At 73.4% G+C, this 112,005-nt stretch carries 103 protein-coding genes, 1 tRNA gene, 5 pseudogenes and 2 riboswitches (1 of these 111 cut by a window edge); of the genes and pseudogenes, 67 read left to right on the top strand and 42 right to left on the bottom strand.

What is annotated here, in order from left to right; genetic code table 11:
• Positions 1–114, bottom strand: the start of a protein-coding gene (locus ACFYM6_RS13985) for a homogentisate 1,2-dioxygenase (protein ID WP_387275317.1). Its footprint begins 1,056 nt before the window's first position; the window shows 114 of its 1,170 coding nt (coding positions 1–114); its start codon is at positions 112–114; the stop codon falls past the left edge of the window.
• Between the two features lie 94 nt (positions 115–208).
• Between ACFYM6_RS13985 and ACFYM6_RS13990 the strand changes: the two genes are divergently transcribed.
• The 5 genes from ACFYM6_RS13990 (at position 209) to ACFYM6_RS14010 (ending at position 4,541) form a co-directional block, all read left to right on the top strand.
• Positions 209–1,072, top strand: coding sequence for a hypothetical protein (locus ACFYM6_RS13990; protein ID WP_387275319.1), 864 nt, complete (start codon positions 209–211; stop codon positions 1,070–1,072).
• Complete coding sequence (gene fahA / locus ACFYM6_RS13995) at positions 1,069–2,268, top strand: fumarylacetoacetase (RefSeq protein ID WP_387275321.1); 1,200 nt, start codon at positions 1,069–1,071, stop codon at positions 2,266–2,268. The genes ACFYM6_RS13990 and fahA overlap by 4 nt, the downstream gene beginning before the upstream one ends.
• 137 nt (positions 2,269–2,405) lie before the next feature.
• On the top strand, positions 2,406–2,615 hold the full coding sequence (locus ACFYM6_RS14000; RefSeq protein WP_387275323.1) for a DUF397 domain-containing protein: 210 nt from the start codon (positions 2,406–2,408) through the stop codon (positions 2,613–2,615).
• 115 nt (positions 2,616–2,730) lie between these two features.
• Positions 2,731–3,213: an SRPBCC domain-containing protein gene (locus ACFYM6_RS14005; RefSeq protein ID WP_387275325.1), complete on the top strand. Its 483-nt coding sequence runs from the start codon at positions 2,731–2,733 to the stop codon at positions 3,211–3,213.
• A gap of 62 nt (positions 3,214–3,275) precedes the next feature.
• On the top strand, positions 3,276–4,541 hold the full coding sequence (locus ACFYM6_RS14010; RefSeq protein ID WP_387275327.1) for a PQQ-binding-like beta-propeller repeat protein: 1,266 nt from the start codon (positions 3,276–3,278) through the stop codon (positions 4,539–4,541).
• Between the two features lie 85 nt (positions 4,542–4,626).
• Here the strand turns inward: ACFYM6_RS14010 and hisC are convergent, their stop codons facing one another.
• From hisC to hppD, 4 genes are all read right to left on the bottom strand, one after another.
• Positions 4,627–5,730, bottom strand: a complete 1,104-nt coding sequence (hisC, locus tag ACFYM6_RS14015; RefSeq protein ID WP_387275329.1) for a histidinol-phosphate transaminase — start codon at positions 5,728–5,730, stop codon at positions 4,627–4,629.
• A complete protein-coding gene (locus ACFYM6_RS14020; protein WP_387275331.1) occupies positions 5,727–6,734 on the bottom strand; it encodes an RDD family protein in 1,008 nt (335 codons plus the stop codon). The genes hisC and ACFYM6_RS14020 overlap by 4 nt, the downstream gene beginning before the upstream one ends.
• Positions 6,735–6,815: 81 nt before the next feature.
• Positions 6,816–7,529 (bottom strand): RDD family protein, encoded by a 714-nt coding sequence (locus tag ACFYM6_RS14025; protein ID WP_387275333.1) that lies wholly within the window; start codon positions 7,527–7,529, stop codon positions 6,816–6,818.
• A 10-nt stretch (positions 7,530–7,539) separates the two neighbouring features.
• Complete coding sequence (gene hppD, locus ACFYM6_RS14030; protein ID WP_387275335.1) at positions 7,540–8,745, bottom strand: 4-hydroxyphenylpyruvate dioxygenase; 1,206 nt, start codon at positions 8,743–8,745, stop codon at positions 7,540–7,542.
• A gap of 139 nt (positions 8,746–8,884) precedes the next feature.
• Between hppD and ACFYM6_RS14035 the strand changes: the two genes are divergently transcribed.
• The 3 genes from ACFYM6_RS14035 (at position 8,885) to ACFYM6_RS14045 (ending at position 12,668) form a co-directional block, all read left to right on the top strand.
• A complete protein-coding gene (locus ACFYM6_RS14035; RefSeq protein WP_387275337.1) occupies positions 8,885–9,382 on the top strand; it encodes an Lrp/AsnC family transcriptional regulator in 498 nt (165 codons plus the stop codon).
• A gap of 152 nt (positions 9,383–9,534) precedes the next feature.
• Positions 9,535–10,932 carry a PQQ-binding-like beta-propeller repeat protein gene (locus ACFYM6_RS14040; protein WP_387275573.1) on the top strand — a complete coding sequence of 466 codons (1,398 nt, stop codon included), beginning with the start codon at positions 9,535–9,537 and terminating at the stop codon, positions 10,930–10,932.
• A 68-nt stretch (positions 10,933–11,000) separates the two neighbouring features.
• Complete coding sequence (locus tag ACFYM6_RS14045; RefSeq protein ID WP_387275339.1) at positions 11,001–12,668, top strand: fumarate hydratase; 1,668 nt, start codon at positions 11,001–11,003, stop codon at positions 12,666–12,668.
• Between the two features lie 59 nt (positions 12,669–12,727).
• Here the strand turns inward: ACFYM6_RS14045 and ACFYM6_RS14050 are convergent, their stop codons facing one another.
• Complete coding sequence (locus ACFYM6_RS14050) at positions 12,728–13,225, bottom strand: hypothetical protein (RefSeq protein WP_387275341.1); 498 nt, start codon at positions 13,223–13,225, stop codon at positions 12,728–12,730.
• Positions 13,226–13,423: 198 nt separating this feature from the next.
• Between ACFYM6_RS14050 and ACFYM6_RS14055 the strand changes: the two are divergent.
• Positions 13,424–16,395, top strand: a pseudogene (locus ACFYM6_RS14055) (BTAD domain-containing putative transcriptional regulator).
• A gap of 52 nt (positions 16,396–16,447) precedes the next feature.
• A complete protein-coding gene (locus ACFYM6_RS14060) occupies positions 16,448–17,857 on the top strand; it encodes a class II fumarate hydratase (protein WP_387275343.1) in 1,410 nt (469 codons plus the stop codon).
• Positions 17,858–17,885: 28 nt separating this feature from the next.
• Here ACFYM6_RS14060 and ACFYM6_RS14065 read toward each other — a convergent pair whose 3' ends face one another.
• Positions 17,886–18,431, bottom strand: coding sequence for a CGNR zinc finger domain-containing protein (locus tag ACFYM6_RS14065; RefSeq protein ID WP_387275345.1), 546 nt, complete (start codon positions 18,429–18,431; stop codon positions 17,886–17,888).
• A gap of 85 nt (positions 18,432–18,516) precedes the next feature.
• Here ACFYM6_RS14065 and ACFYM6_RS14070 point away from each other — a divergent pair, with 85 nt between their 5' ends.
• Complete coding sequence (locus tag ACFYM6_RS14070) at positions 18,517–19,476, top strand: DMT family transporter (RefSeq protein ID WP_387275347.1); 960 nt, start codon at positions 18,517–18,519, stop codon at positions 19,474–19,476.
• Positions 19,473–20,168 (top strand): HAD family hydrolase, encoded by a 696-nt coding sequence (locus tag ACFYM6_RS14075; protein ID WP_387275349.1) that lies wholly within the window; start codon positions 19,473–19,475, stop codon positions 20,166–20,168. Before ACFYM6_RS14070 ends, ACFYM6_RS14075 begins: the two co-directional genes overlap by 4 nt.
• A 130-nt stretch (positions 20,169–20,298) precedes the next feature.
• Here the strand turns inward: ACFYM6_RS14075 and ACFYM6_RS14080 are convergent, their stop codons facing one another.
• A complete protein-coding gene (locus ACFYM6_RS14080; protein ID WP_387275351.1) occupies positions 20,299–21,519 on the bottom strand; it encodes a hypothetical protein in 1,221 nt (406 codons plus the stop codon).
• A gap of 446 nt (positions 21,520–21,965) precedes the next feature.
• The gene (locus ACFYM6_RS14085) at positions 21,966–22,613 is read right to left on the bottom strand and encodes an IclR family transcriptional regulator (protein ID WP_073837780.1); all 648 of its coding nucleotides are present in this window, start codon (positions 22,611–22,613) and stop codon (positions 21,966–21,968) included.
• 63 nt (positions 22,614–22,676) lie between these two features.
• On the opposite strand from ACFYM6_RS14085, the gene cysS reads away from it, so the two are divergent.
• Together cysS and rlmB are read left to right on the top strand one after the other, a co-directional pair.
• Positions 22,677–24,092 (top strand): cysteine--tRNA ligase, encoded by a 1,416-nt coding sequence (cysS, locus tag ACFYM6_RS14090; RefSeq protein ID WP_387275353.1) that lies wholly within the window; start codon positions 22,677–22,679, stop codon positions 24,090–24,092.
• Positions 24,092–25,207, top strand: a complete 1,116-nt coding sequence (gene rlmB / locus ACFYM6_RS14095) for a 23S rRNA (guanosine(2251)-2'-O)-methyltransferase RlmB (protein ID WP_387275355.1) — start codon at positions 24,092–24,094, stop codon at positions 25,205–25,207. The genes cysS and rlmB overlap by 1 nt, the downstream gene beginning before the upstream one ends.
• Before the next feature lie 62 nt (positions 25,208–25,269).
• On the opposite strand, the gene ACFYM6_RS14100 is transcribed toward rlmB, so the two are convergent.
• On the bottom strand, positions 25,270–26,361 hold the full coding sequence (locus tag ACFYM6_RS14100) for an ABC transporter ATP-binding protein (RefSeq protein WP_387275357.1): 1,092 nt from the start codon (positions 26,359–26,361) through the stop codon (positions 25,270–25,272).
• A gap of 366 nt (positions 26,362–26,727) precedes the next feature.
• On the opposite strand from ACFYM6_RS14100, the gene ACFYM6_RS14105 reads away from it, so the two are divergent.
• Positions 26,728–26,804: transfer RNA gene (locus ACFYM6_RS14105), tRNA-Thr, on the top strand.
• A 158-nt stretch (positions 26,805–26,962) separates the two neighbouring features.
• Here ACFYM6_RS14105 and ACFYM6_RS14110 read toward each other — a convergent pair.
• The 3 genes from ACFYM6_RS14110 to ACFYM6_RS14120 all read right to left on the bottom strand — a co-directional run bounded on the left by ACFYM6_RS14110 (position 26,963) and on the right by ACFYM6_RS14120 (position 30,079).
• Positions 26,963–28,756 (bottom strand): carboxypeptidase regulatory-like domain-containing protein, encoded by a 1,794-nt coding sequence (locus ACFYM6_RS14110; RefSeq protein WP_387275359.1) that lies wholly within the window; start codon positions 28,754–28,756, stop codon positions 26,963–26,965.
• A gap of 326 nt (positions 28,757–29,082) precedes the next feature.
• The gene (locus ACFYM6_RS14115; RefSeq protein WP_387275361.1) at positions 29,083–29,538 is read right to left on the bottom strand and encodes a lamin tail domain-containing protein; all 456 of its coding nucleotides are present in this window, start codon (positions 29,536–29,538) and stop codon (positions 29,083–29,085) included.
• A gap of 322 nt (positions 29,539–29,860) precedes the next feature.
• Positions 29,861–30,079: a hypothetical protein gene (locus tag ACFYM6_RS14120; protein WP_387275363.1), complete on the bottom strand. Its 219-nt coding sequence runs from the start codon at positions 30,077–30,079 to the stop codon at positions 29,861–29,863.
• A 112-nt stretch (positions 30,080–30,191) separates the two neighbouring features.
• Between ACFYM6_RS14120 and ACFYM6_RS14125 the strand changes: the two genes are divergently transcribed.
• A complete protein-coding gene (locus ACFYM6_RS14125; RefSeq protein ID WP_387275575.1) occupies positions 30,192–30,659 on the top strand; it encodes a MarR family winged helix-turn-helix transcriptional regulator in 468 nt (155 codons plus the stop codon).
• A 60-nt stretch (positions 30,660–30,719) separates the two neighbouring features.
• On the opposite strand, the gene ACFYM6_RS14130 is transcribed toward ACFYM6_RS14125, so the two are convergent.
• Positions 30,720–31,184 carry a carboxymuconolactone decarboxylase family protein gene (locus ACFYM6_RS14130; RefSeq protein ID WP_073837832.1) on the bottom strand — a complete coding sequence of 155 codons (465 nt, stop codon included), beginning with the start codon at positions 31,182–31,184 and terminating at the stop codon, positions 30,720–30,722.
• Positions 31,185–31,329: 145 nt separating this feature from the next.
• Between ACFYM6_RS14130 and ACFYM6_RS14135 the strand changes: the two are divergent.
• The 4 genes and pseudogenes from ACFYM6_RS14135 to ACFYM6_RS14150 form a co-directional block, all read left to right on the top strand.
• Positions 31,330–31,809, top strand: a pseudogene (locus ACFYM6_RS14135) (sigma-70 family RNA polymerase sigma factor); the annotation flags it as partial.
• A gap of 439 nt (positions 31,810–32,248) precedes the next feature.
• On the top strand, positions 32,249–32,617 hold the full coding sequence (locus tag ACFYM6_RS14140; RefSeq protein ID WP_387275577.1) for a helix-turn-helix domain-containing protein: 369 nt from the start codon (positions 32,249–32,251) through the stop codon (positions 32,615–32,617).
• Positions 32,618–32,678: 61 nt separating this feature from the next.
• Complete coding sequence (locus tag ACFYM6_RS14145) at positions 32,679–33,098, top strand: VOC family protein (RefSeq protein WP_073837834.1); 420 nt, start codon at positions 32,679–32,681, stop codon at positions 33,096–33,098.
• A 13-nt stretch (positions 33,099–33,111) separates the two neighbouring features.
• Positions 33,112–33,774 carry a DUF998 domain-containing protein gene (locus ACFYM6_RS14150; protein WP_387275365.1) on the top strand — a complete coding sequence of 221 codons (663 nt, stop codon included), beginning with the start codon at positions 33,112–33,114 and terminating at the stop codon, positions 33,772–33,774.
• 103 nt (positions 33,775–33,877) lie between these two features.
• On the opposite strand, the gene ACFYM6_RS14155 is transcribed toward ACFYM6_RS14150, so the two are convergent.
• Positions 33,878–34,420 carry a hypothetical protein gene (locus ACFYM6_RS14155; protein WP_387275367.1) on the bottom strand — a complete coding sequence of 181 codons (543 nt, stop codon included), beginning with the start codon at positions 34,418–34,420 and terminating at the stop codon, positions 33,878–33,880.
• A 171-nt stretch (positions 34,421–34,591) separates the two neighbouring features.
• Between ACFYM6_RS14155 and ACFYM6_RS14160 the strand changes: the two genes are divergently transcribed.
• The 4 genes from ACFYM6_RS14160 to ACFYM6_RS14175 all read left to right on the top strand — a co-directional run bounded on the left by ACFYM6_RS14160 (position 34,592) and on the right by ACFYM6_RS14175 (position 39,811).
• Positions 34,592–36,979, top strand: a complete 2,388-nt coding sequence (locus tag ACFYM6_RS14160; protein WP_387275369.1) for a M4 family metallopeptidase — start codon at positions 34,592–34,594, stop codon at positions 36,977–36,979.
• A 98-nt stretch (positions 36,980–37,077) separates the two neighbouring features.
• Positions 37,078–37,845, top strand: a complete 768-nt coding sequence (locus ACFYM6_RS14165) for an enoyl-CoA hydratase/isomerase family protein (protein WP_387275371.1) — start codon at positions 37,078–37,080, stop codon at positions 37,843–37,845.
• A 264-nt stretch (positions 37,846–38,109) separates the two neighbouring features.
• A complete protein-coding gene (locus tag ACFYM6_RS14170) occupies positions 38,110–38,622 on the top strand; it encodes a SigE family RNA polymerase sigma factor (protein ID WP_387275373.1) in 513 nt (170 codons plus the stop codon).
• Positions 38,615–39,811, top strand: coding sequence for a hypothetical protein (locus tag ACFYM6_RS14175; RefSeq protein ID WP_387275375.1), 1,197 nt, complete (start codon positions 38,615–38,617; stop codon positions 39,809–39,811). Before ACFYM6_RS14170 ends, ACFYM6_RS14175 begins: the two co-directional genes overlap by 8 nt.
• A gap of 82 nt (positions 39,812–39,893) precedes the next feature.
• Here ACFYM6_RS14175 and ACFYM6_RS14180 read toward each other — a convergent pair whose 3' ends face one another.
• Positions 39,894–40,337: an HNH endonuclease gene (locus tag ACFYM6_RS14180; protein ID WP_387275377.1), complete on the bottom strand. Its 444-nt coding sequence runs from the start codon at positions 40,335–40,337 to the stop codon at positions 39,894–39,896.
• A gap of 450 nt (positions 40,338–40,787) precedes the next feature.
• Between ACFYM6_RS14180 and ACFYM6_RS14185 the strand changes: the two genes are divergently transcribed.
• Entirely contained in the window at positions 40,788–42,566 is a 1,779-nt protein-coding gene (locus ACFYM6_RS14185) for an NAD-binding protein (protein WP_387275379.1), read from the top strand.
• Between the two features lie 4 nt (positions 42,567–42,570).
• Here ACFYM6_RS14185 and ACFYM6_RS14190 read toward each other — a convergent pair whose 3' ends face one another.
• On the bottom strand, positions 42,571–43,308 hold the full coding sequence (locus tag ACFYM6_RS14190; protein ID WP_387275579.1) for a phosphatase PAP2 family protein: 738 nt from the start codon (positions 43,306–43,308) through the stop codon (positions 42,571–42,573).
• 143 nt (positions 43,309–43,451) lie between these two features.
• Here ACFYM6_RS14190 and ACFYM6_RS14195 point away from each other — a divergent pair, with 143 nt between their 5' ends.
• On the top strand, positions 43,452–44,663 hold the full coding sequence (locus ACFYM6_RS14195) for a DUF4032 domain-containing protein (protein ID WP_387275381.1): 1,212 nt from the start codon (positions 43,452–43,454) through the stop codon (positions 44,661–44,663).
• 32 nt (positions 44,664–44,695) lie between these two features.
• On the opposite strand, the gene nagA is transcribed toward ACFYM6_RS14195, so the two are convergent.
• The 3 genes from nagA to ACFYM6_RS14210 are packed head-to-tail and all read right to left on the bottom strand — an operon-like array spanning position 44,696 to position 47,671.
• Positions 44,696–45,805 carry an N-acetylglucosamine-6-phosphate deacetylase gene (gene nagA, locus ACFYM6_RS14200; RefSeq protein WP_387275383.1) on the bottom strand — a complete coding sequence of 370 codons (1,110 nt, stop codon included), beginning with the start codon at positions 45,803–45,805 and terminating at the stop codon, positions 44,696–44,698.
• Positions 45,806–45,824: 19 nt separating this feature from the next.
• The gene (locus ACFYM6_RS14205; protein ID WP_387275385.1) at positions 45,825–46,745 is read right to left on the bottom strand and encodes an ROK family protein; all 921 of its coding nucleotides are present in this window, start codon (positions 46,743–46,745) and stop codon (positions 45,825–45,827) included.
• Positions 46,742–47,671 carry an SIS domain-containing protein gene (locus ACFYM6_RS14210; RefSeq protein WP_387275387.1) on the bottom strand — a complete coding sequence of 310 codons (930 nt, stop codon included), beginning with the start codon at positions 47,669–47,671 and terminating at the stop codon, positions 46,742–46,744. The genes ACFYM6_RS14205 and ACFYM6_RS14210 overlap by 4 nt, the downstream gene beginning before the upstream one ends.
• Before the next feature lie 199 nt (positions 47,672–47,870).
• Between ACFYM6_RS14210 and ACFYM6_RS14215 the strand changes: the two genes are divergently transcribed.
• The 16 genes and pseudogenes from ACFYM6_RS14215 (at position 47,871) to ACFYM6_RS14290 (ending at position 58,780) form a co-directional block, all read left to right on the top strand.
• Positions 47,871–48,656, top strand: a complete 786-nt coding sequence (locus ACFYM6_RS14215; protein ID WP_073837845.1) for a DeoR/GlpR family DNA-binding transcription regulator — start codon at positions 47,871–47,873, stop codon at positions 48,654–48,656.
• Positions 48,657–48,775: 119 nt separating this feature from the next.
• Positions 48,776–49,786: an ABC transporter ATP-binding protein gene (locus ACFYM6_RS14220; RefSeq protein ID WP_387275389.1), complete on the top strand. Its 1,011-nt coding sequence runs from the start codon at positions 48,776–48,778 to the stop codon at positions 49,784–49,786.
• On the top strand, positions 49,783–50,796 hold the full coding sequence (locus tag ACFYM6_RS14225; RefSeq protein ID WP_387275391.1) for an ABC transporter permease subunit: 1,014 nt from the start codon (positions 49,783–49,785) through the stop codon (positions 50,794–50,796). The genes ACFYM6_RS14220 and ACFYM6_RS14225 overlap by 4 nt, the downstream gene beginning before the upstream one ends.
• A 131-nt stretch (positions 50,797–50,927) precedes the next feature.
• Positions 50,928–51,365, top strand: coding sequence for a DUF3263 domain-containing protein (locus ACFYM6_RS14230; protein ID WP_387275393.1), 438 nt, complete (start codon positions 50,928–50,930; stop codon positions 51,363–51,365).
• A gap of 193 nt (positions 51,366–51,558) precedes the next feature.
• Positions 51,559–52,461: a hypothetical protein gene (locus tag ACFYM6_RS14235; protein ID WP_387275395.1), complete on the top strand. Its 903-nt coding sequence runs from the start codon at positions 51,559–51,561 to the stop codon at positions 52,459–52,461.
• A gap of 150 nt (positions 52,462–52,611) precedes the next feature.
• The gene (locus ACFYM6_RS14240; protein ID WP_387275397.1) at positions 52,612–53,121 is read left to right on the top strand and encodes a GNAT family N-acetyltransferase; all 510 of its coding nucleotides are present in this window, start codon (positions 52,612–52,614) and stop codon (positions 53,119–53,121) included.
• A 292-nt stretch (positions 53,122–53,413) separates the two neighbouring features.
• Positions 53,414–53,857, top strand: a complete 444-nt coding sequence (locus ACFYM6_RS14245; protein ID WP_387275399.1) for a hypothetical protein — start codon at positions 53,414–53,416, stop codon at positions 53,855–53,857.
• 2 nt (positions 53,858–53,859) lie between these two features.
• On the top strand, positions 53,860–55,005 hold the full coding sequence (locus tag ACFYM6_RS14250; RefSeq protein ID WP_387275400.1) for an SRPBCC family protein: 1,146 nt from the start codon (positions 53,860–53,862) through the stop codon (positions 55,003–55,005).
• 38 nt (positions 55,006–55,043) lie between these two features.
• Positions 55,044–55,226, top strand: a pseudogene (gvpJ, locus tag ACFYM6_RS14255) (gas vesicle protein GvpJ); the annotation flags it as partial.
• Between the two features lie 202 nt (positions 55,227–55,428).
• Positions 55,429–56,199, top strand: coding sequence for a GvpL/GvpF family gas vesicle protein (locus ACFYM6_RS14260; RefSeq protein ID WP_387275402.1), 771 nt, complete (start codon positions 55,429–55,431; stop codon positions 56,197–56,199).
• Positions 56,200–56,202: 3 nt separating this feature from the next.
• Positions 56,203–56,541, top strand: a complete 339-nt coding sequence (locus tag ACFYM6_RS14265; RefSeq protein ID WP_387275404.1) for a gas vesicle protein GvpG — start codon at positions 56,203–56,205, stop codon at positions 56,539–56,541.
• A 1-nt stretch (position 56,542) separates the two neighbouring features.
• Positions 56,543–56,893 carry a gas vesicle protein gene (locus ACFYM6_RS14270; RefSeq protein WP_387275406.1) on the top strand — a complete coding sequence of 117 codons (351 nt, stop codon included), beginning with the start codon at positions 56,543–56,545 and terminating at the stop codon, positions 56,891–56,893.
• Between the two features lies 1 nt (position 56,894).
• A pseudogene (gene gvpJ, locus ACFYM6_RS14275) lies at positions 56,895–57,095 on the top strand (gas vesicle protein GvpJ); the annotation flags it as partial.
• Positions 57,096–57,255: 160 nt separating this feature from the next.
• A complete protein-coding gene (locus ACFYM6_RS14280; RefSeq protein ID WP_387275408.1) occupies positions 57,256–58,095 on the top strand; it encodes a GvpL/GvpF family gas vesicle protein in 840 nt (279 codons plus the stop codon).
• The gene (locus tag ACFYM6_RS14285) at positions 58,092–58,391 is read left to right on the top strand and encodes a gas vesicle protein (RefSeq protein WP_387275410.1); all 300 of its coding nucleotides are present in this window, start codon (positions 58,092–58,094) and stop codon (positions 58,389–58,391) included. Before ACFYM6_RS14280 ends, ACFYM6_RS14285 begins: the two co-directional genes overlap by 4 nt.
• Entirely contained in the window at positions 58,388–58,780 is a 393-nt protein-coding gene (locus ACFYM6_RS14290; RefSeq protein WP_387275412.1) for a gas vesicle protein K, read from the top strand. Before ACFYM6_RS14285 ends, ACFYM6_RS14290 begins: the two co-directional genes overlap by 4 nt.
• A gap of 82 nt (positions 58,781–58,862) precedes the next feature.
• Here the strand turns inward: ACFYM6_RS14290 and ACFYM6_RS14295 are convergent, their stop codons facing one another.
• Both ACFYM6_RS14295 and ACFYM6_RS14300 read right to left on the bottom strand, forming a co-directional pair.
• Positions 58,863–61,136: an AAA family ATPase gene (locus ACFYM6_RS14295; protein WP_387275414.1), complete on the bottom strand. Its 2,274-nt coding sequence runs from the start codon at positions 61,134–61,136 to the stop codon at positions 58,863–58,865.
• A gap of 54 nt (positions 61,137–61,190) precedes the next feature.
• Positions 61,191–61,661, bottom strand: a complete 471-nt coding sequence (locus ACFYM6_RS14300; protein ID WP_387275416.1) for a hypothetical protein — start codon at positions 61,659–61,661, stop codon at positions 61,191–61,193.
• A gap of 301 nt (positions 61,662–61,962) precedes the next feature.
• Between ACFYM6_RS14300 and ACFYM6_RS14305 the strand changes: the two genes are divergently transcribed.
• Both ACFYM6_RS14305 and ACFYM6_RS14310 read left to right on the top strand, forming a co-directional pair.
• On the top strand, positions 61,963–64,833 hold the full coding sequence (locus ACFYM6_RS14305; RefSeq protein ID WP_387275418.1) for an alpha/beta fold hydrolase: 2,871 nt from the start codon (positions 61,963–61,965) through the stop codon (positions 64,831–64,833).
• Positions 64,834–64,843: 10 nt separating this feature from the next.
• Positions 64,844–65,717 (top strand): annotated as a pseudogene (locus tag ACFYM6_RS14310) (ABC transporter permease).
• 67 nt (positions 65,718–65,784) lie between these two features.
• Here the strand turns inward: ACFYM6_RS14310 and ACFYM6_RS14315 are convergent.
• Positions 65,785–66,111 carry an ArsR/SmtB family transcription factor gene (locus tag ACFYM6_RS14315; protein WP_387275420.1) on the bottom strand — a complete coding sequence of 109 codons (327 nt, stop codon included), beginning with the start codon at positions 66,109–66,111 and terminating at the stop codon, positions 65,785–65,787.
• A gap of 90 nt (positions 66,112–66,201) precedes the next feature.
• On the opposite strand from ACFYM6_RS14315, the gene ACFYM6_RS14320 reads away from it, so the two are divergent.
• The 4 genes from ACFYM6_RS14320 to paaN all read left to right on the top strand — a co-directional run bounded on the left by ACFYM6_RS14320 (position 66,202) and on the right by paaN (position 71,791).
• Complete coding sequence (locus ACFYM6_RS14320) at positions 66,202–67,173, top strand: DMT family transporter (protein WP_387275422.1); 972 nt, start codon at positions 66,202–66,204, stop codon at positions 67,171–67,173.
• Between the two features lie 83 nt (positions 67,174–67,256).
• Positions 67,257–67,388, top strand: a riboswitch (SAM riboswitch).
• 11 nt (positions 67,389–67,399) lie between these two features.
• Positions 67,400–68,689, top strand: coding sequence for a threonine synthase (thrC, locus tag ACFYM6_RS14325; protein ID WP_387275424.1), 1,290 nt, complete (start codon positions 67,400–67,402; stop codon positions 68,687–68,689).
• 356 nt (positions 68,690–69,045) lie between these two features.
• Positions 69,046–70,065 (top strand): GNAT family N-acetyltransferase, encoded by a 1,020-nt coding sequence (locus tag ACFYM6_RS14330; RefSeq protein WP_387275426.1) that lies wholly within the window; start codon positions 69,046–69,048, stop codon positions 70,063–70,065.
• 52 nt (positions 70,066–70,117) lie between these two features.
• Positions 70,118–71,791: a phenylacetic acid degradation protein PaaN gene (gene paaN / locus ACFYM6_RS14335; protein ID WP_387275428.1), complete on the top strand. Its 1,674-nt coding sequence runs from the start codon at positions 70,118–70,120 to the stop codon at positions 71,789–71,791.
• 238 nt (positions 71,792–72,029) lie between these two features.
• On the opposite strand, the gene ACFYM6_RS14340 is transcribed toward paaN, so the two are convergent.
• Positions 72,030–72,560 carry a GNAT family N-acetyltransferase gene (locus tag ACFYM6_RS14340; RefSeq protein ID WP_387275430.1) on the bottom strand — a complete coding sequence of 177 codons (531 nt, stop codon included), beginning with the start codon at positions 72,558–72,560 and terminating at the stop codon, positions 72,030–72,032.
• Positions 72,561–72,845: 285 nt separating this feature from the next.
• Between ACFYM6_RS14340 and ACFYM6_RS14345 the strand changes: the two genes are divergently transcribed.
• From ACFYM6_RS14345 to groL, 3 genes are all read left to right on the top strand, one after another.
• Positions 72,846–73,049: a cold-shock protein gene (locus tag ACFYM6_RS14345; RefSeq protein ID WP_018787966.1), complete on the top strand. Its 204-nt coding sequence runs from the start codon at positions 72,846–72,848 to the stop codon at positions 73,047–73,049.
• Between the two features lie 352 nt (positions 73,050–73,401).
• On the top strand, positions 73,402–74,562 hold the full coding sequence (locus ACFYM6_RS14350; RefSeq protein ID WP_387275432.1) for a hypothetical protein: 1,161 nt from the start codon (positions 73,402–73,404) through the stop codon (positions 74,560–74,562).
• A gap of 276 nt (positions 74,563–74,838) precedes the next feature.
• On the top strand, positions 74,839–76,461 hold the full coding sequence (gene groL / locus ACFYM6_RS14355; RefSeq protein ID WP_387275434.1) for a chaperonin GroEL: 1,623 nt from the start codon (positions 74,839–74,841) through the stop codon (positions 76,459–76,461).
• Between the two features lie 65 nt (positions 76,462–76,526).
• Here groL and ACFYM6_RS14360 read toward each other — a convergent pair whose 3' ends face one another.
• The 3 genes from ACFYM6_RS14360 to ACFYM6_RS14370 all read right to left on the bottom strand — a co-directional run bounded on the left by ACFYM6_RS14360 (position 76,527) and on the right by ACFYM6_RS14370 (position 80,390).
• Entirely contained in the window at positions 76,527–76,769 is a 243-nt protein-coding gene (locus ACFYM6_RS14360; RefSeq protein WP_387275435.1) for a hypothetical protein, read from the bottom strand.
• Between the two features lie 92 nt (positions 76,770–76,861).
• Positions 76,862–77,791 (bottom strand): GNAT family N-acetyltransferase, encoded by a 930-nt coding sequence (locus tag ACFYM6_RS14365; protein WP_387275437.1) that lies wholly within the window; start codon positions 77,789–77,791, stop codon positions 76,862–76,864.
• Positions 77,792–77,867: 76 nt separating this feature from the next.
• Positions 77,868–80,390 (bottom strand): S8 family serine peptidase, encoded by a 2,523-nt coding sequence (locus ACFYM6_RS14370; RefSeq protein WP_387275439.1) that lies wholly within the window; start codon positions 80,388–80,390, stop codon positions 77,868–77,870.
• 73 nt (positions 80,391–80,463) lie between these two features.
• On the opposite strand from ACFYM6_RS14370, the gene ACFYM6_RS14375 reads away from it, so the two are divergent.
• Entirely contained in the window at positions 80,464–82,281 is a 1,818-nt protein-coding gene (locus ACFYM6_RS14375; protein WP_387275581.1) for a glycerol-3-phosphate dehydrogenase/oxidase, read from the top strand.
• A 94-nt stretch (positions 82,282–82,375) separates the two neighbouring features.
• Positions 82,376–82,852, top strand: a complete 477-nt coding sequence (locus ACFYM6_RS14380; RefSeq protein ID WP_387275441.1) for a hypothetical protein — start codon at positions 82,376–82,378, stop codon at positions 82,850–82,852.
• A 3-nt stretch (positions 82,853–82,855) separates the two neighbouring features.
• Here ACFYM6_RS14380 and ACFYM6_RS14385 read toward each other — a convergent pair whose 3' ends face one another.
• Positions 82,856–84,256: an FAD-binding oxidoreductase gene (locus ACFYM6_RS14385; protein ID WP_387275443.1), complete on the bottom strand. Its 1,401-nt coding sequence runs from the start codon at positions 84,254–84,256 to the stop codon at positions 82,856–82,858.
• A gap of 58 nt (positions 84,257–84,314) precedes the next feature.
• Between ACFYM6_RS14385 and ACFYM6_RS14390 the strand changes: the two genes are divergently transcribed.
• Positions 84,315–84,602, top strand: coding sequence for a DUF4031 domain-containing protein (locus ACFYM6_RS14390; RefSeq protein WP_387275445.1), 288 nt, complete (start codon positions 84,315–84,317; stop codon positions 84,600–84,602).
• Here ACFYM6_RS14390 and ACFYM6_RS14395 read toward each other — a convergent pair.
• Positions 84,568–85,209 (bottom strand): metal-dependent phosphohydrolase, encoded by a 642-nt coding sequence (locus ACFYM6_RS14395; protein WP_387275447.1) that lies wholly within the window; start codon positions 85,207–85,209, stop codon positions 84,568–84,570. The genes ACFYM6_RS14390 and ACFYM6_RS14395 overlap by 35 nt on opposite strands.
• A gap of 71 nt (positions 85,210–85,280) precedes the next feature.
• Between ACFYM6_RS14395 and ACFYM6_RS14400 the strand changes: the two genes are divergently transcribed.
• On the top strand, positions 85,281–86,540 hold the full coding sequence (locus tag ACFYM6_RS14400; protein WP_387275583.1) for an aromatic acid exporter family protein: 1,260 nt from the start codon (positions 85,281–85,283) through the stop codon (positions 86,538–86,540).
• A 111-nt stretch (positions 86,541–86,651) separates the two neighbouring features.
• Here the strand turns inward: ACFYM6_RS14400 and ACFYM6_RS14405 are convergent, their stop codons facing one another.
• A complete protein-coding gene (locus ACFYM6_RS14405; protein ID WP_387275449.1) occupies positions 86,652–87,962 on the bottom strand; it encodes an aminotransferase class V-fold PLP-dependent enzyme in 1,311 nt (436 codons plus the stop codon).
• Between the two features lie 50 nt (positions 87,963–88,012).
• A riboswitch (SAM riboswitch) is annotated at positions 88,013–88,133 on the bottom strand.
• Positions 88,134–88,156: 23 nt separating this feature from the next.
• Here ACFYM6_RS14405 and ACFYM6_RS14410 point away from each other — a divergent pair.
• A complete protein-coding gene (locus ACFYM6_RS14410) occupies positions 88,157–89,638 on the top strand; it encodes a PrsW family intramembrane metalloprotease (RefSeq protein ID WP_387275451.1) in 1,482 nt (493 codons plus the stop codon).
• 147 nt (positions 89,639–89,785) lie between these two features.
• Here ACFYM6_RS14410 and ACFYM6_RS14415 read toward each other — a convergent pair whose 3' ends face one another.
• Positions 89,786–89,953 carry a hypothetical protein gene (locus ACFYM6_RS14415; RefSeq protein ID WP_387275453.1) on the bottom strand — a complete coding sequence of 56 codons (168 nt, stop codon included), beginning with the start codon at positions 89,951–89,953 and terminating at the stop codon, positions 89,786–89,788.
• Between the two features lie 76 nt (positions 89,954–90,029).
• Complete coding sequence (locus ACFYM6_RS14420; protein WP_387275455.1) at positions 90,030–90,377, bottom strand: GroES family chaperonin; 348 nt, start codon at positions 90,375–90,377, stop codon at positions 90,030–90,032.
• 155 nt (positions 90,378–90,532) lie between these two features.
• On the opposite strand from ACFYM6_RS14420, the gene ACFYM6_RS14425 reads away from it, so the two are divergent.
• Positions 90,533–91,831 carry an AI-2E family transporter gene (locus tag ACFYM6_RS14425; protein ID WP_387275456.1) on the top strand — a complete coding sequence of 433 codons (1,299 nt, stop codon included), beginning with the start codon at positions 90,533–90,535 and terminating at the stop codon, positions 91,829–91,831.
• A gap of 99 nt (positions 91,832–91,930) precedes the next feature.
• On the opposite strand, the gene ACFYM6_RS14430 is transcribed toward ACFYM6_RS14425, so the two are convergent.
• Positions 91,931–94,075, bottom strand: a complete 2,145-nt coding sequence (locus tag ACFYM6_RS14430) for an ATP-dependent DNA helicase (RefSeq protein ID WP_387275458.1) — start codon at positions 94,073–94,075, stop codon at positions 91,931–91,933.
• Between the two features lie 126 nt (positions 94,076–94,201).
• Between ACFYM6_RS14430 and ACFYM6_RS14435 the strand changes: the two genes are divergently transcribed.
• Entirely contained in the window at positions 94,202–94,708 is a 507-nt protein-coding gene (locus ACFYM6_RS14435; RefSeq protein ID WP_387275460.1) for a DUF402 domain-containing protein, read from the top strand.
• A gap of 6 nt (positions 94,709–94,714) precedes the next feature.
• Here ACFYM6_RS14435 and sigJ read toward each other — a convergent pair whose 3' ends face one another.
• Complete coding sequence (sigJ, locus tag ACFYM6_RS14440; RefSeq protein ID WP_387275462.1) at positions 94,715–95,671, bottom strand: RNA polymerase sigma factor SigJ; 957 nt, start codon at positions 95,669–95,671, stop codon at positions 94,715–94,717.
• A gap of 370 nt (positions 95,672–96,041) precedes the next feature.
• Between sigJ and ACFYM6_RS14445 the strand changes: the two genes are divergently transcribed.
• The 3 genes from ACFYM6_RS14445 (at position 96,042) to ACFYM6_RS14455 (ending at position 98,795) form a co-directional block, all read left to right on the top strand.
• Positions 96,042–97,016, top strand: a complete 975-nt coding sequence (locus tag ACFYM6_RS14445) for a PPK2 family polyphosphate kinase (protein WP_387275464.1) — start codon at positions 96,042–96,044, stop codon at positions 97,014–97,016.
• A gap of 143 nt (positions 97,017–97,159) precedes the next feature.
• Positions 97,160–97,786: a DUF47 domain-containing protein gene (locus ACFYM6_RS14450; protein ID WP_387275466.1), complete on the top strand. Its 627-nt coding sequence runs from the start codon at positions 97,160–97,162 to the stop codon at positions 97,784–97,786.
• Between the two features lie 4 nt (positions 97,787–97,790).
• Positions 97,791–98,795 carry an anion permease gene (locus ACFYM6_RS14455; protein WP_387275468.1) on the top strand — a complete coding sequence of 335 codons (1,005 nt, stop codon included), beginning with the start codon at positions 97,791–97,793 and terminating at the stop codon, positions 98,793–98,795.
• Positions 98,796–98,836: 41 nt separating this feature from the next.
• Here ACFYM6_RS14455 and ACFYM6_RS14460 read toward each other — a convergent pair whose 3' ends face one another.
• Positions 98,837–99,805 (bottom strand): Gfo/Idh/MocA family protein, encoded by a 969-nt coding sequence (locus tag ACFYM6_RS14460; RefSeq protein WP_387275470.1) that lies wholly within the window; start codon positions 99,803–99,805, stop codon positions 98,837–98,839.
• 70 nt (positions 99,806–99,875) lie between these two features.
• On the opposite strand from ACFYM6_RS14460, the gene ACFYM6_RS14465 reads away from it, so the two are divergent.
• Positions 99,876–100,703: an NUDIX hydrolase gene (locus ACFYM6_RS14465; protein ID WP_387275472.1), complete on the top strand. Its 828-nt coding sequence runs from the start codon at positions 99,876–99,878 to the stop codon at positions 100,701–100,703.
• A 65-nt stretch (positions 100,704–100,768) separates the two neighbouring features.
• Here ACFYM6_RS14465 and pstB read toward each other — a convergent pair whose 3' ends face one another.
• The 7 genes from pstB to ACFYM6_RS14500 all read right to left on the bottom strand — a co-directional run bounded on the left by pstB (position 100,769) and on the right by ACFYM6_RS14500 (position 108,110).
• On the bottom strand, positions 100,769–101,545 hold the full coding sequence (gene pstB / locus ACFYM6_RS14470; RefSeq protein WP_387275474.1) for a phosphate ABC transporter ATP-binding protein PstB: 777 nt from the start codon (positions 101,543–101,545) through the stop codon (positions 100,769–100,771).
• A 20-nt stretch (positions 101,546–101,565) separates the two neighbouring features.
• Complete coding sequence (gene pstA / locus ACFYM6_RS14475; protein WP_387275476.1) at positions 101,566–102,654, bottom strand: phosphate ABC transporter permease PstA; 1,089 nt, start codon at positions 102,652–102,654, stop codon at positions 101,566–101,568.
• Positions 102,651–103,736, bottom strand: coding sequence for a phosphate ABC transporter permease subunit PstC (gene pstC / locus ACFYM6_RS14480; protein WP_387275478.1), 1,086 nt, complete (start codon positions 103,734–103,736; stop codon positions 102,651–102,653). The genes pstA and pstC overlap by 4 nt, the downstream gene beginning before the upstream one ends.
• A 44-nt stretch (positions 103,737–103,780) precedes the next feature.
• Positions 103,781–104,884 carry a phosphate ABC transporter substrate-binding protein PstS gene (gene pstS, locus ACFYM6_RS14485; RefSeq protein WP_073837890.1) on the bottom strand — a complete coding sequence of 368 codons (1,104 nt, stop codon included), beginning with the start codon at positions 104,882–104,884 and terminating at the stop codon, positions 103,781–103,783.
• Positions 104,885–105,226: 342 nt separating this feature from the next.
• Positions 105,227–106,153, bottom strand: coding sequence for a mycothiol synthase (gene mshD, locus ACFYM6_RS14490; RefSeq protein WP_387275480.1), 927 nt, complete (start codon positions 106,151–106,153; stop codon positions 105,227–105,229).
• Between the two features lie 226 nt (positions 106,154–106,379).
• Positions 106,380–107,225 (bottom strand): polysaccharide deacetylase family protein, encoded by an 846-nt coding sequence (locus ACFYM6_RS14495; protein WP_387275482.1) that lies wholly within the window; start codon positions 107,223–107,225, stop codon positions 106,380–106,382.
• Positions 107,226–107,396: 171 nt separating this feature from the next.
• Positions 107,397–108,110, bottom strand: coding sequence for a response regulator transcription factor (locus ACFYM6_RS14500; protein ID WP_357443449.1), 714 nt, complete (start codon positions 108,108–108,110; stop codon positions 107,397–107,399).
• Between the two features lie 251 nt (positions 108,111–108,361).
• Here ACFYM6_RS14500 and ACFYM6_RS14505 point away from each other — a divergent pair, with 251 nt between their 5' ends.
• The 5 genes from ACFYM6_RS14505 to ACFYM6_RS14525 all read left to right on the top strand — a co-directional run bounded on the left by ACFYM6_RS14505 (position 108,362) and on the right by ACFYM6_RS14525 (position 111,934).
• The gene (locus ACFYM6_RS14505; protein WP_387275484.1) at positions 108,362–109,408 is read left to right on the top strand and encodes a hypothetical protein; all 1,047 of its coding nucleotides are present in this window, start codon (positions 108,362–108,364) and stop codon (positions 109,406–109,408) included.
• A 113-nt stretch (positions 109,409–109,521) separates the two neighbouring features.
• A complete protein-coding gene (locus ACFYM6_RS14510; protein ID WP_387275486.1) occupies positions 109,522–110,307 on the top strand; it encodes a DUF2993 domain-containing protein in 786 nt (261 codons plus the stop codon).
• A gap of 149 nt (positions 110,308–110,456) precedes the next feature.
• Positions 110,457–110,534 carry an Ms5788A family Cys-rich leader peptide gene (locus tag ACFYM6_RS14515; protein ID WP_311202345.1) on the top strand — a complete coding sequence of 26 codons (78 nt, stop codon included), beginning with the start codon at positions 110,457–110,459 and terminating at the stop codon, positions 110,532–110,534.
• Between the two features lie 204 nt (positions 110,535–110,738).
• A complete protein-coding gene (locus ACFYM6_RS14520; RefSeq protein WP_387275488.1) occupies positions 110,739–111,587 on the top strand; it encodes a sulfurtransferase in 849 nt (282 codons plus the stop codon).
• 5 nt (positions 111,588–111,592) lie between these two features.
• The gene (locus tag ACFYM6_RS14525; RefSeq protein ID WP_357443455.1) at positions 111,593–111,934 is read left to right on the top strand and encodes a DUF1416 domain-containing protein; all 342 of its coding nucleotides are present in this window, start codon (positions 111,593–111,595) and stop codon (positions 111,932–111,934) included.
• Positions 111,935–112,005 lie beyond the last annotated feature (71 nt).

A 112,005-nucleotide genomic window follows, 5' to 3' on the forward strand; every position in this document is an offset into this window, starting at 1 on the left:
GGAGGAGAAGCCCTCCTGGCCGACCAGTTCCTCGGCGTAGAGGGTGCCGTCGGGCTGGCGGAACTGGGTGTGGCGCTTGCGGGGCACCTCGCCGACGCTGCGGTAGTACGGCATGTCGCCTCCCGATATGTCCCGTTCTCCGGCCAGAAGCGTCCGATAATCGGACGCGGTTGTCCGTTCCTCGTAGCGTCCCGTACATTCTTGTCTCGTGTCAACGCAGGTGCCCCGACTCTTCGCCGGCCTGGTAGACGACGCCGCGGTCTTCCCGCCCGGCAGCGCCGCGCTGCCGGAGGCGGTGGTCGCCCACCGAAGGCATCGCACCGCCTGGTACGCCGACCTCGTCGGTCCGCTCCTGCTGCCCGCCTCCGCCGCCGCCGGTGAACTCAGCGGGCTGGTCGATCCGGCGGAGGGTTTCGTCACCGGCCTGATCGGCGACACCGGCGTCGCGGGCGTGCCCTTCGCGCTGTCGTTCCTCGCGCCGGACGGGGTCACGGCCCGGCAGATCGAGGTGCCGGTCGCCAAGCGCGGTGAGGACCCGCAGCCCGGCCTGGCCGAGCTGCTGAAACTCACCGAGCGGCTCGACGGCACCCGGGTCTACGCGGAGATCCCGCTGACCTTCGGCCTGCTGGGTGCCCTGGACACGCTCGCCGAGGCGCGGGCCGGCGGGCTGCCGATCGCGGCCAAGTTCCGCACCGGCGGGCTGGCCGCCGAGCTCTTCCCCACCCCGGTCGAGCTGGCCGCGGTGATCTGCGCCTGCCGGGACCGGCAGCTGCCGTTCAAGCTGACCGCCGGGCTGCACCACGCGATCCGCCACCGGGACCCGGAGACCGGCTTCACCCACCACGGCTTCGTCAACGTGCTCGCCGCGGCCCTCGCCGCCACCGCCGGCGGTGAGGTGGACGCGATCGCCGAGCTGCTCGCCGCCACCGACCCGGTACGCGTGGTAGAGCTGGTCCGGGCGCACCGGGACACCGAGCGCCCGCTCTGGGTCGGGTACGGCTCGTGCAGCATCGAGGAACCACTGACCGATCTGATCCGGCTGGGGCTGGTGAACGGGGGCTTCGAGGAATGACCTGGGTGAGCGGTGCCGAGGGTTCCCCGTACGGGGTGACAAATCTGCCGTACGGGGTGTTCCGGCACGGCGACCGCGAGCCGCGGATCGGCGTACGCATCGGCGACTTCGTGCTGGACCTGGCCGGCGCGGAGGCCGCCGGCCTGGTGCTGGCGGCCGGGGCGCTGGGCCGGCCCACGCTGAACGAGTTCATGGCGCTCGGCCGTCCGCAGTGGACCGCCGTCCGGCAGCGGGTCACCGAGCTGCTCGCCGACGCCGCGCACCGCCCGGCGGTGGAGCCGCTGCTCGTGCCACTGCGCGAGGTGGAGCTGCTGCTTCCGTTCGAGGTGGCCGACTACGTCGACTTCTACTCGTCCGAGCACCACGCGGCCAACGTCGGGCAGATCTTCCGGCCGGGCCAGCCTCCGCTGCTGCCGAACTGGAAGCACGTGCCGATCGGCTACCACGGCCGGGCCGGCACGGTGGTGGTCTCCGGCACCCCGGTGGTCCGGCCCACCGGGCAGCGGGCCACCCCGCAGGGCCCGACCACCGGCGCCTCCGTACGCCTGGACATCGAGGCCGAGGTCGGCTTCGTGGTCGGCCTGCCGAGCCGGCTCGGCGACCGGGTGTCCGTCGCGGACTTCGCCGACCACGTCTTCGGCGTGGTGCTGGTCAACGACTGGTCCGCCCGCGACATCCAGGCCTGGGAGTACCAGCCGCTCGGCCCGTTCCTGGGCAAGTCCTTCGCCACCTCGGTCTCGGCGTGGGTGACACCGCTGGACGCGCTGGCCGACGCCTTCGTACCCGCCCCCGACCAGGACCCGCCGGTGCAGGGCTATCTGCAGGACATCCCGCACCTCGGGCTGGACCTGGCCCTGTCGGTGGAGTGGAACGGCGAGCGGGTCAGCGAGCCACCCTTCGCCACCATGTACTGGACGCCGGCCCAGCAGCTCGCCCACCTCACGGTCAACGGGGCGTCGCTGCGTACCGGGGATCTCTACGCCTCCGGCACGGTGTCCGGCCCGGAGCGCGGCCAGGTCGGTTCGTTCCTGGAGCTGACCTGGGGCGGGACCGAGCCGGTCAAGTTCGCCGACGGCACCACCCGCACCTTCCTGGAGGACGGCGACACCGTCACCGTCACCGCCTCCGCCCCCGGCCCGGACGGCACCACCATCGCCCTCGGCGAGGTCACCGGCACCATCCTTCCGCCCCGCTGAGCAGCGTCTTCACCCTCCGGCCCCGGTCGCACCGGCTGTGCGACCGGGGCCGTTGCGTCCCGCGTTGATCGTCCGGGATCCGGTACGCCCGGCGGTGCGGGCCGGGGCGCACCCGAGCGGAACAGGAGGGAACGAGGATGACCGAGCTGACCGGCGCCGTCTGGCGCACCAGCAGCCGCTCCAACGACCAGGGTCTCTGTGTCGAGGTGGCGACCAACGTGGTCGCCGCGTACGGCGTGGTGGGGGTGCGCGACTCGAAGGATCGGAGCGGGCCGACGCTGGCGGTCCGCCCGCCGGGCTGGACGGCGTTCGTCACCGCGATCCGGGCCGACGCGTTCCGTCGCTGACCCCCGGCCGCCGCACGCCCGGTGTCCCGCCCCGGGGGCACCGGTGGTGGAAATGTCACCCCAGGCTCCCCGTTTCCCGTTCACGCGCCGTACCGTGGACGACACGGGAGGTGCCATGTCGACGGTCACGGTTTCCGCATTCATCGAAGCGCAGGATGTCGAGGTCTGGCGGCTCCTCACCGATCTGCCCGCGCGCGCCCGGTGGCTCTCCGCCGTCGGCGCGGTCGACGTCCTCACCCCCGGCGACTTCCGGCCCGACACCGCCTGGCGGGAGACCCGGGTCCGGCCGGACGGCGCCGAGGCGCCGGAGGAGTTCGTGGTGGTCGAGGCGGTCGCCCCGGGACGGCTGGTGCTCAGCTCGCGGGGTGCCGGCGCGGACTACCGGATCACCTGGACGCTGCGGAGGGTCGAGCGCCGGCGGCGCGGCTGCACCGAGGTCACCGTCGAGCAGGAGGCCGTGCCGACCGCCCGATACGGCCGGATGCTGGCCCTGATCCTCGGCGGCCTGGCCGCCCGCGCCGTGGAGGGGGCGCTCCGGCGGGACCTCGCCGACCTGGCGCAGGCCGTCGGGCCCACCCGCTCGGCAGAGGCCGCCTGACCCGCCCCACCTCGCTGGGACCTGGCGCCGCCGGTGGGTAGGGTGCCGGGCGGAGGTGCGGCATGAGGTGGCCCGAGGGGCGGCGGTGGATCACGGTGGCGCTCGCGGCGGTGCTGGCCGTCGGCGCGGCGGCCGCCGTGGCCTACCGGGTGCTCGCACCCGCCGAGGTCGACACGGTCGCCCGGGGCGCGTACCCGCCGGCGCCGAGCCCGCAGACCGGGGTGATCGGCCGCCTGCCGGTGGCGCCGCTGGTCGTGGACGGCCGGCTCCGCGTCTACGCCGGCAACCGCCAGGTGTACGCCGACCAGCCGGTCGACGGGCAGCACCGGGTGACCCCCTTCTGGTCGTACCGCCGCTGGCCGGCGCAGCTCGTCGGGGTGCTCGCCGACGACACCACCGTGGTCAGCCGCTGGTCGGACGGACTCCTCGTGGCGCTCGACGCGCGTACCGGACGGGTTGCCTGGCGGGCCGACGGGCCGGTGCCGGGACCGGTGCCGAAGCCCCGCCGGACCTACGCCTCGACCGTCTGGGACCCGGCCGGCCTGTACGCCACCCGTACCGCCGACGGCCGGCGGGTGCTGGTCGCGGCCGGCCCGGGCCGGGTCGGCGGGTACGACCTGGCCGACGGCCGGCGGCTCTGGCGGGCCGACGTCGGCGGCGACTGCCGTACCGAGGTGGGGACCACGGTGGCCGGCGAGCTGCTCGCGGTGGACGCCTGCGACGGCCTGGCGCGGGTCGAGTTCCGGGACGCCGCCACCGGCGCGGTACGTACCCGCTGGCAGCCGCCCGGCGGCCCGGAGGACCTGATGGTGATCCCCGTGGGCTGCCGGGACGGGCACTCGAACTGCCGGGGGCTGCGGGTCTCCGGCCCCGGCGACGACACCGGCCGGGGCTGGCTGGTCGGCCCGGGCGACCCGGTCGCCGCGCCCGCCCTCGACGGCACGGACACCGAACTCGACGGCGAGTGGGCTGTCGACACGTCGGCGGGGCTGATCACGGGCCGCTCCGCGCGCACCGGCAAGGAGCTGTGGCGGCGGGCGGAGCTGGGGCCGGTACGGATCATCGCGGTCGAGTCGGGCCGGGTGCACCTGCTGACCGAGCGGAACGAGCTGGTCACCCTCGATCCGGCGACCGGTGCGGAACGGTCCCGCTTCGTCCTGGACCTCGGCCACGACGGGGTCGGCTGGATGCCCGGCCGGGCGTACGCGGCGGACGGCTACGTCGCCGTGGAGCGGGTCCGGCAGCGGGCGACCCCGGACGACGACGACCAGGCGTACTACCTGATGCCGGAGGCGGTGCTGCTGGCGGCGACGGGAACGTCCGCCTGACCGCCGGCTCCGCCGACCGCAGCGGGGCGGCCGAGCCGGCGGTGTGGTCGGCGGGGGCCCCGCAACGCCGGAGGCCCTCCTTCCGTCAGGCCAGCGCCGCCTCGGCGGCGGCCAGGAAGGCGTCGTTCTCGGCCGGGGTGCCGATGGTGACCCGGACCCCGTCGCCCGGGAACGGCCGGACGATCACGCCCCGCGCCTCGCACGCCCGGCCGAACTCGACGGCCCGCTCGCCGAGCGGCAGCCAGACGAAGTTGGCCTGGCTGGTCGGCACGTCCGGGACGAGCTTGCGCACCGCCTCGGTGACCCGGTCCCGCTCCGCGACGACCAGCGCGCAGCGGCGCTCGACCTCGTCGGCCTGGGCCAGCGCGGCGAGCGCGCCGGCCTGGGCGGCCAGGCTGGTGGAGAACGGCGTGACGACCTTGCGGACGGCGGCGGCCACGCTCGGCTCGGCGACCAGCCAGCCGATCCGCAAGCCGGCCAGCCCCCACGCCTTGGAGAGGGTGCGCAGCACGGCCACGTTCGGGCGGTCCAGGTAGCTCAGGCCGTCCGGCACCTCCGGGTCCGTCACGAACTCCCGGTACGCCTCGTCGATCACCACGAGCACGTCGTCCGGCACCGTGTCGAGGAACCGGTCCAGCTCCGCCTTGCGGACCGCCGTGCCGGTCGGATTGTTCGGGTTGCAGACCAGGATCATCCGGGTCCGGTCGGTCACCGCCGCCGCCATCGAGGCCAGGTCGTGGCCGTGGCCGGCGTCGTTCGGCACCCGCACGCTGGTCGCGCCGCTGGTCGCCGCGATGATCGGGTACGCCTCGAACGACCGCCACGAGTAGAGCAGCTCGTCACCGGGGAGGCAGGTGGCCCGGACCAGGTGCTCGGCCAGCGCCACCGAGCCGCAGCCGGTGGCGATCCGGTCGGGGTCCACGCCGTACCGCTCGGCGAGAGCCTGACGCAGCGCCACCACGCCCATGTCCGGGTAGCGGTGCGAGCCGGCCATCGCCTCGGCGACCGCCTCCACCACGCCCGGCAGCGGGCCGTAGGGAACCTCGTTGCTGGCCAGCTTGATCGCCTCGGGCAGGCCCAGCTCGCGGGCCAGGTCGGCCGGGCTGCGGCCGGGCACGTAGCTGGGCAGCGCGTCCAGGTCGGCGCGGGTCAGCCGCAGCGGAGGCTGGTGACGTCCGGTGTCGGTCATGGGGTGTCTCCCGGGGGATTGGCGCTGTCGCGCGAGGTGGTACGGGTTTCGGGCCTGATGCGGGGGAGTTGGACCACCACGGTCTGCGCCCGCTTGTCGTGCAGTGCCTGGCGCAGCGGCTGGTCGAAGAGCGGGGAGACCGCGTCGACGAACTGCAGCAGCAGGCCGAAGCCGCAGCAGTACCAGAGCAGCGTCGGTAGGCCGAGGGTGCTCCACCGCCGGGTGGCCCGGCCGAAGCCGAGCGGCTGGTCGGCCTCGATCGGCAGCGCCCGGATGCCCATCACCCGCTTGCCGAAGGTCTGTCCCCGGGCGGCCATCGAGGGCACCTCGTACGCGTACCAGAGCGCGGTGGCGATCAGCAGGATGACGATCTGCAGCGCGGCGGCCTGTTCGCCCGGCTGGGGCAGCCCGTCGGTGGAGGTCTCCCCGGCCAGCGACCGACGCACCGACTCGCGCAAATACGGCGAGATCTCCTCGAAGTAGCGCCAGACGAACCAGCCGTTCACCACGACGTTGAGCAGGAACACCACGCCGAGGTCGATCAGCCGGGCGACCAGCCGCGCGCCGTACGACGCGAGCGGCAGCCCGTGCGGCTGCGGCGCGGGCGGGCGTACCGGCCAGGTCGGGTACGGCCAGCCCGGTGGCGGTCCCGCCGGCTGGCCCGGTCCGGTCGGCTGCCCCGGCCACTGGGCCGGCCCGCCGGCCGGCTGCCCGGGGTACGGCCCGGCGGCCGGCTGCGCGGGGTACGGCCCGGCGGCCGGCTGCCCGGGGTACGGCCCGCTGACCGGCTGCCCTGGATGCGGCGCGGCCGGGGGCTGGCCCGGGTACGGGGCAGCCGGGGCGGCGGGAGCCGGCGCGGCGGCGGGGGACGGTTCGGGCGGCGGCGGGCCCTCGGGCGGGGTGGCGTCGACGGGGATCGGCGCGCCGATCCAGCCCTCGCCGTCCCAGTACCGTCGGGTCTCGGGGTCGGCGGGGTCTACGTGCCAGCCGGGTTCCACGCTCACGGTCGTGCCTCGTTGCGCTCGCTCACGGTGCCATCTCAGTTCGCGACTGCGGGGCTCGCAAACCCGGCTCACTCCTCACGCTCACGGTGCAACCTTAACGACGACGGTTCCGGCGAACTTGTCGTGCAGGCACTGCTGCCAGGGCTTGTCCCAGAGCTGCCAGAAACCGTCGAGGTAGCTGGCGAAGGGCACCAGCGAGCCGGCGACGAACTCCACCAGATACCGCTTGCCCAGCGCGCCCCGGGTGAGGGTGGCGCCCGGCTCGACCGGGACGATGCGGATCTTCACCACCTTCTTGCCGAGCGTCTGGCCGGTCCGGTGGGCGTACTCCACGTGGTAGAGCCAGTAGAAGACGAGCAGGAGCGCGAAGATCCCCAGCTCGGCGAGGAGCACCGGCAGGAAGACGTCGGTGATGAGCACCGACGGGTCGGGCTCGGCCACCGTCCCGTCCGGGCCGGGCGGCGGCATCTGGTCCACCATCCGGACCACCAACCAGACGAAGACCGGCAGGAAGAGCACCATGGCGAGGGCGCTCGCCACCGCGGTGTCGATCAGCCAGGCGAGCAGCCGGTCGGTGAAGCTGGCGAGCGGTTGACCGTTCGGCGCCAGCGCCGGCGGCACGAATCCCGGGTAGGGCGGATGCGCCGGCGGGGGGTAGCCCGGCAGCCCGGCGTACGTCGGCGGGGCGTACTGCGTGGGGGGCGCATACGGCGGTCCGGAAGGGGGCGCGAAGCCGCCGCCCGCGGGCGGGGGCCCGGCGGGCGGCGGAGACGCGTTCGAGGGAGGCTGGGTCACGCGGACAGTGTTACAGGTTGCCGCGCTTCTCCTGCTCCCGCTCGATGGCCTCGAACAGGGCCTTGAAGTTGCCCTTGCCGAAGCCGAGCGAGCCGTGCCGCTCGATCAGCTCGAAGAAGACGGTCGGACGGTCCTGCACCGGCTTGGTGAAGATCTGGAGCAGGTAGCCGTCCTCGTCCCGGTCGACCAGGATCTTGCGGGACTGCAGCTCCTCGATCGGCACCCGCACCTGGCCGATCCGGGCGCGCAGCTCCGGGTCCTCGTAGTAGGAGTCCGGGGTGTCGAGGAACTCGACGCCGGCGGCCCGCATGGCGTCGACGCTGGCCAGGATGTCGTTGGTGGCCACGGCGATGTGCTGGGCGCCCGGCCCCTGGTAGAACTCCAGGTATTCGTCGATCTGCGACTTCTTGCGGGCGACGGCCGGCTCGTTGAGCGGGAACTTCACCTTGCGGGTGCCGCTCGCGACCACCTTGCTCATCAGCGCCGAGTAGTCGGTGGCGATGTCGTCGCCGATGAACTCGGCCATGTTGCTGAAGCCCATGACGCGCTTGTAGAACTCGACCCACTCGTCCATCCGGCCCAGCTCCACGTTGCCGACCACGTGGTCGACGGCCTGGAAGAAGCGCTTCGGCTGGATGCCCGCGTCAATCATCGGCTGCCGGTCCACGATCGGGCCGCGGGCCACGAAGCCGGGCAGGAACGGGCCGGTGTAGCGGGACCGGTCGACCAGGGTGTGCCGGGTGTCGCCGTACGCGGCGATGGCCGCCAGCCGGACGGTGCCGTGCTCGTCGCTGAGGTCGTGCGGCTCGACCAGCCCGGTCGCGCCCTGCGCGGTGGCGTGGGCGTACGCGGCGTCCACGTCCGGCACCTCCAGCGCGATGTCGGAGACGCCGTCGCTGTGCTTCGCCACGTGCTCGGCGCCCTCGGCGTCCGGGCGGACCGCGCCGGTCAGCACGAACCGGGCCGAGCCGCTGGTCAGCACGTACTGGGCGTGGTCCCGGTAGCCCTGCTCCGGGCCCCGGTACGCCACACAGGTCATGCCGAACGCGGTGGAGTAGTAGTGGGCGGCCTGCTTGGCGTTGCCCACCAGGAAGTGCACGTGGTCGAGACCCTTGACCGGGAACGGGTCCCGGCTGATGTCGTGGTCGACGGCGCCGACGAGGGCGTCGACGTCGACCTCCTCGGTCGACTGGGGTCGGTCGATCGCCTGGGTCATGTTGGCCTCCCTTGCGTACCGGCCGGCTTCGTGGGCCGCCGTTGACTGCTGTTGTGGCGAGGATTGCTTTCCCGCCGCCGGTTGGGCAACAGTTGCCAGAATTGCTGATCAGCTTGTGCATTCCGTAAAGTGAAACCCTATGAACGCTGGTCAGGATGTACAGCTCGACGAACTGGATGCGCGGTTGATCGAACTGCTCGCCGAGGAGCCGCGGATCGGGGTGCTGGAGTGCTCCCGGCGACTCGGCGTGGCCCGGGGCACCGTCCAGGCCCGGCTCGACAAGCTGGTCGACCGGGGGGTGATCGCCGGCTTCGGCCCGGACATCGCCCCGGCCGCGATCGGCTTCGGGGTGACCAGCTTCGTGACCCTGGAGATCAGCCAGCGGCACGGCCACGATCCGGTCACCGCGCACCTGGCCGCCATCCCCGAGGTGCTGGAGGCGCACACCATCACCGGCTCCAGCGACCTGCTCTGCCGGATCGTGGCCCGGTCGAACACCGACCTGCAGCGGGTGATCGACCAGATCGTCTCGTCGGAGGGGATCCGGCGCGCCTCCACGATCATCGCGCTCGCCGAGCAGATCCCCTACCGCACGCTTCCCCTGGTCCGCTCCGCCGGCCGCCGGGCCCCGGCCTGACGCCTCACGCGGCCCGGCGCCCCTCTTAACACGCTGGCCGGCGCAGAAACCGGCGCGACACGCAGCCGCGCGGGCTCGGCCGCGCGGTGATCGTCGCTACCGTGTGCGGTGTGAAGGGCCTTGGCGTACGCGGCTGGTTGCTGCTGGGGCTCATCACCGTGATCGTGCTCGCGGCCACCGGCGTGTGGAACCCGTTCCCGACCATGTGGGACTGGGTCGACCGGAGCGAGCCGATCGCCGAGCCGGACGTGGTCTGGCAGCAGCGGGTCGGCGGCACCCCGAAGAGCGTCACCATCGCCGGCGACACGGTCGTCGTCGAGCAACGCACCCGGGTCGAGGCGCGCAGCCTGGCCACCGGCACCCAGCTCTGGGAGCGCAAGGCGGACTGGGCGGCGGTCGCCGGCGGCGACCGGGACCCGGTCGTCGCCGTGGGCAAGCTCCTCGTGAAGGGGTACGAGCTGCTCGACCCGACCAGCGGTGCGGTGCGCCGGAGCGACGACCGGGCGGTGGCGGTCTGGACCTACCGGAACCTGTTGCTCGACGCGCGCTGCGCGGACGCCACCGACTGCACGCTGAGCGCCTGGGAACCGCGCGGCACCAAGCCGCTGTGGACGGCGTTCCTGCCCGGCGTGCACAGCGGGCTGCTCGCCGACAACCCGGACCTGCTCGGCACCCGGCGGCTGAGCGCCCCCCGGATCGACGGCGGCGTGGCCGGGCCGGAGGACGTCCCGCCGTTGCTCGGCCTCCCCGTCGACGGGCGGGTGCACGTGGTGGACACGGCCACCGGCCGGGTGCTGCAGAACGTCCAGCCCGGCCGGGAGGAGCGGCTGGCCGTGATCGGCGGCCGGCTGCTCCGGATCAACGCCACCTCCCGGGACGGCAGCTGCTACTTCGCCCTCTCCGCCGTCGACCCGGCGACCGGCCGGCAGGTGTGGCAGCGGAGCGGGGTGAACCTGCGGACCGCGGACTACGCCGGCTGCGTGCAGCGGGAGGACCCGCAGGGCGCCCGGAACGTGCTGATCGGGGTCGCCCCGGACGGCCGCGAGGCGGTGCTCGACGGATACGACGGCCGGCTGCTCCACGTCGGCGCGGACGGTGAGAAGCTGCTCGCCGTCGACGACCGGTACGCGCTGGTGCGCAGCGCGGACAAGCGCTCGATCCTCGGCCGGGAGCTGTCGGTCGACCGGAACCGGTGGACCCGGGCCGCCGGATCGAAGAGCGGGGCGGCCCTCACTCCGTATGCGGCGGTGATCGCCGAGGAGAAGCCGTCCCGGCTGATCGCGGTCGACCCGCGTACCGGACGGGAGCTCGCGGTGCTGCGTACCTCGGCGAACGCCCTGGCGGTCGGCCCGAACGGCATGATCATCGGGGAGGGTCGGGAGATCGGGTACGTCCGCTGGGGCGCCGGGACGTCGGCGGGGCCCCCGCCCGTCGACGGGGGCAGCGCCCCCGGCCCGAACCCGGGCGGCAGCACCTCCGTCCCCCCGTCGGATCAGGGGAACTGCGGACCGAAGCGGGAGCTGTGCGACTCGCCGGGCAACGGCGGGTGAGAGCTGCATCCCAGGACGCCCCCCGGCGGGTGCCACCGATCGACGCCGCTGCCCTAGGCTTTTCCGTCATGAGCAGTGCCGCCGCGTTCTCGTACGCCCCCTTGCTGCCGACCGGTCCCGACCACACCGAATACCGCCTGGTCACCGACGAGGGCGTCGACGTCGTCAACGGTCCGGGTGGCCGTCGCTTCCTCACCGTGGAGCCCTCCGCGCTGACCGCGCTGACCGCCGAGGCGATGCACGACATCGCCCACTTCCTGCGCCCGGCGCACCTGGCCCAGCTCCGGTCGATCATCGACGACCCGATGGCCTCGCCGAACGACCGGTTCGTCGCGCTGGACCTGCTGCGCAACGCCAACATCGCCGCCGGCGGCGTGCTGCCGATGTGCCAGGACACCGGCACCGCGATCGTGATGGGCAAGCGCGGCCGGCACGTGCTCACCGACGGCACCGACGCCGAGGCCATCTCGCGCGGCGTCTACCAGGCGTACACCCGGCTGAACCTGCGCTACTCGCAGCTCGCCCCGCTGACCATGTGGGAGGAGCGGAACACCGGCAGCAACCTGCCCGCCCAGGTGGAGCTCTACGCCGAGGACCCGGACGGGCACCCGGACGCGTACAAGTTCCTGTTCATGGCCAAGGGCGGCGGGTCGGCCAACAAGTCGTACCTCTACCAGGAGACCAAGGCGCTGTTGAACCCGACGCGGATGATGCAGTTCCTGGAGGAGAAGCTGCGGCTGATCGGCACCGCGGCCTGCCCGCCCTACCACCTGGCCATCGTCATCGGCGGCACCTCCGCCGAGTACGCGCTGAAGACCGCCAAGTACGCCTCCGCCAAGTACCTGGACACCCTGCCCACCTCCGGCTCGATGAGCGCGCACGGCTTCCGTGATCTGGAGTTGGAGGCCGAGGTGCTGGAGCTGACCCGCAACTTCGGCATCGGCGCGCAGTTCGGCGGCCGCTACTTCTGCCACGACGTGCGGGTGGTCCGGCTGCCCCGGCACGGGGCCTCCTGCCCGGTGGCGATCGCTGTCTCCTGCTCCGCCGACCGGCAGGCCGTCGCCAAGATCACTCCGTCCGGGGTATGGCTGGAGCGGCTGGAAACCGACCCGGCGCGCTACCTGCCCGACGTGACCGATGCGCACCTCGACGCGTCCGAGGTGGTCCGGGTCGACCTCAACCGGCCGATGGACGAGATCCGCGCCGAGCTGTCGAAGTACCCGGTGAAGACCCGGCTGTCGCTGACCGGCCCGCTGGTGGTGGCCCGGGACATCGCGCACGCCAAGATCGCCGAGCGGCTGGACGCCGGTGAGCCGATGCCGCAGTACCTCCGCGACCACGCCGTCTACTACGCCGGTCCGGCCAAGACCCCCGAGGGCTACGCCTCCGGCTCGTTCGGCCCGACCACCGCCGGCCGGATGGACGCGTACGTGGAGAAGTTCCAGGCGGCCGGCGGGTCGATGGTGATGCTGGCCAAGGGGAACCGCTCGGCCCAGGTCACCCGCTCCTGCCAGCAGCACGGCGGCTTCTACCTCGGCTCGATCGGCGGCCCGGCCGCCCGGCTCGCCCAGGACTGCATCAAGCACGTCGAGGTGCTCGAATACCCCGAGCTCGGCATGGAGGCGGTCTGGAAGATCGAGGTGGAGGACTTCCCGGCCTTCGTCGTCGTCGACGACAAGGGCAACGACTTCTTCGCCGAGGTCACCAAGCCGGTGCTCACCGTCGGCCGGCGCTGACGCGGAGCCGAAAGGGGCGCCGGGTGGCATCCACCCGGCGCCCCTTCGGTTGTCCGTGATCAGCCCTGGTCGATCCAGATCTGATAGTACGCCGGTCCGGACGTCACCCCGGCCGCGGTGCGGCTGCGCACGACCAGCTCGTGGTTGTACGGCGACCCAGCGGTCCAGCCCACCCGGGCCCTGCCGGCCACATCGGCAGCCACGATCTGCTCCGGGCCCCCGTCGAACGAGTAGACGAACTCGGTGGTGCCGGGCAGCTGGGCGGTGAAGGTGAAATCACCGGTTGTGCCGACCGTCGCGGTGCCGCCCCAGATGAAGACATCGGAGGAGACCATCGGGCTCAGCGGGTCCACGCGGAACGAGTAGAAGTCCGGATCAGTGGTCACCCCGTCGGCCGTCCGGGCCCGCACCTGCAGCTCGGTCCAGCCGCCCCACATCTCGTCGTAGGTACCGCTCGGCGTCCACTCGATGGTGGCCGTGCCGTCCGATCCCGCTGCGACGGTCCGCTCCGGCTCGTACTGGACGTGTGTGACGTCCTGTTTCCGCCTGCCGCACATCGACGTCGGTGCGCCCGCCGGGAGGGGGGATTCCCAGCGGGCGCACCGCCCCCGTCGGATGTCGTCACCGACAACCCGGGACGAGTCTCGGCGCTGGCGCTGTCGATCCGCTATCAGATCGCTATCGTCCCCGGCGCGGCGATCCGTGACGGTCGGGCTACTCTGCTGGAATTGCACAGGAAGGCGTACGGGAAGCAGATGCGGTTCGGGATCCTGGGACCCCTGCGGGTGGGCGATGGCGAGGCCACCGTCACCGCGGGCCGGGACCGGACCGTGCTCGCCATGCTGCTGCTGCGTAACGGCCGGGTGGTGCCCATCGAGGAACTGGTCGACGCGGTCTGGGAGGAGCGACCGCCGGCCACCGCCCGCGCCCAGCTCCAGATCTGCGTGTCGCGGCTGCGGCAGCGGCTCGCCCTGCTCGGGCTGCCGCCCGAGACCATCGTCACCGACCCGGTCGGCTACGGCATCCGGGTCGACCCGGCCGACCTGGACGCGGCGGTCTTCGCCCGCACGGTCGAGGCCGGCCGGGCCGCCGGCCAGCCCACCGAGGCGCGCCAGCACTACCGGGCCGCGCTGGCACTCTGGCGCGGCCCGGCGCTGAGCGGGATCGCCAGCCGGCGCGTACGGCGCCGGGCGCAGGCCCTCGACGAGCAGCGCATCGCCACGCTGGAGGACTGCGTCGACGTCGAACTGCGGCTGCACCAGGCAGCTGACCTGATCGACGAACTGGCCGAGAGCGTGGACCGGCATCCGCTGCGGGAGCGGCTGCGCGGCCAGCTCATGCTCGCGCTGTCCGCGGTCGGCCGGCAGGCGGACGCGCTCGCCGTCTATCGCGAGGGCCGCCGCATCTACGCCGAGGAGCTGGGCATCGAGCCCGGTGCCGCGCTGCAGGAGCTGCACCAGCGGGTGCTCGCCGGGGAAACGGCGTTCGGCGCTCCGGCGAGCCCAGCCGCGATGCCCGTCCGCTCGCTGCCCCGGGCGATCAGCGACTTCACCGGGCGGCAGCAGACCGTCGCCCGGCTGGTGAAGGAGATCGAGGAGGACGGGGCCCGGGTCCAGCTCATCGACGGGATGGCCGGCAGCGGCAAGACCACTCTGGCCGTACACGTGGCGACCGCCCTGGGTGACCGCTACCCCGACGCGCACGTCTTCATCGACCTGCACGGGCACAGCGAGCGCAACCCACTGGCCCCGGCCGCGGCGGTGGCGGTGCTGCTCCGCCAGCTCGGTGTGCCGCCCGAGCGGGTACCGCTCGACCTCGACGACCGGCTGGCGATGTGGCGCAGCGAGCTGGCCGACCGGCGGGCCCTGGTGGTGCTCGACAACGCGGCCGACAGCGCGCAGGTGGCGCCGCTGCTGCCCAACGGGCCGGACAATCTCGTCCTGATCACCAGCCGACGTCGGCTGATCGGGCTCGACGACGGGCGGCCGTCGTCCCTCCCGGTGCTGAAGCCCGACGAGGCGGTCGAGTTGCTCGCCCGGATCGCCGGCCCGGACCGGGTGGCCGCCGAGCCGGAGGCCGCCGCCGAGGTGGTCCGCCGTTGTGGTCACCTGCCACTGGCGATCCGGTTGGCCGGCGCCCGCCTGGCGCACCGTCCGACGTGGCGGATCGCGGACCTGGCCGAGCGCCTGACGGCCGGACGGGACCCCCTGGCCGAGCTCGCGGCGGGCGAGCGCTCCGTCGGGCAGGCCTTCGCCCTCTCGTACGCCCAGGTGTCGCCTCCGGCGCAGCGGCTCTTCCGGCTGCTCGGGCTGCATCCCGGCGTCCGGTTCGACAACCGGGTGGCGCGGCGCTCGCCGAGTTGCCCCTTTCCGATGTGCCGGATCTGCTCGACGAACTGGTCGACGCCCATCTGGCGGAGGAGGTGGAGCCGGGCCGGTACCGGCTGCACGATCTGCTGCGGGAGTATGCCCGAGGGCTGCTGACGGATCCGGATCTAGCCGACGAGTGCCGAGCCGGGATGGAACGGCTGCTCGATCACCACCTGCACGTGGCGGCTGCGATCGCCCGGACGATGGAACTGGTCGTCACCGACGCCCTGGACCGCCTGCCTCCGCCGCCGCGCCCTGACCTGGTCGCGGCCACTCTGGACCAGGGCCGAAGCTGGTTCGACGAGAACCGGGCGGCGTTGACCGCCCTGGTCCGGCTCGCCGAGAGCGAGGGCTTCCTCCGGCACTGTTGGCAGCTGGCCCGAGTGTGCTGGCGGTCGTACTTCGACGGGGGGCATCTCGACGAGTTGGTCGAGACGCACACCATCGCCCTGCGTGCCGCGGAGGCGCTGCGCGACGACGGGGCGGCGGCGATGACCATGAATTACCTCGCGTCGGCCCACTACCGGCTGGCCCGGTTCGCCGAGGCGATCCGGCTGATGGAGGCCGTCCTCGACCGGTACCGCCGGGCCGGCCTGCACCGGGACCTGCGGATCATGCTGGGCAACCTGGGCGGTGCATACCTCAGCGGCGACGAGTATCGCCGCGCCGAGGAGTGCATCCGGGCCGCGGTACGACTGGCCCGCTACCCGGACGAGACCGGAGTGCTGGGGAGCCTGCTCAACAACCTGTCGATGGCACTGCTGCACCTCGGCCGGTACGAGGAGGCGCTACGGACCGCCAGGCACCAGCTCCTGCTCCCCCGGCACGGCCCTGACCTGCGCATGTCGGCCAATGCCCTCGGGCACCTCGGGATGATCCGGCACCGGATGGGGGACCTGGTGCCCGCCCGGCGGCTGCTGGAGCTGGCGTTGCTGCTCAAGCGCAGGGAGCACAACCGCTTCGGCGAGGGCGAGGTGCTCAACGAGATCGGGGTGATGGAACGCCGCGCGGGGCGCCCCGGGCAGGCGGCGCTCCGGCACCGCGAGGCGTTGCTGGCGATGACCGGGGCCGGTGACCGGAGCGGCCAGTGCGCGTCCCGCAACCTGCTGGCCCGCGCGCTGTTCGACCAGGGGGCCGGGCCCGGGGCGCTCGACCTGCATCGCCGGGTCCTCCAGGACGCCACCAAGCTCGGGCTCCGCTACGAGCAGGCCCGGGCACTGGACGGGATGGCCCGCTGCCTGCGCGCCACCGATCCGCAGGCCGCCCGGATGTACGCGAGCCGGGCGCTGGCCCTGTTCCGGCAGGTCGAGTCCCCAGACCAGAAGAGCACGGCAAGACTGCTCGCGGAGTTGAGCTGACGAGCGCAGCCCCGACCAGCTTTCCCTGCGGTCCGGCGATCAGCGCGGCAGGATGGTACGCGTGACGACTCCAGAGGCGACCGGCTACCGGATCGAACGCGACTCGATGGGCGAGGTGGAGGTCCCAGCCGAGGCGTTGTGGCGGGCGCAGACCCAGCGTGCGGTGCAGAACTTTCCGATCTCGGGGCGGGGCCTGGAACCGGCCCAGATCAAGGCGTTGGCGCAGATCAAGGGGGCCGCCGCCCAGGTCAACGGCGAGCTGGGGGTGATCAGGGCCGACGTGGCGGAGGCGATCACCACCGCCGCCGCGCACGTGGCCGACGGCGGCTACGACGACCAGTTCCCGGTCGACGTCTTCCAGACCGGCTCCGGCACGTCGTCCAACATGAACGCCAACGAGGTGATCGCCACGCTGGCCAGCCGGGAGCTGGGCCGGAACGTGCACCCGAACGACGACGTCAACGCCTCGCAGTCCAGCAATGACGTGTTCCCGACGTCGATCCACCTGGCCGCCACCCAGTTCGTGGTGGAGGATCTGATCCCTTCGTTGAAGCACCTGGCCGGGGCGCTGGAGGAGAAGGCGGCCGAGTTCGAGACCGTGGTCAAGGCCGGGCGTACCCATCTGATGGACGCCACCCCGGTCACCCTCGGCCAGGAGTTCGGCGGGTACGCCGCCCAGGTCCGCTACGGCATCGAGCGGCTGGAGTCCGCGCTGCCGCGGCTGGCCGAACTGCCGCTCGGCGGCACCGCCGTCGGCACCGGCATCAACACCCCGCTCGGCTTCGCGGGCCGGGTGATCGAGAAGCTGCGCGAGTCGACCGGGCTGCCGCTGACCGAGGCGCGCAACCACTTCGAGGCGCAGGGTGCCCGGGACGCGCTGGTGGAGACCTCCGGCCAACTCCGCACCATCGCGGTCGGCCTGTACAAGATCGCCAACGACATCCGCTGGATGGGCTCCGGCCCGCGGGCCGGCCTGCGGGAGCTGCGCATCCCCGATCTCCAGCCCGGCTCGTCGATCATGCCGGGCAAGGTGAACCCGGTGGTCGCCGAGGCGATGCGGCAGGTCTGTGCGCAGGTCATCGGCAACGACGCCACGGTCGCGTTCGCCGGCTCGCAGGGCGACTTCGAGCTGAACGTGATGCTTCCGGTGATGGGCCGCAACCTGCTGGAGTCGATCAAGCTGCTGGCCGCGTCGAGCCGCCTCTTCGCCGACCGCCTGGTGGTCGGCCTGGTCGCGGACGCCGAGGTCAGTCTGGCGTACGCCGAGGGCTCGCCGTCGATCGTCACCCCGCTCAACCGCCACCTCGGGTACGACGAGGCCGCCTCGATCGCCAAGGAGGCGCTGGCCAGGCAGGTCTCGATCCGGGAGGTGGTGCTCTCCCGGGGACACGTCGCCTCGGGCAAGCTCAGCGAGGCCCAGCTCGACGAGGCCCTGGACCTGCTCCGGATGACCCACCCCTGACCGGGGCTCCGGATCGTGCCGGCACACGTCAGGAGTGGGCCGCCGCCTTGCGGGCTCGGTAGGCGCTCACGGCGGCACGGTTGCCGCAGCCGGTGTCGCAGAACCGGCGGGACCGGTTCTTCGAGAGGTCGACCAGTACCTTGTCGCAGTCCGGGTGGTCGCACAGGCGTAGCCGGCTGAGCTCACCCGTGCGGACCAGGTCGGCCATCGCCATGGCGGCCTCGACGGCCATCCGGGTCGCCAGCGGCGCGTCGCGCGGCACGGCGTGCAGGTGGTACGGCTCGCCGTCGTGCCGGATGAGCTGGGGCAGCGCGTGCGACTCGCGGAGCAGCCCGTTGACGATGCCCACCACCTCGTCGGTGCCGGCGTACCAGATCCGGCGGAGCCGGGGCCGCAGCGCGCGGACCTCGCGCAGCTCCGCGTCGGTGTGCTCGTGGCGGCCGGTCCAGCCGTGCGCGGCGATGAACTCGTCGAGGGCGGGCACGTCGGGCAGGCCCTCCCGGTCCGGCCCGGCGGTGTTCACCAGTCCCGCGGCGGCGACCAGGCCACACTCGGTGTCATGGGCGAATAGCAACTTGACTCCTGTCAGGATGCCGGCCTAGCGTCATCAGCATAACCATGTTTCACCAATGACCGGTCGTTCGATCAAGGAGCTGTCGATGCGTGAACGGTCCGGCGTCGGCCTCGGCCTGGCCCTGCTCTCCGCGCTCACGTTCGCCACATCGGGCACCTTCGCCCGTTCGCTGATCGCCGGCGACTGGTCCGCCGAGGCGGTGGTGCTGGCCCGGGTCGGCATCGCGGCGCTGGTGCTTGCCGTGCCGGCGCTGCTGGCGCTGCGCGGGCGGTGGCCGGTGCTGCGGCGCAACGCCGGCACGATCGTCGTGTTCGGACTGCTCGGGGTGGCGGTGGCACAGGCGTGCTTCTTCAACGCGGTCCGCTACCTGCCGGTCGGTGTCGCGCTCCTGCTGGAGTATCTGGGCATCGTGCTGGTGGTCGGCTGGATGTGGCTGGTCCACGGCCAGCGACCCCGACTGCTCACCGTGATCGGGTCGCTGACCGCGCTCGGCGGGCTGGTGTTCGTGCTGGACCTGACCGGCGCCGGACGGCTCGACCCGATCGGGGTGCTCTGGGGGCTCGGCGCCGGCGTCGGGCTGGCCGGCTACTACGTCATCGCCGGTCGGGTCGACGCCGCGCTGCCGTCCGTGGTGATGGCGAGCGGCGGGATGGCCATCGGCGCGCTGGCACTCGCCCTGCTCGGCATGGCCCGGCTGCTGCCGCTGCGGGCCGACACCGCCGACGTCACCTTCGCCGGGCAGCAGGTGAGCTGGCTGGTGCCGATCGCCGGGCTGTCGTTGATCGCCGCGGTGGTCGCGTACCTGGCCGGGGTCGCGGGAGCCCGGCTGCTCGGCGCGCGCCTGTCCTCCTTCGTCGGGCTGACCGAGGTGATGTTCGCGGTGCTGATCGCCTGGCTGGTGCTGGCCGAACTGCCGACGGCTGTCCAGCTGCTCGGCGGGGCCTTGATCGTGGTCGGGGTCGCCCTGGTCCGGCTGGACGAGCTGCGCACGCCGGAGACGGTCCCGCCGGCCCCGGCCGAGCCGGCGCTGGCCGGCGAGCGGTGAACGAACCCCGTACCGCGGTCGTCTTCGACGCCGACGAGACCCTGATCGACCTGCGCCCGGCGGTCACCGGCGCGCTGGTGGCCGTACTCGAGGAGATGCGGCGGTGGACCCCGGCGGCCGCGGGGGTCTCCCTGGCGGATCTGGAGTCGGACTGGGGTGCGGTGTTCGGCGCGCTGAGCGCCGCGCCGGTGCAGGAGATTCGGCGGGCGGCGCTGGCCCGGTCGCTGGCCCGGGCCGGCCTCGACGAGCACCGGGACGAGTTCGCCGCGCTCTTCTTCGCCCGCCGCTTCGCGCTGAGCCGGCCGTTCCCGGACGCGGTGCCCGCGCTGGCCGCGCTGCGCCCGCGGCACCTGCTGGGCCTGGCCACCAACGGCAACAGCCGCGCCGAGCGCTGCGGGCTCGCCGGCCAGTTCACCTTCGAGCTGTACGCGCACGAGAACGGCCTGCCGAAGAAGCCCGCCCCGGAGTTCTACGCCGCCGTGGTGACGGCGGCCGGACTGCCGCCCGAGCGGATCGTGTACGTGGGGGACTCGCCCGAGCACGACGTGGTGGCGGCACAGCGGGCCGGGCTGCGCGCCGTCTGGCTGAACCGGGCCGGGCTGCCCCGCCCCTCCGGGGTGACCCCGGACGCCGAGGTGGCCACGCTCGCCGACCTCCCCGACCTCCTCCTCGATCTCCTCGCCCGCCACTGACTCGTCCCCCGGCCCTCAGCCGGACCCTCCCGCCGCGGGCCCGCGCCGGGTGCACGACCGAGGACCGTGTCGGTGATGTGGCGGTATCCAGGTGCCCGGGATACCGCCACATCGACGTTTTCGGCGCATCTCACGCTCGCCATCCCCGGGCGACGAGCGCGGCTCGGACCTCGCGGACCACGGCGGTGAAATCCCGGTGCAGGCGGCGGCTGGTCACGTGCAGCACCAGCCAGCCGCCACCGACGAACTGGTTGAGCCGTTGCCGGTCGCGGTGCAGCTGGTCGGCGTCGGCGTGCCACGTGCCGTCGTATTCGACGGCGACCCGGAACTGCGGCCAGGCCAGATCAGGACGCAGGACCAGCCCGGAGTCGAACCGGACCGGGTGCTGCGCGACCGGTCGCGGCAACCCGGCCAGCACCAGGCGGACCCGTAGGTGCGACTCCGGCGGTGACTGCGCCGCCGGGTCCGCCAACCCGAACACCCAACTCGCGCGTCGGCCACCGGGTCGTCCAGCGTTGCGGTCCGCTATGTCGGCGAGTGTGCTCCGGCTGACCATACCTTGAGCCAGCAGCGCGTCGAGGATGCCGACCGCCCGCACCGGGTCGGCCCACACCGCCGTCTCCCAGGCGCACGCCGCCGGGTCGCTGCGCGGCACCCAGGACGAACGGCCAGGGCGGATCGGGTCTGCTCCGCCCTGGCCGGCCCGACGGGCGACGGGCGGGGCAGCCCGCCTGACCGGTCGAACGGAGGTGGCGAGCGCCGACGCCGGAATGGACCGGCTGGCGTTGTCGATCCGACCGGCGGCGATGCTCGCGGTGCTCGTCTGGTGGGCGGTGCGGCTAGCGGTGCTCCTGTGGTCCGCGGTGCGGCTTGAGGTGCTCGTCTGGTCAGTGGTCGTAGCGGCGATGTGTGTCCGGTCGGCGCTGCTGCTGGCGGTGCCGGGCACCCCGGCGGTGGCGCTGCCGGCGATGACCAGGCCTGCGCAGGTGGGGGACACGTCCGGACGGATGCGGTGGACCCGGATGCCAGGCTGGGAGTCGGCACGGGCCATCGGCGGCAGCAGAACGTGCACGTCGTCCGCGAAACCAGCGGCGTGCGCCACGCCGTGCAGGTACGCGGCCGAGGGCCCGGCGATCAGCGCGCCCGGCGGCAGCCGGAGCAGGAGCAGGGCGGCCCGGCAGGCCAGCGCGTGGTCACGGTCGAGCCGGGCGTCGGCGTAGACATCATGCCGGATGCGGAGCCAGGATGCGCCCCGGAGCTGATGCCGGGTCAGCAGCCCACGCTGGACCACGTCCGAGCCACGGAAGACCTGCCAGGCCAACTCGGCCGGCCGGTGCGGATGAGGAGGCATGGGAACAAGCCTGGCGGCGCATCGCGGGCGAGGGACATCCCTGTGGACAACCGTGGCCGGTCTCGCTGCCCCGCCCTGTGGACAACCGCCACACCGCCCGCACTTTGTGCTAGGGGCCCCTGCATGGCCACCGCCTTCATTCCGGGGGCTCCCCGCTCTGTCGCCGTCGGCGGTGTCCGGAGTCGGCGGATACCGCCAGTGCGCCGACCTTGGCGGAAGGCGAGCGCTGTCCGGAAGCCGGCTGCCTGCCGGCCTCGGGACGGCCGACCCGGACATCCGGCCTGGGGACGGGCCCGCCCGCGCCGACCGACAAGCGCGGCCGGACTGGGAGCGCCTGCCACGTCGCGGACCCGGCGGTATCCCGCATGTTCGGCTACCGCCGGGTCGCTGACCTTGCGGTATCCGGCCCGGGAGATACCGCCGCTTCGCCGATCGGGGCCGGTGCGTCAGGCGAGGGCGGTGGCGATCGCCTGGGCGGCGACGGTGACCTGGTCGCCGACCACCGCCACGTCGAGCGGCGCCAGCGACACCACGCCGACGCTCGCCTCCAGCCCGGGCACGCCGAGCACCGGCGCGGCTACTCCGTACGCCCCGGACTGCAGTTCGCCGCTGGTGCTCACCGGGCCGGCGGCGCCCGACCGGCCGGCGAGGATGGCCCGCCCCGCGGCGCCCCGCTCCAGCGGATGCCGGGACCCGGTCCGGTACGCCACGTGGAACGACGTCCAGCTCGGCTCCACCACGGCGAGGGCGACCCCCTCACCCCCCTCGACCACGGTCAGGTGGGCCGTCGCCCCGGTCTGCTCGGCCAGCCGCCGCAGCGCCGGCAGGGCTCCCTCGGCGAGCAGTGGTTGGGCGCGGCGGGCCAGGTGCAGCACGCCCGCACCGAGCCGGAGCTTGCCCGCACCGTCGCGCCGCAGCATGCCGTGCCCGGTCAGCGCGCCGACCAGCCGGTAGACCGCCGCCCGGCCGATGCCCAGCCGGTTCGCCGCCTCGGTGACCGTCAGCCCGCCGGGTGCATCCGCGACCAGGTGCAGCAGGCGCAGCCCCCGGTCCAGGGTCTGGGCCGTCTCTCCCGCCCGTGCCGCCGTGTCCACAGCACGCAGCGTACGACCGGCTCCGCACAACCTCGAAATACCACGGACGGCTACCCTTGTACGGTGACGCTACGCCTGTATGACACCGCCGCCCGATCGGTGCGGGACTTCGTCCCGCGGGAAACCGGCAAGGTGGGGGTCTACCTGTGTGGTCTCACCCTCCAGGCCCCGCCGCACATCGGCCACCTTCGCTCCGGCGTCAACTACGACGTGCTGCGGCGGTGGCTGCTCGTCTCCGGCTTCGAGGTGACCTTCATCCGCAATCTGACCGACATCGACGACAAGATTCTGGTCAAGGCGATGGAGCAGGAGCGGCCGTTCTGGTCGATCGCGTACGCCAACGAGCAGATCCTGGGCGAGTCCTACCGGGCGCTGAACGTGCTGCCGCCGACTTACGAGCCGCGGGCCACCGGGCACATCCCGGAGATGCACGAGCTGATCGCCCGGCTGATCGAGACCGGGCACGCCTACCCGGCCGCCGACGGCTCCGGCGACGTCTACTTCGACGTGGCCTCCTGGCCGGCGTACGGGTCGCTGTCCGGGCAGTCGCCGGAAGACATGCAGCCCGCCGGGGACACACCCGAGCGGGGCAAGCGCGACCCGCGCGACTTCGCCCTGTGGAAGGGCGTCAAGCCGGACGAGCCGGCGGACGCATACTGGCCGTCGCCCTGGGGCCGGGGCCGGCCCGGCTGGCACATCGAGTGCTCGGCGATGTGCTGGCGCTACCTGGGCGCGGAGTTCGACATCCACGGCGGCGGGCTCGACCTGACCTTCCCGCACCACGAGAACGAGATCGCCCAGTCGCAGGCGGCCGACCTGGGGTTCGCCCGCTACTGGGTGCACCACGGCCTGCTCAGCATCGGCGGCGCCAAGATGGGCAAGTCGCTGGGCAACACCCTCGACCTGGACTACGTGGCGTCCCTCGGGGTGCGCCCGGTGGAGCTGCGCTACTACTACGCGGCCGCGCACTACCGGTCCCGCATCGACTACTCGGAGGACTCGCTGCGCGACGCCGCCGTCGCCTACCGCCGGATCGAGGGTTTCGTGCAGAGGGCCGTCGAGCGGGTCGGCGGCGGGCAGCGCGGCGACATGCCGGCCGGCTTCGCCGCCGCGATGGACGACGATCTCAACACCTCGGCCGCCCTGGCCGTGCTGCACGAGGTGGTCAAGGACGGCAACAGCGCGCTGGCCGCCGGCGACGATGTGACCGTCCGCACGACCCTGGCCGCCGCCCGGGCGATGCTGGATATCCTCGGCGTCGACCCCCTGGACCCGGTCTGGACGGGCGGTGGCCGCGCGAGCGACCTGCGCGGCGTGGTGGACTCCCTGATCGCGCTGGCCCTGGAGCAGCGCGCCCAGGCCCGCAGCCGCAAGGACTGGGCCGCCGCCGACGCCGTACGCGACCAGCTCAAGCAGGCCGGCGTGGTGGTCGAGGACACCCCCCAGGGCCCCCGTTGGACTATTGGAGAGCAGGACTGATGGCCGGCAACTCGCAGCGCCGTGGCCGACGGCTGACGCCGAAGGCTGGTGCGCCGAAGGGCACCGGCGGCAAGGGGCGGGACGCCCTCGCGGGCCGTGGCCGCACCCTGCCCGCCGACGAGCGACCCTGGCACAAGGCATACTCGGGCACCGAGCAGCTGCCCCAGCGCACCGCCTGGAAGCAGGAGAAGGAGCGCCGCTCGGCGGCCGAGGAGGGGCGCGCCCCCAAGATCGGCCAGCCGGGCAGCAAGGACACCACCTGGGGCAAGGGCAGCCGCGCCGGCGTCCCGGTGAAGGGTGGCAAGGGCAAGCCGGCCACCCGGGGCGGTCCCCGGGTCGCCCCGGGCCGCCGGTCGAACCCTCCGAAGGACAGCCCGGAGCTGCTGGTCGGACGGAACCCGGTGCTGGAGGCGCTGCGCGCCCAGGTGCCGGCCACCGCCCTCTACCTGGCGCAGGGCATCGACGTCGACGACCGGGTCAACGAGATCGTCCGGACAGCTGCCGACCGGGGCATCGCGCTCCTGGAGGTCAGCCGGGCCGAGCTGGACCGGATGACCGGCGGGGTGCTGCACCAGGGCGTCGGCCTCCAGGTCCCGCCGTTCGCGTACGAGCCGTTCGAGGACCTGATGGCGGCGGCGCTGGAGCAGGCGTGCCCGCTGCTGGTCGCGCTGGACGGGGTCACCGACCCGCGCAACCTCGGCGCGGTGATCCGGTCCGCCGCCGCCTTCGGCGCGCAGGGCGTCTTCGTACCCGAGCGGCGGGCGGCCGGGATCACCGCGACCGCCTGGCGGACCAGCGCCGGCGCGGCCGCGCGGGTGCCGGTCGCCCAGGTCACCAACCTGACCCGGTCGCTGAAGGCGTGCAAGGACGCCGGCTTCGTGGTGGTCGGCCTGGACGCCGACGGCGAGACCGACCTGTACGACCTGGAGGCCGCGGTCGGCCCGCTGGTCGTGGTGGTCGGCTCGGAGGGACGCGGGCTGTCCCGGCTGGTCGGCGAGACCTGCGACCTGACCGTGCGCATCCCGATGGTCTCCGACGTCGAGTCGCTCAACGCCAGCGTCGCCGCCGCGGTCACCCTCGCCGAGGTCGCCCGGCGCCGCGCCGTCGAGATCTGACGCCCTTCTCGGAAGACACGAAAGGGGCGGTCCGCCGTGGCGGACCGCCCCTTTTACGTACGTCAGATCCGGTTGCCGGTGGTGGCGTGGAAGACGTGGCTGCGGCCCTGGCGCGGCTTGACGAACACGGTGTCACCCATGTTCGGCATCGTGCGGCGGTCGGTCCGCACGACGAACCGCTCGGAGCTGCCGCCGAGCGCGGCGTGGCCGTAGACGTTGGCGTCGGAGCCCAGGTCCTCGACCAGCTCGACCACGACCGGCATGCCGCCCTCGGTCGGGCTGACCAGGTCGCAGTCCTCCGGCCGGAAACCGACGGTGACCTTGCCGTCGCCGCCCTCGGCCTTGGCCGCCTCGACCTGCTCGCGGGTCAGCGGCACGTGCATCTCGGCGAACTCGGCACCCTGCTCGGTCAGCGGCACCGTTTTGATGTTCATGGCGGGAGAGCCCATGAAGCCGGCGACGAAGACGTTGGCCGGGGTGTCGTAGAGCGCCCGCGGGGTGTCCACCTGCTGGAGGACGCCGTCGAGCATGACCGCGACCCGGTGACCCATGGTCATGGCCTCGACCTGGTCGTGGGTCACGTACACGGTGGTGACGCCCAGCTTGGCCTGGAGCGACGCGATCTGCGTACGGGTCTGCACCCGGAGCTTGGCGTCGAGGTTCGACAGCGGCTCGTCCATGAGGAAGACCTGCGGCTCCCGGACGATCGCGCGGCCCATGGCGACCCGCTGGCGCTGACCGCCGGAGAGCGCCTTCGGCTTGCGGCTGAGGAAGTCCTCGAGCTGGAGCAGCGCCGCCGCCTCCTTGACCCGCCGGTCGATCTCCGACTTCGAGGTCTTGCGCAGCTTGAGCGCGAACGCCATGTTCTCGTACACCGTCATGTGCGGGTAGAGCGCGTAGTTCTGGAAGACCATCGCGATGTCGCGGGCCTTCGGCGGCAGGTGGGTGACGTCCCGGTCGTCGATGTAGATGGCGCCGTCGTCGACGTCTTCGAGGCCGGCGAGCATCCGCAGGCTGGTGGACTTGCCGCAACCCGACGGGCCGACCAGGACGAGGAACTCCCCGTCGCCGATCTCCAGGTCGAGCTTGTTGACGGCGGGGCGCTCGGTGCCCGGGTAGATCCGGGACGCCTTCGCGTAGGTGACCGTAGCCATGGTGGAGCGCTTCCTTTCACCGGCAGGAACGTGCCGGACGATCCGAGTGGAAGGAGCGACCGGCACCCACGGTGCCGGCCAACGGGCGGTCACCCCAGGCAGCCGAGGCGGACCGGAGGTGTCGTCCGTGTCACTGCACGGTAAACGGGTTTTCCGATCGTGCCAAGACGGGGTGCGTGGGATGGGACGGACCGCATACGCATTCCGGTCAGTCAGGCACTCCGAGGCATCAATCCCCACCACCGTGCGGCGACCGGGTGTCGATACGTCGGCGTCGAGGTCACGAAATTGACGTTTTCCGTGCTGGGGAGCCCTGCGGAACGGGATTTCCGGGCCTCAGTCGCTATGCTGACCACGGCACCACGCGCCCCTGTAGCTCAGCTGGCCAGAGCACTCGCCTTGTAAGCGAGATGTCGCCGGTTCGATCCCGGCCGGGGGCTCCACGCCTTCACCGGTCAAGACCCGTCCGGCGAGCCCATCAAGGGTCGGCCGAGCGGGCGTCTGACATCGACGCCGCGCTGACCCCCTGTCGCCTCGACGGGGTGCCCGATGGCAGCGGGCCCGCCCACCGCGACGGTGGACGGGCCGGGGGTCGCCGGCGTTACGCGGCCGGCACGGTGATCGCGACGCCGCTGACGGCGCCGCCCGCCGTGATGTGGATCAGGTCGGGGTACGCCACCCGGCCGTCGCCCACGCTGTAGAGGAGTCGCACGTCCTGCGTGTTGAAACCCTTCATCGTGAAGGTGCCGTCGGCGCGGGGGGACGTCTCCACGCCCGCCCAGTCACCGGTGGTCGGGTCGACCGCGGTGATGGACACGCACCGCAGGCAGGTGCCTTCGGGCACGGTGACCGTGCCGCTGACCGTGCCCGTGGCCGGCAGCGCCACGTCCAGCGTGGTGGTCTCGCCGGCCGTCACCTGCACCGGCGTCGCGGACGACCGGGTCGCCGCGTTGCCGGACCACGCCCACGCATGCCTCCCGTCGAACGCCGGGAAGGCCAGCTTCCACTGGTACGGGCCGAGGTTGCGGATCTGGTACTGACCGCCGTCGTACGTGCAGGAGGAGTTCGGCCCGGCGTTGGCGTCGAAGGCCGGCCCGGTCGGGCTGGGGCAGACATCGGCCACGCCGGCTCCGGTCGCGGCGTCCCGGACGACCCCGGTCACGGTGCCGGCGCCGTCCAGCTTGACGGTCACCCGGATGCGCTCGCCCGGCGTCGGCGCGAAGATCCTGGCCAGGGCCGGGTCGCCGGTTCCGCCACCGGTCGTCGAGACCCACTGCGCGCCGTGCTCCCCGTCGTACGGCGCGACGAAGAGCCGGAAGTGCTCGGCGGCGAAGAGATTCTTGTAGTCCACCTCGGAACCGCACTGGCCGTACTGCGAGACATCGGTGTGCACCGGGTCGGCCAGGGTGACACACGCCCCGCTGACCGGTTCGCCGGTAGCCGCGTCGACGAAGTCGACGTGCAGGCTGACCGACTTCTCCAGCTTGACGGTGGTCTTGGTGGTCTCCCCTTCGGTCACGGTCACCGGGCCGAAGAGGCCGTTGACGTAGATCTCGTCGGGGTCGTAGCCGCCGCCCTTGTAGGTGCCGACCGGGATGTCCTGGAACCGGGCCCGGCCCTGGCTGTCGGTGCAGGTCGTCTGGAAGGAGAATCCGCCGGGGCCGTCCTGCGGGTACCAGCAGTAGCCGGCGATGGCGGCGCCGGTCTTCTGGTCGACCGCATTGACGACGAGATTTCCGACCGGGGGCCGGGTGAGGTTGACCGTCGTCGTCACGTCCGCCTTCACGGCGAAGTAGGGCGCCTCGTACTCGGAGCTGGCTCCGCCGTTGAAGAGCACCTGGCCGCTCGGGAAGGTGAACTGCGCTTGATAGTTGGTGTCGGTCTCGACCCGGCTGAACCGGTAGCGCCCGGCGTCGTCGGTCGCCACGTTGCCGACCCAATTGCCGCCGCGCCGCAGCTCGACGTTGACGTGCGGGATGCCGCCACCCTTCCGGTCCACGACACGGCCGGCGACGTCGCCGTACTGGATGGGCATCAGCGGGATCTGGAAGGTGGCCGGGGCCGTGATCAGGTCCGCCTCCCAGCTGTTCCGGTGGCCCCAGAGCCATTCCTCGACGTAACCGCCCGCGTTCACCTGGACGGTGTACTGGCCGGCCGGGACGTCCGGGAACGCGAAGTGGCCGGCGGTGTCGCTGTTGGTGAAGTTCCAGTGGGAACCGTCCTGCTGCTGGATGACGATTCCCGCCCCGGCGACGGGCGCGCCGGTCAGCTTGTTGGTGATCGTGCCGTCCAGGCCGGCGGTTTCCGTCGCCTGGGCCGGGCCGGTGAGGCCGATGACGGCCAGCAGGCCGGCCGTCGCCGCCGCGCCCAGCGCGCGCAGCACCCTACCCTTCATTGTTTCCCCGTCTCTGAGTACACAGAGGTCATCCGGCCGTCAGCCGGAGACATCACCCTCCATGGATGTTGTCCAGGAAGGTACCAGTCGTTGGCCACGCCGCCTGTCCCTTCGGACGGCAGGGGACCGGCTGGACCCTGCGCGGCGCTGGCCCGGACGCCGCTTCGAGCCGGCGACCGTTTCAGACGCCGACGGACTCCTCGCACAGAGCTCGTAAGCGAGTTGTCGGGCTTGCGAGCGAGCTGACGCGACGGGTGACCGAATGCGGCAAACGCCGGCCCACCATGTCCAGTGGGCCGGCGTTGAAGCCTGCGGCGGAGGTGCCGTCAGCAGTAGGTGTAGCTGCCGCGGCTGCCCCAGGAGCAGCTGTCGATCGCCGTGCCGGCGGAGTTGCGCAGGTAGGCGGCGTCGCCGGTGTTGTTCCACACGTACCCGGACAAGCCCCAGTAGCGGTTGCTGCTGGTGTTGGTGCCCTTGCCGGTGTGGATCACCACGCTGTAGCCGGCCTTGAGGTAGAAGTCGCTGCTGAACTTGTAGACGTGGTTGGACTTGTCGCGCAGGGTCCAGTTCTTGAGGTTGATGGTGGAGCTGCGCTTGTTGGTCAGCCGCACGTACTCCGCGTTCAGGCTGGTGTTCGACCCGTTGTCGCTGCCCGGCGAGTTGTAGTAGACCTTCGTGATCATCACGGCCGGGGTGGCAGCCTGCGCCGGGGCGGCGACGGCCAGCGACCCGCCGACGGCGATGGCGAGCGCCGAGACGACCCCAATCAGCCTCTTCTTCAAGTGGTCCCCCTTTGTTGGGCATGGACGCCGGCGTGAACCCGTCGCCGGCCAGATGCCTCGACGGCATCACATGCGCGCAGAGCGTAACGGCGGCGAACGGTAGTTTCCCTCCGGAAAGTAGCTGCCAGGGAAACGATGTCTACTTAGGCGTCTGGGAAAAGCCATCTGGCTCGATCTGCGACAAGTTGTCGGAGCCACCGGTGTACAAAGAGGCTGGACCAGTTCATCCACGTGCCAGCTTGTGCGCGAGATGTCGCCGGTTCGATCCCCGGCCGGGGGCTCCAACGGCCCCGCCGGTTTCGCACCTGGCTGCCCGTCGTCCTCAGTTGGACCGGCGGGCCTCGCGTTCGGCGCGCTTGCGCTCGCGCTCTTCCCGGCTCCACTGCTTACGCCGCTCGAGGTCCTGCTTCCACAGGTCGCGGGCCTGCTGGGAGCCGCCCTGGATGGCGTTCTCCACGGTCGGCGGGCCGGCCAGGTTCTTGAACACCCAGGACAGGATGCGCCCGCCCTCGCCGGGTGCCTTCTTCTCCTCGGCAGCCATCGTCCACGCTCCGTCCGCGTCCGCTCGTTGGTAGGCAAATGGTTGGTGCACAAACTATTGGTACGGTAACAGGGTGGCGAGAAGCGGTGCAGGATCGGGTGACCTGAGCGGGATCGACGACCCGCTGGCTCTGGAGCAGCAGGTCTGCTTCGCCCTGTCCGTCGCGGCCCGCGGGGTGGTGGCGGTGTACCGCCCACTGCTCGAGCCGATCGGCCTGACCCACCCGCAGTACCTGGTGATGCTCGCGCTGTGGCAGCACGGGCCACTCTCCGTACGCGAACTGAGCCGGCTGCTGCAGCTCGACCCGGGCACCCTGTCGCCGTTGCTCAAACGCCTCGAGGCGAGCGGCTACCTCCAGCGGGAGCGGAACCCGGCCGACGAGCGCAGCCTCGCCGTGACGCTCACCGCCAAGGGCCGGGCCCTGCGCAGCCAGGCCGAGCAGATCCCGCCGGCCATCGTCGAGCGGCTCGGCATGCCGCTCGACGACCTCCGGAAGCTGCACGCCGCCCTCACCGAGGTGATCGAGGCCGCCCAGCAGGCCCCGAAGGCGGCCCCGCCGCCGGACGACCGCGGGTCGTGACCCGGCCCCGCGGTGCGGTCGCCGTCGAACCACGACCGCCCGCGGGGTGTACGCCGGCGGTCAGCCCCAGTTCTGCGGGGCGGGCTGGCGGGTCGTCGCGTTGATCCGGTTGAAGAAGTTGGTGGTGGCGATCCAGAGCACCAGCGCCGCCAGCTCCTTCTCCCCGAAGTGGCGGGCCGCCTCGTCCCAGATGTCGTCCGGCACCGGGTCGCTCCGGTCGGCGAGCCGGGTCGCCGCCTCGGCCAGGGCGAGCGCCGACCGCTCCGCGTCGGTGAAGTACGGCGTCTCGCGCCAGGCGGCCAGCGCGAACAGCCGCTCCTCGGTCTCGCCGTTCTTGCGGGCGTTGCGCGCCCCGGAGTCGACGCAGGCGCTGCATCCGTTGATCTGGCTGGCCCGCAGGTGGACCAGCTCCAGGGTGCTGGCCGGTACGCCCGCCGAGTGCGCGGCCTTGTAGAGCAGGTTGACCCCCTTCACCGCGTCCGGGAGCAGCGCCGCGGGGTTCTGGATACGTGCTTCGAGAGCCATGTCCGTTGGTCCTGTCTTGTTAGGCTGGCCGGCGTTCACCGCCGGCGCGTTGTCGTCCGTCGCCTGGATGTCGAGCGTGGGGCGGATGGCGTGACAGATGTGACAGCGGTCACCCGAGGGCCGCGTCCGGTCGGGATGGCGAGGCGTGAGCGACACCGATCTGCTGGCCCAGCGTTTCGAGGAGCAGCGTCCGCGGCTGCGCGCCGTGGCCCACCGGATGCTCGGCTCGCCGGCCGAGGCGGACGACGCCGTGCAGGACACCTGGCTGCGGCTCAGCCGCGCCGACGTGGACACCATCGACAACCTGCCGGGCTGGCTGACCACCACGGTCGGGCGGGTCTGCCTGGACCGGCTGCGGTCCGGCAGCGTCCGGCACGAACAGGCGGCGGACGTGGCGGGGGACGAGCCGGCCACCGAGGCGCCCGGGGGGCGGGACCCGGAGCAGGAGGCGCTGCTCTCCGAGTCGGTCGGTCAGGCGCTCGAGGTGGTGCTGACCACCCTCGGCCCGACCGAGCGGTTGGTGTTCGTGCTGCACGACATGTTCGCCGTCTCCTTCGAGGAGATCGCGCCGGTGGTCGACCGCAGCTCCATCGCCGTACGGCAGATCGCCAGCCGCGCCCGGCGCCGGGTGCAGACCCGCTCGGCCGACCCGCAGACCGATCCGGTCCGGAAGCGCCGGGTCGTCGAGGCCTTCCTCGCCGCATCGCGGGAGGGCCGCTTCGACGACCTGGTGAGCCTCCTCGACCCGTACGTGGTGCTGCGCGGCGACGCCGCCGCCGTGCGGATGGGCGGCACCGGCGAGCTCCGCGGCTCGTCCCCGGTGGCCGACTTCTTCAACGGCCGCGCCCAGGGCGCGGTGCCCGCGTTCGTCGACGGGATGCCGGGGGCCGTGGTGGTCGTGGACGGCCGGATCCGGCTGGCGCTCAGCTTCACCGTCACCGACCGGATCATCGGGATCGAGGTGGTGGCCGAACCCGACCAGCTCGGGCCCTCGACCTGGTGGTCGACGACGGGGTGGCGGGAGCGGGCCGGTGAGTCGGGCGACCGAGGAGTCCAACCGCGCGATGCTGCGTGCCCGGGACGCCATGGACCGGGCGTACGCCGAGCCGCTGGACATTCCCGCGCTGGCCCGGATCGCGCACGTCTCCGAGGCGCACTTCATCCGCACCTTCCGCGCCACCTTCGGCGAGACCCCGCACCGCTACCTGCAACGCCGGCGCGTCGAGCGGGCCATGTACCTGCTGGTGCGGACCGACCAGCCGGTCACCGAGATCTGCCACGCGGTCGGCTTCGGCAGCCTGGGCACCTTCAGCCGTACCTTCCGGGACATCGTCGGCGAGCCGCCCTCGGCGTACCGGACGCGGAGGACGGTGCCCGCGGCGGTGCCGAACTGCTTCATCAAGGCGTGGATGCGCCCGAGCATCCCCACCTGACCAGCCAATCCATCAGTTTTGGATAAGCAGGGGACCGGCGGTCTGGCCTAGCGTGTTCGGCATGACGATGAACTCGATTTCCCGCTCCCAGATCTACGTTCTCGACCAGGACGAGGCCCTCGACTTCTATGTCGGCAAGCTCGGCATGGAGGTCAACACCGACGCGGACCTCGGCTTCATGCGCTGGCTCACGGTCAACCTGCCGGGCGAGCCGGACCGCGAGATCCTGCTGGAGAAGCCCGGGCCGCCGGCCCTCGACCCGGCCACCGCCGAGCAGGTCCGCGAGCTGCTCACCAAGGGAGCGCTCGGCGGTCACCTCTTCATGACCACGGACGACGCCCACAAGACGTACGAGGACCTGGTGGCGAAGGGCGTGGACGTCTACGACGAGCCGACCGAGCAGCCGTACGGCATCGACTTCGGCATCCGGGACCCGTTCGGCAACAAGATCCGCATCGGCCAGATGTTCCCGCGGGCCTGAGGGGAGCGGGCCGGTGACCGAGGCGATCGAACGGTCCGTGGACCGGGTGACCGGGGAGCGGGCCCTGCTTGCGGGCGGCGTCCTGGCCGGTCCGCTCTGGGTGGCGGTCGCGCTGGTCCAGGCGCTGACCCGGGAGGGCTTCGACCCACGCCGACACCCGGTGAGCGTGCTCAGCACCGGCGACCTGGGCTGGGTGCAGATCAGCAACTTCGTGGTGGCCGGCCTGCTCTGCGTCGGGGCGGCCCTGGCCCTGCGGCGGATCCCGCACCCCGGCCTCGGTCCGGTCACCGGACCCTGGTTGATCGGCCAGTACGGCGTCGGGCTGGTGCTGGCCGGGGTCTTCGTGGCTGATCCGCTGGACGGCTTCCCGGCCGGTACGCCGCGCGGTCCGGGCGAGGTGAGCTGGCACGGTGCGGCCCACTTCGGCGCCGGGGCGGTCGCCTTCACGGCGCTCATCGCGGCCTGCCTGGTCGCCGCGCGCCGTTTCGCCCGGCGCGGTGAGCGCGGCTGGGCGGTGTACAGCGGCGTGACCGGAGGCTTCTTCACGGCGGCCTGGCTGGCGCTGATGGCCGGCGGGCACCCGGTGGCGATGGTGGTCTTCGCGGTGGCGGTGGTGGCCGGCTGGGGCTGGGTGTCGGCCACGCTGCGGCGGGCGCTGCGGGAGGCGGCCGGCTGAGCTAGGACGCCCCGCCTGATTCACGGAAAGAGTGGTCATCCGAGCCGGGATGACCACTCTTTCGTGCGTGTGGGCGATCCTGGCAGGCCGCGGGGCCGTGGCGTCAGTCGAGGAGGCCGGTGAGCAGCTCGACCACGGCGGCGGTGGCGGCGGGCGGGGTGACCTCCGGCGGGCAGTCCACGTAGCCGGTGGTCACCGGGCCCACGGTGAGCCGGTAGGTGAAGGCGTCCGCGCACATGGTCGTCCTGGTGGCGGTGGCCTCGGCGACCAGGCGCGGGTCGGCGGTGAGCTGCCGCAGCCGGTCGAGTTCCGCGGGGCTGAGCTGGCCGGTGCGGGCGGCCCCGGCCCGGTTGACCCTGGTCCAGTGGCCGTCGGGCGTCACGGTCAGCGTGTCCTCCAGCCCGACGATCCCGCCGGTCCTGGTCAGCACCACGTCGACGCCCGGGCGGCCCGGCGAGCCGGCGTCGGTGGCCGTCGCGGACGGGGTGGCCGGAGTGGCGCCGGCCTGCGGGGCGGTCGGCCCGCCGGTCCGGGTGGCGGTGGTCCCGCCGGTCTCCGTGGCGGTGGTCCCACCGGTCTGCGCGCAGCCGGTGAGCGGGGCGAGAAGCACGGCGAGGATGACCGCCGCGACGGGGGCTGTTCTCATGCCGCTCGGACGCACGGCGGGGCCCTCCGGTTCCGCCAACCTGGGCCACCTCATCCGAACGGCCAATGTTGCCGGCAGGAAAGCGCTCGCCCTCTTCCATCTTCTTCGATGTATCACTATATCTACATCAGTGACTACCCCCGTCACAACTTTCTCCTGTCAGGAGGGCCCGTGAAAAGACCCCTTGCCGCCGTCAGTGCCGCGCTGCTTGCCAGTGGCGTGCTGACCTGCGTCACCACCTCGGCGTATGCGGCAACTCCAAGTGCCACCGCCTCCGAGTCCTCTGCCGCAGCTCGTGCCGAGAGCCTGCTCCGCGCCAACCCCGGTGCCGTCCAGGGTGCCAGCGGGGAGGCCTACCAGGCCGTCCGGACGAAGACGGACGCGAACGGTGCATCGCACACCAAGTACACCCGGACCTACCACGGCCTGCGCGTCTACGGCGGTGACTTCGTCATCCACACCGCCCCGAACGGCACCATGACCGGCGCCTCGGTCGGCCTGGACGCGCCGCTCACCCTGAGCACCACGGCCAAGGTCGGTTCGGCCGCGGCCGCGGCGAGCGCGCGCAAGACCTTCTCCGGCACGCTCACCTCGGTGGGCGCCCCGGAACTCTTCGTCGACGCCAGCTCCGGCAAGGGCCGCCTGGCCTGGGAGACCGTCGCCGCCGGCTGGAAGGCGGACAAGCAGACGCCGTCCAAGCTGCACGTCATCACCGACGCCACGACGGGCAAGGTGATCGGCTCGTACGACGAGATCGAGACGGTCAACGGCACCGGCAACAGCATCTACTCCGGCACGGTCACCATCGACACGACGCTCTCCGGCAGCACCTACCAGATGGTCGACCCGTCGCACGGCAACGGCCGCACCTGCGACATGAACAACGGCACGTCGACCTGCACGACATTCACCAACTCGACCAACACCTGGGGCAACGGCGCCAACTCCAACCGGCAGTCGGCGGCCGTCGACGCCCACTTCGGCGCGGCGAAGACGTTCGACTACTTCAAGAACCTGCACGGCCGCAACGGCATCTTCGGCAACGGCGCCGGCGTGCCGAGCCGGGTGCACTACGGCAGCAACTACGTCAACGCCTTCTGGGACGGCTCCCAAATGACCTACGGCGACGGGTCGAGCAACGCCCGTCCGCTGGTCTCGCTCGACGTGGCCGGGCACGAGATGAGCCACGGCGTCACCGAGGCGGTCGCGGGTCTGGTCTACTCCGGTGAGTCCGGCGGTCTCAACGAGGCCACCAGCGACATCTTCGGCACGATGGTCGAGTTCTACGCCAACGCGCCGAGCGACCCGGGCGACTACGACATCGGCGAGAAGATCAACATCAACGGCAACGGCACGCCGCTGCGCTACATGTACAACCCCGGCCTCGACGGCGGCTCGCACACCTGCTGGTCGACCAGCACCAAGAACGTCGACGTGCACTACTCGTCCGGCCCCGGCAACCACTTCTACTTCAACCTGGCCGAAGGCACCGGCTCCACCGCGTACGGCACCTCGCCGCTCTGCGGCTCCGCCCCGGCGATGACCGGCATCGGCCGGGCCAAGGCGGAGAAGATCTGGTACCGCGCGCTCGACGTGTACTTCACCTCCAACACGACGTACGTCAACACCAGCAACCCGGCGAACACCGCCCGGGCGTACACGCTGCGGGCGGCGACCGACCTGTACGGCAACTGCTCCACGGAGTACAAGGCCGTCCAGGCGGCGTGGACCGCGGTGAACGTGGCCGGCAACGACGCCCCCTGCTCCTCGGGTAACGACTTCTCGGTGACGCTCTCGCCGACCGCCGGCTCGGTCAACCCGGGCAGCGCCGCGTCCACCACGGTGTCCACCGCGACCACCAGCGGCACCGCGCAGACCGTGACGTTCTCCGCGTCCGGCCTGCCGACCGGCGCCAGCGCGTCGTTCAACCCGTCCTCGGTGACCTCGGGCGGCTCGTCCACCCTCACCATCAGCACCTCGGCGAGCACCCCGCCCGGCACCTACTCGGTCACCGTCACCGGCGCCGGCACCTCGGTGAACCACTCGGCGACCTACATGCTGACCGTGAACGGCACCGGTGGCTGCACGGGTGCCGGGCAGAAGCTGGGTAACCCGGGCTTCGAGACCGGGACCAGCCCGTGGACAGGCAACACCACCGCGATCGGTTCGTTCGCCGGCCAGACCGCGCACGGTGGCACCCGGTTCGCCTGGCTGAACGGTTACGGCTACAGCAGCAGTGAGAACGTCGCGCAGGCGGTCGCCCTGCCGACCGGCTGCACGTCGTACAACTTCAGCTTCTGGCTGCACATCGACTCGGCCGAGACGACCACCAGCATCGCATACGACACGCTCAAGGTGCAGGTGCTCAACTCGTCGGGGACGGTGCTGGCGACCCTGGCCACCTACTCGAACCTGAACAAGGCCACCGGGTACAGCCAGAAGTCGTTCTCCCTGGCCGCGTACGCCGGCCAGACCGTCACGCTGAAGTTCCTCGGCACCGAGGACGTCTCGCTGCAGACGTCCTTCGTGATCGACGACACCGCGGTCAACGTCTCCTGACCTGACCGAACCGTCGGCGGGCCCGGCGGCCACCCCAGGCGGGTGGTCGCCGGGCCCGCGCCGTTATGGTCAGCCGAATCGGCGGCGGAGGGGGAGACATGTCGGACGCGGAGCTGACCGTCACGGTGACCGGGCCGGTGGCAACCGTGGTGATCCGGAACCCGACCCGCCGCAACGCGATGACCCCCGGGATGTGGCGGCAGCTCCCCGTGCTGCTCGACGGCCTCGAGGCGGATCCGGCATTGCGCGCGCTGGTGCTGACCGGCGCCGACGGCACCTTCTGCGCCGGTGCGGACCTCGGCGACCTGGACGAACTGCTGGAGGCCGGGGACGGCAGCATCGCGGTGGCCGCCGAGGAGCGGCTGGCCGCCTTCGGCAAGCCGACCGTGGCCGCCGTCGAAGGGGCCTGCGTCGGTGGCGGCTGCCAACTGGCCGTCGCCTGCGACCTGCGGCTCGCCGCGGCGGACGCCCGGTTCGGCGTACCCCCGGCGCGGCTGGGGCTGGTCTATCCCGCGCCGACCACCCGGCGGCTGGCCCGGCTGGTCGGCCCGTCCGCCGCCAAGCACCTGCTCTTCACCAGCGAGCTGGTCGACGCCGAGCGGGCGCTGCGCATCGGCCTGGTCGACGAGGTGCTGCCGGCCGGCGCGCTGGCCGCCCGAGTGGCGGCGGTCACCGGGGCCATCGCCGAGCGTTCCCAGCTCACCGTCGCGGCGGCCAAGGAGATCATCGACGGGCGCGCCGACGACGCCCGGATCACCTGGTGGCACGGCCAGGTCCGGGCCAGCGGCGAGGCTCGCGAGGGGGTGGCGGCGGTCAACGAACGCCGACCGCCGCGCTTCGGCTGGGCGCCACCCGGCCGTCCCTGACGGTCGTGTGACGGCCCAGGGCCGCACCGCCCGCGCTGGCGGCCACGGCGGTCGGCAGCTCGGCGACGACGATGCCGGACGCCCGGCTCACGCCGCCACCTCGCTCATGCCGGGGAATCGGCGCGTCGTCGACCCTGACGAGGAGTACGGCGGTGCCCCCCGACATCGTGCTCCACCGGCTGGCCCGACAACTCGACTGAGAACGGATGCAACCTTCCCGCCGCGTCGCTGGTCCGTTGGGAGAACCCGTCGGAAGGGGAGCGGATGGACGGCGTGACGGCGGTGCACGAGGCGTACCAGGCGCACTATCGCCGGTTGGTGGGGCAGCTGTGCGCGCTGACCGGCAGCCTGCCCGAGGCCCAGGACGTGGTGCACGAGGCCTATGCCCGGGCGCTGGCCCGACCGGCCCGTTTCCTCGCCGTGGACGATCCGGAGACCTGGTTGCGCACCGTGGCGATGAACCTGGCCCGGACTCGGTACCGGCGGCGTTGGCTGTTCGACCGGCTGCTGCGCAGCGGGCGGATCGACCCGGCCCCGCAGGTGCCCGGCCTCTCCCCCGACCGGGTGGCCCTGGTCGCGGCGCTGCGGCGGCTGGCCCGACCGACCCGCGAGGCAATGGTCCTGCACTACCTGGCCGACCTGCCGGTGGTGGAGGTCGCCGAGGCGCTCGGCGTGCCGGTGGGCACCGTCAAGGCCCGGCTCTCCCGCGGGCGGGCCGCGCTCGTCCGCCATTTGACCGAGGATCCCGTCGCTGAGAGGAAGGTGCGCCATGCCTGAGCCGGATTTCCACGGACTGCGCGACGAACTGGACTGGATTGCGCGGCAAGCTGACTTCAGCACCGTCACCCGGCGTGCCGGGCGGCTGCGTACCCGCGCCCGGGCGATGGCGGCCAGCACAATGCTGGTGGCAGTCGTCGCGCTCGCGTTCGCCGCGGTCACCGTACTGCCGTCACTGGCATCCCTGCGGCCCCCGGCCGGCCTCGGGGCCGGCGGGCGGATCGAGGTGGTCTGGGCCGGTGCCGGCGACCGGGACCACCTGTACGCCGTGCTGGCCGACTGCGCGGACTGTGAACAACGCCTGGTCGGCTCGGACGACGGCGGGCGAACCTGGCAGAAGCGCTCGGAGTTTCCGCTGCACGCAAGCGCCCAGCCGGTGACGCCCACCGTGCTCGGCCCGGCCTTCCTGGTGCTGGACCTGCCGTTGACCGAGCCGGGCAAGGGAAGCGGACCGACCATCCGTCGAATCAGCGTGGACGGCGGTGCGACCTGGCGGGATGCCGGCGGATCGGGGCCTGCGCGCGAGGCGGCCGTGCCGGGCACCCGGGTCTGGGGTTGCCTGGTGTACGTCCCGCAGGGCTGCGAGATCGTGGTGCCCGATCCGGCGGCCGGGTCGCTGGCGCCGCTGATGTCGCAGCCGCCGCTGGCGGGCGCCATTCCGGTGGTCGCGCCGCCGTCCGCCGGTTACTGGATGCGCGGCTGCGATCCCGCGACCCGGCGACCCGCCGTGGCGGTGAGCCGCACCGGCGGGCGGAGCTGGGAGACTCACGTCTTCAACCGGGAGCCGGTGGCCGACCAGTGTGTCTTCGATGTCGCCACCACGGATGGTCGTACCGTCTTTGTGACCTTTCTTGACCGCGAGTCGGGCAGCCCTCGGGTCTACCGGAGCAGCAGCGGCATAACGGGTTGGCGGGCCGAGGACAGGCCCCGGCTGCCGGACGGCTGGACGTTGCAGGGAGCCTCGCTGGTCGCCCTGGACGGCTCGCACGTCCTCTTCGCCGGGCGCGAGACCGACTTCGGGCTGTTGGTCAGCCCCGACGGCCGGATGTACACGCCGCTGGATGGGCCGGTGTCAGAGCCGCTGGCACCGCCGAGGGTCGTGGACGGGGGGCGCTACCTCTGGTACGACGCGAAGGGCGTGTACGTCTCCGACGACGGCCTCCGGTGGAGGACGGTGACACCGGACTGAGCCAGGGACGCCCGGTGGGACCGGCGGGCGCCGCGCCGGAGGCGTACCCCCGACGCGACCCCCTGTGCCCGCCGGCCGGTCGTCACCGCCCCGCGAGCGCCGCCCAGGTCGGCGTCACCGGCTCGCGCCGCAGTGGCATGCCCGCCTCGGCCGGCGTCCGGTCGCCCTTGCGCTGGTTGCACTCGTAGCAGGCGGCGGTGGTGTTCTTCCAGGTGTTCCGGCCACCGCGCGAACGGGGCAGGATGTGGTCGATCGTGCTGGCCGGGGCGTCGCAGTACGCGCAGCGCCGGCCGTCGCGGCGCAGCACCCCGCCCCGCGACCAGGCCGGCCCGGCGCTGAATCGCCAGCGGGTGACCACGTACCGGACCAGGCGGACCACCCGGGGGACCGGGAAGATCCCGATCACCTGGTCCGGCTCGGCCTCGTGGATCTCGGCGACCCGACGGCAGAGCATCCGGATCGCGTGCTGGACGGTGACCCGGTGCAGCGGGCCGAGGTCGGCGTTGACAACGAGGACGGCGTCCACCGGGCTCTCCCTTCACGATCGGTGGCGGGCAGCAAAAAGCCGCCCGGTCCTGGCGACGGGGCGGCTGTGGCGCGTACGGGCGCACGCGTCAGTCGGGCCACCCCGGGCGGGGACCTTCGGCTCGGCAACCGACGTTGAGCAGCCACGACGGCACGGTGGTGCGGTGTGGCAGCGACATCGACGGCTCCCGGAGCGGTGGTTGACCTTGCGCGTTCACGGTAGATCGGGGCCGGAAAGGCGGGCAACGCATTTCGATCCCTGGCGGGCCAGCGGCCCGGCCCTCCCTCAGATCAGACAGCGGCGCTCACGATCCGACGGGGGCCAGACGTACTCCAGGTCGGGCGGGACGTCGGCGAACTGGGGGCCGTAGTGCCGGGTCCTTGCGCAGGACGCCATGCGTTCACGATCATGGGGCTGCGCGCACCGCGATCGGGTGACTACGATCCGGGCATGGCCGACCCCCTGCGCGACCGCGCACGCCGCGCCGGCAGGCGGCTCCGGATGAACGGCGAGGTCCGTCCGCACTATGTGGTCTGCGGTTCCGACCCGCTGGCGTACTGGGTGGTCCGGTCGTTGCTCGCCACCGACTCGCCCACCGGGCAGATCCGGGTCACGCTGATCGTGCCCGAGCGCCGCCGCTCCGAGGGGCCCGACGGCCGGGACATCGAGGGCGTCCAGGTGGTCCTGGCCGACCGGCTCGACGAGGCCGCCTTCCGCCGGGCCGGGCTGGCCGGCGCGGACGGGCTGGCCCTGCTGCATCAGGACGACGTGGGCAACATGCACGCCGCGCTCTGCGCCCGGGAGGTCGAGCCCCGGCTCCGCCTGGTGGTACGCATGTTCAACACCAGCCTCGCCAACGGCCTGCGGCAGCTCTTCCCCGACTCGGCGCTGCTCTCCGACGCCTCGATGGCCGCCCCGGCGTTCGTCGCGGCCGCGCTCGGCGAGCTGGCCCCCACCCATTTCCGGCACGCCGGACGCACCCTCTACGTGGCCCGCCGCGCCGACGTACGCCCGCAGGACGTGCTCACCGGGCTGGCCGTCACCACCGACCCCGAGCTGATCCGGGTGCTGCCCGCCGACGAGGCGGCGGCCGACGTGGTGCTGGCCGAGGCGACCGGGCAGCCGGCCGGTGCCGAGCTGGCCGCCCGCCGGCTGGTCCGGGCCCGGCGGCGCCGGCAACCCGCCGTGGTGCTGCTCCGCGCGGTCCGCAGCTTCGCCACCCGCAAGATCGGCGTGGCGGTGCTGGTGCTGCTCGCGATGATCGCCGTCCTCGGCTGGCTGAACTCCGGCGCCGCGCACGTGAACTGGTCCGACGCCCTCTACCTCACCCTGGTCACCTCGTTGAGCGGGCAGGACCCGGACCTCGACAAGAGCGTCGCCGCCCAGATCATGCAGGTGGTGCTCACCCTGGCCGGGCTGGCGCTGATCCCGCTCATCACGGCCGCCGTGGTCGACGGCATCGTCAACGCCCGGCTCGCCCTGCACAACGGCCGGATCCAACCCGACCGTACGGGCCATGTGGTGGTGGTCGGGCTGGGCAACATCGGCACCCGGGTGATGGCCCAACTGCACGACTTCGGGGTCGAGGTGGTCGCCATCGACCGCAACCCGGACGCCCGGGGCGCGGCGCTCGCGCACCGGCTCGGGGTGCCGCTGATCGTCGGGGACGCCGGCGAGGAGGAGACGCTGCGGGCCGCCTCGGTGGCGACCTGCCAGGCGCTGGTGGTGGTCTCCACCGACGACGGCGCCAACCTGCGCGCCGCGCTGAATGCCCGCAGCCTCGACCCCGATCTGCGGGTGGTGCTGCGCCTCTTCGACGGCGACTTCGCCGAGCGGATCCAGCAGGCGTTCGGCATCGGCATCTCCCGCAGCGTGTCGTACCTGGCCGCGCCCGCGTTCGCGGCGGCGCTGCTGGACCGCGCGGTGATCGCCACCATCCCGGTCGACCGGCACGCGCTGCTGGTCACCGACGTGCCGGTCATGGCGGGTTCGTCGCTGGACGGCCGCCCCCTCGCCGCGGTGGCCCGCCCCGGCGAGGTGCGGCTGCTCGCGTACACCCGCGCCGGGCAGCGCACCGAGTGGTCCGCCGACCCGCGGATGGTGATCAACGCGGGGGACCGGTTGACCGTGGTGGCCCGGCGCGCCGGGCTGAGCGCCCTGCTCCGGGAGACCACTCCGCTCCCGCCCGAGCCGCCGGGCACCCCCGTGCCGCGCCAGCCGGACGAGTGACCGGCTACGAGGCCGAGATGAACGGGCGGTCCCACCGCCGCAGCGCCCCGGGTAACGGCAGGCCGTCCCAGGGCACCCGGTGCAGCAGCCGGTCCAGCAGCAGGCCGAGCAGCAGCCCGGCGACCGAGTCGGTCAGCCAGTGCCAGCCGAGGTACGTGGTCGTGCAGAGCACGATGAGCGGCGGCAGCAGCCGGACCACGGTGACCAGCCGGGGCGGGACGGTTCGGCCGAAGGTGCGCAGCAGCGGCGCCAGGAGCAGGGCGAGCACGCCGTACCAGACGATCGCGTTGGCCACGTGCCCCGACGGGTACGACTGGGCGAAGCGCACCGGCAGGTCGTGCTGGAACAGCGGCAACGTCTGGTCCGGCGGCAGGAACGGCTCCTTGACGCTGGCGCTGGGCGCCGGCCGCGCGGTCCACACCTTCAACGGCCCGATGGTCAGGTAGGTCAGCACGAACCCGGCGACCGGTGGCAGCACCGGGCGGACCGAGCGGAGCCGGATCGCCACCAGCACCCCCAGCCCGGCCGCGAGCAGCGTCAGCGGAGTGCCCTGACCCAGCAGGTTGAGGAGCATGGCGGTCCATCGGGCGGCGGTGGGGCGGTGGTCCGCGGCCCAGTCGGCGACCGCCCGGTCCACCCCGAGGAGGTGGCCGGTGGCGAGTGTCACGGTCAGCGCCACCAGGGCGGCGAGCAGCAGTCCGTCCCACCACCAGCCAACCGGCCGGACGGGCCGGAGCCGCAGCTTCTCGCGTACTCCCGTGGTCTCCCGCACGCGACCACGCTACCGGCCGCTGCCCACGCCGCCCCGGCACGGGCGGGCGGCGCGGCTGTGGGCCGGCCCACGATGGGAAGCGCCGCACCGGGGGAAGCGTCACACTTGTCGCCGTGCGGATCACCTCGGCCCTCGTCGACCCGGCGCTGCTCGACCTCCCCTGGTCGACCCCGCTGGAGGAGTGGCCTGCCCAGCACCTGGTCGCGCTGCCGCAGGGCATCTCGCGGCACATCGTCCGCTTCGTCCGGCTCGGCGACTACGTCTACGCGGTGAAGGAGACCGGCGAGCGGGTCGCCGAGCGGGAGTACGACCTGCTCCGGGCCCTGGAGCGGATCGACTTCCCGTCGGTCGAGGCGGTCGCGATCGTGGCGGACCGGCAGGGCGACGACGGCCAGCCGCTGGACCCGGTGCTGATCACCCGGCACCTCCAGTTCTCCCTGCCGTACCGGGCGCTCTTCTCCCGGACGCTGCGGCCGGAGACCATGAACCGGCTGCTCGACGCGCTGGCGGTGCTGCTGGTCCGGATGCACCTGACCGGCTTCTTCTGGGGCGACTGCTCGCTGTCCAACACCCTGTTCCGCCGGGACGCCGGGGCGTTCGCCGCCTACATGGTGGACGCCGAGACCGGGGCGTTGCACCGCTCGCTCTCCAACGGGCAGCGCGGCGAGGACCTGGAGATCGCCCGGGTCAACATCTTCGGCGAGGCGCTGGACCTGCAGGCCGCCGGGCTGCTGCACGAGTCGATCGACCCGGAGGTGGTCTGCGAGGAGGTCGTGCAGCGGTACGAGCGGCTGTGGCACGAGATCACCTACGAGCAGCAGATCGAGCGGGACGCCCGGCACGACATCGAGGGGCGGATCCGCCGCCTCAACGAGCTGGGCTTCGACGTCGCCGAGGTGACCATGTCCACCGCCGACGACGGGCGGTACCTGGTCCGGCCGAAGGTGGTCGACGTCGGCTACCACACCCGGCGGCTGCTCCGCCTCACCGGCCTGGACGCCGAGGAGAACCAGGCCCGCAAGCTCCTCAACGATCTGGACGCCTACCGGGTGGAGAGTGACCTGACCGACGAGCAGCAGGCGGCCCACCGCTGGCTGACCGAGGTGTTCGAGCCGGTGGTTCGGGCGGTGCCGGCGCACCTGCGCAGCAAGCTGGAGCCGCAGGAGCTGTTCACCCAGATCATCGAGCACAAGTGGCTGCTGTCCGAGCGGGCCGGCCGGGACGTCGGCATGCGCCACGCGGTGCAGTCGTACCTGTCGGACGTGCTGGTGCACCGCCCGGACGAGCAGGCCGTGCTCGGCGTCGAGGTCCCCACCGCCGGCTGACGCCGCTTCGCCCCGCGCCGCGGCCCGCAGCGTCACTCCACCCAGGCGCCGCCGCGCATCACCCGGACCACGTTGAAGTCGTCGTCCAGCAGGACGAGGTCGGCCCGCAGCCCGGGCAGGAGCGCACCGATCTGGTCACCCAGGCCGATCGCCCGGGCCGGGGTGGTGGCGACCATCCGGCAGGCGTCCGGCACGGCGATGCCCGCCGCGACGGCGTGCCGCAGGGCGGCGTCCATGGTCAGGGTGCTGCCGGCGATCGCGCCGTCCCGGCTCAGCCGGGCCACCCCGCCGGACACGGTGACCGCCTGCCCGCCCAGCTCGTACTCGCCGTCGGGCATGCCGGCGGCGGCCATCGCGTCGGTGATCAGGGCAGCCCGCTCCGCGCCGGCCACCGAGGTGGCGAAGGCGAGCATGCCATCGTGCAGGTGCACCCCGTCGGCGACCAGCTCGCAGACCACGTTCGGCGCCTCGAGCAGGGCGATCACCGGTCCGGGTTCCCGGTGGTGCACCGGGCGCATCCCGTTGAACAGGTGGGTCCCGACGCTCGCGCCGGCTGCCACGGCGGCCCGGGTCTGCTCCCAGGTGGCGTCCGTGTGCCCGATCGCGGCCACCACGCCGCGTGAGGCGAGCAGCTTGATCGCCTCCAGCGCACCGTCCCGCTCCGGGGCCAGGGTGACCATCCGGACCGCGCCGCCGCCCAGCCCGATCAGCTCCGCCAGCTCGGCGGTGGACGGGTCGCGGAGGAACTCCGGGTTCTGCGCGCCGCAGCGGTCCGCCGACAGGTACGGCCCCTCGAAGTGGACGCCGGCCAGCACGCCGGACTCGACCAGCGGCCGGTACGCGGTGGTCGCCTCCCGCATCAACGAGAACGGGGAGCTGACCAGGCTGGCCAGCAGGGTGGTGGTGCCGTGCCGCAGGTGGAACGCGGCCGCCTCGCGGGCCGACTCGACGTCGCCGGTGGTGAAGGTGTGCCCGCCCCCGCCGTGGGTGTGCATGTCCACGAAGCCCGGCACGATCCAGTGCCCGTCGCGCACCGACGGGTACTCGGCGACGGCCCGGATCCGGTCACCCACGATCTCGACGCAGCCCTGCCGGGTCACGCCGGTCGGGGTCACCACCTTGCCGGTCAGGCGCAGGGTCATCGGCTCTCCTTCTCCACAGTCAGGGTCGGGCGTCCAGGGCGAGCAGGGCGGCGCCGAGGCAGCCGGCCTCGTCGCCGAGGGCGGCCGCGACCAGACGCGGCTCCCGGTGGAAGGTCAGCCGTTCGCGTAGCGCCCCGCGCAGCGGGTCGAGCAGTCGGGGCCCTGCCTGGGCCAACCCGCCGCCGATCACGACCGTCTCGACGTCGAAGAGCGCCTGGGCGGTGGCGAGCCCGTCGGCGAGTGCCTCGACCGCCTCCCGCCAGACCCGGCCGGCCAGCGGTTCACCGGCCGCCGCCCGGTCCGCCACCTCGGCCGCCGTGGTCGGGGCACCGGACAGCTCGGTGTACCGGCGGCCGATGGCCGAGGCCGATGCCACCGCCTCCAGGCAGCCCGGGCGGCCGCAGCCGCAGCGCGCGCCGTCGGGGCGTACCAGGATGTGGCCGATCTCCCCGGCGGCGCCGTGCGCGCCGACGGCGGCCGACCCGTCGACCACGTGGGCGGCGGCGATGCCGGTGCCGATCGCGACGAAGAGCACGTGGCCGCCGTCGCGGCCGGCGCCGAGGCGGGCCTCCGCCAGGCCGCCCGCCCGCACGTCGTGGCCGAGCGCCGTCGGCAGGTCGAGCCGGGCCTGCGCCAGCTCCCGCAGCGGTACGTCCCGGAAGCCCACGTTCGCCGACCAGACCGCGACCCCGCGGGCCTCCTCGACCACCCCCGGTACGGCGATTCCGCAGGCCACCGGGGTCAGTCCCGCGGCGCGGGCCTTGCCGGCCAGCCCCTCGGCGACGTCGAGGATCGTCCCGATCACCGCCTCGGGGCCGCGCGCCGCCTCGGTGGCGTGCCGTTCGGCGTGCACGGTCTGGCCGTCGGGGCGGACCAGGGCGCACTTCATCCCGGTGCCGCCCACGTCCAGCGCGACGACGACCTCGTCGCCTGACGTCACGCGAGCACCACGGAGCGGGTCAGGTGCCGGGGGGCGTCCGGGTCGAGGCCGCGGCTGGTGGCCAGCGCGACGGCGAAGCGCTGGGCGAGGATCAGGTCGGCCATCGGGTCGACCGGGGTACGCCCGGCCGCCCAGCTGGTCAGCACCGTGTGGCAGCCGTGGGTGCGGCTGTGCACGAAGGTGGCGCCGGTGGCCGCGACGTCTTCGGGCAGCCCGTCGGGGATCCCGCCGAACGCCCAGACCAGCCGGCCCGGGGCGGCGATGGAGATGGGGCCGTGCCGGTAGTCCATCGCCGGGTACGCCTCGGCCCAGAAGGTGGCCGCCTCGCGGCACTTCAGCGCGGCCTCCTGGGCCAGCCCGACCGTCCAGCCGCGCCCGAGGAAGGTGACCTGCTCGACCCGGGCCGGGTCGAGCGGCAGCGGGGCCCGGACGGCCACCTCGGCGTCGGCGGCCAGTCGGCCCAGGTCCTCGCCGAGGTGGGCGCGGAGCAGCGCGAGCGCGGTGGTGGCGAACCGGGTCTGCACGACCGAGCGCTCGTCGGCGAAGGGCATGGTCACCGCGGCGTCGGCCAACTCGACCGCCGGGGAGGCCGGGTCGCCGACCAGGACCGTGGTGGGAAGCTGGCCGCGCAGCGCGGCGAGCAGGTCCAGCACCTCGGTCGTGGTGCCGGAGCGGGTGATGGCGATGAGCCGGTCGTAGCGGCGGCCGGCGGGGAACTCGCTGGCCTGGAAGGCGTCCGTCTCGCCCTGGCCGGCGCGCTCGCGCAGCCCGGCGTACGCCGTCCCCATGAACCACGACGTGCCGCAACCGACGACGGCGACCCGCTCGCCGGGGCGCGGCAGGCGGTCGGCGACCGCCGGGACGAGCCGCGCCGCCTCCCGCCAGCAGTCGGGCTGGCTCGCGATCTCCGCGTGCACGTACGCCATGACAACTCCTCGCCAAGGGAGACCTTGCGCAATACGGCGCGTTATGGCCGCCTTTCGCGCGTCATTCTGCGCGAACCGGGGTGGCTGTGGCAACCGCCTCCCAGATTGCGCAGGTCAGGGTTTTGCGCCTTGGTAGTTTTGCGCACTACTGTGCACGCAATCAATCACCGTTCGTGCAGAGTCAGGGGAGGCCCCCGAGGTGGACCGCTACGCCCGATGGAACGCCCTGCTCGAGATGCTGACCGACAGCGGCCGGGTCAGCGTCGAGGAGGCGGCCGAGCGCCTGGACGTCTCCCAGGCCACCATCCGGCGTGACTTCGACCAGCTCGCCCAGCAGCAGATGATCACGCGTACCCGGGGCGGGGCGGTCGCCAACGGGGTGTCGTACGACCTGCCGCTGCGCTACAAGACCGCCAAGCACTCGGCCGAGAAGCAGCGGATCGGGGCGGCCGCCGCCGCGCTGGTGTCCCCGGGCACCGTGGTCGGCCTGAACGGCGGCACCACCAGCACCGAGGTGGCCCGGGCCCTTGCCGTCCGGCCGGATCTCAACACCAGCGCCGAGGGTGCCCAGCTCACCGTGGTCACCAACGCCCTGAACATCGCCAACGAGCTGCTGGTCCGCTCCCGGATGAAGGTGGTGGTGGCGGGCGGCGTGGTCCGGCCGAAGTCGTTCGAGCTGGTCGGCCCGCTGGGCGGGGCGCTGCTGCGCGAGGTGACCCTGGACGTCGCGCTGCTAGGCGTGGACGCGATCGACCCGCAGCTCGGCGCCGCCGCCCATCACGAGGGTGAGGCGGCGATGAACAGCCTGATGGTGGCCCGGGCCAAGCGGGTGGTGGTGATCGCCGACTCGTCCAAGCTGGGCGGTCACGCCTTCGCCCGGATCTGCCCGGTGGACCGGGTGGAGACGCTGGTCACCGACTCCGGCGCGGCTCCCGCCGTGGTGCAGGCGTTCCGGGACGCCGGGGTGCAGGTCATCTGCGCCTGACCGGCCGGGAAAGCCCCTCTCGACAACTCGGTTGAGCGAGTCGCTGCATACCCGGTATTGCAGCCGGCTGCATACCAAGTATGGTGTGCGCTGTCACCTATACATCGGGGGAGGTCAGCTTGTCGGCTGTCCTGGAGATCGAGGGTCTCCGCAAGACGTACCGGAGCCGCAAACGCGGGGTGCGACACGCGCTCGACGGCTTCGACATGAGGGTCGAGGCCGGGCAGGTGCACGGCTTCCTGGGCCCGAACGGTTCGGGCAAGACCACCACCCTGCGTACGCTGCTCGGCCTCATCCGGCCCAACGACGGCCGGATGGCCATCCTCGGCCACGAGCTGCCGCGGGCGCTGCCAGCCGTGGCCGGTCAGGTCGGGGCCATCGTGGAGAGTCCGCAGTTCTTCCCGCACTTCTCGGCCCGGGACACCCTCGGCCTGCTCGCCCAGGCGGGCGAGCTGCCGCGGCAACGGGTCGACGAGGTTCTGGAGCTCGTCGGGCTGCGGGACCGGGCCGGCGAGCGGGTCAAGACCTACTCACTGGGCATGAAGCAGCGGCTGGCGGTCGCCTCGGCGCTGCTCAAGAACCCGAAGCTGCTGATCCTGGACGAGCCCGCCAACGGCCTCGACCCGGGCGGCATCCGGGAGATGCGCAGCCTGATGCGGGACCTGGCCGCCGCGGGGATGACCGTGGTGCTCTCCAGCCACATCCTCGGCGAGATCCAGCTCATCTGCGACTCGGTCACCATCATCTCGCTGGGTCGGCGGGTCGCGTTCGGGCCGGTCGAGCAGGTGCTCGCCGCCCACTCGCAGGGCACCGTACGGGTCCGGCTGGAGGCGGTCACCGACCTGCCGCAGGCCGCCGACACGCTCACCCGGGCCGGCATCCGGGTGGGCGCCACGGAACCGGACCACCTGCTGCTCACCGGCGTCGACAAGCCGGCCACGGTCAGCCGCCTCCTCGCCGAGCAGGGCCTGTACGTCAGCGAGCTGACGCCGGTCGCGGTCGACCTGGAGAGCGTCTTCCTCGAACTGACCGCCACCGCGCCGGTTCCCGGCCAGCACCGGCAGGTCGACCAGTCCACGAAGGTCGGTGAGCCGGGCTCAGCCGGCGCCGGAGGAGGTTGGGGCGCATGAGCCTCTATTTCACGGAACTGCGCCGGCTTTCCAAGCGCCGGCTCACCCGGCTGCTGCTGGTCCTGCTGCTGCTCGGGCTGGCCGGGGTGGCCACCGCCTTCAGCTTCTCCAGCCACCAGCTTTCCCCGGCCGTCGTTGCCGAAGCGCAGGCCAAGGCGGACGCCGACTACCGGCAGGCGGTCAAGGACTGGGAGCGGTCCGTCACCGAGTGCGACGCCGCTGCCGCACGTGGCGAGCAGACCGAGGATCGCTACGGCCCGGACTGCGGCCGTCAGTGGCAGCCGCAGCCGGAGATGTTCGACCCGAAGTGGAACCTGCCCTACCAGTTCGACTTCCGGGCCGAGTTCCCCATGTTCATCGCCGTGTTCGCCGGCGCGGTGGCGCTCTTCGCGTTCATTGTCGGCGCCTCCTTCGTCGGGGCCGAGTGGAGCACCGGCGGGATGATGAACCTGCTGCTCTGGCGGCCGAAACGGCTCGCCGTGCTGGGCACCAAGCTGGCCGCGCTGCTCACCACGGTGCTCGGGGTGAGCGTCGTGCTCGGCGCGTTCTGGACGCTGGCCTTCTGGCTGATCGGCACCTACAAGGGGACCACCGCCAAGGTGACCGCCGGGGTCTGGCGCTCGATCGGGCTCGACGGTCTGCGGGCGGTCGGGCTCGTCCTGGCGGTCGGCGCGGTCGCCTTCGCGCTGGCCTCGCTCGGCCGGCACACCGCGATGGCGCTCGGCGCCGCCGTGGCGGTCTTCGCGATCAGCGAGGTCGCCATCCGCATCGCGGTCGGCGTCCTCGGGGTTGCGTTCGGCGACCGGTTCGTCCTCTCCACGTACGCGCAGGCGTGGTTCATGAAACAGGTGCAGCTGCTCGACTACGACGCGTGCGAGTTCACCAAGGGTGAGTGCAAACCCGCTGAACTGCTGATCACCTGGCAGGACTCGGCCCTGGTGTTCGGCCTGGGCTTCGCGGTGCTGCTGGTCGGCGCGTTCTGGATGATGCGCCGGCGGGACATCTCCTGACCGCCGGCCGGTGTCCGCGGCGCCGGCCGGCGCGGACCCCGCGTCCGATGCGGCCGGGGCGGGCCCTGGTTACGCTGGGGTCCCCCCGGCCGGCGGTCGCCGTGCCGGCCGCCCGCCTCCCGAGGAGCGCCATGCCCGCCGACGCCTCCGCGGCCGCCACCGACCGGCCCGAGCCGTCCGGGCCCGCCGACGTCGCCCGCCGGGAGGCCGGCGTCACCGTCCCCCCGCCCCGCTCCGCCCCGGCCGTCGAGGCCGATCCGGCCCCGCCCGCCGTCCCGCCGTCGGCCGCCGCCGCCCCGCCCGCCGAGGCCGCCGACAACCAGCCGGCCGACGTCGCGGCCGGCCTGACCGAGCGGGAGCGGCGGATCCTCACCTTCGAGCAGCAGTGGTGGAAGCATGCCGGTGCCAAGGAGCAGGCCATCCGGGACACCTTCGGGCTCTCCGCCACCCGGTACTACCAGTTGCTCAACGCGCTGCTCGACCACCCGGCCGCGCTGGCCGCCGAGCCGGTGCTGATCGGCCGGCTGCGCCGGTTGCGCTCTTCCCGGACCCGCAACCGGCGGCGTTGACCGGCCCACTTCTCCTTGCGGGCCGCCGCTTGCCGGCTGGCAGCGGCCCGTGGTGGGGTGCCTGGGGCATATCGGATGCGTTGCGGGATGCCGTCCCGGTCAGCGCCCGCATGGCATCCGCCGCTCCGGGTAGGCCGGGGAGGCGACGGGACGCCAGCGGCGCGGAGCTGGGGCGTACGGAGGGAGCTGACGGATGGGGGCACCAGATCACCGGTACCTGACGGGGAGCCGGCCGGCGCGGCCGGTCGGGACGGCGCCGATGATGCGGGTCCGGTCCGCCTCCGATCCGGCCCCGGGCCGGACGGAGAACGAGGACGTCGTCTTCCAGCTCGGGCCGCTGGTCGGGGTCCTCGACGGGGCCACCGTGCCGGAGGGCTTCGACACCGGCTGCGTGCACGGTCCCGCCTGGTACGTCCGCCACCTGGCCGCCCGGATCGGCCTGGCCATCGCGGCCCGGCCGGCGGCCACGCTGATGAGCAGCCTCGCGGCGGCGATCCTGGCGGTCCGGGCGGACCACGGCGGGGAGTGCGACCTCGACCACCCGGGCACCCCGTCGTCCACGGTCTGTCTGCTCCGGGAGGGCGGCGACGAGGTGGACTACCTGGTGCTCTGCGACAGCCCGCTGGTGCTGGACGCCGGCGGCGAGGTCAGCGTGGTCTCCGACGAGCGGCTGGACGCGGCGCTGGCGGATCTGCGCGGCACCGCCGCCGCGCTGCCCGACGGGGAGGCCGACCCGGTGACCCGGTTCCGCCGGTCGGTGACCGTGCAGCGGGCTCGGATGAATCGGACCCACGGCTACTGGGCCGCGGCCGCCAATCCGGACGCGGCGTACCACGCGGTGACCGGGACGCTGCCGCTGCGCGGGCCGGGGGCGGTGCGGCGCGCGGCCCTGCTCAGCGACGGCGCATCCTGCGCGGTCGAGCAGTTCGGCCTCTTCGACTGGGCCGGCCTGCTCGACGTGACCGCCGCGGAGGGGCCGGCGGGGTTGATCGGCCGGGTACGGGCGGCCGAGCGGGACCATCCGGACCGGCTGCGCCGGCACAAGCGGACCGATGACGCCTCGGTGGTGTTCTGCGAGTTCGGCGCGGCGGACTGAAGCCGGCGGACTGAAGAAGGTCCGGTCGGCCGACAACGGAGCGTGATGCGGAACACCGAGGGGGTACGACCGGCCGGTACCCTCCGCCGGACCGCCAGTCCGGGGTCAAAGGGGTGGACTTGGGCCGGTACGACCGGCAGACTGCGGCTCGTGACGCGTGCCGTACGACTGGAGCCGGTGAACGAGGGAAACCTGGAGCCGTTGCTCTCCGTAGCAGCCGCCGAGGCGGAACCGGAGGACGTCATGCCCCCGGTGGAGGCCCCGGCCGGCTGGTCGCTGGCCCGTCGGGAGGCGTTCCGGGAGTTCCACCGGGCCAGCTTCGGCGGCCTGGACGGCCCCACCCGCACCCTGATGTTCGCGATCGTGGCCGGCGGCGAGGTGGTCGGCATGGTGCGGATGACCCGCCGTGACGACCCCGGCACGGTGGAGACCGGGATGTGGCTGGGGCGCTCGGCCCGGGGCCAGGGCCTCGGCGCGGCAGCCCTGCGGGAATTGCTGAACGCCGCCGCGGCGGCCGGCATGCGTACCGTGGTCGCGGAGACGACCCCGGACAATCACGGCGCCGTATCCGTGCTGAAGAAATGTGGCGCGGAATTGCGCGAGAAGGACGGTAAGTTGTACGCGGAAATGTGCCTCGATTCCGCACTTCCCGCCAGCTGAGCCTTTTCCTCTCCGTTCTGCGCGATATTACCTTCTCCCTGTTCACAGCGGTCCGTATGTCCGGTTTGCCCGACCAGCGCCCGGCTCTGCCCAGCTGTCCGGTTAACCGGTGACGCACGTTTCGGGAATTGCGTGGAGACGTTTTGCGGATGGGGGTCCCGGGTACTGCCCGCCGGGTCCGCTGATACGGGACACCCGGTCGCAGGCCCAATTCCGCTGGTCCCCGGTAGCTGTTTTCCGGCCTGCTCCATACAAACGGTGTCCGCGTCCGCCGGGGAGCGAAGGAGAACGTATGAAGAGCGGAGCACGGGTAGCGCTGGCGGTGGGTTTCGGCTACCTCCTCGGCCGCCGCCGGAAGCTGCGTACCGCCCTCGCCCTGGCCGCCGCGGTGGCCGTCGGGCGGGCCAGCAAGGACCCCGGTGGCCTGCTGAGGTACGGCAGCGACCTGGTGAACTCCTCGCCCCAGTTGAGCAACCTCAGCAAGCTGGGCGGCCCGCTCGCCACGGCCGGCCGGGCCGCGGCGACCGCCGCCGCCGGCAGCGGCATCGACGCGCTGAGCGGCAAGCTGCGCGGCAGCGCCGACGCGTTGCGCCGCCGGTCCGGCGGCGACCGGCAGGACGAGGAGGCGACCGGCGAGCGCTCGGCCCCGGACGAGGAGCAGGAACTCGACGAGCAGCCCGAGACGTGGGACGACGAGGACCGCGCCGAGACCGGCGCCCGGCGGCGGAGGCGGTGAGCATGGCGACCAGCAACGTTGCCGACAAGGCACGTGACCAGCTCGGTGAAGACCTGCGCGACCTCGCCGCGGCGATCGGCGAGCGGGCCGTGCAGGTGGTCACCGAGCGGATCACCGCCGCCACCGGCCGACTCAGCGACTACGCCCGGCAGGGCGGCGGCCCCGGCCTGATCGCCGCCGCCACCGGGGTGCAGAAGCTCGCCGAGGGCCACTCGCCGATGAAGGCCATGTTCCACGCCGGCCTGGCCGGCGGTAAGGAGAAGTTGATGTCGGCGGTCGGCGGTGGCGGCGGCAAGGGCGGCAAAAAGGTCAAGGTCACCAACATCGTGGAGACGATCGAGGTCGGCGTGCCGGTCCGGGTGGCGTACAACCAGTGGACGACCTTCGGCGACTTCCCGAGCTTCATGAAGAAGGTGGCGCGGGCCGACTGCGAGTCGGACGAGAAGATGACCTGGAAGGCGCAGGTCTTCTGGTCGCACCGGACCTGGGAGTCGACCATCCTCCGGCAGATCCCCGACCGGCTCATCCACTGGCGGTCCAAGGGCGAGAAGGGCTACGTCGACGGGACGGTCAGCTTCCACGAGGTCGGCCCCGAACTCACCCGGATCCTGGTCGTTCTGGAGTACCACCCGCAGGGCCTCTTCGAGCGCACCGGCAACCTCTGGCGCGCTCAGGGCCGTCGGGTGCGGCTGGAGCTGAAGCACTTCGTCCGGCACGTGATGACCCGGACCGTGCTCGACCCCGACGCGGTCGAGGGCTGGCGCGGTGAGATCGAGGACTCCCGGGTCGTCAAGGACCACGAGACCGCCCTCCGCGAGGAGCAGCAGGCCCAGGTGGGCCGCGAGGAGGAACGCGCGGAACAGCGGCCCGCCGAGCGCGGTCGCGGTCGTACCCCGCAGCGTCGGGTTCCCCCCGAGCAGGAGGAGTACGACGCCTACGACGAGGGCGACGACTACGACGAGGACGAGTACGCCGAGGAGCCGGCGGAGCAGTCGCGGCGCCGGCAGCCCGAGCGGGCCCGCCGCCCGCAGCCCCGCGGGGAGCGGGAGCCGCGCCCCGAGCCGCAGCGGTCCCGACCGGCCCGGCGTACCCCCGAATCCCCCCGACGGCCGGTGGTACGCCGCCGGCGAGAGGAGCGTGAGGAATGACGGTGGCGACGGCAACCGGAAGTCAGCCAGGTAGCGCCCTGGAGCGCAGCAGCGGTGCCGGTGGAGGCACCCTCGCCGACGTCGTGGAGACGGTGCTGGACAAGGGTGTGGTGATCGACGCCCAGGTGTCGGTCGCCATCGTCGGCATCCAGCTGGTGGAGATCAACGCCCGGATCGTGATCGCCAGCGTGGAGACGTACCTGCGCTTCGCCGAGGCGGTGGACCGGCTGAGCATCACCCCCAAGGGCGCGAAGGGCCTGCCCGACATGGTGGGGGACGCGGCCGGGGCGGCGACCAAGGGCAAGGCGGTGTCCGGCCTGAGCAAGGCGGCAAAGGAGATCAGCGGCGCGGTGGTTGATTCGCTGGGTGACGGCGACTCCGACCGCGAGCGACCGCGCCGGCGCCGGGACGAGGAGCGTTGACATGACCGACGAGCGGAAGACCGGCGGGACCGGACTGTTCCTCTACGGCATCGTGCCGTCCGACGTGGAGCCGACCCCTGATGCGGAGGGGGTCGGTTCCCCACCGGCCGAGGTGACCGCGATTCGGCAGGGTGACCTCGCCCTGCTGGTCAGCGAGGTCGGGCTGGAGGAGCCGATCGGCCGGCCGGCCGACCTGACCGCGTACCAGCGGCTGCTGGACTCGACCGCGGCGATCGCACCGGTGCTGCCGGTCCGGTTCGGCACGGTGGTCACCGGCGAGGACGCGGTCGACGACCTGCTGGACGCGCACCACGACCGGTTCGCCGGCGCGCTGGCGGAGCTGGCGGACCACGTCCAGTACACCGTGCAGGGGCGCTTCGACGAGGAGGAGTTCCTCAGCGGACTGCTGGCGCAGAACCCGCCCGCCGCCGCGCTCGCCGACCAGGTGCGCGGCCGGCCCGAGGTGGAGTGCCGGGAGGAGCGGATCCGGCTCGGCGAGATGATCGCCCAGGCCGTCGAGCTGCGGCGGGAGGCGGAGAACCGCGACCTGATCGACGCGGTGGATCGGTACGCGACGGCGAACGCCGCCCGCCCGCCCAGCCACGAGCTGGACGCGGTGAACGTCGCCTTCCTGGTCGCGGCGGACGACGAGGACGCGTTCATCGGGGCGGTGGAGGGCTTCGCCGACCGGCGGCGGGAGCTGATCCGGATGCGGCTGCTCGGCCCCCTCGCGCCGTACGACTTCGTCAGCGCGCACCAGTTGGTGGAGTGAGCCGTGGACATCCTCTGGGGGCTGCTCACCCTGCCGTACGCCCCGGTGCGCGGGGTCACTGCGGTGGTCAAGGTGATCGCCCGGGAGGCGGAGTCGCAGCAGTACAACCCGGTCAACGTCCGGCGGGAGCTGGAGGAGCTGGACCGGGCGGCGGCGGCCGGCGAGATCACCCCGCAGGCGCGGGACCTGGCCCAGCAGCGGGTGCTGGAGCGGCTGACCACGCCAACCGGCGACCCGGGTCGTACCCCGCCCCGGAGGGCCGCCACCGCCGGCCGACGCCGGTCGCCCGTCCGGCGGCGGACCGGCGGCCGGCGGGGCGAGCACGGCGGGCGAGGGAGCTGACATGGCAGCAGGACGGATCCGCGGCGACGGCGACCGCGAACGCCGGCGCGAACCGGACGACCGCGACGCCGGCCGGTACGCGGACGAGGAGGAGTACGAGGAGATCTCGGCCGCCGAGGCGGCCCGGGAAGGGCTGCGCCAGATCGTCGGACTGACCGGCCGGGACCCGCTCGGGGTCACCTCGATCGAGCCCACCGACGACGGCTGGCTGATCGGGGTGGAGGTGGTCGAGGACCACCGCATCCCGGCCTCGGCCGACCTGCTCGGCCTCTATCAGGTCGAGCTGGACCTGGCCGGCAGCCTGCTCGCCTACCGGCGGACGCGCCGCTACCAGCGGGGCAAGGGGGACTGAGATGACGGTTGGGCGGACTCCCGCGGTGGTGCAGAACTCCGGTCAGGTGCTGCCGGCCGGGCACGAACCGGCGAACCTCGGGGACATCCTTGAACGGGTCCTCGACCGGGGCATCGTCATCGCCGGTGACATCCGGGTCAGCCTGCTCGACATCGAGCTGCTGACGCTCAAGCTGCGGCTGGTCATCGCCTCCGTGGACACGGCCCGGCAGATCGGCATCGACTGGTGGGAGCACGACCCGTGGCTCAGCTCCCGGGCCCGCCCGCCGGTCGAGCCGGGCCCGCGGGAGCCGGAGGAGGTCGAGGCGGCCCGGCGGCCGCGGGTCGCCGGCCGGTCCGAGCGGGCCGCGAGGGAGGAGTGGGATGAGTACGACGGCTGACCCGGCTGCCGCCGCGCGGCACACCGGAGTCTGGCTGCACGGCGTGGTGGCCGAGGCCGACCCGGCCACGCTGGCGGGGATCACCGGGATCGCCGGCACGCCGGTGCGGACCGTGGCCGCGGCCGGTCTGGTCGCCGTGGTGAGCGACGCCCCGCTGGCCGAATACGGCGAGGAGGCGCTGCGCCGCAACCTGGAGGACCTGGCCTGGCTGGAACGGGCCGCCCGGAGCCATCACGCCGTGGTCGACGCGCTGTCCCGGGCCGGTGCCGTGGTGCCGGCCCGGCTGGCCACCGTTTACCACGACGACCAGCGGGCGGCCCGGGCGCTGGTCGAGCGGCGCGACGAGCTGACCAGCACGCTGGCCCGGCTCACCGGCCGCGAGGAGTGGGGCGTCAAGGGGTACGTAATGCCCGGGGCGACGCCGCGCGCCGAGGAACCGCCCGGCGGGGGCGGCGCCGGGGCGGCGTACCTGCGGCGGCGCAAGGCCCAGCTCAGCGCCCGCGAGGAGGGGCAGCGGGTGGCCGCCGAGGCGGCAGCCACCGTGCACAGCGCACTCGCCGGGTACGCGGTGGCCGCCCGCCGGCACGCCCCGCAGGACCGGCGGCTCTCCGGCGCGGCCACGGCCATGGTGCTCAACGGCGCGTACCTGATCGACCGGGCCGGGCTGGCCGCCTTCTCCGCGCTGATCGGCGCACTGGCGGACCGGCACCCGGAGATCCGGCTGGAGCTGACCGGCCCCTGGCCGCCGTACTCCTTCGTGGCGGAACCCGGGACGGAGCCGCAACCGGTCGGGGAGGCGGCGCGGGGGGCGGCATGGGCGTGACCTCACTCGTTCCGAGCAGCGCCGACGACCCGCTGACCTACCGGCCGGTGGCCCTGGTCGACCTGCTCGACCGGGTGCTCGCCACCGGCGTGGTGATCACCGGGGACATCACGCTCGCCATCGCCGACGTCGACCTGGTCCGGATCTCGCTGCGCGCGCTGATCGCCTCGGTCGGCGCGCTCGCCCCGCCCGAGCTCGGGGACACGCTCGCCCCGCCCGAGCGAGGGGACGCGCTCGCTCCGTCCGAGCGAGGGGACGCGCTCGCTCCGTCCGAGCTCGGGGAGGTCGAGCGGTGACCGGCCGGGACGACGCGGCCGACGGCGGTGCGGCGGTGACCGGCCGGGACGAGGCGGCCGAGCTGGCGGCGGCGCTGGGGGAGCCGCAGTGGCAGGCGCCCCGGGTCCGGCCGCTGGACCGCCGGCTCGCCGTCGACCAGGACTCCGTCGAGCGCGGGCTGGCCAGCCTGGTGCTCACCATCATCGAGCTGCTGCGGCAGCTCATGGAACGCCAGGCGCTGCGCCGGGTCGACCTGGGCGACCTCACCGAGGAGCAGGTCGAACGCATCGGCACCACGCTGATGGCCCTGGAGGAGCAGATGACCCACCTCCGCGAGCACTTCGGCCTCTCCCCCGAAGACCTCAACCTCGACCTCGGCCCCCTCGGCCCCCTCCTCCCCACCGACTGACCCCACCGCATCCACCCCGTTGATCATGAGGTTGGCGGCGGTGTGGATCTCCGTGGCTGCCGCCAACCTCATGATCGACGCATCACCGGTGGGTGGCGGCGTAGGCGGCCAGGGCGGCTAGTTGGGTGGGGTCGAGGGAGGGGCGGATGCGAGTGCGGGCCGTCGCGACGTGGGGGGCCGTGACCGTGGCGGCGGACAGGGACTCGCGCATCGCGGCGAGCGCCGCCTCGCGGACCAGCGCCGCACAGTCGGCCGCCGAGAAGCCGTCCAGCTCGGCGCCGAGCGCGGCCAGGTCCACGTCCGGGGCGAGCGGCACGTTCCGAGACGCCGCGCGGAGGATCTCCGCCCGGGCCGGACCGTCCGGCGGCGGCACGTACACCAGGCGTTCCAGCCGGCCGGGGCGCAGCAGCGCCGGGTCGACCCGGTCCGGCCGGTTGGTCGCGCCGACCACCACCACGTTGCGCAGCGCCTCCACCCCGTCCAGTTCGGTGAGCAGGGCGGCCACCACCCGGTCGGTGGTGCCGCCGTCGGTGGCCTGGCCCCGGATCGGGGCGAGCGCGTCCACCTCGTCCAGGAAGACCAGCGTGGGGGCGGCCTCGCGGGCCCGGCGGAACAGCTCCCGGACCGCGCGCTCGCTCTCGCCCACCCACTTGGAGAGCAGCTCCGCGCCCTTCACCGACAGCACGTTGGCCCGCCCCGAGCCGGCCAGCGCGGTGACCAGGTAGGTCTTGCCGCAGCCGGGCGGCCCGTAGAGCAGGACCCCGCGTGGCGGCGTCACGCCCAGCCGGGCGAAGGTGTCCGGGTAGGTCAGCGGCCAGAGCACCGACTCGGTCAGCGTCTCCTTGACCTCGTGCAGGCCCCCGATGTCGTCCAGGGTCACCGAGGCCAGTTCCAGGGTGGACGCGGCCATCGTGGTGGGGCGGACCACCTCCAGCGCGGCGGCGAAGTCGGCCATCGCCACGGTCGGCGTCTCGGCCGCCTTCTGCCGCAGGGCGGCCCGTACGCCGGCCTCGCGGACCAGTGCGGCCAGGTCGGCGGCGACGAACCCGGGCGTACGGGCGGCCACCTCGTCCAGCCGGACGTCCTCGGCGAGCGGCACCTGCCGGGTGAGCACGGTCAACTGTTCCCGGCGCAGCGGCTGGTCCGGCAGGGGCACGGTGATCCGCAACGAGAGCAGATCCGGGGTGCGCAGGGCGGGGTCCAGCGTCTCGGGCCGGCTCGTGGTGCAGACCACCGCCGCCCCGGACCCGACCGCCTCGGCGACGACCTGGCGGAACACCGTGGCCACCGGGCCGGGCTCGTCCGCCGGGGCGATCGCCTCCACGTCGGTGACCAGCAGCACAGCCGCTTTGTCGGCGCGTACCGCCGCGGCGGCCTCGCGCAGCCGGCGGGCGGCCGCGTCGTTGCTCAGCGCGGCCAGCTCCGGCGCCCAGAGCGGGCAGACCCGGGCGCGTACCCGGGCGGCGACCGCGCGGACCAGCGCCGACTTGCCCGAGCCGGCCGGCCCGCTGACCAGCACGCCCAGCGAGACGGTGGTGCCCAGCCGCCGCAGCACCTCCCGGTGGTGGAAGCCCAGGTCGAGCAGCTCGGTCAGCTCCTCGGCCTGGGCCCGCAGCCCCGGCAGCTCGTCGACATCCGGCGCCTCGGCCGGCTCAGCGAGCTCGGGCTCGGGGGCCGGTGCGGCCCATTCGCTCCCGGCGCCGGCTGGCCGGTTGACGGGGGGCCGGCCGCCGGCCGGCCGGCCGTTCGGATACGGGCCGGCCGCGCCGGGGCCGTGGGTGGCCGCGCCGTGCTCCCAGCCGACCACCGTGTCCATGGTGACCAGTGCGCCGGCCTCCGGTTCCGCCGTGACCACGGTGAGCAGGGTGCTGGTCCAGGCGTACCCGACGGTGTTGGCGAGGCTGCGCCGGGCGGCCTCGACCAGGCCGCGGACCGGGGCGTCGGGCAGCACGTCCTGGGGCAGCAGCGAGACGTCGTCCCCGGCGGTGACGACCTTGCCGAGCAGGGCGAGGCGGAGCATCTCCGGGGAGACCGCGGCCACGACCGCGACCGGCCCGGACAGGGTCACCCGGCGGGCGGGGATCACCGGCAGCGGGCCCACCGTCACCTGCCCGCCGTCCCGCAGGCCGAGGTTGCCCAGCAGCAGGTCGTCGGCGTAGAGCAGGGCGGTGCACGCGGTCGGTTCGGCCGCGGCCACGATGCCGGCGGTCGCCCGCCGACCGGTCAGGCGTACCGGGTCGCCGGGGCGTAGCGCCAGCGCGGCCAGCACCTCGGGGTGCAGGCGGACGACGCCGCGCCGGGCGTCCAGCGCCGCCGGGCGCAGGCTCGCGGTCAGGGTCAGCTCGGGTTCCGCCACCCGCCCGACAGTAGCCGCCGGCACCACCTGGTGCCCGCAGCGTGTCCCACCCGGTCAGCGCTGGCCCGGATCCTCCAGCAGCGAGGGATCGCGCCGGACCATCTCGGCCAGCCGGGCCGCCGGGTCCGGACCCTCCCGGTCCTGGCCGGGGGCCGGCACGGGGGTCGGCGGCATCGGCCAGGCCGGCGGGGGCGGGGGCGGCGCGGGCACGGGGCCGACCGTCACCTCCCGGCCCGTCCAGGCGATCCGCAGCGGGTACGCCCGCCCGCCGTGCTCCACCCGCAGGGTGACCGCCAGCCCGGGGTGCTCCGCCACCACCTGGCGCACCGCCTCGGCCACCTCCTCGACCGGGTCCACCTGTTCGGGCCGGGTCCCGCCGCGCAGCCGGTACGCGCCGTGCCCGTCCCGCCGCGCCACCGCCGGCGACACCTCGTCCCGGTCGGCCTCGTCGCCGGTTCCCCGGCGGCGCAACGCCTCCTCACGGCGCGCCAGCCGGGCCAGTGTCTCGTCCAGATCACCCCTCATCGAGTCCACCCCTTTCGTCGAGAACGGTCGGGCAGGCAGCCGCGGATCCGGGTAGCCAGTTCCGCGCCGGCCACCTCCAGCATCACTGTTCTACGGAGTTCTTCAACTCGGCGATCAATCGCGGGCTGAGCGTCCCGCCGGCGCGGTCGGCGAAGAGTCGAGTTCCGCGATCCGAATTCGTCCCGCTCAGCCGGCCTGGCCGGACCACGGTCGACGGATCTCGCGCACCGAACGGCGCAGCCGGACGAACGTACGGCGGATCTCAGGGAACGCTCAGCGTCCGGGCCGTACCGTGTGCCGCATGAGATCACCGCTCACCGCCGCGCGGATCCGGCGTGCCCTGGCCACCCGCCGTCGCCGGGTCGTCGCCGCGGTGGTGGTGGTCGGCCTGGTCGCCGTCGCGGTGACCTGGGCGGCCCGGCCGCAGCGGCCCGGCTTCCGGACCGAGTCGGCGCTGGTGACCGTCCGCTCCGGCCCGGCCGGCGACCAGCCGGTCGACCTGGACACCACGCTCTACCTGCCCGGGGACGCGTCGGCCGGGCACCGGGTGCCGGCCGTGCTGCTGGCGCACGGCTTCGGCGGCACCAAGGAGTCGGTCCGCTCCGACGCGGAGGACCTGGCCGACCGGGGGTACGCGGTGCTCACCTGGACCGCCCGGGGCTTCGGCCGCAGCGGCGGCGAGATCCACCTGGACAGCCCGGACTACGAGGTGCGGGACGCCCAGCGGTTGCTCGACCGGCTCGCCGCCCGCCCGGACATCCGGCTCGACGCCGCCGGGGACCCGCGGGTCGGCGTGGTCGGCGGCTCGTACGGCGGCGGCCTGGCGCTGCTGCTGGCCGCGCAGGACCGCCGGGTCGACGCGATCGTTCCCATGATCACCTGGAACGACCTGTCCCGGGCCTTCCTGCCCGAGAGCACCGGCAAGGCACCCACCGAGGGCGTGTTCAAGAAGGGCTGGGCCGGCCTGTTCTTCGGTGGCGGCGGCAACGCCGGCTCCGGCCCGGCCGGCCTCTCCGGCACCACCGCCGGCCAGCCCGAGGGCGCCCCGGCGTCGGCCGGCGCGCCCAGCCCGCAGCCCGGCGCCGGCCCCGGTACCGGCTCCGGGCGCGCCCCCGGCGGCGCCGCCGACCCGTCCTGTGGCCGGTTCGCCGCCGACGTCTGCGCCGCGTACCTGCGGATCGCCACCACCGGGCGGGCCGACGCCCAGGCGGTCGACCTGCTGCGCCGCTCCTCCCCGGCCGGGGTGCTCGACCGGATCAAGGCGCCGACGCTGCTCGTGCAGGGGGAGGCGGACACTCTCTTCCCGCTCATCGAGGCGGACGCCAACGCGCGCGGCATCGCCGCCGCCGGCACGCCGGTCCGGGTCGCCTGGTTCACCGGCGGCCACGACGGCGGCACGGGCCCGACCTCCGACTCGGACCGGGTGAAGTTCCTGACCGCGCAGTGGCTCGACCACTACGTCAAGGGCGAGGGCGCGGCACCGGGGGAGTCCTTCACCTTCTCCCGGATCGCCGGCTTCGACGCGCTCGACCGGGGCCTGGTGGCCACCGGCTACCGCACCACCGACTACCCCGGCGTGGCCGGGCAGACCCGGCAGGACATCACGCTCGTCGGCCCCGCCCAGTCGGTCGCCAACCCGCCCAACGGCAACCCGGCGGCGATCTCCTCGGTGCCGTTCGCCGGGGCGATCGGCTCGCTGCTGGACGGGGTGGCCGGCGACATCCCCGGCCAGCACGCCCGGTTCGAGTCCGCCCCGCTGACCGACGCGGTCGACGTGGTCGGCGCGCCCACCGTGCAGATCAGGGCCGCCTCGCCCACCGGCGAGGCGGTGCTCTTCGTCAAGCTCTACGACGTCGACCCGCAGGGCGCCGCCACCCTCCCCGACGGCCTGGTCGCCCCGATCCGGCTGACCGGCCTGCCGAGGGCGCTCGACGCCGCGCAGCCGGTGACCGTCACCCTGCCGGCGATCGTCCGCCGGATCGAGGCCGGGCACCGGCTGCGGGTCGTCGTGGCCACCTCCGACCAGGCGTACGCCACCCCGGCCGAGCCGGTGGTGCACACCGTCGCCCTCGGCGGCGGCCCGCTGGTGCTGCCCACGGTCGACGCCCAGCCGATCCCCACCACGGCCACGATCTGGCGCTGGGTGCTGGTCGGCCTGCTCGCCGCGCTCGCGGTCGGGCTCGCCGTGGTCGTCCTGGTGGCCCGGCGCCGGCACCGCCGCCAGGACAGTTCGATCCACCCGGCGTACGCGGGCGTCCCGCTCGCCGTCCGCCAGCTCCGCAAGGAGTACGCGGACGGCTTCGTCGCCGTCTCCAACGTGGACTTCGAGGTGCACCCCGGTCAGGTGGTCGGCCTGCTCGGCCCGAACGGCGCCGGCAAGACCACCACCCTGCGGGTGCTGATGGGGCTGACCCAGCCCACCGCCGGCGAGATCTACGTCTTCGGTCACCGGCTGGTGCCCGGCTCGCCGGTGCTCTCCCGGATCGGGGCGCTGGTCGAGGGGCCGGGCTTCCTGCCGCACCTGTCCGGCCTGGAAAACCTGAAGGCGTACTGGCGGGCGACCGGGCGGCCCTGGTCGGACGCGCACTTCGACGAGGCGCTGGAAATCGCCGGGTTGGGCGACTCGGTGCACCGCAAGACCCGCAAGTACAGCCACGGCATGCGGCAGCGGCTGGCCATCGCCCAGGCCATGCTGGGCCTGCCCGAGCTGCTGGTGCTCGATGAGCCGACGGACGGTCTCGACCCGCCGCAGATCGCCGAGATGCGCCGGGTGCTCCAGCGCTACGCCACCGACGGCCGGGCCGTGCTGGTCTCCAGCCACCTGCTGGCCGAGGTGGAGCAGACCTGTACCCACGCGGTGGTGGTGAACAAGGGGCGGATCGTCGCCTCCGGGCCGGTCGAGGAGATCGTCGGCGAGTCGCCGAGCGTGCTGTTCGAGGTCAGCGACCCGGACGCGGCACGCGGCGTGCTCGACCGGCTGCACGGCGTACGGGTGCTGCCCGACGGCGACGGCGGGCTGGTGGTGGACACCAACGGCACGGCCCGCAGCGAGGTGGTGGCCGAGCTGGTCCGGGCCGGCATCGGGGTGGACCGGGTGGTGCCCCGACGTCGCCTGGAGGACGCGTTCCTCGCCCTGGTCGGCGAGAACTCTCGGGGAAGCGGGGACCGGTGATGGGACAGTCATCCGTGGCCACGGTGGAGCGCCGCGGGGCCGCGCCGGGCTACCGGCCGTCGGCGACCCTGCCGTTCCTGGCCGAGTTCCGCCGGCAGGCGTCCCGGCGGCGCACCCAGCTCGCGCTGGGGTTCATGGTGCTGCTGCCGTTGATCATCCTGGTCGCGTTCCAGTTCAACTCGGGTGAGGACGACCGCGGTGGCCGGGGGGAGTTCTCCAGCCTGGCCGACCTGGCCACCTCCGGCGGGCTCAACTTCACCCTGTTCACGATCCTGGTCTCGGCGTCGTTCCTCCTGGTCGTGGTGGTGGCCCTGTTCTGCGGGGACACGGTGGCCAGCGAGGCGAGCTGGGGCAGCCTGCGCTACCTGCTGGCCGTCCCGGTGCCCCGCGCCCGGCTGCTCACGGTGAAGCTGCTGGTCGCGCTCGCGTACTCGGGGCTGGCCCTGCTGCTGCTCGCCGCCACCGCGCTGCTCGCCGGCACCCTCCGGTACGGCTGGTCCCCGCTGCGCAGCCAGGTCGCCGCCGAGCTGGCCCCGGCGGACGGGCTGGTCCGCCTGCTCGCGATCCTCGGCTACCTGGCGGTCGTCCTGCTGGTGGTGGCCGGGCTGGCGTTCCTGCTCTCGGTGAGCACGGACGCCGCGCTCGGCGCGGTCGGCGGGGCGGTGCTGCTCTGGATCCTCTCCAGCATCCTGGACCAGATCACCGCGTTGGGCAGCCTGCGTGCCCTGCTGCCGACCCACTACAGCAGCGCCTGGCTGGGCCTGCTCTCCACGCCGGTGCAGACCGACGACGTGGTACGCGGCGCCATCTCGGCGATCGTCTACGCCACGATCTTCTGGAGCCTGGCCTTCTGGCGGTTCACCCGCAAGGACGTCACGAGCTGACTCCACTTCGGCGGCGTGGCGGTATCCAGTCGTCCGGACACCGCCACGTCGGCGGCCTGGCGCTGGTTCACCCGGACCCGGACCCGGCCCCGGAGCGGGCCGGCGCGGTGAGGACCGCGTCGAGCAGGCCCGGGTAGAGGCGGTCCAGTTCCTCCCGCCGCAGCCGGACGTAGCGGCTGGTGCCGGCGACCCGGGTCCGGGTCAGGCCGGCCTCGCGCAGCACCTTGAGGTGGTGGCTGCGGGTCGCCTTGGAGACGCCGAACTCGAAGGTGCCGCAGGCGTATTCACCGCCTTCGGCGAGGGCGCGCACGATCTGCAGCCGGACGTCGTCGGCCAGGGCCGCCAGCACGGCGGTGACCGGCACCTCGCGCAGCTCGGGTTCGTGCAGCTCCATGTGACCAGGGTAACCCATGTTCGACTTTCATCGAACAAGCTCCTAGAGTCGGCGATGCTGGTTCGACGATACTCGAACATTGGAGCTGTCATGCGCTCTCGTCACGCCGCGTTCCCGCTCTTCGCCGTGCTCAGCTGGGGCGTCATGTTCCCCGTCCTGGCCAGCGCGCTCACCCGGGTGGACGCACTCAACCTGACCACCGTCCGGTACGTCCTCGCCGCCGCCGTGCTCGTCGCCCTGCTGCTGGTCCGGGAGGGGTGGACCGCCCTGCGCGCGGGCGGGCGCGGGGCCGAGGTGCTGCTGCTCGGCGTGGTCGGCTTTGCCGGCTTCAACGTGCTCACCAACCTCGCCCTCGGGCACGCCGCCCCGCAGCAGATCGCCCTGTTCGCCGCCACCACGCCCCTGGTCACCCAGCTCGTCCGCTGGGCCCGGGACGGCGTACGCCCCCGGCCGGCGCTGCTCGGCCTCTCGCTGGTCGCCCTGGTCGGCGTCGGTCTGGTGATCACCCGCGGCCGGCTCGACGGGCTCGGCCAGTTCGGAGTCGGCGGGCTGCTCATGATCGGTGCGGTGCTCGCCTGGGCGATCTACACCCACGGCGCCGGCCGGTTCCCCGAGTACTCCCCGCTGCGCTACACCACCCTGACCGCCGTCGCCGGCACGCTCGCCATGCTGGCCGCCAGCGCCGTCGCCGACCTCACCGGGCTCCAGCACGCACCGGCCGCCGCCGACCTCGTCGCGGTCGCCCCGCAGCTCGCGTACGCCGTGGTGGTCGCCGCCGTCCTCGCGGTGCTCGCCTGGAACACCGGGGTACGCCGGCTCGGCGCCGCCGGCGCCGCGCTGTTCATGAACCTGGTCCCGGTGACCACGTTCGCGGTGCAGATCCTCCGCGGCTACCGGCCCGGCGCCATGGAGCTGGCCGGCGCGGCCCTGACCATCGCCGCCCTGGTCGCCGCGAACCTCGCCACCCGTACCCGCGCCGCGACTCCCGCCCCGGCCACGCCGGTCTCCGCCGTGACCGACCGCCAGGCCGTCGTCGACCCCGTCGCCGTCCTCGCCCGCTGATCCCGCGCGCCGGTAGCTCACAAAATGGGAACCCCCGTTGGTGCGGGCGGTGGACCTGCATAGACTCGGGGCCACAACTGCATACCTCATCCAGAGGGGCTGAGGGATACGGCCCGATGACGCCCCGGCAACCACCCGCGCGCTCGACGACGAGCGTCGCCGGCAGGTGCCAATTCCGTCCCCGCCGCACAAGGCGATGCGGGGGAAGATGAGAGGACACCTAGACATGACGTCGACGCTTCCCGCCAGCTCCGGCATCGACACCACCCTCAGCCCGGCCCGCGCCCTGGTCTGTCGCGGCTGTTCCGCGCGCTACCCGCTCGCCGCCCAGCACGCCTGCTACGAGTGCTTCGGGCCGCTGGAGGTCGACTACGACACCGCCGCCCTCGCCACGGTCACCCGCGAACAGATCGAGGCCGGCCCGAAGAACCTCTGGCGGTACGCGGGCCTGCTCCCCGCCGGCCAGGACCCGGCCACCCGGGTGAGCCTGAACCCGGGGCTGACCCCGCTGGTCGCCGCCCCGCACCTCGCCGCCGAGCTGGGCCTCACCGCCCCGCTCTGGATCAAGGACGACAGCGCCAACCCGACGCACTCGTTCAAGGACCGGGTGGTCTCGGTGGCGCTGACCGCCGCCCGGGCGCTCGGCTTCACCCGGTACGCCTGCGCCTCCACCGGCAACCTGGCCAACTCGGTGGCCGCCCACGCCGCCCGGGCGGGAGCGCCCTCGGTGGTCTTCATCCCCGGCGACCTGGAACAGGGCAAGGTGGTGACCACCGCCGTCTACGGCGGCGAGCTGGTCGCCATCGACGGCTCGTACGACGACGTGAACCGGCTCTGCGGCGAGCTGGTGGAGACCGACGAGTTCGAGGACACCGCCTTCGTCAACGTCAACGTGCGGCCGTACTACGCCGAGGGCTCCAAGACCCTCGGGTACGAGGTGGCCGAGCAGCTCGGCTGGCGGATCCCCGCCCAGGTGGTCATCCCGATGGCCAGCGGCGAGCTGCTCACGAAGATCGACAAGGCGTTCTCCGAGCTGGTCGAGGTCGGGTTGGTCGAGGCGCCGGCCGGAGGCTGGAAGGTGTTCGGCGCCCAGTCCGCCGGCTGCAACCCGATCGCCACGGCGCTGCACGCCGGCAGCGACACCATCGTCCCGGTCAAGCCGACCGGCATCGCCAAGTCGCTGAACATCGGCGACCCCGCCGCCGGCCTCTACGCGCTGGAGGCGGTCCGCCGCACCGGCGGCTGGATGGAGTACGCCGACGACGACGAGATCCGCGCGGCCATCCGGCTGCTGGCGCGTACCACCGGGGTCTTCGCCGAGACCGCCGGCGGCGTCACCGTGGCGGTGTTGCGCAAGCTGGTCGAGTCCGGGCGCCTCGACCCGGCGGCCGAGACCGTCGTCTTCAACACCGGCGAGGGCCTCAAGACCCTCGACGCGGTGGCCGACCAGGTCGGCCCCACCCACCGGATCAAGCCCTCCCTCCGCGCTGCCCGCGACGCCGGCCTCCTCAGCTGACCCGCCACCCACCCCGTTGATCAAGAAGTTCGCGTCGGGAGAGCCCGGGGTCGAGACCGAAACTTCTTGATCAACTAGGCGGTGCGGGGGAGGGCGGATCGCCCGGACGGGGGATCGGGTCGATCCGCCGGGTAACTGGCTTTTCGCTGTGAGTGTGGAAAACCCGCCGACAAGGACTTGACGGCAGGAATTGGACGGCGCAAGATGCTCGGTGCGGGAGGGCATCCGCCGGAGACTGTAAGTTCTTGCGACCCAACGCCGGAGGCGTTGTGCGGACGTCCCTCCCGACCAACGTCCGAAGGGGCCAGCGGAAAACCGCTGGCCCCTTCGCTGTGCGGTGGGCCACGCTCGGGGGCATGGGCATCTCCGTCTCCCCCCTCGATCCCGCCGACCAGGCGACCCTCGACGCGGTGTACCGGACGGCGGCCGCGGCCCAGGCCGTGGACGAGCCGGACCTCCCGCCGCTGTGCCGGCGACGGTTCGAGGCGCCGCTGCGGCACCCGATGCCGGGCGTGGACACCCGCTGGTGGGTCGCGCGCCTCGACGGGGTGCCCGCCGGCTGGCTCCGGCTGTACCTGCACACCCTCGACAACACCGACAACGCCAGCGTCGAGCTGGTGGTGGACCCGGCGTACCGGCGGCGCGGGGCGGGGCGGGCGCTGCACGAGCACGGGCTGCGGCTGCTGCGGGAACGCGGTGGCAAGCGGCTGGTCGGTTCGACCGTCACCGCCCTGCCCGGCGAGGAGGCCCGGGAGCTGCCCGGGGCTGCCTTCGCCGCCACCGTCGGCGCGAAGCCGGCGCTCGCCGACGTCCGCCGCCGGCTGGACGTCACCGCCCTCGACCGGCCGCGCCTGGCCGGCCTGCTCGCCGGGGCCCGCACGTCCGCCGCCGGCTACCGCACCGTCCGCTGGTCGAACCACACCCCCGAGGAGTACGTCGCCGACGTCGCCTACCTGGAGGGGCGGCTCCTGGTCGACGCGCCCCTCGGTGACCTCGAATGGGAGCAGGAGAAGATCGACGCCGAGCGGATCCGCGGCACGGAGCGGGCGCTCGACGCGCGCGGGGTCCGCCGGTACAGCGTCGGAGCGGTGCACGAGGCGTCCGGCCGGCTGGTCGCCTGGAGCATGGTCAGCCTGGCCGCCAACACCACCTGGCACGCCTGGCAGCAGATCACCATCGTCGACCCGGACCACCGGGGCCACCGGCTCGGGCTGCTCACAAAGATCGAGAACCTCGACCACGCGCTGGCGCACGAACCGGAGCTGCGCGTGATCGACACCTTCAACGCGGCGACGAACACCCACATGATCGCGATCAACGAGCAACTCGGCTACCGGCCCGCGGCCGGCTCGACCGACTGGCAGCTGACGATCTGACTTGTGACAGGCCCCTACTGATCTGGTGGCTTGCTGTTGCATGATGGCGGGCATGACGGAGACCCCGCACCCCCTGTACGACAGGCACGCCGACACCCTCAACCGAGCGCTGACCGCCATCACGGAGCGCGGGTACTGGTCCGCCTACCCCGAGTCGCCCAGCCCCCGGGTGTATGGCGAGACCGCCGCCGCGGACGGCAAGGCGGCCTTCGAGGCGTACCTGAAGGCCGACTTCCCCCTCGACCAGGCGGGTGACGGGCAGAGCGTCGCCACCGAGGTCAGCCCGTTCGGCCTGGAGCTGGACGTGCGCTACCCGCACGCCACCGCCGACCAGCTCGTGGCCGCCGCCTCCGCCGCCCTGCCGGCCTGGCGCGACGCCGGCCCGCAGGCCCGGGCGGGCGTCTGCCTGGAGATCCTCGACCGGCTGCACCGGAACGTCTTCGAGCTGGCCAACGCGGTGCAGTTCACCAGCGGCCAGGCGTTCGTGATGGCCTTCCAGGCCGGCGGCGCGCACGCGCTGGACCGGGCGCTGGAGGCGATCGCCTACGCGTACGCCGAGATGACCCGCCACCCGGCCACGGCCGGCTGGGAGAAGGCCGCCGGCAAGGGCGACCCGCTGCGGATGACCAAGACCTTCCACGTGGTGCCGCGCGGCGTGGCGCTGGTGATCGGCTGCAACACCTTCCCGACCTGGAACTCGTACCCGGGGCTCTTCGCCTCGCTGGCCACCGGCAACCCGGTGATCATCAAGCCGCACCCGCGCGCGGTGCTGCCGCTCGCGATCACCGTGAGGTACGCCCGCCAGGTGCTCGCCGAGGCCGGGTTCGACCCCAATCTGGTGCAGCTCGCGCCGGAGGCGCCGGGCGAGAAGCTCGCCTCCACCCTGGCGCTGCACCCGGCCGTGAAGATCGTCGACTTCACCGGTTCCACCGAGTACGGCGACTGGCTGGAGGTAAACGCCCGGCAGGCGGCCGTCTACACCGAGAAGGCCGGCCTGAACACGGTCGTCATCGACTCCACCGACGACTTCGCCGGGTTGTGCCGCAACCTGGGCTTCACGCTGACCCTCTACAGCGGCCAGATGTGCACCACCTCGCAGAACCTGCTGATCCCCCGGGACGGCATCGAGACCGACCAGGGGCACAAGAGCTTCGACGAGGTGGCCGCCGGGATCGCCGGGGCGGTCGGCAAGCTCACCGCCGACCCGGCCCGGGGCGTCGAGCTGACCGGCGCGATCGTCAACGACGGCGTGCTGGAGCGGCTGGAGGAGGTCACCAAGGTCGGCGAGCCGGTGCTGGAGTCGCGGACCGTCGAGCACCCGTCCTTCCCCGGTGCGGTGGTGCGTACGCCGACCATCGTCAAGCTGGACGCGGCGGACACGGCGACCTACTCGCGGGAGTGGTTCGGGCCGATCTCGTTCGCCATCGCGACCGACTCGACGGCGCACAGCCTGGAGATCCTGCGGACCACGGTGGGGGAGAAGGGTGCGCTCACCGCCGGTGTCTACTCCACGGACGAGGCGGTGCTGGACGCGGCCGAGGCGGCGGCGATCGACGCGGGCGTGCACCTGTCCTGCAACCTGACCGGCGGGGTCTTCGTCAACCAGTCGGCGGCGTTCTCCGACTTCCACGGGTCGGGGGCGAACCCGGCGGCGAATTCGGCGCTGACGGACGGGGCGTACGTGGCCAACCGGTTCCGGATCGTGCAGTCGCGCCGGCACGTGTAGTTGCCGCTGTTGGGTTTCCGGGGCGGGCATTGTTGGGCGGGCCTGGTTGGGGTTTCGGGGGCGGGCATTGTTGGGGTTTCCGGGGCAGGCCACCTCGCTCCGGGCGGTCAGGCTTGATCCCTCCGCGAGGCGGCCTGCCCCGGAAACCCGTCTGGGTCGCCCTGCTCCCGCGGCTTCGGCCAGGGTGGTAGGTGATCTCGGGGGTGCTGCCTCGGGTGGTGTCCTCGGCGGGGGGTCGTCAGGCTGGTTTGCGCATCTGGAGTTCGTTGAGAGCCGGGATCTTGGGGTGCGGGACGCGTACGCCGGTGTCGACGAAGCCGAGCTTCCGGTACGCCCGGTAGGCGCGGTCGTTGCCCACCACCACCTCCAGCATCAGCTCGGGCCGGCCGCAGGCGCGGGACCAGGCGGCCACCTCGTCCACCAGCGCGCCCAGCAGCCCGTTGCCGCGCCACGCCGGCGTGACGTAGACGGCGTAGATCACGGTCAGCTCGGGCTCTCCCGGGACGACCGTGCCCCCGGCGTGGCCGACCAGCCGACCGCCCGGATCGGCCACGAACTGGGCGGTCACCGTGCCGTCGGCGACCGAGGCGATCCGCGCCGCGTAGTCGGCGTGCGGGCGGGCGGCGGCCTCGGCGACCGTCTCCAGGAACGCCAGCGGCGAATCGGCGAGCATCTCCAGCCGGAGCGCCCGCATTCGCGCGGCGTCCTCGGGCCGGACCCGGCGAACGGTCGCGGGGCGGGTCACGGTGGTGGTCGGCGCGCTGATCATCAGAACTCCTTCGAGGAGACCTTGCAGTTTAGGGCGGGGCGGAATCGGACTCCTGCGGACCAGGGCCCGCCACCCGCACCCCGGGATGCCGGCTCTGCCCGACCGGGTCGGCTGCTGGCCCGAATATGCCCGATTTGTGGTCGTGCGCGGTCGTCACGCCTCGTGTAGCGTGCGATTTCGGTCACTGATTCAGCGGTCGTCGCCGATCGCCGAACCGGTGGTCCGCCGGTGCCGGTCCGCCGGTCTCCGGGTTGTGGAACGCCGCGCAGAGTGAGGAAGTGCACCGTGGCACAGGGCACCGTCAAGTGGTTCAACGCCGAAAAGGGCTACGGCTTCATCGCCGTCGACGGCGGGCAGGACGTCTTCGTCCACTTCTCCGCGATCGAGATGGACGGCTACAAGGCGCTGGACGACGGCCAGCGGGTCGAGTTCGAGATCGCGCAGGGCCAGAAGGGTCCGCAGGCGGAGCGGGTTCGCCTCATCGCCTGACCCGTCGCCGCCCGACCGGCGGCTTTCCACCCGATCAGGGGCTGCGGTGCCGGCGCGCACCGTGAAAGATCATGAGCCGTTCCAGCCGCCACGCTGAGGAGGGTTCATGTCCGACCAGCCCCCGCCGGGTTCCACCGAGCCAGTGCCCCCGGCGTCGTCCGGTCCCCCGGCCGACCCGACCCCGTCGACGTCGCCAGCCTTCGAGCCGGGCTCGGCGCCGGGGCATACCGGCGAACCGGCCACACCCGGACAGTCCACCCCGACAGCTCCGGGTGTGCCCGCCCAGCCCAGCGCCGGTGACCCCGCAGCGCCGGCGCAATCCGGCCAGCCCGGCCAGCCCGGGTATCCGGCGGTGCCGGCGCAACCCGGCCAGCCTGGATATCCGGCGGCACCCGGCCAGCCGGTCCTGCCCGGCCAGTTCGGCCAGCCCGTCCTGCCGGTCCCGCCCGGGCAGCCCGTCGTGCCGGGCCAGTTTCCGCCGCCCACACCGCCGATCGGGCCCGGCCAGCCGGGGTACGAGGTGCCCGGCGGGCAGCCCTGGGGGGCGTACCCGACGGATCCGGCCGCGCAGCCGCAGGGCTGGGTGTGGCCGGCCGCGGGCGGTCCCGTGCCGGCCGGCGCCTGGCCGGGCGCCGCGATGCCCGGCCAGCCGTACGGCTGGTATCCGGGTGCGGACCCGGGTGACCCCCTGGTCACGCCGCCGTACGCCGGCATCGGTGGCTGGTTCGCCCGGTGCACCGGGGCGGTGCGGCGCGGCTGGCGCCAGTTGCTGCCGATCATGCTGCTCACCCAGACGGTCCCGGCGGCGGTGATCTCGATCCTCACGCTCGTCCTCCTCCCGACGGCGCAGCCCACCACCGCGCCGGACGGCGCCCCGGTCCTGCCGGACGGTTACTTCCAGGACGTGTTCGCCCTCTACGGTCTGGTGCTCCTCGCCGCCCTGATCTTCGGCCCGCTGCAGAGCGCGGGCTGGGCCGCGGGCACCTGGGTGGTGGCGCGCCAGGCGGCCGGCGAGCCGGCCGGTGTCGGGGCCGCCCTCCGGTACGGGTGGCGCCGGGCCCTCGGCGTCTGGGGCTGGACCATCGTCGCCACCCTGCTGATCTCGGTCGGTTTCTGCCTCTGCGTGCTGCCCGGGATCTACGCGGCCTTCGCGGTCGCCCTGTTCGGTCCGATCTACCTGTTCGAGCGGCAGGAGCCGATCGGTCGCGCCTTCCGGTTGTTCCACCAGCGGTTCGGGATGGTGCTGGGCCGGGTGGCGCTGGTCGCCGCGGCGGTCGTCGTCGGGTCGCTGGCCGGCGCCGTGATCGAGGGTGTGGGCCAGCTCCCGTTCGGGGCGGAGCCGATGGCCACCCCGGGCACGGCGGCCGGAGCCGTCGCGGTGTCGGTGGTCGCCGCCGTGCTGGTCACCCCGGTGTATCTGGCGCAGCTGGTCGGACTGGTCGTCACGTACGCCGAGCAGCGGGCCCAGGAAGGGCCGGTGAACGCCGCCCGACTGGCCGCGGAACTCGGCTGAGCGGGGGCATCGTGCTTGCACTCGGCTAGGGAGAGTGCTAAACAGGTCATTGGCACTCGCATACGTTGAGTGCCAATGGTCGGGGCGGTAGGGCCACGGCCACGTCGGCGTCTCGATGGCGCCGGAGTGGCACGAGGCCGGTCGTCGCGGGCTATCCGGCCCGGCCTGCGGACGTCGCCGTCGCCAGGTGGCGACGTCCCAAGGTGCGTACACCAGGCGGCCCATCCGGGGGCACACACTCGGGTGGCCCGTGAGTGTCCAGGAGGACAACGCCGTATGGCCAAGATGATCGCGTTCGACGAAGAGGCGCGCCGCGGCCTCGAGCGGGGCATGAACCAGCTCGCCGACGCCGTGAAGGTGACCCTCGGCCCCAAGGGCCGCAACGTCGTGCTCGAGAAGAAGTGGGGTGCCCCCACCATCACCAACGATGGTGTGAGCATCGCCAAGGAGATCGAGCTCGAGGACCCGTACGAGAAGATCGGCGCCGAGCTGGTCAAGGAGGTCGCGAAGAAGACCGACGACGTCGCCGGTGACGGCACGACGACGGCGACCGTTCTGGCCCAGGCCCTGGTTCGCGAGGGCCTGCGCAACGTGGCCGCCGGCGCCAACCCGATGGCCCTGAAGCGGGGCATCGAGGCGGCCGTGGCCAGCGTCTCGGAGGAGCTGCTCAAGCTCGCCAAGGACGTGGAGACCAAGGAGCAGATCGCCTCCACCGCCTCCATCTCCGCCGGTGACACCAGCGTCGGCGAGATCATCGCCGAGGCGATGGACAAGGTGGGCAAGGAAGGCGTCATCACCGTCGAGGAGAGCAACACCTTCGGCCTGGAGCTGGAGCTCACCGAGGGTATGCGCTTCGACAAGGGCTACATCTCCGCCTACTTCATGACCGACCCGGAGCGTATGGAGGCCGTCTTCGACGACCCGTACCTCCTGATCGTCAACAGCAAGATCTCGTCGGTGAAGGACCTGCTCCCGATCCTGGAGAAGGTCATGCAGTCGGGCAAGCCGCTGCTGATCATCGCCGAGGACATCGAGGGCGAGGCCCTGGCCACCCTGGTGGTCAACAAGGTCCGGGGCACCTTCAAGTCGGTCGCCGTCAAGGCGCCGGGCTTCGGTGACCGCCGCAAGGCCATGCTCGCCGACATCGCCATCCTCACCGGTGGTCAGGTCATCAGCGAGGAGGTCGGCCTCAAGCTCGACGCCGTGGGCCTCGACATGCTGGGCCGCGCCCGCAAGGTCGTGGTGACCAAGGACGAGACCACCATCGTCGACGGCGCCGGCGACGCCGAGCAGATCCAGGGCCGGGTCAACCAGATCCGGGCCGAGATCGAGAAGAGCGACTCCGACTACGACCGGGAGAAGCTGCAGGAGCGCCTGGCCAAGCTGGCCGGCGGTGTTGCGGTGATCAAGGTCGGCGCGGCCACCGAGGTCGAGCTGAAGGAGCGCAAGCACCGCATCGAGGACGCCGTCCGCAACGCGAAGGCCGCCGTCGAGGAGGGCATCGTCCCGGGTGGTGGTGTCGCGCTGGTGCAGGCCGGCAAGACCGCCTTCGACAAGCTGGACCTGGCCGGCGACGAGGCGACCGGTGCCCAGATCGTCAAGATCGCGCTGGACGCCCCGCTGCGGCAGATCGCCGTCAACGCCGGCCTGGAGGGTGGCGTCGTCGTCGAGCACGTCCGCAACCTCAACCCGGGCCACGGCCTCAACGCCGCGACCGGTGAGTACGTCGACCTGCTCGCGTCGGGCATCATCGACCCGGCCAAGGTGACCCGTTCCGCGCTGCAGAACGCGTCGTCGATCGCCGCGCTGTTCCTCACCACCGAGGCCGTCGTGGCGGACAAGCCGGAGAAGAACCCGGCCGCCCCGGCTGGTCCGGGTGGCGGGGAGATGGACTTCTGAGTCCAGCTCCACCAGCACGCCGAACGGGGGCGGGCCGCGTCAGCGGTCCGCCCCCGTTCCGTGTCTCACGTCGGCAGCCGCCGCTGGTTTCGCCGCTTGTGCACCCGCTCGTACGGCGGCGGGATGCGGATCGGCTCGTCCACCAGTTGCAGCGGTTCGTCGCTGGACGGCTCGTCGATGCCGGCCATCTCCACCAGTTGCTCCGCGTCGCCGTAGTCGAGCCGGTCGAACGGCAGTTGGCCGGAGACCTCGCCGACCGGGTGCCAGCTCGTCGGCTGGTCGTCGGTCCGTTCGTCGTCCGTGGTCATGGCTGCCTCCTTATGACTCGACCGTAGGGGGCGGTCAATGGCCACGGGCCGGAATGGCATTATTAGCGTCTATGCACTTTTCGCCCCATTAGTCATTCCTGTCCGTCCAGCGCTTTCCGGTACAGAAAGAAAACCCGCTCGATCCTGGCCCCCGCCGCACCCGCGTAGAACGGCACCGGACCCACCCAGCCGACCTGCGCCGTGCCGATTCCCGCTGCCGCCTGGTCGCGCAGGCAACGCCGGAGTAGCACCCCACCGATGCCCGAGCCCTCGGCCGCCGGGGCCGTACCCATCGGCCCGAACCAGCTCGGCCGGGATGAGCCGTACGCCGCGAACCCGAGAACCTCGCCGTCCCGCTCCGCCAGGTGCGCGCCGGCGCCCGGCCGCCCGAGCGAACCGGCCAACTCGCCGTCCCACGTCCCGCCGAACGTGGACCGGGCGAACGCGGCCAGCGCGGGCAGGTCCGCCGGCTCGGCCCGGCGTACCGTGACGCCCCGGTCGGCCAGCCGGCGCTCGGCGGGCTCCGTCGTACGCACCGCCGGTGCGCCCTCGGCCAGGTCCACGGTCATGTTCCAGGCCGTCCGGTCCTGCCGGTAGCCGAGCCGTAGCGCGAGGCAGACCGCCGGGGTGTACCGCACGTCGATCCCCGGCCAGGCGTAGTACGGCGGGTTCCCGGCGAGCAGCAGCTCGGCCGCGCCCAGCCCGGCGAGCCGCCGTTCCGCCTCCGCCAGCAGGGCCCGCCCGACGCCCCGGCGCCGTTCCGCCGGCGCCACCGCCAGCAGGTCCACGTGGCCGAGCCCGGGGTCCCGTTGGGACCGCGACCCGACCAGCACGCCGATCAGCTCGGTGCCGCGTACCGCGCCGAGCCGCAGCACCGGCCGGTCGGCCGCCGCGCGGGCGGCGAGGGTGTCAACGATGGCCGGCGCTTCGGACGCGTCCTCGGGCAGGTCGAGGGCCTGCCGGCAGAGGCCGACGATCGCGGGCAGGCGGTCCGGGCCGAGTTCGATGATCTCCGCGTCCATGGTCGCCGACCCTAGGTCATCCGTCCGCCGTCCGGCACCGCCCGACCGGTCCGGGTGCCAACCGGCGACCCGGGTGTCAGGAGGGAGATCCGGCGCGCTGCGCGGCGCGGACCGCCGCGTACGCGTCGACCAGGCCGGCGCCGACCTCGTCGGCGGGACCGCCGCAGCGCGCCGCGTCCGGCGGTACCCCGGCCGCAGCGGCGGTGTCGAGGAGGATCCGCCGGGTCCGGGCCAGATCGCCGACGAGCGCCGGGTTCGCCGACCACATCAGCGCCACCACCCCGGCCACCTGCGGCGTCGCCATCGAGGTGCCGTCCAGGGTGGTGTAGCCGCCGCCGGGGTACGCCGACAGTACCCCCGCGCCGGGCGCGACCAGATCCGGCTTGGCGATGCCCGCTCCGGCCGGTCCCCGGCTGGAGAAGCGGGTGAGCTGCCCGGCCCGGTCCACCGCGCCGACCGTCAGCACGTCCGGGTATGGCGCCGGCGGGTCGGACACCGAGCCGCAGTACGGGCCGGTGTTGCCGGCCGCGGCCACCACCAGGATGCCGGCCGCGGCCAGCGCGGCGGTCGCCGGCCGCAGCGCCCCCGGGTCGCAACCCTCGATCGGTGGGCAGCCCCACGAGTTGGTCAGCACGTCGGGTGCGCGTTGCGGCCGACCTTCGGTGAACGGGTCCCCGCCCGGCGGGAACGGCGCCAGCATGAACTGGAGGCAGTCGAGGTAGTGCGCCGGGCTGCCCAGGTTGCGGTCCAGGTTGACGCAGCCGACCCAGTCCGCCCCGGGGGCCACGCCGATCCCGCCCCGGCCCACCGCGCTGCCGATCGTGTGGGTGCCGTGACCACCCCGGTCGCCCGGCGTGCGGCGGTGCTCCCACGGGTCGTACCAGGAGTCGTCGCCGCCCCGGAAGCCGGCGGCCAGGGCGGGGTGCCGGCCGTCCACCCCGGAGTCGGAACTGCCGACCACCACGCCCGTCCCGGTCACCTTTAGCTCCGACCAGACCCGGTCGGCGCCGATCAGGGACACGTTCCAGACCGGACCGGCGGGCGCCGGCTGGTTGCCCCGGGCCGGGGGCGCCGCCGCCGGCAACGGGCGCAGCCGCTGGCTGATCAGCACCCGGCCCACCTCCGGGCGCCCGGACAGCCAGGCCCGTACCGCCGGCCCGCCGTCCGTCTCGATGGCGTTGACCAGGTAGTACGGGGTGGGGTGCAGGCGCAGCCGGGTCAGTTCGCGGCGCAGGTCACCCTGGGTCCGGTCGGCGGTGGCCACCAGCCGCCGGTACACCTCGGCCGCCCGCGCGTCCCGGCCGGCCCGCCCGGGCGCCCCGGCCGGGACGCCGGTCAGGTCGGCCTGTTCGCGCAGCACCACGAGCAGCCGCTCGCCGTACAGGCCGGGTTGGCCGGGGACGACGTAGACCACGGCCACGGCGGCGAGCAGGGCTGCGGCGGTCAGCCCGGCCGCGCCGCGGCGCGGAGCGCGGGCGCGGGGCCGGGCCAGCAGCACCCCGTACCCGATGGCGAGCAGGACCGCGACGGCGAACGCGGCGCCGGTCGCGACCGCCACCCAGAACGGGACGTCGCGGCTGGTGGCCAGCAGGACGGTGATCTCCTCCGGGTCGGTGAACGCCAGCGGCCCGAGCAGCGCGAGGCCGACCAGCCAGCGGACCGGGCGGCGGCCGGCCGGCGCGCCGGCCCGGCGGGCCGCGACCTCCAGCGCACCCAGCACGACGCCCAGCGGCGGCAGCACGACCAGCGCCGGCAGTTGCGCCCCGGACTGCCCGGTCCCGGCGGCCAGCAGCACCAGGGTGACCCCGGCGACCAGCCCGCCGGCCAGCACCAGCCGGCCCGGCCGGGGCGGTGCGCCGACGGCGAACCGGGCCCAGAAGGCGGCGTCGAGCAGGGCCGCGGCGAGCGCGCCGAGCGCGGCGGCGGCGAGGCCGGCGAGCACCGTCTCCAGCACCCCGCCGAGCGCGCCCAGCCACGCCCAGGGCAGCAGCGTGGCCAGCCCGGCGGCGACCGCCAGCAGGGTCACCGGGTCCGCCCGCCGGCCGCCCGCCGGCCCACCGCCACGAGGTGGCGCGGGAGCCGAGCCCGACGGCACGCCGGCCGGGCCAGCCGGGGTGTGCTCCGGGCCGGTCACCACGTCTGGGGGCGTGGCGTCCGCGCGGCGGCGCGCCAGCCGGCCGAGCACCAGCGCGAGCAGGGCCCCGGTGGCGGCCAGCGCGGCCAGGTACGCCTCCTCGTGCACCGGCGGTACCGTCCGCAGCAGGGTCAGCGCGCCGAGCGCCAGCGTCCCGGCGAGCCAGGCGCGGCCGGTGGCCCGGACCGCCGGGGAGCGGGGCAGCAGCGCGAGCGCGAGGGTGGGCGCGCCCACCAGCAGCACGGTGACCAGCACGACCACCGGCCAGGCCAGCACCGCCCGGTGGAGACCCGAGGTGAGCACCACCTGGTCGACCACCCAACCGGCGACCTGGCCCGGCACGGTCACGAAGACGGCCCAGGCGCCGGTGAGCACGGCGGCGACCACCGGCCAGGGCCCGGACCGACGGGGAGCGGGAACTGGTGGCGGGACCGGGGCTGCGGGGGGACCGACGACCATGACCATCACCGTACGGCCCGGGCGGCGCGTGCCGCCGTGGCGTGCGGACGGTTACCGTGGACGGGTGCGCGACCCGAACGTGTCCCGATCCGCGGCCGGTCAACTCTCCGCCGAGCGCCGCGCCGACGACCTGCGCCGCCTCCGGGCCGAGCGCTTCGACGTGCTGGTCATCGGCGGTGGGGTGACCGGGGCGGGGGCCGCCCTCGACGCGGCGTCCCGCGGGCTCAAGGTGGCCCTGGTGGAGGCGCGGGACTTCGCCGCCGGCACCTCCAGCCGGTCCAGCAAGCTCATCCACGGCGGCCTGCGCTACCTGGAGCAGTTGGAGTTCCACCTGGTCCACGAGGCGCTGACCGAGCGCGGGCTGCTCGCCACCCGGCTCGCCCCGCACCTGGTGCGCCCGGTGCCGTTCCTGGTCCCGCTCCCCGCCGAGGGTGGGCTGCGCGACCTGCCGAGGCGCTTCTTCCGCCGGTCGTACTACGGCGCCGGGGTCGCCACCTACGACGCGTTCGCCGGGGTGTTCGGCGGTGGTCGCGGCATGCCGCTGCACCGGCACCTGACCCGCGAGGGCGCCCGCCGGGTCTTCCCGAGCCTGCGCGCCGACACGCTGGCCGGGGCGATCCGCTACTACGACGGGCAGGTCGACGACGCCCGCCTGGTGGTGACGTTGGCCCGGACGGCGGCCAGCCTCGGGGCGACCGTGGTGACCAGCGCCCAAGCCGTCGGGCTGCTCCGGCAGGCCCGCGAGGTCACCGGGGTCCGGGTCCGCGACCTGGAGGCGCCCGCCGGCTCGCCCGACGTCGAGTTCGAGGTACGCGCCCGCACGGTGATCGCCGCGACCGGGGTGTGGAGCGACGACATGTCGCGGATGCTCGACGACGTCGGGCTGCGCCCCGGCCTGCGGGTCCGGGCCTCGAAGGGCGTGCACCTGGTGGTGCCCCGCTCGGCGATCACCGGCGAGGCCGGGCTGATCCTGCGGACCGCCACCAGCGTGCTCTTCGTCATCCCGTGGGGCGGCCACTGGATCATCGGCACCACGGACACCGACTGGCGGCTGGACCGGTCCCACCCGGCGGCCACCGCCCGGGACATCGGCTACCTGCTGGAGCAGGTCAACACCGTGCTGGACCGCCCGCTCACCACCGACGACATCGAGGGCGTGTACGCCGGGCTGCGCCCGCTGCTGGCCGGCGAGGCGGACTCCACCTCGAAGCTCTCGCGCGAGCACGCGGTGGTCGAGCCGATGCTCGGGCTGCTGCTGGTGGCCGGCGGCAAGTACACGACGTACCGGGTGATGGCGTCGGACGTGGTCGACCGGGCGGTGCACCGGCTGGGCGGGACGCGCCCGTCGCGTACGGCCGACCTGCCGCTGCTCGGTGCCGACGGGTACGCGGCGATGTGGCGGGACCGGGCCGACCTGGCCCGCCGGCACGGGGTGCCGGTCGGTGTGGTCGAGCACCTGCTGGAGCGGTACGGCACGCTCAGCCTCGACGTGCTGGCCCTGGTCGGTGCCGACCCGCTGCTCGGCTCGCCGCTCGCCGGTGCCCCCGAGTACCTGGCCGCCGAGGTGACCTACGCGGCCCGCGCCGAGGGGGCGCTGCACCTGGAGGACGTGCTGACCCGGCGTACCCGGATCTCCATCGAGACCAGCCACCGCGGTCTGGAGTCGGCGGAGCACGCCGCGGAGCTGATGGGTGCGGTCCTCGGCTGGGACGCGGCGACCCGGGCCCGCGAGGTAGCGGTATACCGGGCCCGGGTGGAGGCCGAGCGGCGGTCGCAGCTGATGCCGGACGACGTGGCCGCCGACGCGGCGCGGCTGGGCGCTCCGGACGTCCGTGGCTTCGCGGCGGACCGGGGCGGCGAGGGCGACGCCGCCGAGTTGCCGTCGTCCTCGCGGTGACCAGCGGGTAACGCCGTTCGGAGGGTATCGGGCGCTACCTACGGAAGTGTAGGTTCCCTCCGTGCTCCGCCCATCATGGTCGCGCGTTCCGCTCATGTCCGCCGGCGTCCTGCTGGCGGCCGCCCTGACCGGTTGCTCGCTGTTCGGCCGGGCCGAGGGCGCCACCAACCCGGGGGCGGGCAACGCGACGACAGTCGCCGGCGAGTCCCGGCGGGTCTCGCTGATCCAGAAGCTCGGCACCGACGGCCCGGTCCGCACGCTCGAGGTGGACCCGAGCGGGCGGTGGCAGTGCCGGGACTGCGCCGGCGACGGGGTCGACTCCACCGGGTCGCTCAACCCGGAGCAGACGCAGCGGTTGCAGCGGATGCTCGCCGACCCGGCCCTGGCGCAGGAGACCGACCAGGCCCGCCACTACAAGCAGACCTGCATCGACGCGTTGACCTCCACCCTGCTGATCTCGCCGGAGCTGACCATCACCTCGCAGGACTGCCCGGGCGAGGAGAAGCCGCCGGTGGCCAACGAGATCCTGCTGCTGCTCACCCAGACCACCCCGGCCGAGGACAAGGGCTGAGCGTCAGCACACCTTGCCCGGGTTGAACAGGCCGGCCGGGTCCAGCGCCTGCTTGATCGCCTGGTGCACCCGGATGCCGACCGGGCCGATCTCCCGGGCCAGCCAGTCCCGCTTGAGCAGCCCCACGCCGTGCTCGCCGGTGCAGGTGCCGCCGAGGTCCAACCCGAGCCGCATGATCTCGTCGAAGGCCCGCCGGCCGCGCGCCACGCTGGCCGGGTCGGCCCGGTCGACCACGATGTTCGGGTGCATGTTGCCGTCGCCGGCGTGCCCCACCACGCCGATCGGCACGCCGCACTCCCCGGCGATCCGGGCCACCCCGTCGAGCAGGGCCGCGAGCGCGCCGCGCGGCACCGCAACGTCGTCGATGACCAGGCCGCCGTTGCCGCCGGGGAAGGTGTCGGCGGCGAACTTCTCCATCGCCGGATGGGCCAGCCGCCGGGCCTGGAGCAGCGCCGCCGCCTCCGCCGCGTCGGTGGCCGCGTAGACCTCGTCGGCGCCGGCCGCCGTGCACACCTCGGCGAGCCGGGCCAGGTCGTCCGCCGCCCGCCCGCCGGTGTCCACCGCCGCCAGCAGCAGCGCCTGCGCGTCGGTCCGCAACCCCATCGGCCGGTACGCCTCGATGGCCCGTAGATGGGTCTGGTCGAGCAGCTCCAGCAGGCTCGGAGTGAGCCCGCGCTCGGCGATGCCGGCGACCGCCGTGCCGGCCGCCCCCGTGGTGGGGAAGACCGCGACCAGGGTGAGCGACTCCTCGGGTGCCGGCCGCAGCGAGACGGTCACCTCGGTGATCACGCCGAGGGTGCCCTCCGAGCCGACGAAGAGCCGGGTGAGGTCGTACCCGGCGACGCCCTTGGCGGTCCGCCGGCCGGTGCGCAGCACCTCGCCGGAGGCGAGCACCACCTCCAGGCCGAGCACGTACTCCGTCGTCACGCCGTACTTGACGCAGCACATGCCGCCCGCGTTGGTGGCCACGTTGCCGCCGATGGTGGAGGACTCCCACGAGCCCGGGTCCGGCGGATACCACAGTCCCCGCTTCGCCACCGCGCCGGCCAGCGCCGCGTTGACCACGCCCGGCTGCACCACGGCGATCCGGCTCACCGGGTCGATCTCCAGGATCCGGTCCATCGCCACCGTGCTCAGCAGCAGCGCGCCGTCGACCGCGTTCGCCGCGCCGGCCAGCCCGGTCCGCGCCCCCTGCGGCACCACCGGTACGCCGTGCCGGGCCGCCGCCCGGACCACCGCCACCACCTCCTCGGTGGTACGCGGGCGGACCACCACCCGCGGCGTACCCGCCGCGCACAGGTCGGCCTCGTCCCGCTCGTGGATGCGGAGCAGATCCGGGTCGGTCAGCACCGCGGCGTCGCCGAGCGCGGCCCGCAGGTCGTCGAGGAGGGGGGTACCGGCCATGCCGGGAAGGCTAGGTCGTGCCGGTCGTGATCATCAACCGGGCGTACCGTTGGTCGCCATGCTGTACCTGGACCGGCCGGTGGTGCCCTCGCGGGGACGGCTCTGGTCGCACCTGATCAGCGACGTCTCGTACGCCGAGCTGCACGCCTTCGCCGAGGCGTTGGGCTCACCCCGCCGCGGCTTCGACCGGGACCACTACGACCTGCCGGCGGAGCGGTTCCCGATGGCCGTCTGGCTCGGCGCCCGGGTGGTCCCCTCCCGGGAACTCGTGCGGCTGCTGCGGGACGCCGGGCTGCGCCGCCCCAAGCACCTCACCCGCCTCCCAGGGCAGCGAGTTCCCGGGTGAGGTTGGCCCGGGCCGGTTCCTCCCAGCGGGCGTGCGGCTCGGGGAGGCGGTAGAGGGCGGGCAGGGCCAGCAGGCCGGCCAGCACCGCCGCCCGGCCGGCGCGGAAGGCCGGGTCGGGGACGTGGGCGTACTCGCGCCGGACGGCCGCCGCGTAGCGGTCGTAGCGGTCGGTCGGGGCGGTCAGGATCGCCAGGTCGGCGTCGCACAGCAGTTCCCCGTCCGGGTCGTCCGCCCGCACCGCGTGCCCGGCGGTGAGCAGCACCAGCCGGCGTACCTCGGCCACCGCGTCCGCCGGCAGCCCGAGGCCGGCGAGTAGTTCGCCGGCCAGCTCCGCGCTGGCCCGTTCGTTGGCGTCCCCGCCGGCCCGCGGGTCGTAGACGGCGTCGTGGCACCATGCCGCCAGCCGGACCAGCTCCGGCCGCCGGGCCTCCCCGGCGTACGCGTCGACCACGTCGAGCACCGCCCGCAGGTGCGCCACCGTGTGGTAGTGCCGGTGCGGCTCCTGCCACCCGGCCAGCAGCCGCACCCCGGCTCCCGCCACGGCGGCCGGGTCCACCGCGCCTGCCGCGCGGGCCGCGTCCCGCCACCGCTGCATCAGTTCGTCCACCCGGTGCAGTCTGCCCCACCGCTCGGGACGAGGATTCACCCCGTGAAGGACGGGTAGTCCCGGCCATGGCCGTGGCCCGGGACCGACGACTGCCGTTCCTGCGGCGTAAACGGCTGCGTGAGGGACTGGTCGACGTCGACGGGGCCCGGATCGCCGAGGCGATGGACGAGCTCCGCCACCGGAGCCGGGCCACCTGGCACGACCGGCTGCACCGGGTGCGTACCTCCGCCGGTCTCGCCGTCCAGGCGGGCCTCGCCGCTGCCCTGGCCTACCTGGTCTCCCACCGGCTGCTCAAGAACCCGCAGCCGGTGTTCGCCCCGATCTCCGCGGTGGGCACCTTGGCCGCCTCCGTCGGCCAGCGGTTCCGCCGGACCGTGGAGCTGATCGTCGGGGTGGCGATCGGGGTGTTGCTCGGCGACGGCCTGGTCTACGTCCTCGGGACCGGTGCCTGGCAGCTCGGTCTGGTGGTGACCGCGGCGATCCTGCTGAGCATCTTCGCCGGGGCGAGCGTGGCGGTGGTGATCCAGGCGGCGGCCACCGCCGTGCTGATCGTGACGCTCAGCCCGTCCACCAAGAATCTGGAGGTGCCCCGCTTCATCGACGCGGCGGTGGGCGGCGGCATCGCGCTGCTGGTCACCGCGGTCCTGCTGCCGTTGAACCCGTTACGCGTGATCAACCGGGCGGCCCGGCCGGCGTTGAACCTCCTCTCCGACCAGCTCCAGGCCTGCGCGGAGGCGCTGCGCAAACGGGACCGGCACGCGGCGCAGCAGGCGTTGCTCCGGCTTCGGGAGAACAAGGAGGAACTGGCCGCGCTCTCCGAGGCGATCGAGGGCGCCAAGGAGACCGCCACCATCTCGCCGGCCCGCTGGCACCGGCGCAGCGAGCTGACCCACTACGCGGACGCGGCCGACCCGATCGACCGGGCGATGCGCAACAGCGGCACCCTGATCCGTCGCTCGGTCACCCTGATCGAGGACGAGGAGCCGATCCCCGGGCCGATGCCTGACGCGATCACCCACCTCGCCGAGTCGGTCCGCCTGCTCCGGCAGGAGTTCGCCGCGGGGGAGGAGCCGCAGAAGGCCCGGGAACGGTCCCTGCGCGCGGTCAGCGAGGCCAGCCGGGCGTACGCCGAGGGGGTGGGCTTCTCCGGCAGCGTGGTGATCGCCCAGATCCGCACCGCGGCGAGCGACCTCATGGTGGCCTCCGGCATCGACCAGGAGGAGGCGAACCGGCTGATCCGGCAGGCGTTCGGCGAGCGGGAGCAGCGCACCGGCGGCCCACCCGACCAGGGCGAATCCCCCAAGCCCCCCACCGCACCCCCCGTCGGCTGACCCCCCGACCCGCGCCCTGTTTGGGCGCAGCTTCACCCGAAAGAGTGGCCATCCGGTAGCGAACAGGCCCCTTTTCCCGTGAGCGAGCGCTGCTCCGGTGGCGGGCGGCGGTCAGGGGAGGGTGGCGAGGGCGGTGAGGAGGGCGTCGACGTCGGCGGGGGCGGCGCCGAGGCCGAGGCTGGCCCGCAGCGCGGTCGGCGGCAGATCGCGTCGGCCGCTGCGCGCCGCCGCCTCGGCGAGCAGCCGCCGGGCCAGCGGGTGAGCGCAGAAGAGCCCGTCCCGCACCCCGATCCGGTGCGCGTCGGCCAGATGGGCGGCCACCTCGGCCGAGTCCCGTCCGGCGACCACGAAGGAGACGATGCCCACCCGGGGCGCGTCCGGCCCGAAGGTACGCAGCTCGACCACGTGCGGCAGGGCGGCGATCCCGGTCCGCAGCCGGGTCAGCAGCGCCTGCTCCCGGGCGTGCAGCTCGCCCCGGTCCGCCTCGGTCAGCGCGGCGCAGACCGCCGCGAGGGCCACCGCGCCCAGCAGGTTGGGGGTGCCCGCCTCGTGCCGGGCCGGCCCGTCGGCCCAGCGCACCTCGTGGGTGGCCGCGCCGACGTGGCTGGTGGCCCCACCGCCGACGAGGTACGGCGGGGCCGCGTCCAGCCAGTCAGCGCGCCCGACGAGCACGCCCGCGCCGAACGGGGCGTACAGCTTGTGGCCGGAGAGGGCCAGGTAGTCGACGTCCAGCGCGGCCAGGTCCACCGGGACGTGCGGGGCGAGTTGGGCCGCGTCCACCAGGATCCGGGCGTCGTGCCGGTGGGCCACCCGGGCCAGCTCGGCCACCGGCCAGCGTTCCCCGGTCACGTTGCTCGCGCCGGTCACCGCGACCAGCACCGGCAGGCCCGGCCGGGTTCCGGCGCCGACCCGGGGCTGCCCGGCCTGCACACCCGTTCCCGCGCTGCCCCGCCGCAGCTCGGTGAGGGCGGCGTCGAGGGCGCGGACCGCCTCGGCTGGGCTGGCCGGCACCGGCAGCCGGACCGAGCCGCGCGGCCAGGGGAGCAGGTTGGCGTGGTGCTCACCGGCGAAGGTGACCACGGTGGTGCCGGCCGGCAGCGCCCGGGCCAGCAGGTTGACCGCGTCGGTGGTGTTCCGGGTGAAGATCACGTGGTCGTCCGGGCGGGCACCGAGGAAGTCCGCGACCGTCTGCCGGGCCCGCTCGTAGGCCAGGGTGCAGCGCCGCGACAGCGCGCCGGCGCCGCGGTGCACGCTCGCGTACCAGGGCAGCAGCTCGGCCACCGCGTCGGCCGCGGCCCGCGCGCACGGCGCGCTGGCGGCGTAGTCCAGGTTGATCTCCCCGGGTACGCCGAGCACGCCCAGCGGATCCGGCCGGCTCGACGCCGGCAGCGTGGGCAGCGTGGGTACGACGGTGACGGTCATGCCGGAACCTCCCGGGTCCAGGGGACCCCGGGGTGGGCTACCCGGGACGGGGTCCGCGCTTGCCCAGCACGCGGTTCGGGCTGGGCCCGGTCATCACCCGGGGCACCCCACCGCGAACTCGACGAGGGTTGCCGGCCAGCAAGCCGGGGCTTGACGCTGGCGCTCGTGACCTGCCCGGCAGCATACCGGGCCCGATGCGGCCGGACCAGAGGGCCACGGGTGACTACGCTGACCGCATGGCCGACACCCCGCCCGGCGGCGCCCTGCCGCCGCCGTCCGCGCCCGCCGTCCCGCCGCCGGGGTCGTCGACCCCCCGGATGCCGCTGCGCCGGCTCGGCTGGCGGCGGATCCTGGCGCTCGCCGCGGTGGTGCTGCTGATCGCCGCCGGTGCGGTGTTCATGGTCTTCACCCTCGGCGAGAGCCTGGGCGCCGAGGCCCTGCTGGTCGGCGTCGTCGCGGCGATCCTGCCGGTGCCGGTGCTGGTCTCCTGCTTCCTCTGGCTGGACCGGTACGAGCCGGAGCCGCTGAAGTATCTGATCTTCTGCTTCGCCTGGGGCGCGTTCGTCTCCACCGCCATCTCGCTGCTGGTCAACGAGACCGGCGCCCGGCTGTTCAAGGACTGGGGGCTGCCCGCGGCGCTGACCGCGGTGCTGGTCGCCCCGTTCATCGAGGAGTTGACCAAGGCGGCCGGGCCGATCCTGCTGCTGATCTTCCGTCGCCGGGAGTTCTCCGGGATCACCGACGCGCTGGTCTACTGCGGGCTCTCCGCGATCGGCTTCGCCATGGTGGAGAACATCCTCTACCTGGGCGGATACGGCTACCGCACCGGCGTCGAGGAGTATGGACCGGCCACCGGCGCGCAGCAGGTCATCGCCATCTTCATCGTGCGGATCCTGCTCTTCGGCTTCGCCCACCCGCTGTTCACCTCGATGACCGGGGTGGGGCTGGGCGTGGCCGCCCGCACCGCCGACCGGCGGATCCGCGTCCTCGCCCCGATCGCCGGCCTGCTGCTGGCGATGATGCTGCACGGCACCTGGAACCTGCTGCCCTCGCTGGCCGTCGCCACCGGGCAGCCGATCATCGTGCTGTACGGCTACATCGGCGTGATGGTGCCGATCTTCTTCGGCATGGTCGGGTTGGCGGTCTGGCTGCGCGCCTGGGAGGGGCGGCTGACCGAGCGGACCCTGCCGGACTACGTCCGGGCCGGCTGGCTCACCCCGCCCGAGGTGGCGGCGCTGGGCAGCCTCGGGCGGCGGCACGCCGCGCGTACCTGGGCCCGGCGGGTGGCCGGCGACGGCGGGCTGAAGGCGATGCGGGGCTACCAGTTCGCCGCCACCCGGCTGGCGCTGCTGCGTGACGGGATGCGCCGCGGGCTGGACCGGAAGCCGGCCGAGCGGGAGCGGACCCGGCGGGAGGAACGGGAGCTGCTGGACGCGATCGCCGCGTACCGGTCGTTCTTCGTCGGGCGGGATCCGCAGGCCCCGGTCGGCGTCTGGGACGGACAGCACTACCACCTGCGGTTCCCGGACGGTTCGCAGCGCCCGGTGGCGGCTCCGGACGAGCCGGTGGTGCCGATCCCGGTGGTGCTGGCCCGGCCCCCGGCCCAGCCGCCCCCCTACGGCCCGCCCGGCTGGTACGGCCACCGACCGGCCGCGCCCTGGCCCCCCGGAGCCTGACGGCCGGCCCGGCAGCCGGTCTCCGGTGCCGGCCGCGCCTTGCCCCCGGGCCCTGACGGCCCGCCCGGCTGGTCCGGCACCCGGTCTCCGGTGCCGGCCCCGTCCTGGCCCGGGCGCCTGACGGTGGCGGGACGGCGGGGAGGGTGGTCAGGCCATCAGGCCGGTGAGGAAGTCGCCGAGGCCCTGGGCGATGGCCATCAGGAGGGCGCCGATCGACTTGAACAGCTGCGCCGCGCCGTCCGGCCGGAACGCCATGAAGAAGATCAGGAAGCCGACCGCTCCCACGATCAGCAGCTTCTTCACGAATACCGGCATGGTCCCTCCCCAGGGCGCTGGTGCTTGCCTGGCTTCCCAGGGGGAAGCGGCGCAAACGGCGCCCCGGGGCGGGCGGCTACAGGTAGAGGCCGGTCGAACCGGTCGACTCGTTCTCCACCCGCTCGGCGGCGACGGCGTGCACGTCCCGCTCGCGCAGCAGCACGTACGCCCGCCCGTGCAGCTCCACCTCGGAGCGGTCGTCGGGGTCGAAGAGCACCCGGTCGCCGGCGACGATGGCGCGCACGTTCGGGCCCACCCCCATGGCGACAGCCCAGGCCAGCCGCTTGCCCACGGCTGCGGTGGCCGGGATCACGATGCCGGCGGTGGACCGGCGTTCACCCTCGCCGCCCTCGGTACGCACCAGCACGCGGTCGTGCAGCAGACGGATCGGCAGGCCGGAGTCGAGGTTCTGGTCGACGGTCACGCGAAGACGCTACCGCGTGCCCCGTGGTCGACCGTCGGCGTGGTTGATCGGCGCGGGACAGGGGCAATGTGTGGCGAACTCGCCCTAGGGTGGGGCGGACGGACGTATCCTGTCCGCCCTGTGTCGTGGGCGGACCAGATTTGCGGGAGGTGCGCTTGAGCCGCTTCGAGCGGATGCGCAGACGGCTCCGCCGTGCGTACGAGTCCGGCCGCCAGTCGGCGCGGGCCGACCGGATCGACCCCGACGACGCGCCGGGGGAGTCGGCGGTGCCCTCGCCGTCCACGCCGGGCCCGGCCGCCCCGGCCCCCGCCCCGACGGCCGGGGTGGCCCCTCCGGCGGCCCTGCACAACTCGACCACCAGCCGGGACGATGCGGACGTGCCGCACGCCCTGCGGATCGCCGCGGCCTGGTCCTGGCGGTTGATCGTGATCGGCCTCGTGGCCTGGGCGCTGCTCAAGATCGTCGGCACGATCCGCATCGTGATCATCCCGCTGGCGATCGCGCTGCTGCTCTCCGCGCTGCTCGCCCCGGCGGTCGGCTGGCTGCTCAAGGCCCACTTCCCGCGGTCGCTGGCGACCGGGGTGGTGCTCGTCGGCGGCCTGGCCGCGGTGGTCGGCACGCTGACCCTGGTGGTGAACGAGTTCATCGCGGGCGTGCCGGAGCTGAGCGACAAGTCGTCGCAGGGCGTCCGGCAGATCCAGAGCTGGCTCAAGACCGGCCCGCTGCACGTGTCCGACAGCCAGATCAACCACTACATCGACGAGGCGCAGAAGTGGATCAGCGGCAACTCCAAGACGTTCACCACTAGCGCCCTCTCCACCGCGGCCACCCTGGCCGAGGTGCTCACCGGCACCATCCTGGTGCTCTTCGCGACCTTCTTCTTCCTCCGCGACGGCAACAAGATCTGGCGGTTCCTGGTCCGGCTGCTGCCGGTGGCCGCCAGGTGGAAGGTCGACGACGCCGGCCGGGCCTCCTGGGCGACGCTGGGCGCGTACGTCCGGGCCACCGTGCTGGTCGCCTTCATCGACGCGGTCGGCATCGGGATCTTCCTGGTGATCTTCAACATCCCGTTCGCGTTCCCGCTGGCCGCGCTGGTCTTCCTGGGGGCGTTCATCCCGATAGTCGGAGCCGCGCTCTCCGGCGGGGTGGCCGTGCTGGTGGCGCTGGTCGACAGCGGCCCGGTCACCGCGCTGATCATCCTGGGCGCGGTCATCGGCGTGCAGCAACTGGAGGGGCACGTGCTCCAGCCGCTGATCATGGGTCGGGCGGTGGCCATCCACCCGCTCGCGGTGATCATCGGGATCGCCGCCGGGGTGGTCCTCGCCGGCATCGCCGGCGCGCTCGTCGCGGTGCCGCTGATCGCGGTGCTCAACACCGCGATCCGCCGGCTCGCCGCCCGGACCGTCCCGGACACCCCACCGGACGCCGTGGTGGTCGCCTCGCAGGCCCCCTGACGCGCGTCCCCCGGCTCGATCCACTCCGGGTGCGGCCGGCGCGGGGACCGTCGGAACCGCGCCGGCCGCACCCGGAGTGGCGTCAACGCCGGGCGGGGGTCAGGACTTGCCGAGGCGTTCCAGCGCGCCCCGGGCCACGTCCGGGCGGGTGGTGTACCAGAACGGCGGCAGCGAGCGCCGCAGGAACGGGCCGTAGCCGCGGGCCGTCTCCAGCCGGGAGTCGAGCACCGCCACCACCCCGCGGTCGCCGGTCGCCCGGATCAGCCGGCCGACGCCCTGGGCCAGCCGGATCGCCGCGATCGGCACGCTGACCGCCGCGAAGCCGGAGCCGCCGCCGGCGTCCACCGCCGCCGCGCGGGCGGCAGCGAGCGGCTCGTCCGGCCGGGGGAAGGGCAGCCGGTCGATCACCACCAGCTGGCAGGCGTCACCCGGCACGTCCACCCCCTGCCAGAGCGACATCACCCCGAACAGGCAGCTCTCCCGCTCCTCCCGGAACCGGCGGACCAGCAGCGGCAGCGCCTCCTCGCCCTGGAGCAGCACGGGCAGGTCGGTCCGCGCGCGGAGCAGCTCCGCCGCCTGCTGCGCGGCCCGCCGCGAGGAGAAGAGCCCGAGGGTACGCCCACCGAGCGCGCCGACCAGCGTCAGCAGTTCCTCGCCGGCCGCCTCGGGCAGGCCGGAGACGCTGGGCCGGGGCAGGTGCGCGGCGACGTACAGGATGCCCTGGCGGGCGTAGTCGAACGGCGAGCCGACGTCGAGCGAGCGCCAGCCGGGCCCCTCGGTGGCCGGCACCGTCCCGACCGCGGCGCGGCTCCCCGGAGTGCTCGCCACCGGCGCGGTGGCGGCGCCGGTACGGCCGGCAGCGGCCGCGCTGGCCAGCGCGGCGGCGGCCGGGGAGGGCGGGGCGGGCGGCGGCGTCTCCAGCCCCAGCGCCCGGGCCACCGTGTCGAACCGGCCGCCCAGCGCCAGCGTCGCCGAGGTGGCGACCACGGTGCGCTCCTCGTACAGGTGGGTGGCGAGCGTGCCGGCGACCGAGAGCGGCGCGACCACCAGGGCCCGCCGGCTGCCGTTCTCCGGCTTCTCCACCCAGGCGACGTCGTGGTCGGCCTCCTCCAGCAGCCGCTGCGCGGTGGTGGAGAGCTCGTCCAGCACCGCCTTGGCCTGCTGCTTGCGGACCGGGTCCGGGTCGTCCGACTTGATCTCGCCGATCGCCTCCAGCGCGGCCCGGGTCGCCGCGTCGAGCAGCGTGCACGCCTCCCGGAGGGGCGGCGGCAGGCCGGCGGTGAGCCGCCCGGCCGGCACCTCGGCCAGCCCCACCGCGAGGGCGTCGCCCGCCTCGGTGAGCCGCTCGGCGACCTCCGGGCGGAGCAGTGGCCGGGCCCGGCGGGCGGACCGGTCGATCAGCTCCGGGACCAGCTCCGCCTGGGCGGCGGACGACACCCGGTCGGCCAGCTCGTGCGCCTCGTCGACGACCAGCAGCTTGTGCGGCGGCACGATGTGCCGGCCGGCCAGCATGTCGACGGCGAGCAGGCTGTGGTTGGTCACCACGATGTCCGCCTCGCGGGCCCGGGCCCGCGAAGCCTCGGCAAAGCACTCCTGGCCGAACGGGCAGCGGGTGGCGCCCACGCACTCCCGGGCCGGCATCGAGACCGACCGCCACACCTGGTCGTCGACGCCCGGGTCGAGCTCGTCCCGGTCGCCGGTGGCGGTCTCCTCCGCCCAGTCGCGCAACCGCTGCATCTGCTTGCCGAGCCGGCCCGCCTCGCCGAGCCACTTGGTGCCCCCGCCGGGCCGGGGTGTGTCGAAGAGGGTGTCTTCCGGCTCCTCCTCGACCGAGTTGTCCAGCCGGGCCAGGCAGAGATAGTGGTGCCGGCCCTTCAGCACCGCGAAGGTGGGGCGGCGGCCGAGCAGCGGCTCCACCGCGTCGGCCAGCCGGGGCAGGTCGTGGTCGACCAGCTGGGACTGCAACGCCAGGGTGGCGGTGGAGACCACCACCGGGCCGTCCACGGCCAGCGCCGGGGCCAGGTACGCCAGCGACTTGCCGGTGCCCGTGCCGGCCTGCACGAGCAGGTGCTCGCCGGAGGCGATGCTCCGCTCGATCGCCTCGGCCATCTGCTGCTGACCGGGCCGGGTCGCGCCCCCGGGGACCGCGCCGACCGCGGCGGCCAGCAGCTCGCCGCCGCCGGGCCGGGTGCCCCGACGTTGCTTTCTGACGGCGGGACCGGTGGCGGCAGGGGGCGGGGTCACCGTGCGACCGTACCCGCCGCCGCCGACAGCGGTCCCGCCCGTCCGCCGCGTGGCGCGATCCGGCCGGGTCGCGTCCGGTTACCTGCCGATCGCGTCGCGTGGCCGGAATCGGTTAGGGTGCCAGTCATGCCGAGCGACGTGGTCCGCGTGATCTACCGCAAGTACGACGGCAGCGCCCACCGCGACTACCCCGCCCGCCGGCTCGCCGAGGACGACCTCGGCGTCTGGCTCGGCGTACCGGCCGGCACCGAATCGGTCTACCACGGCCGGCCCTCGGTCGAGCAGATCCCCTTCGTCCTGCTGGTGCCCCGGCACGCCTGGTGGACCGGGATGTTCAACCCGCCGCCGCGGACCAGCGAGGTCTACTGCGACATCGCCACCCCGGCCCGCTGGCAGGGCGACGAGACGGTCCACCTGATCGACCTCGACCTGGATGTGGTGCGCCGCCGCGAGACCGGCGTGGTCGAGCTGCGCGACGAGGACGAGTTCGCCGAGCACCGGGAGCGGTTCGGCTATCCGGACGACCTGGTCGTCGAGGCTGAGGCGGCCGCCCGCTGGCTGTTCGGCGCGCTCGGGGACGGCACCGAGCCGTTCGCCACGTCGTACCGGAAGTGGCTGGCCCTGGTGGTCTGAGCCGGCTCACGAGTGCGGCGGCCAGCCGGTCTGCGCCCCCACCGCCGGCAACTGCGCCACCTTCTCCGGATTGAGCTGGTTGAACACGCCCGTGATCCGGCCGTCGTGCACCGCGAACGAGGTGACCACGCGGATCGGCCGCCCGTCCCGGAACACCGTCTCCGCCTGCCAGCCGAGCGCGCCGTCGACCAGCACGGGTCGGGCGAGGACGCGGTCGCCGTACCGGCTCGCCTGGCCGAAGAGCCCGAGGACGAACCGGGCCACCGCCTCGGCGCCGACCACCGGCCGGCGGGCCGCCGGGAAGTGCCCGCCGCTGTCGCCGATCAACACCACGTCCGGGGCGAGCACCCGGACCAGCCGCTCCAGCTCGCCGGACTCCACCGCGGCGATGAACGCGGCGAGCACCCGCTGCTGCTCGGCGAGGTCGGCGGTGTGCCGGGGGACATCCGGCGCGGCCACCGCCCGGCGGGCCCGGGAGGCGAGCTGCCGAGCCGCGACGGTGGTGGTGCCGAGCACGTCCGCGACCGTGGCGAACGGCACGGCGAAGACGTCGTGCAGCACGAACGCCACCCGCTGCTCCGGGCTCAGCCGCTCCAGCACCACGAGCAGGGCGGTGCCGAGCTGGTCGGCGCGGACCGCTCGCTCGGCCGGGTCGGGAGCGAACCCGTCCGCCGCGGGCACGTCGGTCACCACCGGCTCCGGCAGCCACTGACCGGGGTACGCCTCCCGGCGTACCCGGGCGGAGCGGAGCACGTCCAGGCAGATCCGCGAGCAGGTGGTGGTCAGCCAGCCGCGCAGCTCGCGGATCTGGGCGCGGGCGGCCGGATCGGCGAACGCGCCCGCGTACCGCAGCCAGGTCTCCTGGACGGCGTCCTCGGCCTCGCTCCGGCTGCCCAGCATCCGGTGGGCGACCGCCATGAGATGGCCGCGCTCCGCCTCGAACTCCGCCGCCAGGTCCGTCACGGCCGCTCCCTCCCGTCGGGGACCACATTCTCCCCATACCTCTGGACGACCCACCGCCCCGAAACGTGACACCTTCGCTGTCCCGCCGCGTCCCCCCGCCCTGCCCACGGCCGAGATCCACCCAACTTCGCGGGCCCTCGGCAGCGCTGCGAGGCGTTGGGTGCCGGGCTGGTCAGCCACCCAGCAAGATCCGCACTAGGTCACGGAAGATGCTGCTTCCGGCACGCCGGAAGCACCTCTTTCCCTGAAAGTGTGTGGATCTTGGCGCGGGGCGCGGGGCGCGGGGCGCGGGGCGCGGGGCGCGGGGCGCGGGGCGCGGGCGCGGGGCGCTCGGGAGGCGGGGATGGGTGAGGTGGGTGAAGATCGGGGGATGAGCGGAGTCGATGAGGTGGTGCGGCCCGCGGGCGGCCCGATGCGGGAGCTGCTGCGGGTGGCGCCGGATGGCCGGGCCGTGGACCTCGCGGGCATCGATCCCCGGTCGACGCCGGGGCTGCCCCCGGCGGCCGGGAGCGGGCGCGGGCCCAAGGAGTGGGCCCGTAGGCAGGTCGGTTTGCTCGGTGTGGCGCTCGGCCGCCAGCAGGAGATGCTGTACGCCGAGGCGAAGGGCGCCGCCGGTCCGGAGGCGCCGACCAGCGCCCCGACCCAGGCCGGCGCCCACCTGGGTGGGGGTCGCCCGCGCCGGGTGCTGCTGGTGCTCCAGGCCATGGACTGCGGCGGCAAGGACGGCACGATCAAGCGGGTGGCCGGCGCGATGAACCCGCTCGGCCTGCACATCCGCTCGTTCGGCCCGCCCACGGCAGAGGAGTTGCGGCACGACTTCCTGTGGCGGATCCAGCGGGCCCTGCCGCCGCCCGGGTATGTCGGGATCTTCAACCGCTCCCACTACGAGGACGTGCTGATCGCCCGGGTCGAGTCGCTGGTCGACGAGGCCACCTGGCGGGGGCGCTACGACGCGATCAACGCCTTCGAGCGGGAGCTGACCGACGACTCGGTCACCCTGGTGAAGGTGATGCTGCACATCTCGTACGCCGAGCAGGGCGAGCGGCTGATGGAGCGGCTCACCGACCCGACGAAGTACTGGAAATACAACCCGAGCGATCTTGACACTCGGGCCCGCTGGGACGACTACCAGGCCGCGTACGCCGAGGCGCTGCAGCGGTGCGGCGCGGACGCCGCGCCCTGGTTCGTGGTGCCGGCGGACCGGAAGTGGTACCGCGACTGGGCGGTGGCTCACCTGCTCCGGGAGACGTTCGACGCGCTGGATCTGGGGTATCCGCCCGCCGACTTCGACGTCCAGCGGGAGCGCGACCGGTTGCGGCGTGAGGGCCCGAGAGGGTCAAGGTGAACGGAAGGTGAACGAGCGGTAAATCACCCCTGACCAGGGGTGGGCCGAAGGATGCCCCGTTACTCCGGGTACCTAGCATGCGCAGAGCGGACGCCCTCCGGGGCGGCGGCCACCCCTTCCACCGACACGACGAGGTCCGTGCTGTGAAGTTTTCCTTCCGTCCCACCGAGGGCGCCTTCTACGAGCTCTTCACCAGGGCCGCGCAGAACCTGGTGCGGGGTACCGAGCTCCTGAACGAGTTGGCGCTGCCCGGCGTTGACGTGCAGTCGGTCAGCGAGCGGCTGACCGAGGTCGAGCACGACAGCGACCAGATCACCCACGAGCTGTTCAAGAAGATCAACTCCACCTTCATCACCCCGTTCGACCGGGAGGACATCTACCGTCTGGGCTCGCTGCTCGACGACGTGATGGACCACCTGGAGGCGGTCGGCAACCTGCTCTACCTGTACGGCCTGACCAAGCTCCCCGCCCTTCCGCGCGAGCTGCACGAGCTGGTGAACGTGCTGGACCAGCAGGCCAAGCTGACGGCCGACGCCATGCCGCAGCTGCGGTCGATGAAGAACCTCGAGGCCTACTGGATCGAGTGCAACCGCCTCGAGAACGACGGTGACCAGGCGTACCGGATGCTGCTCGTCCGCCTCTTCTCCGGCGAGTACGACGCGCTGACCGTGCTGAAGATGAAGGAGGTGGCCGACGAGCTGGAGGCCGCCTGCGACGCCTTCGAGCACGTGGCCAACACCGTCGAGACCATCGCGGTCAAGGAGTCCTGATCCCGTGACTCCCGAACTCATCGCCGTGCTGGCGGTGATCGTGGCCGCCATGGCGTTCGACTACACGAACGGCTTCCACGACGCGGCCAACGCGATCGCCACCAGCGTCTCCACCCGGGCGCTGACCCCCCGGGTCGCCCTCGCCCTGGCCGCCGTCGGCAACTTTGTCGGCGCGCACTTCGGCGCCGGGGTCGCCAAGACGGTCGGCGACGGCCTGGTCACCCTGCCCACCGGGGTGACCAGCCTCGGGGTGGTCTTCGCCGGCGTGCTCGGCGCCATCGCCTGGAACCTGATCACCTGGTACTTCGGTCTCCCGTCGTCCTCCTCGCACGCCCTGTTCGGCGGCCTGGTCGGGGCGACCCTCTTCGCCGCCGACGGCGTCGTGCAGTGGGGCAACATCGTCAAGAAGGTCATCATCCCGATGGTGCTCTCGCCGGTGGTCGGCCTGGTGCTCGGCTTCCTGGTGATGCTGGCGATCCTCTGGCTCTTCCGGAAGGGCCAGCCCGCCAAGCTGAACCGGGGCTTCCGCTGGGCGCAGACCCTCTCGGCCGCCGCCATGTCGGTCGGTCACGGCATGCAGGACGCCGCCAAGACCATGGGCATCATCGTGCTGGCCCTCTACACCGGTGGCTACCAGTCCGACAAGACCCACATCCCGCAGTGGGTGTTCTGGACCTCGGCGGCCATGCTCGCGGCCGGCACCTACGCGGGTGGCTGGCGGATCATCCGTACCCTCGGGCGGAAGATCATCGACCTGGGCCCGGCGGAGGGCTTCGCCGCCGAGACGGTGGCCAGCGCGGTGCTGTACTTCAACGCCCTGGTGCTGAAGGCCCCGATCTCCACCACCCACACGATCACCTCGGCGATCATGGGCGTGGGCGCGACCAAGCGGCTCTCCGCGGTCCGCTGGAACGTGGCCGGCAACATCGTGATCGCCTGGATCATCACGTTCCCGGCGTCGGCGGCCATCGCCTGCCTGGCGTACCTGCTGGTCCGCCCGCTGTTCTGAGGCGACGTGGGGAGGGCTCCCGGCCACCGGGCCGGGGGCCCTCACGCGTAGGCGACGCCGATCCGGGCCCGGATGTCGTCCAGCAGGGCCATCACCTCCAGGGTGGCGGCGTGCGGCACCAGCGGGCTCTCGATCAGCCCGGCGGCCAGGCAGCGCTGCACCTCGACGGCCTCGTGCTGGTAGCCGCCGCCGGTCAGGTCCGCCGGGACGGTCTCCGGCTCGGCGCCGGGCCGGTGCAGCACCGCCGCGCCCGGCCGGTAGAACGGCTCGGGCAGGTCGATCCGGCCGGTGGTGCCGGTGATCGACGCGGTGATCGCGGTGGCGCCGATCATCCCGCAGCTCAGCGCCGCCACGGCGCCGCTGTCCCAGCCGAGCACCAGGCCGGTGTTCTCGTCCACCCCCTCGGGGCTCAGCTTCGCCCAGGCGTGCACGTGCTGCGGCACGCCGAGCAGCAGGTGGGCCAGGCTCACCGGGTAGACCCCCAGGTCGAGCAGGGCGCCGCCGCCCAGCGTCCGGGCCCGCATCCGGTGCTCCGGCGGGAACGGCCCGGCCAGGCCGAAGTCCGCCCGTACGTGGGTCAGCTCGCCGATCGCCCCGTCCGCGATCAGGTCGAGGACCCGGAGGATCAGGGGGTTGGTCCGCATCCACATGGCCTCCATCAGGAAGCGGCCACGGGCCCGGGCCGTCTCGACCAGCTCGGTGCTGGTCGCCACGTCGAGGGTGCACGGCTTCTCCACCAGCACGGCCTTGTCGCCGGCCAGGCAGGTCATGGCCGCCTCGTGGTGGGCGGCGTGCGGGGTGGCCACGTAGATGACGTCCAGGTCCGGGTCCGCGGCCAGCTCCGCCCAGGAGGCGTACGCCCGGGGCACGCCGTGCCGGGCCGCGAACAGTTCCGCGCTCTCCGGGGTACGCGAGCCGACCGCCACCAGCTCCGCCCCCGGCACCAGCCGCAGGTCCTCGGCGAAGCGCCCGGCGATCTGTCCGGTGGCCAGGATTCCCCAACGCGTCATGGCGGCACGCTATCCCGCCCTCCCGCGCCGCCGGAGAATCGATCCACTGGTCGGGAACTAGGCTCGCGGGATGACCAGCCACGGTTTCGCCGCACCTCCCGCCCTGGTGGAGCACGCCCGCCGGTTCCGCGCCGAGGGCGGCGTGCCGGCCGTGCCCCGGGTCGCGGCCACCGTGCTGCTGCTCCGCCCGGCCGGCCCCGACTTCGAGGTGTACGTCATCCGCCGGGTCGCCGCGATGGCCTTCGGCGGCGTGTACGCGTTCCCCGGCGGCGGGGTGGACCGCTCCGACTCGCAGGCGCACCTGGACTGGGCCGGCCCCGAGCCGGCCGAGTGGGGTGGCCGGCTCGGCCTCGCCCCGGACGCCGCCCAGGCGGTCGTCTGCGCCGCCGCCCGGGAGGTCTTCGAGGAGGCCGGCGTGCTGCTGGCCGGTCCGGACGCGGCGACCGTGGTGGGTGACGTGAGCGGGGACGACTGGGAGGCCGCCCGGCAGGACCTGGTGTCCCGCCGGGCCGGCTTCGCCGACCTGCTGGCTGGCCGCCGGCTCACCCTCCGGTCCGACCTGCTGCTGCCGTGGAGCCGCTGGATCACGCCGGAGTTCGAGCCGCGCCGCTTCGACACGTACTTCTTCGTGGCCCTGCTGCCGGCGGGGCAGCGGACCCGGGATGTCTCCGGGGAGGCCGACCACACCATGTGGATCCGCCCGGCGGAGGCCCTGGCCCGGGCGGAGGCCGGCGAGCTGACCATGCTCCCGCCCACCCTGGTCACCCTGGCCCAGGTCGCCGCCACCGGAGACCTGGCCGGCGTGGCCCGGGCCGCGGCGACCCGCGACCCAGCCACGCCGGTGACCCCCCGCCTCGACCTCCCCGAGACCGGCGAGCCCCGCTTCCTCCTCGACTGACCCGGGTACGCCGAGGGGCGCCGGTCGAGGTCGACCGACACCCCTCGCGGGCCGGGATCAGCGGCTCAGCCGAACCGGCCGGTGATGTAGTCCTCGGTCTTCTTCATGCTCGGGTTGCTGAAGATCTTCTGGGTGTTGTCGTACTCGATCAGCCGGCCCGGGTCGCCGGTCTTCTCGATGGAGAAGAAGGCGGTCCGGTCCGACACCCGGGCGGCCTGCTGCATGTTGTGCGTGACGATGATGATGGTGAACTTGTCCTTGAGCTGGAACATCAGGTCCTCGATGGCCAGCGTGGAGATCGGGTCGAGCGCCGAGCAGGGCTCGTCCATCAGCACCACCTGCGGCTCGACCGCGATCGTGCGGGCGATGCAGAGCCGCTGCTGCTGACCGCCGGAGAGGCCGGCGCCCGGCTTGCCGAGCCGGTCCTTCACCTCGTCCCAGAGGTTCGCCGACCGGAGCGCCTTCTCGGCCGCCTCCTCCAGGATCGACTTCCGCTTCACCCCGTTGAGCCGCAGCCCGGCCACCACGTTCTCGAAGATGCTCATGGTGGGGAACGGGTTGGGCCGCTGGAAGACCATGCCGATCATCCGGCGGACCGCGGTGACGTCGACGTCCCGGTCGTAGATGTCCTGGTTGTCGATGGTCAGGCTGCCCTCGACCCGGGCGCCCGGCAGCACCTCGTGCATCCGGTTGATCGACCGGAGGAAGGTGGACTTGCCGCAGCCGGAGGGGCCGATCAGGGCCGTCACCGTCTTCGGTTCGACGGTCAGGTTGATGTTCTCGATCGCCTTGAAGGCGCCGTAGTAGGCGGTGACGTTGGTGGCTTCGATGCGCTTGGCCATGGTGGTGGTACCTCCGGGATTCATCGGCCGAGCCGGTTGCGGCGGGCCAGCAACTTCGCCGCGACGGTCAGGATGAGGACGAGGGCGACCAGGGTCAGCGCTGCGGTCCACGCCCGCGCCGGCGAGTACTTCGAGGCCTCGCCGGCCTGCTGGTAGACGAAGAGAGCCAGCGACGACTGGTTGTTCTCGAAGGGGTTGAAGTTGATCGCCGCGCCGCCACCGGCGACGAGCAGCACCGGGGCGGTCTCACCGGCGGCCCGCGCGATGGCGAGCATCACACCGGTGACGATGCCCGGCAGTGCCGTCGGCAAAACAACCCGCAGGATGGTCTTCCACTTCGGCACGCCGAGCGCGTACGCGCCCTCGCGCAGCGGAGCCGGGACGAGGCGGAGCATCTCCTCGCTGGAGCGGACCACGGTGGGCAGCATGAGCACGCTCAGCGCCAGCGCGGCGGCGAAGCCGGAGAAGCCCGGCCGGCCGTCGTTGAAGAACGGCGAGACGATCAGCACCCAGAAGGCCAGCACGAACAGGCCGGTGACGATCGACGGGATGCCGGTCATCACGTCCACGAAGAAGCGGATGGTGAAGGCGAACCGGCCCCGGCCGTACTCGACCACGTAGATCGCGCAGAGCACGCCGAGCGGGACGGTGATCAAGGTGGCGATGCCGGCCTGCTCCAGCGTCCCGACGATGGCGTGGTACGCGCCGCCGTTCGCGTCCCGGGCCCCGATGTTGTTCATCGAGGTGAGGAAGAAGTTGCCGTCCAGCCGCTCGGCGCCCTTGCTGACGAGGGTCCAGACCACCGAGGCCAGCGGCAGCACCGCCAGCACGAAGGCGGAGTGGATCAGCGCGCTCCAGGTCCGGTTGCGGGCGGACCGGCGGCCCTCCACCGCGTTCGTGGCTAGGTAGAGGCCGGCCAGGTAGAGCAGCGCGCCGACGACCACCACCAGGACCGGGCCGCCGATGCCGGCGCCGTACACGATCCCGGCGGCGACCAGCAGGGCCACGACAGCGATGGCGGGCGCGGCGTACCGCGGAAGCCGCTTTGCCCGCAGCGTGACCGGCTGTGCCGGGGGCTGCGGGCGGTGGGAGGTGACGGTGGTGGTCATGCGGCCGACTCCGTGAACTCGCGGCGGCGGTAGATGATCGCGCGGGCGGTGATGTTGACGATCAGCGTGATCGCGAAGAGCACCAGGCCGGAGGCGATCAGCGCGCCCCGACCGGTGTCGTTCGCCTCGGCGAACCGGTTCGCGATGTTCGCGGCGATGGAGTTGCCGCCGCTCTGCAGGATGTTGAACGAGATGGCGTACGTCGAGCCGAGGGTCAGCGCCAGGGCGATGGTCTCGCCGAGCGCGCGGCCCAGGCCGAGCATCACCGCGGCGATCACGCCCGGCCGACCGTACGGGAGGACAGCGGTCCGGACCATCTCCCAGCGGGTGGCGCCCAGGGCGAGGGCGGCCTCCTCGTTGGCCGTCGGGGTCTGCCGGAAGACCTCGCGGGAGAGCGAGGTGATGATCGGCAGCACCATGATCGCCAGCACCACCGAGCCGAGCAGGACTGAGCTGCCGTACGGGCCGTCGCCGAAGATCGGGATCCAGCCGAAGTAGCGGTTGAGCCAGGCCGACAGGTCGGCGACCGGCTGGGCGAAATAGTCCCGGCCCCAGAGCCCGAAGACCACGCTGGGCACGGCGGCCAGCAGGTCGATCAGGAAGCCGAGGCCGTTGCCGAGCCGGCGGGGGGCGTAGTGCGAGAGGTAGAGGGCGATGCCCAACGCGACCGGCACCGCCATGAGCAGCGCGAGCAGCGCGGTGAGCACGGTGCCGAAGGCGAGCGCGCCGATGCCGAACTTCGGCGGGTTGTCGTTCGGGAACCAGCCCTCGAAGGTCCAGAAGGACTCGGTGTTCGCCCGCAATGCCGGTACGGCCTTGGCGATCAGGAAGATCGCGATCGCCGCGATGACGACCAGGACGGCGGTGCCGGCGGCCAGGGCCAGGCCACGGAACGCCCGTTCCGCACCGAAGGCCCGGGCCCGGGGCAGCGCCCCGCCGCCGCCCAGGCCGGGTTCGCTGTTACCAGGGATGCCGGAGGTCTCGGCCACACGCGCCGAGGCACCGGCCGGTCCCTCGTGGCTCGTGGCCACGCGGGTCCCGCCGGTGCCGGCGTGCGCCGAGCGGTGAGGGGTATCACCCATCTGCTCGCTCGCTTCGTATCGAGAAGGTGGTGTCGGTCAGCGCGTCAGGCGAGGCTCTTGACCGCGGTCTCGACCTTGGCCCGGACCGAGTCCGGCAGCGGGGCGTAGCCCAGCTCGACCAGGTCCTGCTGGCCCTCGGCGCTGGCCGCGTGGGTCAGCAGGCCCTTGACCAGCGGCAGCTTGTCGGCCGCGAGGCCCTTGCTGCAGACGATCTCGTAGGTCACCAGGACGATCGGGTACGCCCCGGCCTCCTTGGTGTTGTAGTCGATCGACATCTTGAGGTCGTTGCCCTGGCCCTCGATCTTGGCCCCGGCGATGGCCTTGCCGGCCGAGTCGGCGGTGAGCTCGGCCCACTCGCCGGCACCGTTCTGGACCTTGGCCTTCTTCAGGCCGGAGTTCTCGGCGTACGACCACTCGACGTAGCTGATGGTGCCCTCGGTGCTCTTGACCTTGCTGGCCACACCGTCGGACTTGGCCGCGCCGACGCCGCCCGGCGCCTTCCAGGCCTTGGCGTTGCCGAAGGTCCAGTCCGCCTCAGCGGTCTTGGAGAGGTACTTGGTGAAGTTGTCGGTGGTGCCCGACTCGTCGGAGCGGTGCACCGCCTGGATCGCGGTCGACGGCAGCTTGGCGTCCGGGTTGTCGGCCTTGATCGCCGGGTCGTCCCACTTGGTCACCTTGCCGGCGAAGATCTGCGCCAGGGTGGCCGGCTTGAGCTGGAGGTTGTCCACGCCGCCGACGTTGTAGACGATGGCCACCGGGCCGATCACCATCGGCAGGTTGAGGGCCTGGCCGCCGACGCACTTGGCGTCCGCCTGCGGCTGCTCCTCCGGCTTGAGGGCGGAGTCGGACCCGGCGAAGTCGGCGGTGCCGGCGATGAAGGCCTGGATGCCGGCGCCCGAACCGCTGGGCTCGTAGTTGATCGTGGTGCCCGCGCACTTCTGCTGGTACGCCTTGATCCACTCGGCCATCGCGTTCTTCTGCGCGGAGGAGCCCTGCGCGTTCAGGGTGCCCGTGGCGCAGTCGGCGGCAGCGGCGGAGCCGGAGGCGGAGGTGCCACTCGGCGCGTTGTTGTCCGAGCCGCAGGCGCTGAGGCCGAGCACCGCGGTGAGTGCGAGGCAGGCGATGGCGCCGTGGCGCTGGAGCTTCACCTGAGGGGTTTCCCTTCACGTCTTTGTCAGGTCGCCCGGTCCGGGAGGCCGGGTGCCGGCGCTGACCGGCTGAAGATGAAGCTAGAAGTGCCAGGTAGACGGTTCGCCGGTCAGAAGTGAACGGAAGATGAACAGGCTCGCTCCGTGAAACGACGGCCCGCTGAGTGCGTGTTGTCCATTACATGAACTGGCGGGGAGGTGTCCCCTTTATCGCCATACGTCGGGCGGGGCGTGATCGCCCCGGAACCTCCCCGTGATGGTCCCGTGATACGTCTCGTCCGGTCCTGGAGACCGGCCGACGAGGGGGCATGGTGCCGGCCGCCGACGTGGGCCGCGACGCGGTCAGCCGAGCTGGTAGTTGACGTGCGCGGACCAGCGGGCGAAGCCGAGCCGCTCGTAGAGGGCGACCGCGCTGGTGTTCGAATCGTCCACATAGAGCATGACCCGGTCCAGCCCACGTCGGTCCCGCAGGTAGGCCAGGCCGGCGGTGGTGAGCGCCCGGCCGAGCCCGCCCCGGTGCGCGGCCGGGGACACCCCGAGCACGTAGACCTCGCCGATCGGGGCCGAGCCCGGCCGCTCGTGCACCTTGGTCCAGTGGAAGCCGAGCAGCCGGCCGGTGGACGACTCCACGGCGAGCAGGAAACCGGCCGGGTCGAACCACGGCTCGGCCAGGCGTACCCGCAGGTCCGCCGCGGTCCACCGACCCTGCTCGGGGTGCTCGGCGAAGGCGGCGTTGTTGAGCGCCAGCCACGCCTCGTCGTCCTTGCCGGGGCGGAAGGCGCGCAGTTCGACGCCGTCCGGCAGCACCGGCTCGGGCAGGGCGGCGGCCAGCGGGCGGCGCAGCTGCCAGAGCACCCGGGCGCGGGTGAAGCCCAGGTCGACCGCGAGCGCCGCGGCCGACGGGTGGTCGCCGTGGGCCCAGGCGCGCAGCGGCCCGGAGGCCGCGGCCAGCACACCTCGGGCCAGCGCCCGCCCGGTGCCGCGCCGCCGGTACGTCGGATGCACCACCATCTCCACCCCGATGCCGTTGGCCGGGTCGGTCGTGTCGAGGTGGGCGTACCCGGTCAGGGTGTTGTCGGTGGCCCGGGCGGTGAGGTGCACGGCGGGCGCCGCCGGCTCCCGCAGCCGGAGCAGCACGTGCTCGTCGAGCGGGTCGGCGCCGTCGGCGTCCCCGGCGACCCGGGCCAGTGCCAGCACCTCGGCCACCTCGACCGGCGCCAGCCGGTCGGCGCGGACGACACGGTCAGCGGTCGGCTCGGTGCTGCTCATGCCGACGCCTCGCTGCGCTCGGCGTCGGCATGAGGCACCACGGAGCTGTGCTGATGATTCGCTCGCTGTCGCTCGCTCATGCCGACGCCTCGCTGCGCTCGGCGTCGGCATGAGGCACCACGGAGCTGTGCTGATGATTCGCTCGCTGACGCTCGCTCATCCCGTCACGGTAGCGGGCGGCGGGTCGCCGATCATCCCCGACGCGGGCACCGGCCCGTGGTGATCCTCACGTGGTCCCGGTGGGCAGGGCCTCCAGTTGGAACCGGCGCAGCAGCTCGGGCAGCAGGTACTGCAGGGCCTCGACGGTGCCCGACCGGTCGCCGCCGGCGTCGTGCATCAGCACGATCGAGCCGGGCTCGGTCTGGGTCAGCACCGTCTCGGTGATCTGCGAAGCGCCGGGCATCTGCCAGTCCACCGGGTCCACCGCCCAGTGCAGCGGGACCATGCCCAGGTCCTCGGCGACCGACACCAACCCGGACGTCCAGGCGCCCCCGGGCTGCCGGTAGTAGGCGACCCGCGCGTTCGGCACCGCCGCCCGGATCGCCGCGTCGGTCCGCAGCAGGTCGTCCCGGATCGTCCCCGGCGATCGGTCGCCCAGGCTCACGTCGTGGTTCCAGGAGTGGTTGCAGAGGGTGTGCCCCTCGGACACGATCGCCTGGACCAGGTCCGGGTGGCTGTCCACGTTCTCCCCCACCACGCAGAAGGTGGCCTTCACCCGGTACTCCCTGAGCAGGGCGAGCACCTGCGGGGTGTACTGCGGGTCGGGTCCGTCGTCGAAGGTCAGCGCGACCCGCGACGACCCGGTGGTGACCATGGCGCCGTACGGCCCGTCGCCGGCACCCGGCTTGCGGTCCCGCTGGGACGGGCTCGGGCTGGCGGACGGCGAGGGGGAGGGTCGGGTGGTGACGGGTGGCTGATCGGCGTAGTGCGTGGCGTTGACGTTGGCGGTCGCCCCGGTGGGCGGGGGTTCCAGTTGGGCCATCAGACTGTGGCCGATCGCGAACGCCGAGCCGAGCAGCGCGGCCAGCACCACGGCCACGGTCGTGACCCGGCGGATTGCCTTGGGCGACATCAGCGGCACCGCCCGTCGGGCTCGCTGTGTCGGCCTGTCGTCTTGTCCCTGATCCCCGTACGCACGGTGCCCCCTTCGCCCGAATTTGGCTCAGACTAAATCCGGCCAAGGGTGCAAAAGGGTCAGAAGGGAGGAAGTCTCACGGAAGGGGGAAAGTGGAGACGTTTCCTATCAGACGGGCAGCGGAGCGGGCTCCGACTCCGGCAGCGAGCGCGACGGCGGCACGACGAACTTGTAGCCCACCTGGCGTACGGTGCCGATCATCGACTCGTACTCCGAGCCCAGCTTGGCGCGCAGCCGTCGGACGTGCACGTCGACCGTCCGGGTGCCGCCGAAGTAGTCGTACCCCCAGACCTCGCGGAGCAGCTGGTCGCGGGTGAACACCCGGCCCGGGTGCTGGGCGAGGAACTTCAGCAGCTCGAACTCCTTGTAGGTGAGGTCGAGCGGGCGACCCTTGAGCTTGGCCGCGTAGGTGTCCGGGTCGATGGTGAGCTCGCCGGCCCGGATCGAGCCGCCGGCGCCGGCCGTCGCGTTGCTGAGCCGGCCGACCGCGAGCCGCAGCCGGGCCTCCACCTCGGCCGGTCCCGCCCCGGCCAGGATGACGTCGTCCACGCCCCAGTCGGCGTTGAGCGCGATCAGCCCGGCCTCGGTGACCACGGCGACCAGCGGCACCCCCAGCCCGGTGGCGTGCAGCATCCGGCAGGTCGCGCGGGCCTCGCTCAACTCGGAACGGGCGTCCACCAGGACGGCGTCCGGGGTCGGACCGGACACTAGCGTGCGGACGTCGCGGGGCGCGGTCCGGACCGAGTGCGGCAGCAGGTCGAGCGCCGGCAGCACCGCCGATGGTTCCCCTGCCCGCGCGGTCACCAGCAGCAGGATCTCCACACGATCACCTCCGTCCCGGCGGCCTCGGCCGCGCGCGACCAGCGACACTCCCGGTAGCGGGTGGCGCTGCGAATTTGCGTGGGTCCCGGCGTCGCTGACGGGCGACTAACGGCTTGAGCGTAACGGATCGACCGGTCCACGCTTCCGCAAGATTTCCCGTTTGCCCGATCTGCCCCCGATCGCGGCTCAGGTTTTAACGTTGCCGAAACCGTGACCTCCGCCGGAGCCGCCGGGTCTGGCACGATCGGGGCGTGTTTCCCTCGACCTCGCCGGACACGGGCCGTGACCCGTGGGCCGACGACACGCGTCCGGGGCCGGCCGGCCCTTCCCGTGGCTACCCGCCGGGTCCGCGCACCGGTCCGGCCGACGGCGGGGAGCGGGGCGAGCGGACGGGCCCGCGCCGGCTCCGCAAGGGCGGCCCGGGGCGGCGCCCGGACCCCGAGTCCGCCGACGAGGTCGCGGAGGAGGTGCCCCCGGTCCCGGTACGCCGGCCGCTGGCGCTGACCGTCGCGGGCTTCGCCGCGCTGCTCGGCGTCGGCCTGGTGCTCGGCGCGCAGACCGCCGGCCCGGGGCACCGCATGCCCTTCGCGTTCATCATCTTCGGCGTCCAACTGCTCTTCGTGCTCGCCTGGACGATGGCCATGCGCCCGCCCGCGCTGCTGGTGGTCGCGCTGGTCAGCGCCGGGGTGGCCGCGGTCGCCGACGCCGCGGCGGTGCAGACGGAGATCGCCGGCCTGGCCCCGCTCGGGTACGCCGCCGCCGGTGGCTTCGTGCTCGGCGTGCTCGGCCAGCTCGTCCGCCGGGTGGACCGGGTCCGGGTGACCGACTCGCTCGGCAGCACCCTGCTGATCGTGGTGGGCGTGGTCGCGTTCGCCAGCCTGATCGTGCTCAGCCGGATCCCGAAGGGCACCCAGGCGATGACGGTCTGCCTCACCGCCACCGGCGTCGCGCTCCTGGTGGCCCGGCTGACCGACGCGGTGGCGCCCTGGCCCCGGCTCGCCCCCCAGGTGCCCCGGGGAGCCGCCGGCGTGGTCGTGGGCGCCATGCTCGGCACCCTGACCAGCGCGGTGTTCGGCAGCTACCTGGTCGGCTTCACCCCGACCAGCGCCGCCCTGGTCGGGCTGGTCACGGCGGCCACCGCCGTGCTGGCCGACCTCGCCGTCGGATACGCCGAGGCGGGCCGGCTGATGGCCGGCGAGCCGCCCACCATGTGGATCGCCCGCCACATGCAGGGGCCGCTGGGCGGCTTCGCGCTCGCCGCGCCGGCCGCGTACGCCATGTGCGTGCTCTTCCTCTGAGCGTGCGATTGGGGATTCCACGCCTCGGGTAAGTACCGTTGCGCCGCGAGACGGCGCGCGGCCGCGAGGGTCCCGCGCCGCCAGGCGGCGAACCGGCGAGGACAGGAGGCGGCGTGGCAGAGGCGTACCCGGCGTACGAGGACCGGCCCCGGCGACGGGGCCGCAAGGTGCTGATCGGTTTCGTCGTCCTGCTGTTGGTCCTGGCCGGGCTGCTGGTGGTCGCCGACCGGGTGGCCGCCGGGGTGGCCGAGCGCGCCATCGCCGACCAGGTGCGGCAGGAGGTCGCCAAGCAGGACGTGCAGTCCGCGCCGCCGAAGGTCGACGTGGGCGGCTTCCCGTTCCTCACCCAGGTGGCCGCCGGCAGGTACCAGCACATCTCGATCGTGCTGACCGACGTGCAGGGCTCCGTGCAGGGCGACGCGGTCAGCGTGCCGCGGCTCGACGTGGATGCCCGCAACGTGACGGCGTCGCTGGACACCCTCCGCTCGGGGCGGGGCGACGTGATCGCCGAGAGCGTCGACGGTCGCGCCACCGTCGCGTACGACAGCCTGGCGAAGATGCTCGACCGGCCGGGGCTCACCCTCGGCGAGCGGGACGGCAAGCTCACGGTCACCGCTCCGGCGGACATCCTCGGTGTGAAGCTCACCGTCCACGGCACCGCCGACCTGACGGTCGCCGACGGCAAGGTGGCGCTGCGGTTCAACGAACTGACCGCCGACGGCCTGCCGAACCTGCCGCTGGCGAAGACGTTGCTGGCCAACTACGCCAGGAGCATCTCGGTCAAGGTGCCCCTGCCGGCGCTGCCGTTCCAGCTCAGCGTCCGCAAGGTGGAACCGAGGCCGGAGGGCCTGGTGGTCACCGCCAACGCGCAGCACGTGCCGATCAACTCCGCCGGCTGACCGGCTGGGCAGCGCCTCAGTCAACCGACGAATCCCTGCTCACGGCCCGACCACCGGTCGGGCCGTCGGCGTTCTCCGGGCCCGTGCCGCGTCCCGGATGCTGGTCGGACCGGTGGCGTCGGCCGGAGCGGCTGGTAGTCTCCCTCCTCATGGGGACGCTCCTCACCAAACGGCGCGCGGTCGACCTGTGCCGCGTGGCCACCTGCCTGTGTCGCCCCGTCATCTGACGGCGGGGCTGTCCTCGGCCGCCTAGCGGCCACCGGCACGCAGGGTCCGCGTACCCTCCGGTGTTCCCTTGATCGCCCGGCAGCGGCGCCGTCGCACGTACCCGTGATCCGTTCCTAGCTCTGGGTCCCGCGCGTGGTGCGACAACTACCGACTTCGATCTCCGCGCGCAGGCTCACCATCCGTCCTCACCAGGGAGTGATCTGATGAGTCGCGACACCGCACTCGTCTCGGCCGAGTGGGCCGAGAAGAACATCGACGCCCCGGGCGTCGTCTTCGTCGAGGTCGACGAGGACACGTCGGCCTACGACACCGGCCACATCGCCGGGGCGATCAAGCTCGACTGGAGGACCGACCTCCAGGACCCGGTGCGCCGGGACTTCGTCAACAAGGCTCAGTTCGAGGCGCTGCTCTCCGAGCGGGGCATCGCCAACGACGACGCCGTCATCCTCTACGGCGGCAACAACAACTGGTTCGCCGCGTACGCGTACTGGTACTTCAAGCTCTACGGCCACCGCGACGTCAAGCTGCTCGACGGCGGCCGCAAGAAGTGGGAGCTGGACGCCCGCCCGCTGGTCTCCGACCGGGTGGAGCGCCCGAAGACGCAGTACGTCGCGAGCGAGCCGGACACCTCGATCCGCGCCTTCCGCGACGAGGTGGTCGACGCGATCGGCACCAAGAACCTGGTCGACGTGCGCAGCCCCGACGAGTACGCCGGCCGGCTGCTCGCCCCCGCCCACCTGCCGCAGGAGCAGGCCCAGCGGGCCGGCCACGTGCCGACCGCGATCAGCGTCCCGTGGTCCAAGGCGGCCAACGAGGACGGCACCTTCAAGTCCGACGACGAACTGCGCAGGATCTACGCGGACGCCGGGCTGGACGACAGCCGGGAGACCATCGCGTACTGCCGGATCGGCGAGCGCTCCTCGCACACCTGGTTCGTCCTGCAGGAGCTGCTCGGCCACCGGAGCGTGAAGAACTACGACGGTTCGTGGACCGAGTACGGCTCGCTGGTCGGCGTGCCGGTCGCGCTCGGCGACGAGCCCGGGGAGGCGTGATCGAGATGACTGTTCCGACCGCAGCAACGGCTCCCACTGCCGCCGGTTGCGCCGCCCCGGACCAGGCCGCGCCGTTGCCGGCCAGCCTGGACCTGGAGAAGGAGACCGTCATCACCGGCCTGGTGAAGGCCGAGTCCGGCGAGGTCGTGCCGGGCGCGTACGTCCGGCTGCTCGACTCGACCGGCGAGTTCACCGCCGAGGTGGTGACCTCCCCGGCCGGCCAGTTCCGGTTCTTCGCCGCGCCGGGCACCTGGACCCTGCGGGCGCTCTCCCGACACGGCAACGGCGACACCGCCGTCGCCGCCGCCCGCGGGATCAACGAGGTGACCGTCACGGTCGCCGCCTGACCCACGCTGTGACCGGCCCGTGGCCCGTCGCCCTACCCCCCAGGGCGGCGGGCCACGGGCCGTTCCGGGGC

The sequence above is a fragment of the Micromonospora sp. NPDC006431 genome (assembly GCF_042870725.1).
Taxonomy (GTDB): domain Bacteria; phylum Actinomycetota; class Actinomycetes; order Mycobacteriales; family Micromonosporaceae; genus Micromonospora.

Excerpts from the sequence above, each read along its gene's own strand:
- fahA (WP_387275321.1), top strand. The coding sequence starts at position 1,069 with ATGACCTGGGTGAGCGGTGCCGAGGGTTCCCCGTACGGGGTGACAAAT.
- ACFYM6_RS14000 (WP_387275323.1), top strand. The coding sequence starts at position 2,406 with ATGACCGAGCTGACCGGCGCCGTCTGGCGCACCAGCAGCCGCTCCAAC.
- ACFYM6_RS14005 (WP_387275325.1), top strand. The coding sequence starts at position 2,731 with ATGTCGACGGTCACGGTTTCCGCATTCATCGAAGCGCAGGATGTCGAG.
- ACFYM6_RS14010 (WP_387275327.1), top strand. The coding sequence starts at position 3,276 with ATGAGGTGGCCCGAGGGGCGGCGGTGGATCACGGTGGCGCTCGCGGCG.
- hisC (WP_387275329.1), bottom strand. The coding sequence starts at position 5,730 with ATGACCGACACCGGACGTCACCAGCCTCCGCTGCGGCTGACCCGCGCC.
- hppD (WP_387275335.1), bottom strand. The coding sequence starts at position 8,745 with ATGACCCAGGCGATCGACCGACCCCAGTCGACCGAGGAGGTCGACGTC.
- ACFYM6_RS14035 (WP_387275337.1), top strand. The coding sequence starts at position 8,885 with ATGAACGCTGGTCAGGATGTACAGCTCGACGAACTGGATGCGCGGTTG.
- ACFYM6_RS14045 (WP_387275339.1), top strand. The coding sequence starts at position 11,001 with ATGAGCAGTGCCGCCGCGTTCTCGTACGCCCCCTTGCTGCCGACCGGT.
- ACFYM6_RS14050 (WP_387275341.1), bottom strand. The coding sequence starts at position 13,225 with ATGTGCGGCAGGCGGAAACAGGACGTCACACACGTCCAGTACGAGCCG.
- ACFYM6_RS14060 (WP_387275343.1), top strand. The coding sequence starts at position 16,448 with ATGGTACGCGTGACGACTCCAGAGGCGACCGGCTACCGGATCGAACGC.
- ACFYM6_RS14070 (WP_387275347.1), top strand. The coding sequence starts at position 18,517 with ATGCGTGAACGGTCCGGCGTCGGCCTCGGCCTGGCCCTGCTCTCCGCG.
- ACFYM6_RS14080 (WP_387275351.1), bottom strand. The coding sequence starts at position 21,519 with ATGCCTCCTCATCCGCACCGGCCGGCCGAGTTGGCCTGGCAGGTCTTC.
- rlmB (WP_387275355.1), top strand. The coding sequence starts at position 24,092 with ATGGCCGGCAACTCGCAGCGCCGTGGCCGACGGCTGACGCCGAAGGCT.
- ACFYM6_RS14100 (WP_387275357.1), bottom strand. The coding sequence starts at position 26,361 with ATGGCTACGGTCACCTACGCGAAGGCGTCCCGGATCTACCCGGGCACC.
- ACFYM6_RS14110 (WP_387275359.1), bottom strand. The coding sequence starts at position 28,756 with ATGAAGGGTAGGGTGCTGCGCGCGCTGGGCGCGGCGGCGACGGCCGGC.
- ACFYM6_RS14120 (WP_387275363.1), bottom strand. The coding sequence starts at position 30,079 with ATGGCTGCCGAGGAGAAGAAGGCACCCGGCGAGGGCGGGCGCATCCTG.
- ACFYM6_RS14130 (WP_073837832.1), bottom strand. The coding sequence starts at position 31,184 with ATGGCTCTCGAAGCACGTATCCAGAACCCCGCGGCGCTGCTCCCGGAC.
- ACFYM6_RS14140 (WP_387275577.1), top strand. The coding sequence starts at position 32,249 with ATGCTGCGTGCCCGGGACGCCATGGACCGGGCGTACGCCGAGCCGCTG.
- ACFYM6_RS14145 (WP_073837834.1), top strand. The coding sequence starts at position 32,679 with ATGACGATGAACTCGATTTCCCGCTCCCAGATCTACGTTCTCGACCAG.
- ACFYM6_RS14155 (WP_387275367.1), bottom strand. The coding sequence starts at position 34,420 with ATGAGAACAGCCCCCGTCGCGGCGGTCATCCTCGCCGTGCTTCTCGCC.
- ACFYM6_RS14165 (WP_387275371.1), top strand. The coding sequence starts at position 37,078 with ATGTCGGACGCGGAGCTGACCGTCACGGTGACCGGGCCGGTGGCAACC.
- ACFYM6_RS14170 (WP_387275373.1), top strand. The coding sequence starts at position 38,110 with ATGGACGGCGTGACGGCGGTGCACGAGGCGTACCAGGCGCACTATCGC.
- ACFYM6_RS14175 (WP_387275375.1), top strand. The coding sequence starts at position 38,615 with ATGCCTGAGCCGGATTTCCACGGACTGCGCGACGAACTGGACTGGATT.
- ACFYM6_RS14185 (WP_387275379.1), top strand. The coding sequence starts at position 40,788 with ATGGCCGACCCCCTGCGCGACCGCGCACGCCGCGCCGGCAGGCGGCTC.
- nagA (WP_387275383.1), bottom strand. The coding sequence starts at position 45,805 with ATGACCCTGCGCCTGACCGGCAAGGTGGTGACCCCGACCGGCGTGACC.
- ACFYM6_RS14210 (WP_387275387.1), bottom strand. The coding sequence starts at position 47,671 with ATGGCGTACGTGCACGCGGAGATCGCGAGCCAGCCCGACTGCTGGCGG.
- ACFYM6_RS14225 (WP_387275391.1), top strand. The coding sequence starts at position 49,783 with ATGAGCCTCTATTTCACGGAACTGCGCCGGCTTTCCAAGCGCCGGCTC.
- ACFYM6_RS14230 (WP_387275393.1), top strand. The coding sequence starts at position 50,928 with ATGCCCGCCGACGCCTCCGCGGCCGCCACCGACCGGCCCGAGCCGTCC.
- ACFYM6_RS14235 (WP_387275395.1), top strand. The coding sequence starts at position 51,559 with ATGGGGGCACCAGATCACCGGTACCTGACGGGGAGCCGGCCGGCGCGG.
- ACFYM6_RS14245 (WP_387275399.1), top strand. The coding sequence starts at position 53,414 with ATGAAGAGCGGAGCACGGGTAGCGCTGGCGGTGGGTTTCGGCTACCTC.
- ACFYM6_RS14250 (WP_387275400.1), top strand. The coding sequence starts at position 53,860 with ATGGCGACCAGCAACGTTGCCGACAAGGCACGTGACCAGCTCGGTGAA.
- ACFYM6_RS14260 (WP_387275402.1), top strand. The coding sequence starts at position 55,429 with ATGACCGACGAGCGGAAGACCGGCGGGACCGGACTGTTCCTCTACGGC.
- ACFYM6_RS14270 (WP_387275406.1), top strand. The coding sequence starts at position 56,543 with ATGGCAGCAGGACGGATCCGCGGCGACGGCGACCGCGAACGCCGGCGC.
- ACFYM6_RS14280 (WP_387275408.1), top strand. The coding sequence starts at position 57,256 with ATGAGTACGACGGCTGACCCGGCTGCCGCCGCGCGGCACACCGGAGTC.
- ACFYM6_RS14300 (WP_387275416.1), bottom strand. The coding sequence starts at position 61,661 with ATGAGGGGTGATCTGGACGAGACACTGGCCCGGCTGGCGCGCCGTGAG.
- ACFYM6_RS14305 (WP_387275418.1), top strand. The coding sequence starts at position 61,963 with ATGAGATCACCGCTCACCGCCGCGCGGATCCGGCGTGCCCTGGCCACC.
- ACFYM6_RS14315 (WP_387275420.1), bottom strand. The coding sequence starts at position 66,111 with ATGGAGCTGCACGAACCCGAGCTGCGCGAGGTGCCGGTCACCGCCGTG.
- ACFYM6_RS14320 (WP_387275422.1), top strand. The coding sequence starts at position 66,202 with ATGCGCTCTCGTCACGCCGCGTTCCCGCTCTTCGCCGTGCTCAGCTGG.
- thrC (WP_387275424.1), top strand. The coding sequence starts at position 67,400 with ATGACGTCGACGCTTCCCGCCAGCTCCGGCATCGACACCACCCTCAGC.
- ACFYM6_RS14330 (WP_387275426.1), top strand. The coding sequence starts at position 69,046 with ATGGGCATCTCCGTCTCCCCCCTCGATCCCGCCGACCAGGCGACCCTC.
- paaN (WP_387275428.1), top strand. The coding sequence starts at position 70,118 with ATGACGGAGACCCCGCACCCCCTGTACGACAGGCACGCCGACACCCTC.
- ACFYM6_RS14340 (WP_387275430.1), bottom strand. The coding sequence starts at position 72,560 with ATGATCAGCGCGCCGACCACCACCGTGACCCGCCCCGCGACCGTTCGC.
- groL (WP_387275434.1), top strand. The coding sequence starts at position 74,839 with ATGGCCAAGATGATCGCGTTCGACGAAGAGGCGCGCCGCGGCCTCGAG.
- ACFYM6_RS14360 (WP_387275435.1), bottom strand. The coding sequence starts at position 76,769 with ATGACCACGGACGACGAACGGACCGACGACCAGCCGACGAGCTGGCAC.
- ACFYM6_RS14365 (WP_387275437.1), bottom strand. The coding sequence starts at position 77,791 with ATGGACGCGGAGATCATCGAACTCGGCCCGGACCGCCTGCCCGCGATC.
- ACFYM6_RS14370 (WP_387275439.1), bottom strand. The coding sequence starts at position 80,390 with ATGGTCATGGTCGTCGGTCCCCCCGCAGCCCCGGTCCCGCCACCAGTT.
- ACFYM6_RS14380 (WP_387275441.1), top strand. The coding sequence starts at position 82,376 with ATGTCCGCCGGCGTCCTGCTGGCGGCCGCCCTGACCGGTTGCTCGCTG.
- ACFYM6_RS14385 (WP_387275443.1), bottom strand. The coding sequence starts at position 84,256 with ATGGCCGGTACCCCCCTCCTCGACGACCTGCGGGCCGCGCTCGGCGAC.
- ACFYM6_RS14390 (WP_387275445.1), top strand. The coding sequence starts at position 84,315 with ATGCTGTACCTGGACCGGCCGGTGGTGCCCTCGCGGGGACGGCTCTGG.
- ACFYM6_RS14405 (WP_387275449.1), bottom strand. The coding sequence starts at position 87,962 with ATGACCGTCACCGTCGTACCCACGCTGCCCACGCTGCCGGCGTCGAGC.
- ACFYM6_RS14410 (WP_387275451.1), top strand. The coding sequence starts at position 88,157 with ATGCGGCCGGACCAGAGGGCCACGGGTGACTACGCTGACCGCATGGCC.
- ACFYM6_RS14415 (WP_387275453.1), bottom strand. The coding sequence starts at position 89,953 with ATGCCGGTATTCGTGAAGAAGCTGCTGATCGTGGGAGCGGTCGGCTTC.
- ACFYM6_RS14435 (WP_387275460.1), top strand. The coding sequence starts at position 94,202 with ATGCCGAGCGACGTGGTCCGCGTGATCTACCGCAAGTACGACGGCAGC.
- ACFYM6_RS14445 (WP_387275464.1), top strand. The coding sequence starts at position 96,042 with ATGAGCGGAGTCGATGAGGTGGTGCGGCCCGCGGGCGGCCCGATGCGG.
- ACFYM6_RS14460 (WP_387275470.1), bottom strand. The coding sequence starts at position 99,805 with ATGACGCGTTGGGGAATCCTGGCCACCGGACAGATCGCCGGGCGCTTC.
- ACFYM6_RS14465 (WP_387275472.1), top strand. The coding sequence starts at position 99,876 with ATGACCAGCCACGGTTTCGCCGCACCTCCCGCCCTGGTGGAGCACGCC.
- pstB (WP_387275474.1), bottom strand. The coding sequence starts at position 101,545 with ATGGCCAAGCGCATCGAAGCCACCAACGTCACCGCCTACTACGGCGCC.
- pstA (WP_387275476.1), bottom strand. The coding sequence starts at position 102,654 with ATGACCACCACCGTCACCTCCCACCGCCCGCAGCCCCCGGCACAGCCG.
- pstC (WP_387275478.1), bottom strand. The coding sequence starts at position 103,736 with ATGGGTGATACCCCTCACCGCTCGGCGCACGCCGGCACCGGCGGGACC.
- mshD (WP_387275480.1), bottom strand. The coding sequence starts at position 106,153 with ATGAGCAGCACCGAGCCGACCGCTGACCGTGTCGTCCGCGCCGACCGG.
- ACFYM6_RS14495 (WP_387275482.1), bottom strand. The coding sequence starts at position 107,225 with ATGTCGCCCAAGGCAATCCGCCGGGTCACGACCGTGGCCGTGGTGCTG.
- ACFYM6_RS14515 (WP_311202345.1), top strand. The coding sequence starts at position 110,457 with ATGGGGACGCTCCTCACCAAACGGCGCGCGGTCGACCTGTGCCGCGTG.
- ACFYM6_RS14520 (WP_387275488.1), top strand. The coding sequence starts at position 110,739 with ATGAGTCGCGACACCGCACTCGTCTCGGCCGAGTGGGCCGAGAAGAAC.
- ACFYM6_RS14525 (WP_357443455.1), top strand. The coding sequence starts at position 111,593 with ATGACTGTTCCGACCGCAGCAACGGCTCCCACTGCCGCCGGTTGCGCC.